This is a genomic window from Streptomyces triticisoli (assembly GCF_003270085.1).
Classification (GTDB): domain Bacteria; phylum Actinomycetota; class Actinomycetes; order Streptomycetales; family Streptomycetaceae; genus Streptomyces; species Streptomyces triticisoli.
Genome location: NZ_QFDQ01000177.1, coordinates 1 through 91,006, shown reverse-complemented (window position 1 = coordinate 91,006; position 91,006 = coordinate 1). Strand labels below are relative to the sequence as shown.

Here is a 91,006-nt window from a genome sequence, read left to right as displayed (position 1 = left end):
ACAGCACCATTTCCAGAAGCTGACCTACAACCAACTTCCTTCCATGCTCAGGACGCAATACCAGGGGCTTTACGTCTGTCCGCGGCCGGGCCCAGTCCGCCCGGCCTGCTCACGCATGGGGCGGTTCACACCCCTTCGCGTAGATCATTTCGCTGAGAAAACATCACTGACCAAAGGTGATCAATTCTGTCAGGGCTTTACGACCACTGGGCAGGAATTCCACAGCTCCACCCCGGCCGTGATCAGTTCCAGTACCGCGCGTTGCTCGTCAGGAGTCCATGCGGCGCGCTCGCCTGCGAACAGCTTCTCGTAGGCGCTGTTGTGCACTGCTCCCTGCTGGGGCAGCAGGTGGACTCCGCCGAGCCCCCGGGCCAGATCCTCGAAGAAGTTCCACGCCTCCAGCACCGCACTCGGGGGGACGTGCCGACGCACCGGATTCTCCAGCCAATGCTGGACACGGGTGAGCTCAAGCGTGTTGACCTCGGAAGTGGTCGGCTTCCGCCCCCGTCGGCTCACATACATCCGTGACTGCCGAACAGTCGTGAACACCGGCACCTGCAAGCGGTCACCCTCTGGCAGCACCAGCACCTGATCGGGCTCGTCACCCCTGCCACCGATCCACAGAACTACCGCGCTGCGGTCGAGCCCGCGCACCCGGTACGCATGGAGACTCCCACCTCCACCGCGGCGTCCGGCCGCAAACACATCCGCAGTTTCGATCTTTGCCACGCCCTCACCCTGGCACGGCCCGCAAGAACCGTCGCGGAAATTCTCCGCAGCGAGAGCCTGACGGCCTCGCCCGGGGTCAGGCCCTCGACGTGAGCGTAATACTCCAGCCGAAGATGATGATCTTCATGCGTTTTGGGCTGCTCGTCATTGACAGTGGCTGTCGTCTTCGCACGGACATGAGAAGACCTGCCCTCCCTCACACGCGCGCGGGGCGCGTCGCGAGGGAGGGCAGGTCTTTCAGGAGGTTTCCCGGCAGGCGTCAGCTGTCGAAGCCCAGGCCCAGGCGGTCCATGGTGCGCAGCCACAGGTTGCGGCGGCCGGCGTTCGCGTCGGCGCGGGCCAGGGACCACTTGGTGAGGGCGATGCCGGTCCAGGCGAACGGCTCGGGCGGGAAGGGCAGGGGCTTCTTGCGGACCATCTCCAGTTCGGTGCGCTCGGTGCGCTCACCGGAGAGGAGGTCCAGCATCACTTCGGCCCCGAAGCGGGTGGCGCCGACGCCCAGGCCCGTGTAGCCGGCCGCGTAGGCGACCTTGCCCTGGTGGGCGGTGCCGAAGAACGCCGAGAAGCGTGAGCAGGTGTCGATGGCGCCGCCCCAGGCGTGCGTGAAGCGGACGCCCTCCAGCTGCGGGAAGCAGGTGAAGAAGTGGCCGGCGAGCTTGGCGTACGTCTCCGGGCGGTGGTCGTACTCGGCGCGCACCCGGCCGCCGTAGGGGTAGATCGCGTCGTAGCCGCCCCACAGTATCCGGTTGTCCGCGGAGAGGCGGAAGTAGTGGAACTGGTTCGCCGCGTCACTGAGGCCCTGGCGGTTCTTCCAGCCGATCGACGCCATCTGGTCGGCGGTCAGCGGCTCGGTCATCAGGGCGTAGTCGTAGACCGGGACGGTGTAGGAGCGGACCCGTCTGACCAGGTTGGGGAAGACGTTGGTGCCGAGGGCGACCCGGTGGGCGCGGACCCGGCCGTAGGGGGTGCGGACCGCCATGCCGCTGCCGTACGGCTTCAGGTCCAGGGCGGGGGTGTGCTCGTAGACGCGCACGCCGAGTCGTAGGCACGCCTGCTTCAGGCCCCAGGCGAGCTTGGCCGGGTGGAGCATGGCGGTGCCCCTGCGGTCCCACAGGGCGGCCTCGAAGGTCGGTGAGGCGACCTGCTCGCGCACCGCGTCGCGGTCGAGGAACTCGATGCCTTCGGCGAGCTCCTTCCGCTCCAGCTCCGCGTGCCAGTCCTTCAGTTCCCAGGCCTGGTGCGGCTCGGTGGCGACGTCGAGTTCGCCGGTGCGCTCGAACTCGCAGTCGATGGAGTGGCGGGCGACCGTCTCCTCGATGGCGTCGAGGTTGCGGGCGCCCAGTTCCTCCAGCTTGTGGATCTCCTCCGGCCAGCGGGTGAGCCCGTTGGGCAGGCCGTGGGTGAGGGAGGCGGCGCAGAAGCCGCCGTTGCGGCCGGAGGCGGCCCAGCCCACCTCGCGGCCCTCCACCAGCACCACGTCCGTGCCGGGGTCGCGCTCCTTGGCGATCAGCGCGGTCCACAGTCCGCTGTAGCCGCCGCCGACCACCAGCAGGTCGCAGCTCTCGGCTCCGGTGAGCGCCGGCTCCGGGCGGGGCCTGCCGGGGTCGTCCAGCCAGTACGGGACCGGCTGGGCCTCGGAGAGGGACTTGGTCCAGTTGTTTTCACGGCTCATGGCGCTCGGGGCCATGATGTCAACTCCCTACGGGGTCCATTGCGATGTTCCGGCGGGGCGGTGCTGTGTCATGCCTTCTGCCGGGTGCGGCGGTTGCTGATGACCATGCCGGCCACGACGAACAGTACGGCGATGATGAACATGGCCGTCCCGATGACGTTGATCTGGACGGGGGTGCCGCGCTGCGCCGCGCCCCAGACGAACATGGGGAAGGTGACGGTCGAGCCGGCGTTGAAGTTGGTGATGATGAAGTCGTCGAAGGAGAGCGCGAAGGCGAGCAGCGCGCCCGCCGCGATTCCGGGGGCCGCGATCGGCAGGGTGACGCGGAAGAACGTCTGGAACGGTCCGGCGTACAGGTCCTGCGCGGCCTGCTCCAGCCTCGGGTCCATCGACATCACGCGCGCCTTGACGGCGACGACGACGAAGCTGAGGCAGAACATGATGTGCGCGATCAGGATGGTCCAGAAGCCGAGCTGAGCCCCCATGTTGAGGAACAGGGTGAGCAGCGAGGCCGCCATGACCACCTCGGGCATCGCCATCGGCAGGAAGATCAGCGAGTTGATGGTGCCGCGTGCGCGGAAGCGGTAGCGGACCAGCGCGAAGGAGATCATCGTGCCGAGGGCGGTGGCGCCGAGGGTCGCCCAGAGGGCGATCTGGAGGCTGAGCGACAGCGATCCGCACATGTCGGCGACGCCGCACGGGTCCTTCCAGGCGTCCGTGGAGAACTCCTGCCACTGGTAGTTGAAGCGGCCCTTCGGTTTGTTGAAGGAGAACACCGTGACGACGATGTTCGGCAGGAGCAGGTAGCCGAGCGTCAGCAGTCCGGCGATGACGACGAGGTGGCGCTTGAGCCAGTTGACGAAGGCCATTTAAACCAGATCCTCCGTGCCGGACCTGCGGATGTAGACGGTGACCATGGCGAGGATCGCGGCCATGAGGATGAAGGACAGGGCCGCGGCCGTCGGGTAGTCGAGGATCCGCAGGAACTGTGTCTGGATGACGTTGCCGACCATGCGGGTGTCGGTGGAGCCGAGCAGGTCGGCGTTGACGTAGTCGCCGGCGGCGGGGATGAAGGTCAGCAGCGTGCCGGAGACCACGCCCGGCATCGACAGCGGGAAGGTGACCTTGCGGAAGGTGGTGACGGGTCTGGCGTACAGGTCGCCGGCCGCCTCGTGCAGCCGCGCGTCGATGCGCTCCAGCGAGGTGTACAGCGGCAGGATCATGAACGGCAGGAAGTTGTACGTCAGACCGCACACCACCGCGAGCGGGGTGGCCAGCACGCGGTCGCCGGAGGTCCAGCCGAGCCAGCTGGTGACGTCCAGGACGTGCAGCGCGTTGAGGGCGCCGACGAGCGGGCCGCCGTCCGCGAGGATGGTCTTCCAGGCCAGGGTGCGGATCAGGAAGCTGGTGAAGAACGGCGCGATCACCAGGATCAGGAGCAGGTTGCGCCAGCGGCCCGCACGGAAGGCGAGCAGATAGGCGAGCGGGTAGCCGAGCAGCAGGCACAGGATCGTCGCGGAGGCCGCGTAGAGGACCGAGCGGACGAATTGCGGCCAGTACTCGGACAGTGCGTCCCAGTAGGTCACGAAGTGCCAGGTGACCTTGTAGCCCTCCTCCAGGGAGCCCGTCTGCACGGACGTGGAGGCCTGGTAGATCATCGGCAGGGCGAAGAAGACCACCAGCCACAGGATGCCGGGCAGCAGCAGCCAGTACGGCGTGAGGCGGCCCCGCTTGCGCGGTGGTTTCTGCTGGGGGGCGGCGGGCGCCGGCGGGGCGGGCGCCCGGGTGACTGCGGCCATCAGGCGGCCACCCCCTCGTCCGGCTCCACGGTCTCCACTCCGGCGTCGATGTCCTGCGCGGCGTCCAGGCCGAAGGTGTGGGCCGGGTTCCAGTGCAGGACGACCTCGGCGCCGGGCACCAGGCGGGCGTCGCGGTCGATGTTCTGGGCGTAGACCTCGAGCTCGGGGCAGGCCGGGCTGTCGATCACGTACTGCGTGGAGACGCCGATGAAACTGGAGTCGGCGATCCTGCCGGTGACGCGGTTGCGGCCCTCGGGTATCTCGCCCGCGTCGTCGGCGTGGGTGAGGGAGATCTTCTCCGGGCGGACGCCGACGAGCACCTTGCCGCCGTTCGTCGCCGGGGCCGAGCACCGCGCCTGGGGCAGGGAGAGCTTGCAGCCGCCCGCCTTCAGGACGATCTCGTCGCCGCTCCTGGTGTCGACCTCGGCCTCGATCAGGTTGGAGGTGCCGAGGAAGTTCGCGACGAACGTGGTCTTCGGGTTCTCGTAGAGGTCGGTGGGCGAGCCGAGCTGCTCGACGCGGCCGGCGTTCATCACGGCGACGGTGTCGGCCATGGTCATGGCCTCCTCCTGGTCGTGCGTGACGTGGATGAAGGTGATGCCGACCTCGGTCTGGATGCGCTTGAGCTCCAGCTGCATCTGGCGGCGCAGCTTCAGGTCCAGGGCGCCGAGCGGCTCGTCGAGCAGCAGCACCTTGGGGTGGTTGATCAGCGCGCGGGCGACCGCGACGCGCTGCTGCTGGCCGCCGGAGAGCTGGTGCGGCTTCTTGCGGGCCTGCTCGCCCAGCTGCACCAGGTCCAGCATCTCCTCGACCTGTTTCTTCACGCTCTTGATGCCGCGCCGGCGCAGGCCGAAGGCGACGTTCTCGAAGATGTCGAGGTGCGGGAAGAGGGCGTAGGACTGGAAGACCGTGTTGACCGGGCGTTTGTACGGCGGCAGGTGCGTCACGTCCTGGTCGCCGAGGTGGACGGTGCCCTGCGTGGGCTCCTCCAGGCCGGCGATCATGCGCAGGGTGGTGGTCTTGCCGCAGCCGGAGGCGCCGAGCAGGGCGAAGAAGGAGCCCTGGGGCACGGTGAGGTCCAGCGGGTGTACGGCGGTGAAGCTGCCGTAGGTCTTGCCGATCTGCGTGAGGCGGACGTCGCCGCCGTTGTCGTTCGTGGTCTTCATCGTCGTCACGCCCCTGTGAGCTTCGCGAACTTCGCTTCGTAGGCCGCTTCTTCCTTGTCGCTCAGGGCGCGGAAGGAGTGGGACTTGGCCACCATGTCCTTGGTGGGGATGATCAGCGGGTTGTCGGCCGCTTCCTTGTCGATCCTTGCCAGCTCCTCCTTCGCCCCGTCGACGGGACTGATGAAGGCGACGTAGGCGGAGAGCAGGGCGGCCTGCCTCGGCTGGTAGTAGAAGTCGATCAGCCGTTCGGCGTTGGCCTTGTGGCGGGCCTTGTTGGGGATCAGCAGGTTGTCGGTGGCCGACAGCCAGCCGGCGTCCGGGACGATGTAGTCGACGTCGGGACTGTCCTCCTGGAGCTGGACGATGTCGCCGCCCCAGGCGACGCAGGCGGCGATGTCGCCCTTGGTCAGGTCGGAGGTGTAGTCGTTGCCGGTGAAGCGGCGTACCTGTCCCTTGTCGACGGCCTTCTGCAGGCGGGCGATCGCCGCGTCGTAGTCGTCGTCGGTGAACCTGGCCGGGTCCTTGCCCATGTCGAGCAGGGTCATGCCGACGCTGTCGCGCATCTCGGACAGGAAGGAGACCCGCCCCTTGAGCTTGGGGTTGTCCAGCAGGTCGGAGACCGACTTCACCTCGATGCCGTCCAGTGCCTTCTTGTTGTAGGCGATGACGGTCGAGACACCCTGCCAGGGATAGGAGTAGGCGCGCCCCGGGTCCCAGTCCGGGCTGCGGAACTGCTCGGAAAGGTTGGCGAAGGCGTGCGGCAGGTTCGCCGGGTCGAGCTTCTGCACCCAGCCCAGGCGGATCAGCCGCGCGGCCAGCCAGTCGGTGACGATGATCAGGTCCCGGCCGGTGTCCTGGCCTGCGGCGAGCTGCGGTTTGATCTTGCCGAAGAACTCGCCGTTGTCGTTGATGTCCTCGGTGTACTTGACCTTGATGCCGCTCTGCCGGGCGAACTCGTCGAGCGTGGGGTGGCGCTTGCCGCTGTCGTCGACGTCGAGGTACACGGGCCAGTTGGAGAAGTTGACGGTCTTCTCCTTGTCCGAGTGGTCCTCGGCGGAGGTGCCGCCCTGTGCCTGGCCGGCCGCGGGGATCCCGCAGGCGCTCAGCGCCCCGATGCCGCCGACCGTCAGCGCGCCGCCCGCGGAGGCGCGCAGCAGCGAACGGCGGCTGAGGGAGGCCCTGCCGCCTCGGATGCCGCCCCGCGAGGCGGCCGTCCGGGCCGAGGTGAGGCGGTCGGGCTCGTACTGCTCCATGCGCGTGGTGCCCTTTCGGGAAGATGGCCCGGATCACGGGCCAGGGTCGTTGCTATCGGTCCCCGAAGATGGTGCGGTGCCAGTCCTTGCGGACCACCGCGGTGTTGTCGAACATGACGTGCTTGATCTGCGTGTATTCCTCGAACGAGTACGAGGACATGTCCTTGCCGAAGCCGGACTGCTTGTAGCCGCCGTGCGGCATCTCGCTGATGATCGGGATGTGGTCGTTGATCCACACGCACCCCGCCTTGATCTCCCGCGTCGCCCGGTTCGCCCGGTAGACGTCCCGGCTCCAGGCCGAGGCGGCCAGACCGTACGGGATGTCGTTGGCCAGCCGGATCCCCTCGTCGTCGGTGTCGAAGGGGAGAACGGCGAGGACGGGACCGAAGACCTCCGACTGGACGATCTCGCTGTCCTGGGCGGCGTCCGCGATGAGGGTGGGGCGATAGTACGCCCCGTCCTTCAACTCGCCCTGGGGGGTCTCGCCGCCGGTGACCACGCGCGCGTAGGCACGCGCGCGGTCGACGAAACCGGCGACGCGGTCGCGCTGGGCGTACGAGACGAGGGGGCCGAGGTCGGTGCCGGGGGCGAAGGGGTCGCCCAGCCGGACGGTCTCCATCAGGGCGGCCGTCCGTGCGACGAACTCCTCGTACAGGGGGCGCTGCACGTACGCGCGTGTGGCGGCCGTGCAGTCCTGCCCGGTGTTGATGAGGGCACCGGCGACCGCGCCGTTGACGGCGGCCTCCAGGTCGGCGTCGTCGAAGACCACGAAGGGGGCCTTGCCGCCGAGCTCCAGGTGGATCCGCTTGACGGTGGCGGTGGCGATCTCGGCGACGCGCTTGCCGACGGCGGTGGAGCCGGTGAAGGAGATCATGGCCACGTCGGGGTGGCCGACCAGGCGCTCCCCGGCCTCCTTGCCGGTGCCGGTGACGATGTTGATGACGCCGTCCGGGATGCCCGCGTCCGTGGCGGCCTGCGCGAACATCAGCGAGGTCAGCGGGGTCAGCTCGGCGGGCTTGAGGACGATGGTGTTGCCCGCGGCGACGGCCGGGAGGATCTTCCAGGCGGCCATCTGCAGGGGATAGTTCCAGGGCGCGATGGAGCCGACGACTCCGATGGGCTCGCGGCGGACGTAGGAGGTGTGGTCGCCGGAGAACTCGCCGGCCGACTGGCCCTGCAGGTGCCGGGCGGCGCCCGCGAAGAAGGCGGCGTTGTCGATCGTGCCGGGCACGTCGAACTCGCGGGTCAGCTTCAGGGGCTTGCCGCACTGGAGGGACTCGGCCCGGGCGAAGTCCTCCGCCCGGTCGGCGAGCACGGCGGCGAAGCGGTGCAGTGCGTCCGAGCGGTCGCCGGGCGTGGCGCCCGCCCAGCCCGGGAACGCCTCGCGCGCGGCGGCGACCGCGGCGTCGACGTCGTCGGGGCCGGCCAGCTCGTAGGTGTGGACCTCCTCGCCGGTGGCCGGGGCGACGACCGCGTGGGTGCGGCCCGAGGTGCCCTTGGTCAGTCTGCCGGCGATGTACTGTGCGCCGTCCGCGAAACGATCCTGCGCCGGAAATCGGTCCTGGGCGGCGTTGCCCGGGTTCTGCATGTCGCTCTCCTCCGCCGTCGCCCCTCGCTGCCGAGGGCGGGTGGCGTAGCTCCAGCTCGATTTGAGTGCCGATCCTGACAGAGTTGGGGGACTCCAACAAGTGATTCCGTTGTTGCCTTTTGGTTACGCAACGGAATCTGTCGACCAGGTGTCGAGTTGGTGCGGAAAAGGGGGGACGGAGTGTCAGTGGCGCGTGCCAGACTCGCGTGCATGGGGGAGATCGATTCCAGGGAAGCCCTGATCAGGGAGATCCACGCCGGGAGGCAGGTCCGGTACCTGCCCTTCTGGGGCCATCGGCCGCGCCCGGACGGCCGGGTGGGCGCGGGCTGTCTGAGTCAGTGGTGGCCGTCACCGTTCGTGGTGGACGGTGTGCCGTACGCGACCGCCGAGCACTGGATGATGGCCGGCAAGGCCCGGCTCTTCGCCGACGCGGAGGCGGAGCGGCGGGTGCTGGCCGCGCGGCACCCGGCCGGGGCCAAGAAGGCGGGGCGGCTGGTCCGCGGCTTCGACGAGCGGACATGGGAGCGGGAGCGGTTCTCGATCGTGGTGGAGGGCAACGTCCACAAGTTCGCCGCGCACCCCGCCCTACGGGAGTTCCTGCTGGCCACCGGCGACCGGGTGCTGGTGGAGGCCAGCCCGGTGGACCGCGTGTGGGGCATCGGCCTGGCCGCGACCGACGAGGCCGCGACCGACCCGGACCGCTGGCGCGGCCCGAACCTGCTGGGCTTCGCCCTGATGGAGACCCGGCGCCGGCTGCGGACGGGAGCGTAACGCCTGGCGGGGGCGTGCTGGACGGGGGCGGAGGGCCGCGGAGGGCCTGAGCGACGTGCGTCCGGGCCGCGGGGCGCACGGCTGTGGAGGGGCCCTGTGCCGCGCCGGCGACGCACCTGGCGCCGCGCAGGGTCCGCGGACCCCCTCGGCGGGGATGGGCCGCACAGCGCCCGCCGACGGTGCACCCGGCGGGGACGCAAAGCCGCCTGGCGCTGTTCTCGGCACGGGCACAGGGCAGCGCAGAACCTGCCCGACGGCGCATCCGGCGGAGGTGCGGGCGGGCCGCACAGGATTCGCCCGGCGACGCGTCCCACCCGGCGCGCCGCAGGGCGCACAGGATCCGCTCGGCGGTGCGATGTCCCAGCCGGGAGGGGCCACACAGGCCCCGACGGTGCACCCAGTGGAAGCGCAGGGCCACCTGCGGCGGACCGGACCCGGCACGGTGCAGCACGCCCAGGCCCGGCCCGCAACGCACCCGGCGGGGACAAACCGCACGGAACCCGACGGTGCACCCGGTAGGGGCGCAGGGTCGTGCAGGGCTGTCCGGTGACGTGCCCGGCGAGAGGTGCCCGGCCCAGCAAGGGCGCGGGGCAGCCTGGCCGTGGAGCCGGCGCGGGCGCGGGTGCGCGCCTGTCCGGTGGGGCGCAGGACCCCGTCCCGGGTGTGGCGGGGTCAGGGGGCGATCGGGGCGGTCGCCGTGGGGAGGGGGGCGCGGGCGTCGTAGTACGGGTCCGTGGAGTCCTCCGCGTTGATGCCGACCACGATGGCGATGATCATCACAACCATCACGGCGAGGCCGAGGACCAGGCCGATGATGCCCGTGACCAGGCCGGCCTGGGCCTGACCGTGGTTGGTGGCCTCGCCCCGTTCGGACCGTCGGCGGCCCTTGATGCCGAGGACGACGGCGATGACACCGAGCACCACCGAGAACACGCCGTACACGCAGAACATGGTGCAGGACAGGATGCCCAGCACCATGGCGGCGGTGCCCATGCCGTTCTGCGGGGGCGTCATCGGCGTGCCGGGCCATCCGTAGCCCTGGCCCCCCGGGTAACCGGGATAGGCGGGGTAGCCGTATCCGCCCGGGACAGGACCGGCGGGCGCGCCCGGACCGGTGGGGGCGATGGGCGGCGGGGGCACGGCGGCCGGGGCGCCGTATCCGGGCGGCGGGAAGTCGGCGCCCGGCATGGAGACCACCGTCGCCTGGTCGTGCACGGACGGCGGCGGGAAGGCGAGCGGCTGGTCCTGCGCCGAGTAGGGGTCCGACGGCTGCTGCGGTGCGGGCGGGTTCTTCTCCAGCGAGGGTCTGTCCGCGGGGGGCGCCCATGGGTCGTTCTCGGCTCCCGCGCCCCCGTCGGCCTGTATTCCGTCCGTCATGTCCTCGTCTCCCCCTCGTCCGGTGCCCCGGCCATGCTACGGCGTCCCCTCCCCGGCTCCGACAGCCGGGGAGGCCGGCGGCCCCACCGGGATCCGGCCGGGCGCCTACCATGGCCGTGCTCACCGATCAGCCGATCACCCGCGCCGTGCCCACCGGGTGGCGCCCGTCCCGGGGAGGGACCCCTTGACCGACCAGCACGCACCGCGCGACCGGCACGCCTTCATCGCCGGACTGCCCAAGGCCGAACTGCACGTGCACCACGTCGGCTCCGCCTCCCCCCGGATCGTCTCCGAACTCGCCGCCCGCCACCCCGACTCCACGGTCCCCACCGACCCCGCGGCCCTGGTCGAGTACTTCACCTTCACGGACTTCGCCCACTTCATCGACGTGTACCTGTCCGTCGTGGACCTGATCCGCACCCCGGAGGACGTCCGGCTGCTGACCTACGAGGTGGCCCGCGACCTGGCCCGCCAGCAGGTGCGCTACGCCGAGCTGACCATCACACCGTTCTCCTCCACCCGCCGCGGCATCGACGAGCGTGCCTTCATGGACGCGCTCGAGGACGCCCGCAAGGCGGCCGAGGCCGAGTTCGGGACCGTACTGCGCTGGTGCTTCGACATCCCCGGGGAGGCCGGCCTGGAGTCCGCCGAGGAGACCGTCCGGCTCGCCACCGACGACCGGCTGCGCCCCGAGGGACTGGTGTCCTTCGGGCTCGGCGGGCCCGAGATCGGCGTACCGCGGCCGCAGTTCAAGCCCTACTTCGACCGCGCCCTGGCCGCCGGACTGCGCTCGGTCCCGCACGCCGGTGAGACCACCGGCCCGGAGACGGTGTGGGACGCGCTGAACGAGCTGCGCGCCGAACGCATCGGCCACGGCACCAGCTCCGCGCAGGACCCGAAGCTGCTCGCGCACCTCGCCGAGCACCGGATCGCGCTGGAGGTGTGCCCGACCTCCAACATCGCCACCAGAGCCGTACGCACCCTCGACGAGCACCCCATCAAGGAGTTCGTCCGCGCCGGGGTCCTCGTCACGATCAACTCCGACGATCCGCCGATGTTCGGCACCGACCTCAACAACGAGTACGCCGTGGCCGCCCGCCTCCTCGACCTCGACGAGCGGGGCATCGCCGAGCTCGCCAAGAACGCGGTGCACGCCTCCTTCCTCGACGAGGCCGGCAAGGCACGCATCGCGGAGGAGATCGACGTCTACACCGCGCGTTGGCTCGCGCCCGGCCCCCGGACTCCATGAGCCTCGTGCGGACCGTGACGGCGGTGGCGCACCGCGGCGACCCCTACCGCTTCACCGAGAACACGATCGACTCGTTGCACTCCGCGCTCGACCGGGGTGCGGACGCGGTCGAGATCGACGTACGGCTGACCCGGGACGGCGTTCCCGTGCTGCTGCACGACGAGTCGCTGAAACGGCTGTGGGCGCACGACCGGCCGCTGCGGGCGCTGTCCGCGCAGCAGGTGCGCGAGGTGACGGGCGGCCGGGTGCCCACGCTCGAGGACGCGCTCGCCGCGACGGACGGCAGCCGGGTGATGATCGACCTGCCGGGCCCGCCCCACCCGCGGGCGGTGCGGCGGATCGTCGACGTGGTCCACGCGTGCGGGGCGCGGGACCGCGTGTACTACTGCGCGGGCGCCGGGACGATGCTCGCGGTGCGCGCCGCCGACCCGTCCGCCGAGATCGCCCTGACCTGGACCACGCTCGCACCCCCGCGGGCCGGGCTGCTGGACGCGGTGCGCCCGAGGTGGCTGAACTACCGCTTCGGCCTGATCAGCCGTGACCTCGCGGCCCGGGTCCACCGCGACGGCTACCTGCTGTCCGCCTGGACCCCCGACACCCGCCGTTCCCTGCGCCGCCTCCTCGCCCTCGGCGTCGACTCGGTCACCACCAACCGCGTCGACCTGCTGTGCGCGCTGCGCCGACGGCCGGACCCGGCCCCGTAGGGGTGGGCCCCGGACAACTCCCCTGTTTTTCAGGGAGTTGGTTCGGGACGGCCCGGGGTCGGGTGCCCTCCTCGCCGACGATCCGCTGAGCGCCGTACGCCCTTCCGGCGTTCAGCCGCTGACGGCCGCGACGGCCGGGGGCGCGGCCGTGGTGGTCAGCGCCTCCAGCCGCTTGATCTTCCTGCGTACGACATACAGCGGAACGATCCCGAACGCCCCGAACGACATGTCGATCACCGCCCACCAGAAGGGAATCCCGCGGATCGGCCCGCAGACGAGGGCCAGCGGCACGATGCCCGCGCAGGCGATCATCCCGAACTCGACGACCCAGATGTTGCGGACCGGGTCGCGGTACGGGCCGTAGAAGGCGACCGCGATGACGAGGTGGGCGAAGGCCAGCCAGTCCGTGCCGTAGAGCAGGAACGGGTAGTCGCGGTCGGCGGCGTCGAGTCCGTGCCGTACGCGCTCGATCCAGTCCATGAGCGCAGGGAGGTGCTCGGGCACGGACAGGAACCGCAACAAGCTCTCGCCCCAACGCAGTTCATGGACCAGCGGAAACGCGGTGACGCCGCTGAGCACCAGGCAGACGACGAAGAGAACCAGCCAGACGCGGATGCCCTTGAGCAGGGCGGCTCTGTCGCTCATGGCACGAGCGTACGCCTGTCTTGAACATGTTCAAAAACAGGGGTCGACCGGGTCTGCCTCCAGCGTCCACGGAGCGCTCGACGCGCCACCACGTGCGATGCCACCGTGGCCGCGCCCGCCAGGCCGAGGCCGAGGGCCAGATCACGGGGACGGGTGGGGCGCAGGACGCCGGCGCGGCGCAGCCGGGCGCGGGCCCGGAGAGTGAAGGGGACGACCAGGACGAGGGAGGTCGCCGAGCCGGGGGTGTAGCCACGGACCGCCGCGGCCTGGGCCAGGTGGGTCAGGCCGTGGAGGCCGAAGCCGTTCAGCGCCGCCTGGTAGGCGGTGGAGCGGCCGCCGGTCGCCGCGCCGGAGGCGGACGCGGTGGTGACGATCGCGGCCATCACGCCCACGGCCGCCGCGAATTGGCGCCCGTCCACGGACTCGGCCCGACGCCACACCGCCTCCGGCACACCCGGGAACCGCTCCCGCAGCACCGGCACATTGCGCCGCAGCCACCCCGGCAGGGCGGCCAACTCCTCGGTGTCGTGCAGGGCCCAGGCTGCCAGCAGCCCGAACGTGACGGCTGGGCCCACGTGTTGGTCGCTCGGTGTGTGCGTCATGGACGAGAGTCTGTTACACGCCCGCGGCCTACATTCCCACGAGGGTGTTCCAGCGCTTGGTGAGTTCCACGCGTTCCCCGGCGGTGATGTTCCGGGCGACGGCGAGGCGTTCGCGCATGGTGTCGTCGGGGAAGATCAGCGGGTTCTCGGCGAGGGCCGCCGTCTCCTCGTCCTTGGAGTCGGCGAGCACGTCCTGGGCCGCCGGGACCGGGCAGATGTAGTTCACCCAGGTGGCGAGCTCCGCGGCGACCTCGGGCTCGTAGTAGTAGTCGATCAGGCGTTCCGCGTTGGCCTTGTGGCGGGCCTGGTTGGGGATCATCAGGGAGTCCGACCACAGCTCGGCGCCCTCCTCGGGCACGACGAAGCGGATGTCGGGGTTGTCCGCCTGGAGCTGGATCACGTCGCCCGAGTAGGCCTGGCAGGCCAGGACGTCGCCGCTGACCAGGTCCTTGGTGTAGTCGTTGCCGGTGAAGCGGCGGATCTGGCGCCTGCGGATCTGCCGCTCCACCTGGTCGCAGACGGTGTGGAAGTCATCGGTCGTCCACTGGGTGATGTCCACGCCGTCTGCCTGCATGAGCAGCGCGAACGCCTCGTCGACGCCGGAGAGCAGGGTGACCCGGCCCTTGAGGTCGTCGGCCCACAGGTCGGAGACCTGGCGGATCTCGCGGCCGAGTTTGCGGCGGTTGTAGGCGAGGCCGGTGATGCCCGACTGGTAGGGCACGGTGAACTTGCGGCCCGGGTCGAAGGCGGGCGAGCGCAGCAGCGGGTCGAGGTACTCGGCCACATGGGGCTGGCGGGCGCGGTCCATCTCCAGCACCCAGCCCAGCCGGACGTAGCGCGCGCACATGTAGTCGCTGATCACTATGAGGTCGCGGTTCGTCTGCCGGCGGTTCATCAGCGAGGGGCTGATCTTGCCGAAGAACTCGTCGTTGTCGTTGATGTCCTCGACGTAGTCGACGGAGATGCCCGTGCGCTTCTCGAATGCCTCGAGGGTGGGCCGCTTGTTCGGGTTGTCGTCGTCGGTGTCGATGTACAGCGGCCAGTTCGACCAGACCAGCCGGCGATCGGCGGCGGAGACGTCCGGGATCGTACGGTCACCGGGCTTGACGTAGGCGGCGGGCACACCGCACCCGGCGAGCGCACCGAGCGCGGCCGTTCCGCCCAGGGCGCGCAGCAGGGAGCGGCGGGTGGGCGGAGGCGTCTTCGGAGTCCGGGGCACGCCGTCAGCATGCCGTCCGTGTCCGTGTCCGGACAATGGACGCAGCGTCGAGTGGACCCGGGCGGAACCGACACCCTGTCGATCAGTCGCGGTGCGGGAAACGCACCGTGGCCCCGGACGGTCCGTCGTCCGTCCGGGGCCACGGGTTCGCGCTTCGTCGCGATCAGCCGGTCATACGAGCGCTGCGCGCGTCAGCGGGTCACGCGTCCAGCGACGTCATGACGTGCTTGATCCGCGTGTAGTCCTCGAAGCCGTACGCCGACAGGTCCTTGCCGTAGCCGGACTTCTTGAAGCCGCCGTGCGGCATCTCGGCGACCAGCGGGATGTGGGTGTTGATCCACACGCAGCCGAAGTCGAGCTTCTTGGACATCCGCATGGCGCGGGCGTGGTCCTTGGTCCACACGGAGGACGCGAGGGCGTACTCGACGCCGTTGGCGTACTCGACGGCCTGGTCCTCGTCCGAGAAGGACTGGACGGTGATGACCGGGCCGAAGACCTCCTTCTGGATGATCTCGTCGTCCTGCTTGAGACCCGAGACGACGGTCGGGGCGTAGAAGTAGCCCTTGTCGCCGACCTGGTGGCCGCCGGCCTCGACCTTGGCGTGGGCGGGCAGCCGCTCGATGAAGCCGGCGACCTGCTTGAGCTGGTTGGGGTTGTTCAGCGGGCCGAAGAGGACGTCCTCGTCGTCCGGCCGGCCGGTCCTGGTCTCCTCGGCGGCCTTGGCGAGCGCGGAGACGAACTCGTCGTGGATGGACTCGTGGACCAGCACGCGGGTGGCGGCCGTGCAGTCCTGGCCGGCGTTGAAGAAGCCGGCGACCGAGATGTCCTCGACGGCCTTGTCGATGTCGGTGTCCTCGAAGACCACGACCGGGGCCTTGCCGCCGAGCTCCAGGTGGACCCGCTTGAGGTCCTTGGAGGCGGACTCGGCGACCTGCATGCCGGCCCGCACGGAGCCGGTGATGGACGCCATCGCCGGGGTGTCGTGCTCGACCATCATGCGGCCGGTCTCGCGGTCGCCGCAGATGACGTTGAAGACGCCCTTGGGCAGGACCGAGCCGAGGATCTCGGCGATCAGCACCGTGGAGGCGGGGGTGGTGTCCGAGGGCTTCAGTACGACCGTGTTGCCCGCCGCGATCGCCGGGGCGAACTTCCACACGGCCATCATCATCGGGTAGTTCCACGGCGCGACCTGGGCGCAGACGCCGACCGGCTCACGGCGGACGATCGAGGTCAGCCCCTCCATGTACTCGCCGGCCGAGCGGCCCTCGAGCATCCGGGCCGCGCCCGCGAAGAAGCGGATCTGGTCGACCATCGGCGGGATCTCCTCGGAGCGGGTCAGCCCGGTCGGCTTGCCCGTGTTCTCCACCTCGGCCGCGATCAGTTCCTCGGCGCGATCCTCGAAGGCGTCCGCGATCTTCAGCAGGGCCTTCTGACGCTCGGCCGGGGTGGTGTCGCGCCAGCCCGGGAAGGCCGCGGCGGCGGCGGCCATGGCGGCGTCCACGTCCGCCTGCCCGGACAGCGGCGCGGTCGCGTACGCCTCGCCCGTCGCGGGGTTCACCACCTCGGTGGTCCGCCCGTCGGCGGCGTCCCGGAACTCACCGTCGATGTAGTTGCGCAGACGACGCAGCTCGGTGCTCACTGCCGGCCCTCCTGATCCTGTTGAAGCTGTCCAGTGGCTGAGACATCCACCCTAGCCCGCACTCTGACGTTTTCAACAGTCCCGCCGCGCCGACTTATACGAAATCCGCAGACCCCGGTCTCGTAAACAACGAATTTCATCGCCTCGGCCTTGCAAAACTGTCGAGACGTCGTGCACAGTGAGACCGTGCCCAGTCGAAGCGCAGACCACAGGGACTCCCGCGAGTCCAGGAACGGCAGCCACCACCTGGACGCCGTCTCCCTCGCCATCATCGAGCAGCTGCAGGAGGACGGCCGCCGGCCGTACGCCGCGATCGGCAAGGCCGTCGGCCTGTCCGAGGCGGCCGTGCGCCAGCGCGTCCAGAAGCTGCTCGACCAGGGCGTGATGCAGATCGTCGCCGTCACGGACCCGCTCACCGTGGGCTTCCGCCGGCAGGCGATGGTCGGGGTCAACGTCGAGGGCGACACGGAGACCGTGGCCGACGCGCTGGCCGGCATGTCGGAAGTCGAGTACGTGGTGATGACCGCGGGCTCGTTCGACATCCTCGCCGAGATCGTCTGCGAGGACGACGACCAGCTGCTGGACGTCATCAACAAACGCATCCGGGCCCTGCCCGGTGTGCGCTCCACCGAGAGCTTCGTCTACCTCAAGCTCAAGAAGCAGACCTACATGTGGGGAACCCGATAACCGTGAGCAAGGATCTCAGCCGTACCGCGTACGACCACTTGTGGATGCACTTCACCCGCATGTCCTCGTACGAGAACTCCCCCGTGCCGACGATCGTGCGCGGCGAGGGCACCTACATCTACGACGACAAGGGCAAGCGCTACCTCGACGGTCTCGCGGGTCTGTTCGTGGTCCAGGCCGGTCACGGCCGCACGGAGCTCGCCGAGACGGCGCTCAAGCAGGCGCAGGAGCTGGCGTTCTTCCCCGTCTGGTCCTACGCCCACCCCAAGGCCGTGGAGCTCGCCGAGCGCCTGGCCCACTACGCGCCGGGCGACCTGAACAAGGTCTTCTTCACCACCGGCGGCGGCGAGGCGGTGGAGACCGCCTGGAAGCTCGCCAAGCAGTACTTCAAGCTGACCGGCAAGCCCACCAAGCACAAGGTCATATCCCGCGCGGTCGCCTACCACGGCACCCCGCAGGGCGCCCTGTCCATCACCGGTCTGCCGGGCCTGAAGGCCCCCTTCGAGCCGCTGGTGCCGGGCGCGTTCAAGGTCCCGAACACCAACATCTACCGCGCCCCGATCTTCGGCGACGACCCCGAGGCCTTCGGCCGCTGGGCCGCCGACCAGATCGAGCAGCAGATCCTCTTCGAGGGCCCGGACACGGTCGCGGCCGTCTTCCTGGAGCCGGTGCAGAACGCCGGCGGCTGCTTCCCGCCCCCGCCCGGCTACTTCCAGCGGGTCCGCGAGATCTGCGACCAGTACGACGTGCTGCTCGTCTCGGACGAGGTCATCTGCGCCTTCGGCCGCCTGGGCACGATGTTCGCCTGCGACAAGTTCGGCTACGTCCCGGACATCATCACCTGCGCCAAGGGCATGACCTCGGGCTACTCCCCGCTCGGCGCCTGCATCATCTCCGACCGCCTGGCCGAGCCGTTCTACAAGGGTGACAACACCTTCCTGCACGGCTACACCTTCGGCGGCCACCCGGTCTCCGCGGCGGTGGCCCTGGCCAACCTCGACCTGTTCGAGCGGGAGAACCTCAACCAGCACGTGCTGGACAACGAGTCCGCCTTCCTCTCCACCCTGCAGAAGCTGCACGACCTGCCGATCGTCGGCGACGTCCGCGGCAACGGCTTCTTCTACGGCATCGAGCTGGTGAAGGACAAGAACACCAAGGAGTCCTTCAACGAGGAGGAGACCGAGCGCGTCCTGTACGGCTTCCTGTCCAAGGCGCTGTACGACAACGGCCTGTACTGCCGTGCCGACGACCGCGGCGACCCGGTCGTCCAGCTCGCCCCGCCGCTGATCTCCAACCAGGAGACCTTCGACGAGATCGAGCAGATCCTGCGCGCGACGCTGACGGAGGCGTGGACCAAGCTGTGACCGGCGTGCCTCTTCCGGAGGCAGTCGCGGAAACCGTCGGGCACATACCTCCGATCAGATGATGATCACGGCCCCGGTGTCGACCGTTCGAGTGAGAAACGGCCGCCCGGGGCCGTGTGCTGTCCAGCCTCCCGACGTCGTCTGCCTAGCGTTCCGGTGACCGACCGGCTCCGCCTTCGTTCCCCCGGACGGGGGATACGGGGATACTTCGAGCTCCGAACCGAGGTGTACGCCATGGACGCCCCACCGGACAACGACGTGCTCTGGGCGCGTGCCCTGCACTACACCCACAAGGACGGCTCGCCCGGCCTCGAGGGCGTCTCGCTCGGCGTCCGGCAGGGCGAGATCCTCGCCGTCGCCGGTCCGAGCGGCAGCGGCAAGACGACCCTGCTGCGGTGCCTGTCCGGAATGGTGCGTGTGCGGCAGGGCGAGGTCTGGTTCAACAGCGCCCCCGTGCACACCCTCGGCCCGCTGGCCCGCGAGCGGCTGCGCCGCGACCGGTTCGGCTGGGTCGACCCCGTTCCGGTGCTCGTACCGGAGCTGAACGTCTGGGAGAACACAGCCCTGCCGCTGATGCTGCGCGGCACCAGCCGGCGCCGGGCCAAGGCGGCCGCCCAGGAGTGGCTGGACCGCCTCGACGTCGGCGAACTGGCCCGCAGGCGCCCGCACCGGCTGCGCCAGGCCGAACGGCAGCGCGTCTGCATCGCCCGCGCGCTCGCCCCGGCCCCCACGGTGCTGTTCGCCGACGAACCGGCGGCCCCGCTGCACCGGGCCGACCGCGCCCACGTACTGCGCACGCTCACCACGGCGGCCCGCTCGCACGGCATCACCGTCGTGCTCGCCACGCTCGACCCGGAGACCGCGGCCCTCGCCGACCGCACGGTGCCGCTGCTCGACGGGCGGTGCGTGAAGAGCGTGCACCTGCCCCCGGTCGGCGACACGACGGAAGGCCGGGCCACGTGCTCGCTCTCCGTCTGATCCGCGTCGCCCGCCCGGCCGTCCAGCTGCGCCGACTGACCGTCGTGGCGGCGTCGGCGGGCACGGGCTTCCTGCTGCTGTGCAGCCTCGGCCATGCCCTGGGCCACCCGGAGCACTCGGCCGCGGCGGTGCTGCGGCTGTCCTGGTGCGTGATGCCCCTGGCCGCGACGGTGTACCTCGCGGTCGCGGTGGCCCGCACCGACCCCGGCACCCGTCCCCGGCCGGGGCTGTCGGCGCTCGGTCTCGGGCCCGGCCGCATGATGGCCGTATCGGCGGCCACGACGGCCCTGTCCTGCGGGCTCGGCTCGCTGCTCGCGCTGCTGCTCTTCCTGCACCTGCGCGGCGACCGGACGGGGCTTCCGTTCGACGGCGCGGCGGCGGGCGCCCTGGCCGCGGGTCAACGGCTGCCGGTGGCGGGGGTGCTGACCCTGCTGGCCGTCGTCCCGGTGCTCGCGTCGGGCGTGGTGGCGCTGGTGCTGCGGCCGCGGGAGGACGGCGCTCGGCCGCAGCGCCGGCCGGCGGAGGGTGGTGCGGACGACGGCTCCGCGCAATCCCCGGGGGGCCGGGCCGGCGCCCCGAAAGAGGCCGGGCACGACGACCCCGGCCCCCACCGCCCGCCGGCTTCCCGCCGGCCGCCCACCGGACTTCCCTGGGGCGTCGCCGTGCTCGCCGCCGGTCTGGCCGTGCAGTCGTACGCCGGCCGGTCCACCGCCTCTGCCCCCGCCTCCGGGGGCGTCCTGCCCGGCGGTCTCGCGGCCAGCTCCTTCCCGGTGCTCGTCGGCTGGCTGCTGACCGCTCTCGGCCTCGCCCTCGCCGGGCCCGGTCTGACCCATCTGTGCGGCCTCCTGCTCCAGTCGGCGCGTCCGGGCGCCCTGCGGCTGCTGGCCGGCCGGGTCCTGATGGCGGAGGCGGGGCGCATCGGCCGCCCCCTGGGCGTGGTGTGCGCGGTGGCGTCGGGGACGTACGCCGTCGTCGCGCCGTACGACGGAACCGCGCGGGTCTTCGGGCCGCTGACCGCCCTGGGCACGCTGCTCGTGGCCGGGTGCGCCGTGGCGGTCCTGCTGACCGCGACCGTCGAGGCGAGGCAGGAGCGCGCCGTCACCATCGCCGCCCTGCGGCGCCTGGGCGCGCCCGCCATGGCGCTGCGCACCGCCGCCCTCCTGCGCACCGTCGCCCTGCTGGCCCTGTTCGCCCCGCTGACCCTGCTGATCGCCGACCTCGCCGCACGGCCACTGGTCCGCTGACGAACCGTACGGAAAGAAGTTCCGCACCCACCGATGAGTTCCGCGCGGCCCCGGAGTCCACCCCTGCGAACGGCAATGGACCACAAGGGGAGACACCTCACCATGTACCAGCAGATGATCTTCGTGAACCTGGCGACCAACGACGTGGCCGCCTCCAAGAAGTTCTTCACCGACCTCGGATACACGATCAACCCGCAGTTCTCGACCGACGACTGCGCCTGCGTCGTCATCAGCGACACGATCATCGCGATGCTGCTCGGCAAGCAGCGCTACGCCGACTTCACCAAGAAGGAGATCGCGGACTCGACGAAGACCAGCGAGGTGCTGATCTGCCTGAGCGCTCAGAGCCGCGAGAAGGTCGACGAGCTGGTCGAGAAGGCCGTCGCGGCCGGCGGCACGGCGACCGGCGAGACCCAGGACCACGGCCACATGTACGGCCGCGCCTTCGACGACCTCGACGGCCACACGTGGGAAGTCATGTGGATGGACCCGGCGGCCGTACAGGGCTGAGCCGGCGAGCGGGGTGTGGCGGGCACCCCGCTCGCCGCCTGCCAACGCGTTGAAACCTACTGGCTGTTAACAAGTGGGTAAAGTCAACGCCGGTCGGCGGCATGCGCATTGACACTTCTTACGGAGCGCTTATAGACCTGAGCCTCCCGGGGGTGCTGGGACCTCGGTTCGTCGCCACCTCAACACCCCCTCAACCCCCCGCAATTGCGCATCCCGTGAAGGGCAAAGTGGCCATCTTGTCCATATCCCGCCGTACCGCACGCACCGTGCGCATCCTCGGTGTCGTCTCCGCGTCCGCCGCTCTCGCTCTCGGCGCCGCGGGCAACGCGCTCGCCTGCAACATCAAGGAGTTCTCCGCCGAAGCGAAGTGTGAGGGCGGAAAGGGCGTCATCGTCGTCAAGGACGTGGACCCCTCCGGCACTCCGGCGACGATCACCGTGTTCCTCCAGAACAACAACGCCGACGCGAAGCAGGTCGGCAAGCAGGTGGTCAAGGGCTCCCGCCAGGGCACCACGGTCACCTTCGCCGAGGACTGGCAGCCGAACGCCGTCTACCGCATCCACGTCGACGCCGTCGGCAAGAACGGAAAGGTCCTCGTCAACGAGGACATCAAGCCGAACCTGACCACTCCGTCCACCGCCTGCGAGACGGAGACCCCGAGCACCCCGGCCACGCCGACGGAGCCGGAGCCGGAGACTTCGACGCCTTCGGCGTCCGAGTCGGAGCCGGCACCGGAGTCGGAGTCCGCGACGCCGACGCCGTCCGCCCCGGAGGGCAGCACCGCCCCCGCCGACAGCGCGAACAACGCTCCCTCGCCCGCGGTCGGTGACTCCAACCTCGCCGAGACCGGTGCCGACTCCAACACCGGCCTGATCGCCGGCATCGCGGCCGCCCTGGTCGCCATCGGCGGCGGCGCGATCTTCTTCGGCATGCGCCGCCGGGGAACGAACAACAACCGCTGACACCCCGCAGCACACCACCTGTGGCCCGCCTCCGCGCTCGGAGGCGGGCCACGGCCGTTCACCCGAAGGTCGCCCGCTCGAGCCAGAACTCCAGCAGCTCCCGCTCCCCCAGTACTTCCAACCCGGGGCTGTCCAGGGGCAGTCGCCTGTAGAACGCCAACAACACGGAGGTGAGCGGCCCTCGCAGAACAACGGTCGCCTTCTCGTGTCCGCGCCGCCAGACGACACCCTCCTCGGTGAGCTCCACGACCCACTCGGCGTTCAGCTCCGGCCCGGCGTCGGTGGCGTGCAAATGGATACTGCGCCCCGGCCCGCGCAGCTCCTCGGCCGCCGGGACCGCCTTGCTCCGCTGAATGAGCTCCACGATCTGCAGCCACTCGTCGAGGGCGTCGACGGCCACTTCGGGGGCGACCTCGTAGGGCAGTCCGGCGGCGAGCGCGGCGTCGGCGCGGTGGATCGTGATCTCGTGGGTCATCCGGCGGGCCCAGAAGCCGGTGTCCGGGATCCCGGCCCAGGTCCACACCTTGATGTCCGGGCCGGCCTCGCGGAGGGCGGCGACGACGATCCGGCCGGTCTCCAGCAGCCAGGCGTTCAGGGCGGCGGGATCGCCCTGTGCCTCGGGCCCTTCCGCGAGCGGGATCCGCTCGGCCGGGATGTTCTCCTGCGCACGGGTCCTGACCAGCGCCTCCACCCAGCGCAGGGCGCCGCCCGTGTGCCGTACCAGCTCCTCCAGCGACCAGTCCGGGCAGGTCGGCACGGTGGTGGACAGGTCGGCGCCGGAGGTGACCACGGCTGACAGCTGCCTTACCTGGTGAGCGATTTCGTCGCAGTAACGGTCGTATGCGAGTTGCGTCATGCTCCGCACACTAGGCGCTGCGCGATCAGTGGAGCACCGCTGTTTCGGTCGGATCGAACTCCACGCCGACCTCGTCTCCGACCTCCGGTGCCGTGCGCAGGGGGCAGGCCGCTTCCAGGCGGGGGGCGTTGGCGGGCTGGAGGTGGAGGGTGACGTGGGTGCCCTTGAAGGTGCGGGCGGTGACCGTGCAGCGCAGGCCCTCGGTGGTGGGGACGAGGCGGACGCCGGCGGGGCGTACGAGGAGGGTGTGCGTGCCCTGGGGTGCGCCGTCGGGGACGGGTACCTTGCCCCAGGGGGTGATCGCGGCCTCGCCGTCCACGGTGGCCTCCGCGACGTTCTCGAAGCCGAGGAAGCGGGCGACGAAGGCGTCGGCCGGCCGCTGCCACACCTCAAGTGGCGTACCGGTCTGGGCGATCCGGCCGTCCCGCATCACCACGACCCGGTCGGCGAGCGCGAAGGCCTCGCCCTGGTCGTGGGTGACGGCGAGCACGGTGGTGCCCAACCGGCCGAAGAGCTCCCGCAGTTCGACGACGAGCCGTTCCCGCAGCGAGCGGTCGAGCTGGCCGAGCGGCTCGTCCAGCATCAGCAGGCGGGGGCGGGGGGCGAGGGCCCGGGCCAGGGCCACCCGCTGCTGCTCGCCACCGGAGAGCGAGGCCACGGCCCGCCGCCCGGCGCCAGGGAGTCCGACCAGGTCCAGCAACTCCCCGACCCGCGCGGCCCGTTCGTTCTTCGCCGTGCCGTGCATACGCAGCCCGAAGGCGACGTTTCCGGCCACGTCCCGCTGCGGGAACAGCTGGTGGTCCTGGAACATCAGCCCGACCTCGCGCCGGTGCACCGGTACCGCCGTCCGGTCCCGCCCGTCCAGCAGCACCCGCCCGGAGTCCAGCGGCTGCAGCCCGGCGACCGCCCGCAGCAGGGTGGACTTGCCGCTGCCGCTGGGGCCGAGCACACACACGATCTCGTGTTCGGCGACATCGAGGCCGACCGTGTCGAGCACGGCCCGCCCGCCGAAGCGTACGGTCGCGGCCTGGAGGCTCAGCAGCATCTAGAACTCCCCGCTCCGGTCGGTGCGCAGCCGCTCGAGGATCAGCAGCGCCACCGCGCACACCACCATAAGAATCGTCGACAGGGCCATCGCCTGGCCGTAGTTGAGGTCGCCGGGCCGGCCGATCAGCCGGGCCACGGCGACCGGCAGCGTCGGGTTGTCGGGCCGCGCGATGAACACGGTCGCCCCGAACTCCCCCAGCGACACCGCGAAGGCGAACCCGGCGGCGATCAGCAGCGCCCGCCGCACCAGGGGCAGGTCGACCTCCCGCCACACCCGCCACGGCGAGGCCCCGAGCACGGCCGCCGCCTCCCGCAGCCGTACGTCCACCGCGCGCAGTACGGGCAGCATGGTCCGTACGACGAAGGGCACGCCGACCAGGGCCTGGGCGAGCGGGACCAGGATCCAGGACTGTCTCAGGTCCAGCGGCGGAGTGTCGAGGGCGATCAGGAAGCCGAAGCCGACGGTCACCGCGGAGACCCCGAGCGGCAGCATCAGCAGCGCGTCGAAGCCGCGCACGACACGGCCCGCGTCGCGGCGGGCCAGTACGGCGGCGGCCAGACCGCCGATCACCACGGCGATCGCGGTCGCGGCGGCGGCGTACGACAGGGAGGTGCCGATGGCGTTGATCGGCGCGACCAGGAAGGTGCCGCCGTCGGGGTCGGTCAGCGCCCGGTAGTAGCCGAAGGCGGGTGCGGTGAGCGAGCGCTGGACCAGCACGGCGAGCGGAAGCACGAGGAGCAGCGCGATGGTGACGAGGACGCCGGCGAGGAGCGCCCACTGTCCCGCGCCGCGCGGGCGGCGGGCGGTGACGGAGGCGTCCACCAGTTTCAGCGCGCTCTCCCGGCGCCGTACGGTCCAGGCGTGCACGGCGAGGATCGCGCCCACCGCCGCGAACTGGACGATCGTCAGGACCGCGGCAGTGGACAGGTCGAAGATCTGGGCCGTCTGCCGGTAGATCTCCACTTCGAGGGTGGAGAAGGTGGGGCCGCCGAGGATCTGCACCACACCGAAGGAGGTGAAGGTGAACAGGAAGACCATCAGCGCGGCGGCGGCCACCGCGGGCGCGAGCGCGGGCAGGGTGACTCTGCGCCAGGCGGTCAGCGGCGAGGCGCCGAGCATGCGGGCCGCCTCCTCCTGCCGGGGGTCGAGCCCGGCCCACAGGCCGCCCACGGTCCGTACGACGACGGCGTAGTTGAAGAAGACGTGGGCGAGCAGGATCGCCCACACCGTGGTGTCCAGACGGACGCCCCACAGCTCGTCGAGGAGGCCGCCGCGTCCGACGAGGGCGAGGAACGCGGTGCCGACGACGACCGTGGGCAGCACGAACGGCACGGTGACGACGGCCCGCAGGACCTGACGGCCGGGAAAGTCCAGACGGGCGAAGACGTACGCGCCGGGCAGGGCGATGAGCAGGGTGAGCGCGGTGGAGGCGAGCGCCTGCCAGGTGGTGAACCACAGCACGTGCCGGATGTCGGACTGGGCGAGCACGTCGGTGATCCGCCCCAACTGCCAGACCCCGTCGGACTTCAGGCCGCGCTGGACGATCGCGGCCACGGGGTAGGCGAAGAACACCGCGAAGAACGCGACGGGCACGGCCATCAGGCCGAGCCGCGCCGCGTTCCCCGTACGGCCGCCCGTACGGCCCCTGCGGGGGTCTACTTCAGTACGAGCGAGGTCCACGACTTGACCCACTGGTCGCGGTTGTCGGCGATCTTGCCGGGGGCCATGGTCTCGGGGTTCTCGGCCGGGGGGCCGTACTTGGTGAACTCCGGCGGCACCTGGGCGTCTTCACGCACCGGGTAGACGAACATGTTCAGCGGCATGTCGTCCTGGAACTCCTTGGTGAGCAGGAAGTCGAGGAGCGCCTTGCCTCCCTCGGGGTTCGCGGCGTTGCTGAGCAGTCCGGCGTACTCGACCTGCCGGAAGCAGGTGCCGTACGCGACCCCGGTGGGCGCGGTCTTCGGCCGCGGCTCGGCGTAGACGACCTCGACGGGCGGCGAGGAGGCGTAGGAGACGACCAGCGGCCGGTCGCCCTTGGCCTTCCTGCCGCCGGCGGAGCCGGAGAATTCCTGGTTGTAGGCCACGTCCCAGCCGTCGACGACCTTGACGCCGTTGGCCTTGAGCTTCTTCCAGTAGTCCTGCCAGCCCTCGTCGCCGTAACGGGCGGCGGTGCCGAGCAGGAAGCCGAGACCGGGCGAGGAGGTGGCGGCGTTCTCGGTGACGAGGAGGTTCTTGTACTGCGGCTTGACGAGGTCGTCGAAGGTGGCCGGCGGGGCCAGCTTGCGGTCGGCGAAGTACTTCTTGTCGTAGTTGACGCAGATGTCGCCGGAGTCGATCGGCGTGACCCGGTGCTTCGTCTGATCGGTCCGGTACTGGGGCAGGACCAGGTCGGAGCCCTTGGGCCGGTACGGCTGGAACAGCCCGTTGTCCAGGGCCCGGGACAGCAGGGTGTTGTCGACGCCGAAGAAGACGTCGCCCTGCGGGTGGTCCTTGGTGAGAATGGCCTTGTTGACGGCCTCGCCGGCGTCACCGGCCTCGAGGACCTTGACGGTGTAGCCGGACCGCTTCTCGAAGTCCGCGATGACGTTCTTGGAGGCGGCCCACGAGTTGTGGCTGACCAGGGTCACGGTCTTGGTGTCCGCGGACGACGAGGTGTTCTTGCCGTTCGACGATCCGCACGCGGACAGTGTGACCAGGCCGAGCCCGACCGCGATGGCGACGAACGTCTTGGTGTGCACTGGATTTTGCTCCTGGGTTGGCCAGGAGGAGACGCGGCCCTGCCCGGGATCCGCGAGGGATGCCCGGGCAGGGCGCAACAGCTCGAGTGTTGACCGAACTCCCTATCCAGAATGACCTGGGCGAGGTTCAGAGGGTCTGCGGCCGGTGCCGCACTCTCAGCGCTGTGGCGCTCCCCTGTCGGAATATGAAGATGTGTACGGCCCCAAGGGTACCGTCCGGTTATCGCTCGGTCGCAGCCAGCTGTCCGCACGCCCCGTCGATCTCCTGGCCGCGGGTGTCCCGGATGGTCACCGGCACTCCGTGGGCGGCGATGGCCTCGACGAACGCCTTCTCGTCCTCGGGCCGGGAGGCGGTCCACTGGGAGCCGGGGGTCGGGTTGAGCGGGATGAGGTTGACGTGCACCGGCCTGCCCTTGAGCAGCCGGCCGAGCCGGTCACCGCGCCACGCCTGGTCGTTGATGTCCCGGATCAGCGCGTACTCGATGGAGAGCCGGCGCCCGGACCTGGCGGTGTACTCGAAGCCGGCGTCCAGCACCTCCCGTACCTTCCACCGTGTGTTGACGGGCACGAGGGTGTCGCGCAGCTCGTCGTCGGGGGCGTGCAGGGAGATGGCGAGCCGGCACTTGAAGTCCTCGTCGGCCAACCGGTGGATCGCCGGGACCAGGCCCACCGTCGAGACGGTGATCCCGCGCTGGGACAGCCCGAGGCCGTCCGGCTCGGGGGCGGTCAGGGCGCGGATGGCGGCGACGACGCGGTTGTAGTTGGCGAGCGGTTCGCCCATGCCCATGAAGACGATGTTGGACAGCCGGGCCGGACCCCCGGGGACCTCGCCGTCGCGCAGGGCGCGCATGCCGTCGACGATCTGGTGCACGATCTCGGCGGTCGACAGGTTGCGGTCGAGGCCGGCCTGTCCGGTGGCGCAGAACGGGCAGTTCATGCCGCAGCCTGCCTGCGAGCTGATGCACATGGTCACCCGGTCCGGGTAGCGCATCAGCACCGACTCCACGAGCGTGCCGTCGAACAGCCGCCACAGGGTCTTGCGGGTGGTGCCCTGGTCGGTCGACAGATGCCGTACGACCGTCATCAACTCCGGAAGCAGCGCCTCCTGGAGCTTGGCTCGGGACCCGGCGGGGATGTCGGTCCACTGCTCCGGGTCGTGCGCGTACCGCGCGAAGTAGTGCTGCGAGAGCTGCCGGGCACGAAACGGCTTCTCGCCGATCGCCGCCACAGCCTCCTTGCGCTCGGCAGGCGACAGATCGGCAAGGTGCCGCGGCGGCTTCTTGACTCCGCGCGGGGCGACAAAGGTGAGTTCTCCGGGCTTGGGCATGGTGGTACCAGTGTCGCAGATCCGCTGGGGTGGCCCCGATCGGCTGTGGACAACCCGGTGGCCGGGTCAGAAGAGGCCTGCGATCAGTGCGCCGATCCAGGAGAGGTACGTCTTCGTCCGGTGCCGACCGTTGCAGTAGCGCCGCGGTCTGCGCCGTCCGTCCTGGTTGATGAGGGCATCGCACCAGCGGCACAGCAGGTCGCCGTGGTATCTGCCGTCGTCCCCCAGCCGAGCCCGCCCCATGCCGGGATCTTATCGGCGGGCGCGATGGGCGGCCCATGCCCAGGACGCCGGCGGGCCCCCACCCGGCGGGTGGGGGCCCGTGCGCATGTGTTCCGGGTGGGTCAGCCGCTGCCGACGAAGATCACCAGCAGCAACCAGACCACCGGGGCCGTGGGCAGGAGCGAGTCCAGGCGGTCCATGATGCCCCCGTGGCCCGGCAGCAGGGTGCCCATGTCCTTGATGCCCAGGTCACGTTTGATCATGGACTCGCCGAGGTCGCCCAGGGTCGCGCTGATGGCGACCGCGAGGCCGAGGAGGAGGCCCTGCCACCAGGCGCCGCCCTCGATCAGGAACTGCATGCACAGCGCGCCCGCCACCATCGCGAAGGCGACCGCGCCGAACAGGCCCTCGCGGGTCTTGCCGGGACTGATGCGCGGGGCGAGCTTGCGCCGCCCGAAGCGCCAGCCGACGGCGTACGCGCCCGTGTCGCTGACCACCGTGAGGACGAGGAAGGTCATCACACGGCGGGGCCCGTCGTCCGCGGCCAGCATCATCGCCACGAACGTGGCCAGGAACGGCACGTAGAACGCCGCGAACACACCGGCCGTGACGTCCTTGAGGTAGCCCTCCGGCGGCTGTGTCATCCGCCAGACCAGGACGGCGAGCGCGGTCAGCGCCATCGCCACCCAGGCCCCCTCGGCCCCCCGCGCGTACCCGGCGACCACCATGGCCGCTCCGCCGACCGCCAGCGGCACGAGCGGCGCCTTGATGCCCTTGCGCTCCTCCAGCCGCTTGGTGAGCTCCCACAGCCCCACCACGACCGCGATCGCGATGACACCCACGAACACGGTCTTGACGACGAACAGCGACGCGACGATCACCACGCCGAGCCCGACCCCGACGCCTATGGCGGCGCCCAGGTCGCGCCCCGCGCTCTTCTTCTGCGGTGCCGGCGCGGGCGCCGGCTGCGGGGCGTCGGGCATGGGCTCCGGATTCTGCGGCGCCCCGTGGGAGGACGTCCGCGGCGTGTCGTAAGGCCGCTGCTGCGGCGGGTGGTACGGCTGCTGAGGCGTGCCGTCGCCGAACGAGGGGCCGCCCGGCCGAGCAGCCCCCGGGTCGTCATCCTGGATTCCGCCGTGGGCGGGCCCGTCGGGCACGAGGGGCATGGGGCGGGTCCGCTGGGCGTCATGCGCATCGTAGGCGGGACCCGTCGGGGCGACCCCCGGGAGGGGTCCCTGGGCAGGTGACCGATCCGCGGGCCCCCAGTACCCGGCCTGCCGCGGCGCTCCCCAGGAAGAGTCGTTCATCAGATCTCGAGCAGTTCCGCTTCCTTGTGCTTCAGGAGCTCGTCCACCTGCGCCACGTACTTCGCGGTGGTGTCGTCGAGCTCCTTCTCCGCACGACGGCCCTCGTCCTCACCGACCTCGCCGTCCTTGATCAGCTTGTCGATGGCGTCCTTGGCCTTGCGGCGCACGGCGCGGATGGAGACCTTGGCGTCCTCACCCTTGGTCTTGGCGACCTTGATGAACTCCCGCCGGCGCTCCTCGGTCAGCTCGGGGAACACCACCCGGATGATGTTGCCGTCGTTGCTCGGGTTGACGCCCAGGTCGGAGTCGCGGATCGCCTGCTCGATGTTGCGCAGCGCGCTCTTGTCGAACGGCGTCACCACGGCCATGCGCGGCTCGGGCACGGAGAACGAGGCCAGCTGGTTGATCGGCGTCAGCGCGCCGTAGTAGTCGGCCACGATCTTGTTGAACATCGCCGGGTGCGCACGGCCGGTGCGGATCGCGGCGAAGTCCTCCTTGGCGACCACGACGGCCTTCTCCATTTTCTCCTCGGCTTCGAGGAGGGTCTCTTCGATCACCACTTGCTCCTGCGTGTCTTGAGTAGGCCCGGCTGCGGTTCCTTGTCGGGGCCCGGCGGCCGGCTGCGTCGCGTCTTCTTCCTGCACGGTTCCCGACCGACGGGACATTGTCCATCCCCCGGCCAGGGTCCGTCCCGTCCGTCCTCCGGACAGGTGTCCTCCCGGCGAACCCCGGTCGGGGTACGCCGGTCAGTCCCGGCTGCCTTGGTCACCCACAAGCGTGCCGATCTTCTCACCCTTGACGGCCCGGGCGATATTGCCCTCCGTCAGAAGTTCGAAGACGACGATCGGAAGCCTGTTGTCGCGGCACAGCGTGATCGCCGTGGCGTCGGCGACCTTCAGGTCGCGTGTGATGACCTCGCCGTAGCCGAGCGAGTCGAACTTCACGGCGTCCGGGTTGGCCTTCGGGTCGGAGTCGTAAACCCCGTCCACCCCGTTCTTACCCATGAGCAGCGCCTCGGCGTCGATTTCCAGGGCGCGCTGGGCGGCGGTGGTGTCGGTGGAGAAGTACGGCATGCCCATACCGGCGCCGAAGATGACCACGCGGCCCTTCTCCAGGTGGCGCACGGCACGCAGCGGGATGTACGGCTCGGCGACCTGGCCCATGGTGATGGCGGTCTGGACCCGGCTGTCGATGCCCTCCTTCTCCAGGAAGTCCTGAAGGGCGAGGCAGTTCATCACGGTGCCGAGCATGCCCATGTAGTCCGAGCGGGCACGGTCCATGCCGCGCTGCTGGAGTTCGGCACCGCGGAAGAAGTTGCCGCCGCCGATCACGACCGCGATCTGCGCGCCGTCCCGTACGACGGCAGCGATCTCACGGGCGATGGCGTGCACCACGTCCGGGTCGACGCCCAGGCCCCCGCCGCCGGAGAATGCCTCTCCGGACAGCTTCAGCAGAAACCGGCCGGTTACTTTGCCGTCGTCGCTCTTCTGGGCCTTGGTGGTCATGAGATCCCGCCTCTGTTACGTGGTGCACATGCGAAGAAGGCCATTGCCGGTGGGGCGTTTCGCATCCCATGCAGCGGCAATGGCCTCCTCGTCAGTTCTGCTGTCGCCCCACGCGCGCGTGTACGTGACGGCATACGCGCGCGAGGTGGACGACTGCTGTCGACCCTATCCGGGTCGGGCGTCCGTCGCGGTACGGACCTGAGACTCTCAGATGCCGACCTTGATGCGCGTGAAGCGCTTCAGGGTGACACCGGCCTCGTCCAGAACCTTCTGGACCGACTTCTTCTGGTCGAGCGCGTACGCCTGGCCAAGCAGCGTGGCGTCCTTGAAGAAGCCGTTCAGACGACCCTCGACGATCTTGGCGATCGCGGCCTCGGGCTTGCCCTCGGCGCGGGTGGTCTCCTCGGCGATACGGCGCTCGGACTCGACGACGTCGGCCGGCACGTCCTCCTTGGAAAGGTACTGCGGCGCGAAGGCGGCGATGTGCTGGGCGACGCCCTTGGCAACCTCGGCGTTCGGCTTGTCGAACTCGACGAGGACACCGATCTGCGGGGGCAGGTCGGGCATCGTGCGGTGCATGTACGCGGTCACGAAGCCGTCGGAGAACTGCGCGAAGCGGTCCAGGACGATCTTCTCGCCGAGGTTGGCGTTGGCCTCGTCCACGTACGCCTGGACGGTCTTGCCGGACTCGATCTCGGAGGCCAGCAGGGCCTCGAGGTCGGCCGGAGAGGTCTTGGCGACGTGCTCGGCGATGGTCCGGGCCACGGCCTGGAACCTGTCGCCCTTGGCGACGAAGTCCGTCTCGCACTTCAGCTCGACGAGGACACCGGAGGAGTTGTCGTCGGCGATGATCGAGACCACGGCGCCGTTCTCGGCGGAGCGGCTCTCGCGCTTGGCGACGCCCTTCTGGCCCCTGATGCGCAGCGCCTCGACGGCCTTCTCGACGTTGCCCTCGGCCTCGTCCAGCGCCTTCTTGCAGTCCATCATGCCGGCGCCGGTGAGCTCGCGGAGCTTCTTGACATCGGCGGCGGTGTAGTTCGCCATGAGTCTGTGAATCTTTCTCGAGGTCTGGAAGATCGAAGGTCAGGGGGCCTGCGAGTCCCCGGGGGACATCCCCTGGAGAGAGGTTCGCCGACGCACCGCTGACCCACGGGTGAACGGCGGGAGCGGTTTCATGCCCCCGCTCCCGCCGTCAACGCTGACGCTGACGGGTCAGGCCTGCTCGCCCTCGGTGGCCGGAGCGGCCTCGGCCGGCTTCTCCGCCTCGGCGGCCGGAGCAGCCTCGGCGGCCGGAGCAGCCTCGGCAGCCGGAGCAGCCTCGGCGGCCGGAGCGGCGGCCTCGGCAGCGGCCTTCTTCTCACCCTCGAGCAGGTCGCGCTCCCACTCGGCGAGCGGCTCGCCCGCGGCCTTCTCGCCCTTCTCACCGGCGGCGCCGGAGCGGGCGATGAGGCCCTCGGCGACGGCGTCGGCGATCACACGGGTGAGCAGGGTGACGGAGCGGATCGCGTCGTCGTTGCCCGGGATCTTGTAGTCGACCTCGTCGGGGTCGCAGTTGGTGTCGAGGATGGCGACGACCGGGATGTTGAGCTTGCGGGCCTCGCCGACCGCGATGTGCTCCTTCTTGGTGTCCACGATCCAGACGGCGCTCGGCACCTTCTGCATCTCGCGGATACCGCCGAGGGTCTTCTCCAGCTTGGCCTTCTCGCGGGAGAGGACCAGGAGCTCCTTCTTGGTCAGACCGGAGGCCGCGACGTCCTCGAAGTCGATCTGCTCGAGCTCCTTCAGGCGCTGCAGACGCTTGTAGACGGTCGAGAAGTTGGTGAGCATGCCGCCCAGCCAGCGCTGGTTGACGTAGGGCATGCCGACGCGGGTGGCCTGCTCGGCGATGGCCTCCTGCGCCTGCTTCTTCGTACCGACGAACATGACCGTGCCACCGTGGGCGACGGTCTCCTTGACGAACTCGTAGGCGCGGTCGATGTACGACAGCGACTGGAGCAGGTCGATGATGTAGATGCCGTTGCGCTCGGTGAAGATGAAGCGCTTCATCTTCGGGTTCCAACGGCGGGTCTGGTGACCGAAGTGGACGCCGCTCTCCAGCAGCTCCCGCATCGTGACGACGGCCATGGCCGTACTCTCCTTGAGTTTCTCGGTTGTGCCGCGGATGCCGGACGGCTTCCGCGCCTGACGCCCGCAATGCGCCGTGCCACGAGGGACCGAGAGGCGCTGACAACGGCCGTTGCCGGTCCGTGTCGGGGCGTGCGAAGTCGACCCGGTGGCCCGGGTCGCCATCAGAAGTGTACGGGACTTGGGAGGCCCCGGGTGACGCCGCTGTCCACAACCGGCGAGTTGTCCACAGGCCCCGGCCGGGTCCGGCGGGGGTACGGGACGGTGGGCGCATGTTTCGGATGCGTGCGATGCGGGGTGCGGGTGCCCGGCTGGGGCTGCCGGCTGGGGTCGTGGCGGCGCTGCTGGCCTCGGTGGCGTGGGCGGGCGGCGGCGGTCCGGCTCCGCCGGCCGGTGCGGGTCCGGGCGAAGGGGACACGTCGGTGCCGGCCGTGGGCCGGGCGTGGCCCGTGGGGGTACGCCCGCCGGTGCTACGGGGCTGGGAGCCGCCGGCGACGGTCTACGGCCCCGGGCACCGGGGCGTGGACCTCGGCGCGCCGCCGGGCGCTCCCGTACGGGCGGTGGCGGCGGGGCGGGTGTTCTTCGCGGGCCCGGTGGCCGGAAGAGGCGTGGTGTCGATCGAGCTGACGGGCACGGGAGACCCACCGCTGCGGACGACGTACGAGCCGGTGACGGCGTCCGTACGGAAGGGTGACGAGGTGGCGGCGGGCGCGATCATCGGCACGGTGGAGGCGACGGGGTCGCACTGCGGGGGTGTGTGCGTCCACTGGGGCCTGCTGCGCGCCAAGACCTACCTGAATCCTCTGCTGCTGCTCCCCCCGTGGCTGTTGAACGGCCCGACAAGGCTGCTGCCGGTACTGGGGGTGCCATTGCCGCAGCCGTCGAGCCAGTCGCGGGCCCGTGCCGCCGTAGCTGCGGGCAGTCGTGCTCCCTGGCTGTGGCTGGGCGGGGTGGGGTGAGATGGGTTGGGGCGCTTGCCCGCGCTTGCGGGATGTCTCCCCCAGGCTCTCGGCTTCTCCCCCAAGTTCTCGACTCCGCTCGAACAGGGGGAACCCCCATAGTCTTGTGGGGGTACCCCCAGGCGTTCAGCACGGGGGAGGCATGACTCTGCCCGCGGCTGGGTGTCTCAGCCGCACACCCCCCGCAGGGCCATCCCCACCGCGGCCTCCGCGATCTGCTCGGGATCCTCCGCGGCCCCCAGCTCAATCCTCCGCACAGCCGCGTCCACGACGCCCTGCACCAGCATCGCCGTGAGGCGAGGCTGCTCGTGTCCCAGCTCTCCCAGTGCCTCGACGACCATCGCGACGAGCCCTCCGTGCGCGGCCCGGATCTTCTCCCGCGCGCCGGCGTCCAGCTCGCTCGCGGAGATCGCCACGACGGCCCGGTGCCGCTGGTCCCCCACCAGCTCCAGCTGCTTGCGGACGTACGCCTCGACCTTGGCCTCCGGTCCGTCGACGGCCGCCATGGCCGCCGAGACCTCCGCGGCCCACACCGGGAAGTCGACCTCGCACAGCTCCTCGACCACGGCGGCCCGTGACCGGAAATACTCGTACACCGACGACCGCGCGAGCCCCGTCCGCTCGGCCAGGGCCGGGAAGGTCAGCGTCTCCGTCCCGCCCTCGGACAGCAGGGTCCGTGCCGCGTCCAGCAGGGCGGCTCGCTGCATCGACCGGTGCTCGGCCACTGAGGCCGCTCGAATCCTTGGCACGTCGACCACTGTACGGACGCGCCACCCGCCCCGGGAGGCACTCCGGCCGGGTCAGCGTCCGAAGCTCGCCAGCTTGGCGCGCAGCTGCAGCACCGACTTGGTGTGGATCTGGCTGACCCGGCTCTCGGTCACCCCGAGCACGTTACCGATCTCGGCCAGCGTGAGGCCTTCGTAGTAGTACAGCGTGACGACGGTCTTCTCCCGGTCGGGCAGCGTGTTGATCGCCCGGGCCAGGAACCGGCGCAGCTCCCGGTCCTCGGCCACCTCCACCGGGTTGTCGGCGGCGGTGTCCTCCAGGGTGTCCATGAGGCTCAGCCGGTCCCCGCCCTCGCCGCCGACGTGCAGCAGCTCCTCCAGCGCCACCACGTTGGCCAGCGACAACTGACTGAAGACGGCGTGCAGTTCGTCCACCGGGATGCCCATCTCGGCGGCCACCTCACCCTCGGTCGGGGTGCGTCGCAGCCGAGCCTCCAGGGTCGCGTAGGCCCGCTCGACGTTGCGCGCCTTCTGCCGCACCGACCGAGGGATCCAGTCCAGCGCCCGCAGCTCGTCGATCATCGCGCCCCGGATCCGGGTGATCGCGTAGGTCTCGAACTTGATCTCCCGGTCGATGTCGAACTTCTCGATCGCGTCGATGAGCCCGAAGACCCCGGAGGAGACGAAGTCGGCCTGCTCCACGTTGGGCGGCAGGCCGACGCTCACCCGGCCGGCGACGTACTTGACGAGCGGCGAGTAGTGCAGGATCAGCTGCTCCCGCAGCCGGTCGTCCCCCGTCGCCTTGTACGACCGCCACAGCTCGTCGAGCGTCGAGGGAGCGGGCGGCCGCACGCTGCCACCGTCACGGGCGGCTGGGGGAATCGCCGCCCGGTCGGGTCCGGAGGTGTGCTGGGGCATTCGTCGCCTTGTGCCGTTCTGCCGTGGAGTGCGGGCGTCTGGATGAGCTGTCGGTCGGGATCGTCTCTCTGGTCGGAACCACGTGAGCGTAGCGTGACTGGAGTGTCGCGGTGCGCGAACGGCGGGGCGTGAAGCGTGCGCAGATTCGTTCCGCTGTGCGCCCCGCCGGGTCACCGTCGTCACCCTCGGTGATCGGGAAAAACGCCCAACTGCGGGAATCCCCGGAGCAGTCCGGGATTCCCCCGGACGGTCGAACACGCTCGGTCAGCATCCGTCCCGGCCCGCCCGGGCCGAGACCACCGCCTGGCGTGTCAACTTCCATCCCTCGCCGAGTCGTTCGACGTAACCGAGCGATCGGAGTTCGTACAGTCTCGCGATCACGTCGTCCGGGGTCGTCCGGGCACCGCGGGCGATCTCGGCCGGCGTTGCCGCGCCGCGGGCGGGCAGCGCGGCCAGGACCTGCCGGGCATCGGGTTCCAGCAGGTCGCGCGGGAGCACGGGGCCGCGCCGGTCGGGGGCGAGTTCGCCCATGGCGCCGACCAGCTCGACGACTTCCGCGGCGTCGGTGACCAGCGTGGCCCCGCTGCGCAGGAGTTCGTGGACGCCGGCGGAGAGCGCGCTGGTGGCCGGTCCGGGCACCCCCATGGTGTGGCGGCCCAGCCGCTGCGCCGCCCGCACGGTGACCAGCGATCCGCTGCGGTAGGCCGCCTCGACGACCACGGTGCCCCGGGTGAGCGCCGCGATGACCCGGTTGCGGACGATGAATCTGCTCGGTGTCGGGTGGTCACCGGGCGGCAGCTCTCCGACGACCAGGCCCTGCTGCGCGATCCTGGTGATCAACTCGGTGTGCCCGCGCGGGTAGGGCCGGTCGACGCCGCAGGCCAGGACGGCGACGGTGGCGCCGCCTGCGCCGAGCGCGCCGCGGTGGGCGGCGCCGTCGACTCCGTAGGCGCCGCCGGAGACCACCACCCAGCCGTGTTCGGCGAGGCCGGCGGCGAGGGTGGCGGCCATGTGGGCGCCGTACTGGGTGCAGGCGCGGGCACCGACCACGGCGACCGAGCGCAGCGCCCATATCCGCAGGCTGGGCCGGCCGCGTACCCACAGTCCCGTGGGGCGGCCGTCTCCGAGGTCGTCGAGCTGAGCGGGCCACTCGATGTCGCCGGGGTGCACGAACCGCACCCCGGCCTCGTGTGCGAGGGCGAGGTCCCGTTCGGGTTCGGTCAGGGCCGCCCGCGCGCACAGTCCCGCCCACCGCTTGTCCGACACCCCGGCGAGCCGCGGTGTCCCGTCCCGCAGCCGCCGGACCACCTCATCGGCCCCGAGCTCCCTCAGCCACCGCCCGCCGACCTCGTCGCCGGGCTCGAGGACCCGGCTGAGGAAGACCCGGGCGAGCAGTTCGCGGTCGGGTCCGGCCGGGGGGCTCACGCCAGTGCCCCGATCGCCATGGGCACACCGCGTGGTACTCCGGTGCGCAGTTGCAGCGCCAGGGCGACGTCCGTGGCGTCGGGACGGTCGTGGCCGACGAGGTCGGCGACCGTCCAGGCGACCCGCAGGACGCGGTCGAGGCCACGGGCGGTGAGGACGCCGCGCTCCAGGCTGCGTTCGGCCTCCTCCATCGCTCCGGCGGCCGCGTGCCAGCGGCTGCGCAGTTCTCGGCCGGGGACTTCGCTGTTGGTCCGCCACGGCGTTCCCTCAAGGCGCGCCGCCGCGCGTTCCCGGGCGGCCCGGACCCGGTCGGCGACCGTCGCCGTGGCCTCGCCCCGGGCACCGCGCCGGGCGAGCTCGGAGCGGGTGACGGGGTCGACCTCGACGCGCAGGTCGACCCGGTCGAGCAGTGGGCCGGACAGTCGGGCCTGGTAGCGGCGGATCGCCGAGGGCGGGCACTCGCACAGGTTGTCCCGTTGCGAGAATCGGCCGCAGGGACACGGGTTGGCGGCGAGGACCATCAGGAACCTGGCCGGGAACCGCACGACTCCGGCGCTGCGGGCGATCACCACATGGCCCGCCTCCAGGGGCTGGCGCAGGGCATCGAGGGCGTGGCTGCTGAACTCGGGAGTCTCGTCCAGAAAGAGAACGCCCCGGTGGGCGAGGGAGACGGCACCGGGCCGTGCCATGCCGGGGCCGCCTCCGACGAGGGCCTGCATGGTGGCCGAGTGGTGCGGGGCGCAGTAGGGGGCGAGGTCGATCAGCGGTTTGCCCGGCGGCAGGAGTCCGGCCACCGAGTGGATCGCCGTGACCTCCAGGGACTCCTGCCGGGCGAGCCGGGGCAGGACCGCGGGCAGCCGCTCGGCGAGCATGGTCTTGCCCGCGCCGGGCGGCCCTTCGAGGAACAGGTGGTGTCCGCCGGCCGCGGCGACCTCCACCGCCGTGCGGGCGGAGGTCTGGCCCACGACGTCGGCGAGGTCGTGTTCCTGGTCGTGCTGGGCGGCGCCCACGCTGTGCATGCCGGCAGCCGCGCCCGTGCCGGGCACGCGCAGACCGGCGAGGAGGGGATCGGGGCGGCCGTGTTCGTCCGGGTGTTCCTCGGGCACCGGTTCGTCGGTCAGCACGGCGATCAGCTGCCGCAGGCTGCGGATGCCGAGCACGGAGACGCCGGGCACCAGCGCGGCCTCGGCGGCGGCGCACTCGGGCACGACCACCTGCTCGTATCCGGCGTCCGTGGCGGCCAGCACCGCCGGCAGGATGCCCCGGACGGGCCTGACCCGGCCGTCCAGGCCGAGTTCGCCGATCATGACGAGGTCGGCGAGCACCCGGGGGTCGATCCGCTCGGCGGCGCCGAGCACCGCGCAGGCCACGGCCAGGTCGAAGCCGCTGCCCGCCTTGGGCACCGAGGCCGGGCTGAGTCCGACGGTGAGTTTCTTCTGCGGCCATTCGCCGCCGGAGTTGACCACCGCCGCCCGCACCCGGTCCCGGCTCTCGGTCAGGCTCTTGTCCGGCAGGCCCACCAGGGTGAACGCGGCGACGCCCGGTTCGAGGTCGGCCTGGACCTCGACGACCACGCCCTCGACGCCGACGAGGGCCACGGAGCACGTACGCGCGAACCCCATCAGGCCGCCCCCCGTACGTGCTCGACGACGGGCGCCCCGCGCCGGGGCAGCAGAACGCCGACCACGTCGATGCGGACGCCTCCGGGTGGCGCCCCTCCATGGGACTGGATCCAGCGTTCGGCCAGGCCGCGCAGCCGCTCGGCCTTCTCCGGGGTGACCGCGGCCATCGGATGCTCGAAGAGGCCCTCCCTGCGGGTCTTCACCTCGCAGACGACCAGGACGTCGCCGTCCCGGGCCACGATGTCGATCTCACCGGTCCTGCCGCAGCGCCAGTTGCGCTCCAGGACCCTCATGCCGGCCTGGGCCAGCCGGCGGGCGGCCAGCCCTTCTCCGTACCTGCCGAGTGCGCTGCGTGCCTGATGGGTCTTCATGTCGGCACCACCTCCGGCGCCAACGGTCACGCATTCACCCCGACCGAGTGGATCTTGGTGGGTTACTCGCCGGTTGTGGACAACTCGGTCACCCACACGAGCGACACAGAGTGACGACGACCGGCCGCCCTCACCCGCCGGGCAGCTCCAGGTCGGTCTTGTTCAACTCCTCGATGTTCACGTCCTTGAACGTCAGGACGCGTACCTGCTTCACGAACCGGGCCGGCCGGTACATGTCCCACACCCAGGCGTCGGCCATCGACACCTCGAAGAACACCTCACCCTGGACCGAGTGGACCTGCATCTCGTAGTCATTGGTGAGGTAGAAGCGCCGCTCGGTCTCGATCACGTATTTGAACAGACCGACGACATCGCGGTACTCCCGGTAGAGCTTGAGCTCCATCTCGGTCTCGTACTTTTCGAGATCCTCGGCGCTCATGGCATGTTCCCCTTCAGCCGTGCGGTCCCACCATTGTGCGCCAGTCCCGTGAGCCGCTAGACAATCTCCGTGTCCAGCACCACGGGCCCGGCCGGGGGACCTTCGTCGAGCAGTGTGCGCAGCAGCTCGGCGAGTCTGGTCGGATACACCGTCTCATGTGCCCGGATCAGTTCCTGACACGTCCACCAGCGCGCTCCGGCGACACTGCGCCGCTCCAGCTCGGTCAGGGCCGTGGCCGCGATCGCCGTCCGGTCCGTACGGGCCAGGTAGTACCACTCGTCCTGGTCCCAGCGTCGGCCCGCGAACGGGAACGAACACCTGCGGCGCCACAGCACCGGGCCGAGCTCGACCTCGGTGATGCCGGTCTCCTCCGCGAGTTCCCGCAGGGCCGCCTCCTCGCGCGTCTCGGCGCCCTCCAGGCCGCCGCCGGGCGTGAACCACCAGTCGTCGGCCGGGTCGTCCGGCTCGTGGCCGTGCAGCAGCAGGATGCGGTCCGCGGGGTCGAGCAGGACCACCCGCGCCACCTTGCGCAGTCCGTCCTCGAGCATGTCCACCACCTCAGCGGGCACCGGCGGGCTCCGTCCGGGCGCGGGCGCGCGAGCCGCCCAGCAGCTTGGCGACCGGGCCGTAGGCGGCCCCGCCGAGGACGAGGACCGCCCCGGAGACGATCATCAGGACCATCGTGCGCAGCGGGCCCGGCTGGGACAGGACGCCGAGCGTCTCGAAGCCGGTGGGGCGCTCCAGCATGCCGTTCATCGGCCACACCACGGCGTCGACCCGGGCGCTCACGGCGTCGCGCGAGACAGTGCCCTCGGCCGCGTCCGTGAGGTGGGCGGTGGAGTCCAGGGAGCCATGGCGCTCGTCGCCGAGCAGGAACAGCCGGCCCTTCGGCACCTCCACTGCCGGGAAGCCGCCGGTATCGGCGGCGCCGCCCTTCAGGTACGGCTCGTCGATCTGCTTGCCGTTGACGGTCAGCTTGCCCTGCTTGCAGCAGGAGACCGTGTCGCCGCCGACGGCGACCACACGCTTGACCACGGGCGCGTTCTGCACCCACGTCCTGTCGCGGAAGACGACGACGTCACCGCGGCGCACCTCGCCGCCGTCCACGCGCTGGGCCAGCACCCGGGCGCCCATGTCGATGGCCGGTGCCATCGAACTGGTGGGCACCGTGTACGGCCGGTAGACCACCGCCGCCCACGCGAATCCGCCGAGGAACAGCGCCAGGCCCAGCGCCACGGCCAGCCCGGACAGCCGCTGTCCGGCCTTGCCGCCTGCCGGGCCCCTGCCTGTGCCGCTGCCGCGCGGGGCCGTACGCGTCGTGCTCTCGCCACCCATGGACCCGCACCCTACCCGGCGGTACCAGGACGGGGCAGCCCCTCTTTGCCGACCACCGCCGGAGCCTTTACGAGGGGTTTCACAGCGGACCCGCCGAGGACGGCGCCCCGGTGGTTCAGCGGTTCCCCGTGGCCGTCATCGCGTTCCCCGTGCCGGCCTGGACCTTCGCGGCCCGCCTGCGCCGCCACAGCGCCACCGGCACGACCGCGGTCAGGGCCACGCCGTGGGGGGCCACCGTCAGGGCGCCCGCCGCCGAGGGCTGCGAACCGATGCCCGGCTGGTCGAAGGTGTCCGGAACGGGCAGGGTGCCCCAGCGGTTGACCGGCCAGGCCTTGACGATGGCACGGCCGACGACTTCCTCGACCGGGACCATGCCGTGGTTCTTGTCGCTCTGGTTGTAGCGCGAGTCCCGCGAGTTCTGCCGGTGGTCACCCATGACCCAGATGAATCCCTCGGGCACCTTCACCTTGAACTGGCCGCCCTGGTCGTCGACGGAGCACGGCGTGTTGCCCGGGTAGACGTACGGCTCGTTCAGCGCGTGGCCGTTGACCAGCAGCGGACCGGTCTTCTTGCACTCGACGGTGTCGCCGCCCACGCCGATGACACGTTTGATGAGGTCCTTCTCCTCCGCGGACGGCATCAGGCCGATCCAGCTGAGCACCGTCTGCAGCGCGTTGGGCCTGGGCGTCGGCTCGCCGGCCAGCCAGTTGTCCGGGTCGTGGAAGACGACGACCTCGCCGCGCTCGGGCTGGGAGCCGAACCACGGGGTCAGCTTGTCGACCAGGACCCGGTCGCCCCGCTGCAGGCTGTTCTGCATCGAGTCCGAGGGGATCGAGAACGCCTGCACGAGGAAGGTCTTGATCAGCAGCGCCAGCACCAGCGCGATACCGATCAGGATGGGCAGCTCCTTCCAGAAGGAACGCGGCTTCGCCCCCTGCGGGCTGCCGCCACCGCTCCCCCGGTCACCGCCGCGCCTGTGCTCCGTCACTGTGCCGTCCTCGGCCGCTTCGCTCTCACTCCCGGGGGTCACGGCGCTGTCCACAGCCCGGCTCGCTGCTTCCACGGGGTGTCCGCGGTGCTCCTCGCCGTCGTGTCCGGACCGTGCGCCAACCGCCACATCCCCCACGCCAACTCCTCACTCCGTGCCGCCGCCCGCACCATGCCCGGCGCAGGCCCACCACTCCCATAACGAGCGGGAGTTCCGCAGGGCTCGGGAGCTGAACCGATCCGTTCGGACCGTCCTGGGCAACCCTATGCGACACCCGGGGAGCGGCGGTCGACCCAGCCGTCGAGTCGGACACCGTTGAGAAGGTTTTTGGTTCCTTCAGCACGGACCAGCGGCCGATGGGCCAGCCGATGACCATGGCGCGCCCCACCACGGAGTCCTCCGAGACCGTGCCGCCGTACGCGGTGTTCCGGTGGGCGCGCGAGTCGGCGGAGTTGGCCCGGTGGTCGCCCATCACCCACAGCCGGCCCTGGGGGACGGTGATCTCGAACGGGGCGCTGGACGGGTCGTTGCCGGGGTAGAGGTAGTCCCCCTCGTTCAGGGGAACGCCGTTGACGGTCACCCTGCCCTGTGCGTCGCAGCACTTGACGTGGTCCCCGCCAACGCCGACGACCCGCTTGATGAGGTCCTTCTCGTCGTCGGAGGGCAGCAGGCCGATGAAGGTGAGGCCCTGCTTGACCTGTTTGACGCCGACGGGGTCGTCCCTCTTGACGGTCTGCTCCCCGGCCAGCCAGCCGCCCGGGTCGTGGAAGACGACGACGTCTCCGCGCTGCGGCTTGGAACCGAACCAGGGGGTGAACTTGTCGACCAGGACCCGGTCGCCGATCTGGATGGTCTGCTCCATGGAGCCCGACGGGATCACGAAGGCCTGCACGAGGAAGGTCTTCAGCACCAGGGCTATGAGCACGGCGACGCCGACGAGGAGCGGTATCTCCCGGATCGCGGAGCGCCTGCGCCTGCGCCTGACCTTGCGCTGCAGCTTGCGCCGCTCCGCGCGGGTACGACCGCCGGCCGGACTGACGGCTCGCCGCGCCCCGGTGGGCAGGAGGTTGTCGGCGGCGTTGGCGGAGACGCCGCGCGGTCTGCCGCGGCTACCCATGGGCGCCGTCCGCGGGACCGGCGACGGGCACGTGCGCGTAGGCGTCGGGGCGGTGCAGGCGGGCCCAGTGACCGGAGGGCCAGACGATCCAGTCCGCCCGGCCGACCACGTCACCGACCGGGATCATGCCGCCGCCCGGTGAGCCCAGGTGGTCGCGGGAGTCGCTGGAGGCGCCGCGGTGGTCACCGAGGACGAACAGAGTGCCGTCGGGCACCACGACGTCGAACGGCACCGCGGAGGGGCGGTCACCGGGGTGGAGGAACGTCGACTCGTCGACCGACCGGCCGTTCACCTGGATCCTCCCGTCCTTGTCGCAGCAGACCACGTGGTCCCCCCCTACACCCACAACGCGTTTGATGTAGTCGGCGTCCCCGAAGTACTCGGTTCCGTCGAACACAACGACATCGCCGCGCCGCGGCGCGGCACCGAAACGGTACGCCAACTTGTTTACGGCAACGCGGTCCCCGATCCTCAACCCCTGCTCCATGGAGCCGCTCGAAATCTGGAACGGTTGCACCACGAACGTGTTGAGGAGCAGCAGAAGGACCAGGCAGATCAGCGCGGTCAGGGTGATCCGCCCACCGGGGAGCCACTCGGTGATCCGCGCCACCAACGCCGAACGCGACCGGTCCTCCGGCCCCCGTGTCCCCGGAGCCTGCTCGGCTCCGGTGTCGGAAGGGCGGGAGGAGCGGTCGCGCTCCGTCGGCTGTGCTTCGGTGTCCATCGGGGCCGAATGGTATCCGGCCCCGCTCCGAACCCGGGAGGCGCTCAGCTCTCGCGCTTCTCCCTGATCTTCGCGGCCTTGCCGCGCAGGTCACGCAGGTAGTACAGCTTGGCGCGGCGCACGTCACCCTTGGTGACCAGCTCGATCTTCTCGACGATCGGGGTGTGCACCGGGAAGGTGCGCTCGACGCCGACGGAGAAGGAGACCTTGCGGACGGTGAAGGTCTCGCGCACGCCGGAGCCCTGGCGGCGGATCACCACGCCCTTGAACTGCTGCACACGGGAGCGGTTGCCCTCGATGACGCGGACGTGGACGTTGACGGTGTCGCCCGGGCGGAAGGCCGGGACGTCCTCGCGGAGCGACGCGGCGTCGACGGAGTCGAGCAGGTGAGACATTTCGTCTGCTTTCTTCGCTGATGCCACAGGTCATCAACGGGAACTAGATGTTCGGGATCAACGCTGTGCGCGTCGGGGCGGGCGTCGTGTCCCCCCGTGGCAGGGGCGCACGCCGGACGGCGCACAACATCGGCCTATTCTTCCACGCCCTCGGTCCTGCGCCAAAATCTGCCGTACGGCTCGCCGTCGGGGTCCGGCGCCCAGCCCAGGATGGACAGCATCTCGCGGTCCTTCTTGTCGAAGACCTTGGGATCGCAGCGCTCGATGAGGTCGGGCCGGCCGGCCGTCGTACGCCTGAGGGCCTCGTCGCGGCGCCAGCGGGCGATCTTCCCGTGGTGGCCGCTGAGCAACACCTCGGGAATGCCCCGGCCGCGCCAGAGGGGCGGCTTGGTGTAGACGGGGCCCTCCAGGAGGTTGGCCATGGTGCCGGGCGCGAAGGAGTCGTCGCGGTGGGACTCGGCGTTGCCCAGCACGCCCGGCAGCAGCCGGGCCACGGCCTCGGTGACGACCAGGACGGCCGCTTCCCCGCCGGCGAGGACGTAGTCGCCGATGGACACCTCGTGGACGGGCATCCGGGTGGCGTACTCGTCCACGACCCGGCGGTCGATGCCCTCGTAGCGGGCGGGCGTGAAGATCAGCCAGGGACGCGCGGAGAGCTCCACGGCGAGTTCCTGGGTGAACGGACGGCCGCTGGGCGTCGGGACGATGAGCGCGGGCGTGTGGGAGCCGCTCTCGTAGCCGTCGGCGAGGACGGAGTCGAGGGCGTCGCCCCAGGGCTCGGTCTTCATCACCATGCCGGGGCCGCCGCCGTAGGGCGTGTCGTCGACCGTGTGGTGCCGGTCGTACGTCCACGCGCGCAGATCGTGCACGTGCACGTTCAGCTGCCCACGCGCGCGTGCCTTGCCGACGAGGGAGACGTTCAGCGGTTCCAGGTACTCGGGGAAGATCGTGACGACGTCGAGCCTCATGCGCGGTCGTCCCTGGGCGGGGCACTGTGTCCATCAGCGGCTTCGTCGCGGTCGGCATGGTCGTCGATCAGGCCCGGTGGCGGGGCGATGACGGCCCGCTGCTCCTTCAGGTCGATCTCGGTGACGATCTCCTCGACGAAGGGGATCATCACCTCGCTGCCGTCCGGGCGCTCGACGATGAACAGGTCCTGGGAGGGCAGGTGGGAGATCTCGGTGATCCGGCCGACCTCCGTGCCGTCCCCGGTGACGACGTCGAGGTCGATCAGCTGGTGGTCGTAGTACTCGTCCTCGCCCTCGGGAAGCTCCTCCGGGTCGACCTCGGCGATCAGGAGGGTGTTGCGGAGGGCCTCGGCGGCGTTGCGGTCGCTCACGCCCGCGAAGCGCAGGAGCAGGCGGCCGCTGTGCACGCGGCCCGTCTCGATGGTCAGCGGTCCGGCGGATGCCGGGTCGGTGGCCAGTACGGCGCCGGGGGCGAGCCTGAGTTCCGGCTCGTCGGTACGTACCTCCACGGTGACCTCGCCCTTGATGCCGTGGGCACGGCCGATCCGTGCGACTACCAGCTGCACGTGTCCAAATCTCCTGTCGTACGACTGCGGGCCGGGGACGGCCCTGCGGCCCTCCCCGGCCCGAGCCGGTTGCGATAAGCGTCAGCGGACGTGGTCCACGTCGACCAGGTCGACACGGACCCCACGGCCGCCGATGGCGCCCACGACGGTGCGCAGGGCGCGCGCGGTACGGCCGTTGCGGCCGATCACCTTGCCGAGGTCGTCGGGATGGACCCGGACCTCGAGCACGCTTCCGCGGCGCAGGTTGCGCGAGGCGACCTGCACGTCGTCAGGGTTGTCGACGATGCCCTTCACGAGGTGCTCAAGCGCCTCCTCGAGCATGCTGCTCAGGCCTCGGTCGACTCGGACTCGGCGCCGGCCTCGTCCTTCTTCTCAGCCTTCTTCTTCTGGGTGACCGCCTCACCCTTGGCCTCGTCGTCCCCACCGATGGCCTCGAACGACGGGCGCGCGGCCTTCTCCTGCGGCTGCAGCAGCGGAGCAGGGGCTTCCTCGCCCTTGAACTTCTGCCAGTCACCGGTCTTCTTCAGGATGGCGAGCACGGGCTCGGTCGGCTGGGCGCCGACGGAGAGCCAGTACGCCACGCGCTCGGCGTCGACCTCGATGCGCGAGGGGTTCTGCACCGGGTGGTACAGGCCGATCTCCTCGATCGCCCGACCGTCGCGGCGGGTGCGGGAGTCGGCGACAACGATGCGGTAGTGAGGCGAACGGATCTTGCCCAGACGCTTCAGCTTGATCTTGACTGCCACGGGAGTGGGTTCTCCTGGAATTGACGTGGTTGGGCACGGCGGAGACGCCGCGTGGGGTTGCGGTACCCGAGGTGCCCGATGGACGCGTCAGCCGGAGGAGAGAGGGGTCCTGTGCGGCTGTCGAGTACAGCTAGCCATTGTGCCATACCCCGCGGGTCGCTTTTGGCGGAGGGCGGGGTGAGCCGTACCCGGGCATGCGTGATCGGCACCCGGCGTTTCGGGTGCCGATCACGTGGGTCGCGGCAGTCCGGCGGCAGGGGTGCCGGCCGCGTCCAGCCTCCCCCAAGTTCTCGACTCCGCTCGAGCAGGGGCCCCCCATCGCCCTGGGGGTCCCCCCAGGCGTTCAGCACTGGGGGAGGCACGACCGCCCGCGGTTTGCGATGCGGCTGCCACGAGCAGCCGCATCCTCAGTTCGCCGCCGCGCCCACGGGTTCCGGGATCCTGAACGGTTTGCCGCAGCCGCCGCACATGATCGGGGCCTGGGCCAGGACCGAGGGGACGACCCGGACGTTGCGGCCGCAGTCGCACACCGCCTTGACCCGGACGCCGCCACCGGAGGAGCCGTGGCGGGCGGCCGGGCCGCGGAAGGTGCGGCTGGTGTCGGCGGACGTGGCCGCCGTGTGGGCCTTCAGCGCACGCTGGAGGCGCTCGATCGTCGGACGGTACCGCCGCTTCGCCTCGGAGCTGAGCGTGACCAGTGAGAAGCCGCTGCTCGGATGCGGCTCCTCGGGATGGTCCAGGCCCAGCTCCTCGGCGATCGCGAGGAACCTGCGGTTGTGGTAGCGGCCGGCGCGGGAGGTGTCGCGTACCCCGCGCGCGGCGGCGATGCCGTGGACTGCTTCATGGAGCAGTCGCTCGAAGGAGAGCTCGTGTCCGCACGCGGACGACGACTCCCCGATCAGGGACTCGGGCGCGGCAAGATCCGGCAGCTCGGGGTGGTACCGCTGAATGTCGGCCCACGCCTGCGCCAGCTCTGCGGCGAGAACAGGTGGTGTCGTGCTCACGTAATGACAACGAGCCGGGGTGCCGCTGTGTTCCTATTCCGGGGCATCCCAAATAATTTGCACGTACCCGTCAGTTGCCGCTGATGCGTCCTGACGAGGGCGGGTGCGCTGATCTGCGGAGAAGCCTCGCAGCTCATACCAAGGTGGTGCGCAAAGGGAGTACGCACCGGCGCGTACGCCCGTCGCGCACGCCGGTGCTGCGGGATCGAGCCACGCGCAAGAGGCGTTTCGGCCGCTTCCCGGCCCGGAGGGCCTCACTTCGGTCAGCGCCCGCGACCCCCGCGACGTTACCCCGTGCCCCACCGACGCCCGGCGCCGGACCGATGGGACCGTCGACTTCCGGACACGTCGGCCCGGAGCCCGGATTGCCCGGAACGTGAAACCCCGTTCCGGGCACCTCCAGCCCGCAAGCAGGGCCACACGACCCCTGGACGCGAGGGGAGGCCCGCAGTTACCTGGCATACGGGGGAAGTGCGAGCGCACTGCACGGGGGCCACGGAACCGGGCACAACGGCAACTCTCGGCGGATTGGGGCGCTTATCCATGACACCTACGCTCGTGCGGCAGCACGTACATCACGCGGGGACGGCGCCTCTCGTGGACCCACGTGCACGCGCGCGTGACTGGTCCGAGATCCAGGAACGGATGCTGGTCCCGCTCTACGAGGCCGTCTACGAGCGACTGGAAGTGGGCTCCGGCACGCGGCTGCTGGCGCTCGGCTGCGGCTCCGGACTGGCCCTGCTCCTGGCGGCGTCCAGAGGCGCGACGGTCACCGGTGTCGACTCCTCCCGCCCGGAACGGCTCGACCTCGCCCGGCAGCGGCTGCTGCCAAAGCCGTGGGACACACACGCGCGTACGTCCTCCCCGGCCACCCCCCACACTCCGACCGCCCGGATCGTCGACGGATCGCCGCAGGACGCCGCCGACGCCCGCACGCCCTACACCCTCGTGACCGCCTTCGAGCCGATCGGCTGCCTCGCCGGTGACTCCGAAGGGCTGGGCGACCTGCTCACCGCGGCGACACCGCTCGCCGCACACGGGGCACCCGTGGTGCTGGTCGGCTGGGGGCCGCCGGAGCGCTGTGCCACGTCGTCCGTCCTGCGGGCGGCCACCAAGCCGGCCGACCCGCCGCACGGCCCGGGCAGCTGGCGTCCCGCCCTGCGCGACGACCTCGAGGAGGCGGCCCACCGCGCCGGCCTGCGCCTGGACGGCTCCGGCCGGGTCGCCTGCCCCTTCGGCTACGCCGACCTCGACAGCGCGGTGCGCGGACTGCTCTCCACAGGGCTGTTCGACACGGCGATCGCCGCGGCCGACCCGAACCAGGTCGACAAGGAACTGACGGAGGCCCTGCACGCCCACCAGCGCCCCGACGGCACGGTGTGGATGCCGAACGTCTTCCGCTACCTGATCGCGCGGACGCCGTGAACACCCTTACGGAACACCATGGCGCTCCGCGTCCTCATGGTGCTCCGCGTCCTTCCGCAGACGGGGAATCCCGGCGACCCGGTAGGCATCGGCCTCCTCCAGCGTCTCGTTCTCCAGCAGGGCCCGCGCCAGCGCGTCCAGCTGCCCCCGGTGGTCACGCAGCTTGCGGCACGCCTCCTCGTAGCACTCGTCGACGATGCGCCGCATCTCGGTGTCGATCGTGTCCAGCGTCTGCGGGGCCGCCGCCAGCCCGTACGCCTGCTGGGCGTCGCTCGGCAGGGCGGACAGACGGCCCAGATGCTCGCTCATGCCCCACCGGGCCACCATCCCGCGCGCGATGTTGGTGACCTGCTCCAGATCGTGCTCCGAACCGGTCGTGACGACCCCGTAGACGACGTGCTCCGCCGCCATGCCGCCCAGCGCGCCGATGATGCGGCCGCGCAGATACTCCTCCGTGTACGCGTATTTGTCGGACTCCGGCGTCGACAACGTCACACCGAGCGCCCTCCCCCGCGGAACGATGGTGATCTTGCGGACGGGGTCGGCACCGGGCTGCAGCATGCCGAGCAGGGCGTGCCCGCTCTCGTGGTACGCCGTACGCCGACGCTCCTCCTCGGGCATCACCAGGGCACGCTCCGCACCCAGCTGGACCTTCTCCAGCGCCTCCGAGAAGTCGGCCTGCGTCACCCGCTGCTGCCGCCGCTTGACCGCGAGCAGAGCGGCCTCGTTGGCCAGGTTGGCCAGCTCGGCCCCCGTCATTCCCGGAGTCGTACGGGCCACCCGGGCGAGGTCCACGTCCGGGGCGAGCGGGATCCGGCGGGTGTGGATCCGCAGAATCGCCTCGCGGCCGCCCCGGTCCGGCGGCGACACGCTGACCACCCGGTCGAAGCGCCCGGGGCGGGTCAGTGCGGGGTCCAGGACGTCGGCGCGATTGGTCGCGGCCAGCACGATCACACCCTCGGAGCCGGAGAAGCCGTCCATCTCCGTCAGGATCTGGTTCAGCGTCTGCTCACGCTCGTCATGACCGCCCACCGACGCACCACCGCCCCGCGCCCGGCCGATGGTGTCGATCTCGTCGATGAAGACGATCGACGGAGCCACCTTGCGGGCCTCCGCGAACAGCTCACGCACGCGTGACGCACCGACGCCCACGATCATCTCGATGAACTCGGACGCCGACGCCGAGAAGAACGGCACCCCCGCCTCCCCCGCGACCGCCCGCGCGAGCAGGGTCTTGCCCGTACCCGGCGGACCCGTCAGCAGCACACCCCGGGGCATCTTCGCGCCCATGTGACGGTAGGCGTCCGGATGCTTCAGGAAGTCGACGACATCGTCCAGCTCGCCCTTGACCTCGTCGATGCCGGCCACATCCATGAAGGTGGTGCGCTGGGTGCCCGGCTGCAGCTCGACCGGCCGGGGCGGCTCCTTGCGCCCGAGCAGACCGCCCGGCCCGCCCAGCCCCGCACGGATCCGCCGCGCGAAGAAGACCCACAGCGCCACCAGGATCGCGATCGGCGCCAGCGAGAGCAGCAGGTTGGCCAGCAGGCCGCGCTCCTGCACCACCGGCTGCGCGGTCACCGTGACATGGTGACCGCTCAGGCTCTGCCAGAGCTTGTCGTCCGCGAAGGCCGGGCGCTGGGTCCTGAACTTGGTGTACCTGCCGCCGCCCTCCGGGTTGTCCCGATCGCTCTTCAACTGGCCCTGGATCGCGTCGCCCTTGGAGTAGATCCTGCTGACGTTGCCGGCGTCGACCTGCCTGCTGAACTCGGTGTACGAGATCGTCGGCTCGTTGCCCGCGCTGTAGTGGCTCAGCAAGCCGTAGGCCACCAGGAAGACGATCACCGCCGTGACGAGCAGACCCCACCATCTGCCGCGCATCCTGCCGCCCCCGGGCCGCCCGGACGTCTGCTCCGGGGCACCTTCGGTGCGCCACGGCTGGTCAGGGACCTTGCGTGGTGGCGCGGCATTGCTCATATCTGGACGTTACGGCAGACGGCGGGCCCCGGCACGCGCTGAGGGCGCCCTTCCTGGGAAGGGCGCCCTCAGCGCCGTACGCCTGCCGTGCGGGTTTCAGCCCATGAACTTCTTGAACTCGTCCGGGAGCTCGAACTCCTGGCCGCCCTGCTGCGGCAGCCCGAAGGCACCGCCGCCCTGGGCCGCTGCGGCGCGGCGGGCCGCCTCCTCCTGCTCCTGCTGCTTGCGCTTCATCGGGTTGCCGGAGCGCTGCTTGCCCTTGGCCTTCTTCGGCTGCTTCTTCGTCCGGCCGGGGCCGCCACCCATGCCCGGGATCCCCGGCATGCCGGGCATGCCGCCGCCCTGGGCCATGCGGGACATCATCTTGCGGGCCTCGAAGAACCGCTCGACGAGGTTCTTCACCGCGCTGACCTCGACACCGGAGCCCTTGGCGATACGGGCGCGGCGGGAGCCGTTGATGATCGTCGGGTCCTGGCGCTCGCCCGGGGTCATCGACTTGATGATGGCGGCCGTGCGGTCCACGTCGCGCTCGTCGATGTTGTTGATCTGGTCCTTGATCTGCCCCATGCCGGGCAGCATGCCGAGCAGCTTCGAGATGCTGCCCATCTTCCTGACCTGCTCCATCTGGGCCAGGAAGTCGTCCAGGGTGAAGTCCTGGCCCTTCTTGGACGCCAGCTTGGAGGCCATCTTCTCGGCCTCTTCCTGGCTGAACGTCTTCTCCGCCTGCTCGATCAGGGTGAGCAGGTCACCCATGTCGAGGATGCGGGAGGCCATCCGGTCCGGGTGGAAGGCGTCGAAGTCGTCGAGCTTCTCACCGTTCGACGCGAACATGATCGGCTTGCCGGTGACCTCGCGGATCGACAGGGCCGCACCACCGCGGGCGTCACCGTCGAGCTTGGAGAGCACCACGCCGTCGAAGCCGACGCCGTCACGGAACGCCTCGGCGGTGTTGACGGCGTCCTGACCGATCATCGCGTCGACGACGAACAGGATCTCGTCGGGGCTGACCGCGTCCCTGATGTCCGCGGCCTGCTGCATCATCTCGATGTCGACGCCGAGGCGGCCGGCGGTGTCCACGATCACGATGTCGTGGACCTTGGCCTTCGCGAAGTCGATGGAGTCCTTGGCGACCTTGACCGGGTCACCCACGCCGTTGCCCGGCTCGGGCGCGTAGACGGCGACGCCGGCGCGCTCGGCGACGACGCTGAGCTGGTTGACCGCGTTCGGACGCTGGAGGTCGGCGGCGACCAGCACCGGGGAGTGGCCCTGCTCCTTGAGCCACTTGCCGAGCTTGCCCGCGAGGGTGGTCTTACCGGCACCCTGGAGACCGGCGAGCATGATCACGGTGGGGGGCTGCTTGGCGAAGCGGAGGCGGCGGGTCTCGCCGCCCAGGATCGTGACCAGCTCGTCGTTGACGATCTTCAGGATCTGCTGGGCCGGATTCAGCGCCTTGGAGACCTCGGATCCGAGGGCACGAGTCTTGACGTTCTTGATGAACGTGCGGACGACCGGCAGCGCCACGTCCGCTTCGAGCAGTGCGATGCGGATCTCGCGCGCCGTGGCGTCGATGTCCGCCTCGGAGAGCCGGCCTTTCCCGCGGAGATTTTTGAAAGTCGCGCTGAGGCGGTCGGAGAGGGTGTCGAACACGGCGGCGTCGGTCCTCGGAGTCGGGGTCGTTTTGGGCTGTCCTCCAGGGTATCCGGCTCAGCAAGCAAATCGTCCCTGCCCGCTGGATACAGCGAGCAGGAACACACCCCCACATCGGCGGGGACTACGTCGCGTCCCTGCCGGCCGTCGCCCGGCGACTCCTGCCCTGGTGCTTTCAGAGCGCGTCCGGGCCGCGCTCGCCGGTCCGGACGCGGACCGCCGTCTCGACCGGCAGGGACCAGACCTTGCCGTCACCGATCTTGCCCGTGCGGGCCGCCTTGACGATGACCTCGATCAGTTGCTCGGCGTCGTCGTCCTCGGTCAGCACCTCGATGCGGATCTTGGGCACCAGGTCGACGGTGTACTCGGCGCCGCGGTAGACCTCGGTGTGGCCGCGCTGCCGTCCGTGGCCGCTCGCCTCGGTGACGGTGAGACCGTGGGCGCCGAACGCCTGCAGGGCCTCCTTGATCTCGTCGAGCCGGTGGGGTTTGACGACGGCGGTGATGAGCTTCACGCGTCCACCTTCTTGCTCTGCTTGGCCTTGCTCTGGGTGGCCATGCCCTGCACGGCCTTGCCCTGCACGGCGGCCAGGGACGGGACGGTGACGGCGGTGACGACACCGCCGCCCGCGCCGGTGAAGTCGTACGCCGTCTCGGCGTGCTGGGACTGGTCGATGCCGGAGACCTCCTCCTCCTCGGGGACCCGCATGCCGATGGTCCGGTCCAGGAGGAAGGCGAGGACCGCGGAGGCGAGCAGGGAGTAGGCGAGGACCGCGAACACACCGGCGCACTGCTTCCAGAGCTGGTCCGGGCCGCCGCCGTAGAAGAGGCCCTTGACGGCGGACTGGCCCTTGCCGCTGGCGAAGAGGCCGATCAGCAGGGAGCCGGTGACACCGCCGGCCATGTGTACGCCGACCACGTCGAGGGAGTCGTCGTAGCCGAACCGGTACTTCAGGCCGACCGCCATGGCGCACACGACACCGGCGACGGCGCCGACCGCGATCGCGCCGAGCGGGGAGACCGCCCCGCCGGAGGGGGTGATCGCGACCAGGCCGGCGACCGCGCCGGAGGCGGCGCCGAGGGTGGTGAAGGCGCCGTGGCGGAGCTTCTCGTAGGCGAGCCAGGCGAGCATGGCCGTGGCGGTGGCGACCTGGGTGTTGACGAACATCAGCGGGCCGACGCCGTCGCCGTTGCCGAGCCAGGAGCCGGCGTTGAAGCCGAACCAGCCGAACCACAGCAGGCCCGCGCCGAGCATGACCAGGGGGAGGCTGTGCGGGCGCATCGGGTCCTTCTTGAAGCCGACGCGCTTGCCGATCACGAGGATGACGCCGAGTGCCGCGGCGCCGGCGTTGATGTGGACCGCGGTACCGCCGGCGAAGTCGATCACTCCCAACTGGTAGGCCCAGCCGCCGGTGCCCCAGACCCAGTGGGCGACCGGGAAGTACACGACGGTGGCCCACAGCACCAGGAACAGCGCCCAGGCGGTGAACTTCACCCGGTCGGCCAGCGCGCCGCTGATCAGGGCGGGTGTGATGATCGCGAACATCAGCTGGAAGACGGCGAAGACGAGGACCGGGATGGTGTGTCCGGGCCAGAGTTCCGCCTTGCCGATTCCGCTGAAGCCGACGAAGTCGGAGGTCCAGCCGATGAGCGAGCCCCTGTCGGCGCCGAAGGCCATCGAGAAGCCGTAGAGCATCCAGAGGAGGGTGACGACGCCGAGGCTGATGAAGCTCATCATCAGCATGTTGAGTGTGCTCTTGACGCGGACCATGCCTCCGTAGAAGAAGGCCAGGCCCGGGGTCATCAGCATCACCAGGGCGGAACAGATGAGCATGAAGCCGGTGTCGGCGGACGACAGCTTGGGCGCGTCCGCCGCCAGCGTGATGGCGGCTGGTGCCATCGGCGTCTCCTCGTCGGTGTGAGGGGCGGGCCGGTCCTGCGCCACGAGACTCGCGCAGCGCGGTTTCGGCGGACGCCCCCCGGTGTTTCGCCGGGGTGACGAAGGCGGCTGGTGTGTTACGCGTCGGTGAATCGCACGCGAAGCCGGCCGCGGCGGCCTTCCGATGACCTGGCTGGGGGAGCCGAGTCGGGCGGTTCGGGAGGGCCGGCCGCGGCCGGGGTCCAAGGGGGTGGGGGGGGCGTCGCGGCCCTGGGTGTCAGACGGCTTCGACGGTCTCGGGCAGCTCGGCGGCGAGCTGTTCGGTGAGGTCCACGACCTCTGCGCGGTCCCCGTAGTCACGCACGGCGTTGTCGACGGTCTTTCGGATACGGGTGTTCACGCGCTCGGAGCGGACCTTCTTGGCCACCTTCATGGCCCGGGTGACGTACCGCGTGCTCTGCTCGGGCTCACGCTGGAGCAGGTGCACCGTGGCCATGCCGATGAGGTTGAGTGCGTACGACCGCTGGTGCTCGTGGTCCTGGGCGAACAGTTCTACGGCCCTCTGCATCAGCGGCTCGGCCAGCGAGGCGTAGGCGGGGCTGCGGCCGGCGACGTAGGCGAGGTCGCGGTAGGAGTGGGAGTTCTCGGCGTACAGCTCGGCCTCGGAGAAGAAGCGAATCCAGTCGGGGTCGGGCTCGTCCCAGTCCTCGGCGTCGGCGAAGGTGTCCTCGGCCATGCGCACCGCGCGCTTGCACTTGCCGGGCCGGCCCATGTTGGCGTAGGCGCGGGCCTCCAGCGCGTACAGCATGGACTGGGTGCGGGGGCTCGCGCAGTCCCGGCTGCCGTACTGTGCGAGGTGGATGAGTTCCAGGGCGTCCTCGGGGCGGCCGAGGTGGATCATCTGGCGGCTCATGCTGGACAGGACGTACGAGCCGAGGGGCTTGTCGCCGGCTTCCTTGGCGGCGTGCAGGGCCAGGACGAAGTACTTCTGCGCGGTGGGCTGCAGTCCCACGTCGTAGCTCATCCAGCCGGCCAGCTGGGCGAGTTCCGCGGCGACTTTGAAGAGCCTGCGGGTGGTGGTCTCGGGCTGGGGCTCCTGGAGGAGGTCCGTCACTTCGTGCAGTTGGCCGACGACGGCCTTGCGACGCAGGCCGCCGCCGCACTGGGCGTCCCACTGCCGGAACATCTTGGTGGTGGTCTCCAGCAGTTCCAGCTCGGGCCGGGAGAGCCGGCCGAGGCGGCGGGAGGCGGCCTGCGGCTCGGACTCCCGCAGGGGTGGGGCTCCCGCTCCCCCCTGTTCGAGCGGGGCCGGGAGCCTGGGGGACGGGGGCGAGGGCACGAGCCAGCGCTGCAGCGGCTCGATGAGGGAGGGGCCCGCGGACAGCACCAGCGAGGTCCCGAGGAAGCCGCGCCGCGCCAGCATCAGGTCGCTGCGCGAGAACTCGCTGAGCAGGGCCACGGTCTGCGGGCCCGTCCAGGGCAGGTCGACGCCGGTCGCGGAGGGTGCCTGGCGGGCGGTGCGCAGGCCGAGGTCCTCCACGGAGACGACGCAGCCGAAGCGCTCGGAGAACAGCTCCGAGAGGATCCTGGGGATCGGCTCGCGCGGGTTCTCGCCGTCCAGCCAGCGCCTGACGCGCGAGGTGTCGGTGGAGATGTGGTTGGCGCCCAGCTGGCGGGCGCGGCGGTTGACCTGGCGGGCGAGCTCGCCCTTGGACCAGCCGCTGCGCACGAACCACGAGGCGAGCAGCTCGTTCGGGCGCTTGTCCGCGCTCGCCGCGCCCGTCCCGCCTCCGCCGTTGCTGCCGCTCACTGGAACGCCCCCATCCCTGAGACCACTTGTCGCTGAGTGCGCCAAGCCCTATCAGAATGCCTGTCAATACGGCCGTTCGTCCGCCGATTCTCACCCTTCGAACGGACTGCCGACTTGCCTCCGGCATACCCACGAGCGCATGTGCTCCCAGGACTCGCGCACTTACAGTAACCCCACGATCACCGGTACAGCCATGGGGATTCATGAAACGCCACCATTCGCCACCCCTTCGAATGAACCCTCGGTGGCCCTTACGCGATTCACTTGACACAGGACAACCGCGGGCGGGCGGAGCGGTGTGCGTCAGGGCGCGCGCCGCGGGGCGCACCACCCGGGGTGCTTCCGGACGCTGCGGGGACCCGGCCGCGCCGGGAGGGAGCGGAAACACAGAGTCACGATTCACATTCGTCTCGTAACCATCGGGGCGGTGGAACCGTTGGAGGGGGCATGGGCTTCACGATCGGCGGCATGCGCGAGATCCGCTCCGGCACGCGGCGGCGCGGCCGGTCGTACCGCTCGTCGGAGTGCACGGCGGTGGCCGAGTACACCGGGCTGTGGGGCTGGGACGTGGTGCGGGGCGCGCGGGCCGTCGGCGGCGCGTGCTCCTGCGGCCGTACGGACTGTCCGGCGCCGGGCGCGCACCCTCTGGAGTTCGCGCCCGAAATCCCGGCCGGCGCCACGCTCGACGAGGTGAGCAGGGCATGGGCGGAGCTGCCCGGGGCCTCGGTGATGCTGGCGGTCGGGCGCGCGTTCGACGTCATCGAGGTGGCCGAGCCGGCCGGGCGCCGTGCCCTGGCCCGGCTGGAGCGCATGGGCCTCCCCCTCGGCCCGGTGACCGCCACCCCCGAGGGGCGCGCGCACTTCTTCGTCTCCCCCGGGGCCGCCGCCCAACTGCCGGCCCTCCTCTACCGCCTGGGCTGGGACGACCCCACCTCGCTCGACCTGTGCGGCCTCGGCCCGGGCACCCACCTCACGGCCCCGCCCTCCGACCGGGGCGGCCGGGGCCCGGTCCGCTGGCTCCGCCCACCCGCCCTGGACGCCGCCAGGCCCCCCGAGGCCCGCCTCCTCCTGGGCACCCTGGCCTACGTGGCCCACCGCTCCCGGGCGTAACCGCCGGGCATACGGCCGCCGCTCAGGAACCCCACGACCGCCCCGCGCCGGCGCGGCCCCTCGATCTCTGTCTCCCGACCGCGCTCAGGCGGGGGGTGAGCGACCGGCGGGCGCGCCGACTGCGGCGTACTGCGGCAGCCCGGCACGGAACAACGACGGCACGGCGTGGATGTGGCTCGCGGCTGGGGCTCGGTGGGCGAGGGGCGAGGGGCGCGGCCCTCGGTTTCGGCGTCGCCTCGGGCGCCTGCGGGAGTGTGGCCCCCGCCGCGCGGGCCCTGTCGACAGCGACGCCCGCCCCGGGGGACCGGGGCGGGCGTTCGCTCGGTGGGTGGGGATCAGTCTCCGATGATGGCGTCGACGAAGGCCTCCGGTTCGAAGGGGGCCAGGTCGTCCGGGCCCTCGCCGAGGCCGACCAGCTTGACCGGTACGCCCAGTTCACGCTGGACGGCGGCCACGATGCCGCCCTTGGCCGTGCCGTCCAGCTTGGTGAGGACGATGCCGGTGATGTCGACGACCTCGGCGAAGACGCGGGCCTGGATCAGGCCGTTCTGGCCGGTGGTCGCGTCGAGTACGAGCAGGACCTCGTCCAGCGGGGCGTGCTTCTCCACGACGCGCTTGACCTTGCCGAGCTCGTCCATGAGGCCGGTCTTGGTGTGCAGGCGGCCGGCGGTGTCGATGAGTACCACGTCGGCGCCCATCTCCTTGCCCTCCTTCACCGCGTCGAAGGCGACGGAGGCGGGGTCGCCGGCCTCCGGGCCGCGCACGGTGTAGGCGCCGACCCGCTCGCCCCAGGTCTGCAGCTGGTCGGCAGCGGCCGCGCGGAAGGTGTCGGCGGCACCCAGGACGACGCTGCGGCCGTCGGCGACCAGCACGCGGGCGAGCTTGCCGGTCGTGGTGGTCTTGCCGGTGCCGTTGACTCCGACGACCATCACGATGCCGGGCTTGCTGGTGGCCGGCTCGGTCTTCACGGTGCGGTCCATGTCGGTGCCGATCAGCGTGAGCAGCTCCTCGCGCAGCAGACCGCGCAGCTCCGCGGGGGTGCGGGTACCGAGCACGCGCACGCGTTCACGCAGCCGCTCGACCAGCTCCTGGGTGGGCTGCACGCCGACGTCGGCGGTCAGCAGGGTGTCCTCGACCTCCTCCCAGGTGTCCTCGTCGAGGTGTTCACGGGACAGCAGCGTGAGCAGGCCCTTGCCCAGGGCGTTCTGCGAGCGGGAGAGGCGGGCGCGCAGCCGGACCAGACGGCCGGCGGTGGGCTCCGGCACCTCGATCACGGGTGCCGGAAGCTCCTCGACGGGCAGCTCCTCGACGGCGACGGGGGCCGACCCGTCGGGCAGGTCCACCTCCTCGATCGTCCGCCGCGGCTCCTCGCGCGGCGTCTCGGCCTCCTCGCCCACGTGCGGCTCGGCCGGAGGGGCGGTGATGTCGGGGGGCGTGGGCGGCGGCGGGGGCAGCGGCTTCCTCCGCCTGCTGCCGACGATGAGCCCGCCGAGCGCGCCGAGCACCACCACGGCGATGACTACAGCAAGGATGATGGTTTCCATAACCCTGCCAGTATCAGCCATGGTTCCCGGCCTGAGGGGGCTTGTTTCTTCGGCGAGGAGACAAACGCCACTGAATGGCAAAAGTCGGATCAAAGTAGGATGGGGCGGGTCGCGTCCATACGCGCAGAACCCCCCTCCCCTCTCCCCGACCCAGGCACGGAACCCTTCTTCATGAGCAAGACCGCATGAGCAAGACCCCCGAGACAGAAGGCGCACTGGAAACCCGCGGCATCGAACAGGTGCCCGATCATGAGCGCACCGCCAGAACCCGCGAGCTGTTCCCCACCTGGGTCGGCGCCAACATCAGCGTGCTGCTGCTCACCATGGGCGCGAGCCTCGTCGTGGCGTACCGCCTCAATCTCTGGCAGGCGCTCGTCGTCGCCGTCGCCGCCCCTGTCGTGTCGTACGGCCTGGTCGGGCTCATCGGCATCGCGGGCAAGCGCGGCGGGGCGCCCGGCATGGCGCTGTCCCGGGCGGTCTTCGGGCAGCGCGGCAACCTGCTGCCCGGCTCGCTGATCTGGGTGGCCCGCTGGGGCTGGGAGACGATCAACGCGGTGGTCGGTGCCTACGCGATGCTCACCATCCTGCACATCCTGTTCGGCCTGAAGGCGAACAGCGCGCTGGACATGGTGACGCTGCTGGCGTTCGTCGCCGCGACCTTCGCGATCTCCGGGCTCGGCATCAACGCCGTGCAGAAGTGCAACAAGTACGCGACCTACCTCTTCGGTCTGTTCTCGGTCCTGGTCCTCGCCTTCCTGATCGTGGACACCGACTGGCCGAGGGTGTTCGCCCACTCCGCCGGTTCGACGGCCGCGGTGATCACCGGTATCGGCATGGTCGCGGCGGGCGGCGTCAGCTGGATCCCGTCGGCGCCGGACTTCACGCGCTATCTGCCGCGTACGGCCTCCGCCAGGGCGATCGTGGGCACCTCGGTCGGCGGCGCCGGCATCGTCGTCCTGCCGATGGTCCTCATGGGCGCGGTGATGGCGGTCTCCGTGCCGGACCTCGCCTCGGCCGCCGACCCGGTCTCCTTCCTCGGGAGGATCCTGCCGACCTGGATCGCGGTGCCGTATCTGCTGATCGCGCTGATCGGCATGCTGCTGATCAACGCGATGTCGATGTACTCGGCCGGCTTCACCGCGCAGACCCTGGGTTTCAAGGTGCCGCGCCACTGGGCGGTGTCGGTCAACGCCGTGATCTCTCTGGTGTTCGGCGGTGTGCTGATGCTGGTGGCGACCAGTTTCCTGGGCTCGTTCATCGCCTTCCTGTCGCTGCTCGCGGTCGCCTTCTCCGCCTGGGTCGGTGTCTTCGGCGCGGACATGCTGCGGCGCACGGAGTACGACGGCCGGGCCATGGCCGACACCAGCCGCACCAGCGCCTACTGGTACCGGGGCGGCTTCTCCCCCGCCGCGGTCACCGCCTGGGCGACCGGCCTCGCCGCGGGGCTGATGTTCACCACCTCCGTCTGGTTCACCGGCCCGCTGGCCGGGAACAACGTCATCGGCGAGTACGGCCTCGGCTGGATCGCGACGATTGTGATCTCCGGCCTGCTGTACCTGGTGCTGCCCAAGCCGCCGGTACCGCCCCGGGCGGCGGCCACCGCGAAGCCCGTCGAGCGGCTGGAACCCCTGGGCGTCCGAAGCGCCCCGACTCCCCTCGTCCGCGGGTGGGACTCGCCGGCGAAAACCGCCGCCCCGCCCGGGCGGTGACCGGGCCGGGCGGCTGACGGCCTTGCGGCGTGCTGGGCCGGCCGGGGGGACGCTGCCGTGCGATCCGGGACGCCGGGTGCGGTGCCCGGGGGCGCCCCCTCCGGGGGAGGGAGTACGGGGCCCCTGCTCCACCAGCGAGATGGTTCAGGGCCTCCCCGCCGCCTCTGGCCGCATCCACATGGCCAGGCCGCAAGGCGTGCACATCGGCGTCCTCCGGTCGCGGGGGACGCCGATGTGCGCCCCAACCCGTTCGGGGCGTGCCTGCGAGCGGACTCGCTCCCGCTCACTGCCCGGGAACGGTCATCCCATCTCCTCCAGCGCCCTGCCCTTCGTCTCCTTGACGAACTTCAGGACGAACGGGATGGAGAGCGCCGCGAAGAACGTGTAGATCATGTAGGTGCCGGAGAGGTTCCAGTCGGCCAGCGACGGGAAGCTCGCGGTGATGGCCCAGTTGGCGATCCACTGGGCGGAGGCAGCCACGCCCAGGGCGGCGGCGCGGATCCTGTTCGGGAACATCTCACCGAGCAGGACCCAGACGACCACACCCCAGGACAGGGCGAAGAAGAGGACGAAGAGGTGGGCGGCGAGCAGGGCGATCAGGCCCTGGGGGGCCGGCAGCTTGCCGTTGACCAGGGGGTGCGAGAACGCCCAGGCCTCCAGACCCAGGCCGACGACCATCCCGGCCGAGCCGATGAGCGCGAGCGGCTTGCGGCCGATGCGGTCCACGAAGATCATCGCGATCACGGTGCCGACGATGTTGATGATCGATGTCGTGAACGAGTAGAGGAACGAGTCCGTCGGGTTGATGCCGACCGACTGCCACAGCGTCGTGGAGTAGTAGAACGCGACGTTGATGCCGACGAACTGCTGGAAGGCGGACAGGCCGATGCCGATCCAGACGATCCGCTTGAAGAGGAAGCTGTCGCCGAGCAGGTCCTTGAAGCTGGGCTTGTGCTCGCGCCTCATGGCGGTCTCGATCTCGGCCACACGGGCGTCGAGGTCGACGTCCCTGCCCTCGACCTCGGCGAGGATCTCGCGGGCGCGGGCGCGGCGGCCGACGGAGACCAGGAAGCGCGGGGACTCGGGGATGACGAAGGAGAGCAGCCCGTACAGCACGGCCGGGATGACCATCACGCCCAGCATGACCTGCCAGGCCTCCAGGCCGATCAGACGGCCGCGCTGGTTGCCGCCGGCGGCGTGGAGCAGACCCCAGTTGACCAGCTGGGATATGGCGATGCCGACGACGATCGCGGCCTGCTGGAAGGAACCCAGGCGACCGCGGTAGGCGGGCGGGGCGACCTCGGCGATGTAGGCGGGGCCGATGACGGAGGCCATGCCGATGGCGAAGCCGCCGATGATGCGCCAGAAGGCGAGGTCCCACAGGGCGAAGGGCAGGGCCGAGCCGATGGAGCTGATGGTGAACAGGATCGCGGCTATCCGCATGCACAGGATGCGGCCGATGCGGTCGGCTATGCGGCCCGCGGTCGCGGCGCCGACGGCGCAGCCGATCAGGGCGATGGCGATGACCTGGGCCAGCTCCGCGGATCCGATGCCGTAGCGGTGACGGATGGCCTCGACGGCGCCATTGATCACGGAGCTGTCGTAACCGAAGAGGAAACCGCCCATGGCGGCCGACGCCGCGATGAAGATGACGTGCCCGAGATGATCGGGATGAGCCGTACTGGCTCCTGGCCTGGGGGCCTGCTCTGTGCTTGTCACGTGTACTCCTCGGGCGCACCGGCAACGCTGCCGGGGTGGGGGGCAGCCCTTTCAGGTGAGATCTGAAGGCAAAAGCAACGCCGCAGAGACCATGTCTTCAAATATCGAAGTCAATACCCCTGCTGCTACCTGCTACTACATGAACTTTTACGGCACCACTGGGTGGGTTTATGTTCAAGTGCTGTAGTCAAGCACTGGACATGATCCGACTACCCCGAAGTCGCGGCGGCACGCGGGGTCCATGGCAAGGGAGTTCTCGCGGCGGGGCCTCCGTCCGGGCCCGTGCTTCGGCTAGCGCAGCCGCTGGCTGATGACCTTCGACACACCGTCGCCCTGCATGGAGACGCCGTAGAGCGCGTCCGCCACTTCCATGGTGCGCTTCTGGTGCGTGATCACGATGAGTTGCGAGGTCTCCTGCAGCTCCTGCATGATCCGGATCAGCCGCTGGAGGTTGGTGTCGTCCAGGGCGGCCTCGACCTCGTCCATGACGTAGAACGGGCTCGGGCGGGCCTTGAAGATGGACACGAGCAGTGCGACGGCCGTCAGCGACCGCTCGCCGCCGGAGAGCAGGGACAGCCGCTTGACCTTCTTGCCCGGCGGGCGGGCCTCGACGTCGACGCCCGTGGTGAGCATGTTGTCGGGGTCGGTCAGTACGAGACGTCCCTCGCCGCCCGGGAAGAGCCGGCCGAAGACTCCCTCGAACTCGCGGGCGGTGTCCCGGTAGGCCTCGGTGAAGACCTGCTCGACGCGCTCGTCGACCTCCTTGACGACCTGGAGGAGGTCGGCTCGGGTCTTCTTGAGGTCCTCGAGCTGCTCACTGAGGAACTTGTGGCGTTCCTCCAGTGCCGCGAACTCCTCCAGGGCCAGCGGGTTGACCTTGCCGAGCTGCCGGTAGGCGCGCTCGGCGGCCTTCAGCCGCTTCTCCTGCTCGGCCCGCGCGAAGGGGCGGGGCCGGTTGCGCGGATGCGAGCCCGCGGCGGAGCCGCTGTCGGATTCAGCCTCCGGCAGCTGCTCGCCCTCGGCGGGCGGTGAGGGCGGCACGAGCTGGTGCGGCCCGTACTCCGCCACCAGCCCCGCCGGTTCGACACCGAGTTCCTCCAACGCCCTGGTCTCCAGCTGTTCGATGCGCAGCCGCTTCTCGGCGCCGAGGACCTCGCCGCGGTGGACGGAGTCCGTCAGCTTGTCGAGTTCGGCCTTGAGCTCGCGTCCCTCGGCGCGGGCGGCGGTCAGTTCCTGCTCGCGCCGGGCCTTCGCGGCCTCGGCGGCGGCGCGTTCCCGCTCGGCGCGGGCCACGGAGACCTCGACGTGTGCGAGCAGCTGCCGGGTGCCGGAGGCGACCGCCCCGGCGACGGCCGCCTCATGGCGCAGCCGGGCGCGCCGCTGCTCGGCACGCGCGCGTGCCTCGCGTTCGGCGCGGGCGGCCCGGTCCAGGGAGTCGGCCCGGCCGGCCAGTCCCTTGACACGTTCCTCGTGCGTACGGACCTGGAGGCGGGCCTCCATCTCGGTCTGGCGGGCGTTGGCGCCGTCGGCGGCGAGCCGGTCCCGTACGGAGGTGTCGGGCTCCTCCTCGATCGGCGTCTCCTCGGCGACGGCGAGCCGTTCGGCGAGTTCCTCGACCTCTTGGAGCGCCTCGTCGAGGGCCTCCTGGGCGCGGGCGGCGGCGGCTGTGGACCGTTCGGCCTCCCCGGCGGCGCCGCGCGCCTGCCCGGCGAGCCGGCCGAGCTGCTGGGCCACGGCGGATTTCTCCCGGTCGGCGGCCCGCCGCCGCTCGCCCAGCTCCTCGACCAGGGCGGCGTGCTCCTCGCGGTGCTCTCCGGCCCGCTGCTGTGCCTCGGTCAGCTCCTCGCACCGTACGGCGAGCTCTTCGAGCTCGGCGGCGGCCTCGTCCACGGCGGCCTGTACCTCCAGCAGACTGGGCGCGCCGGCGGACCCGCCCTGCGCGAAGTGCGCCCCGAGCAGATCCCCTTCCGCGGTCACGGCCGTGAGGTCGGGCCGAGCCCGGACCAGGTCCTCGGCGTCCTCCAGCGTGCCGACGACGACGATCCCCCGCAGCAGGCGACGTACGGCGGGCATCAGTTCGGCGGGACCGCCGACGAGGTCGGCGGCGAAGGGGTGTCCGGCCGCGGTACGGTCCTCGGCCCGCTCGCTCCCCGGCACGTCGGAGGCCGCGAGGAGCAGGGCCGCGCGGCCCGCGTCCTGTTTGCGCAGGAGGCGGAGGGCGTCCGCGGCCGCGGAGGGGGAGGTGACCGCGAGGGCGTCGGCGGCGGTGCCGAAGGCGGTGGCCAGGGGGGTTTCGTGGCCGGGGGTGACCGTCAGGAGTTCGGCGGCGGGGCCCAGGAGGCCGATGAGGCGGTCTCTCGCGTCGAGCAGGGCGCCGGTGCCGTCCTTGCGGCGCAGGCCGGTGGCCAGGGCGTCGTGGCGGGCCCGGGTCGCCGCCCGTTCGCGTTCGGCCGCCGTGACGGCCTCGCGGGCGGCCGAGAGGGCGGCCTCCGCCTCGGCGAGGGCCGCCTTGGCCGCCTCGTGCCGGCCGGCGAGCTCTTCGTCGCCGGCGTCGAGGCCGTCGACCTCGGCCTTGAGGGCCTCGTACTCCTCCTGGGCGTGGACGGCCCGTTCCTGGGCCTCGTCCCGGGCGGCGGCCAGCCGGTCGATCTCGGCCTGGGCGGAGGCGGCGCGCGAGCGGGCCGCGTTCACCTGGCCGCTGAGCCGGGCCAGGCCCTCGCGGCGGTCGGCGACGGCGCGGGCCGCGTCCTTCAGGCGGCGCTCCTCGACGGCGAGTTCGCGTTCCAGCTCGGCGCGGTGGGCGACGGTGTCGTCCAGTGCCCGCTGAGCCGCTTCGAGGGCCGCCTCCAGCTCGGCCTCCTGCTCGCGGATCCGGGCGGCCTCGCGCTCCAGGTCCTCCGGGTCGCGGCCGCGCCGCTCCTCGGGCGGCGCGGAGGTGGCGCTCTTCACGCGCGCGTCGGCGAGCGAGATCGTGCCGCGCACGCGTTCGGCGAGCTGGGACAGCTCGTACCAGGTCTGCTGGGCACGCTGCAGGCGCGGGGCGAGCCGGCGCACCTCGTCCTCCAGCAGGGCCTCGCGCCGCAGGGCCTTCCTCAGTTCCTGCTCGGCGGCCTCCTTGCGTTCCTTCAGGGCCGCCTCGTCGGCGATCTCGGTCTTCAGGGCCTCGCGGAGACGTACGAGGTCGTCGGCCAGCAGGCGCAGGCGGGCGTCGCGGAGGTCGGCCTGGATGACCGCCGCCCGGCGGGCGACCGCCGCCTGCCGGCCCAGCGGCTTGAGCTGGCGGCGCAGTTCGTCGGTGAGGTCCTGCACGCGCGCGAGGTTGGCCTGCATCGCGTCCAGTTTCCTGAGCGCCTTCTCCTTGCGCTTGCGGTGCTTGAGGACGCCTGCGGCCTCCTCGATGAAGGCGCGGCGGCCCATGGGGTCGGCGTGCAGGACGGAGTCGAGCTGGCCCTGCCCGACGATGACGTGCATCTCGCGGCCGATGCCGGAGTCCGACAGCAGCTCCTGGATGTCGAGCAGCCGGCAGGTGTCGCCGTTGATCTGGTACTCGCTGCCGCCGTTGCGGAACATGATCCGTGTGATGGTGACCTCGGCGTACTCGATGGGCAGCGCCCCGTCGGAGTTGTCGATGGTCAGCGACACCTCGGCGCGGCCGAGCGGCGGACGCCCGGTGGTGCCGGCGAAGATGACGTCCTCCATCTTGCCGCCGCGCAGCGATTTGGCGCCCTGTTCGCCCATGACCCAGCTGAGCGCGTCCACCACATTGGACTTGCCCGAGCCGTTCGGTCCGACGACGCACGTGATCCCCGGTTCGAACCGGAGCGTGGTCGCCGAGGCGAACGACTTGAACCCGCGGAGGGTCAGGGCCTTGAGGTGCACGGCTTCGGACTTTACCCGCCGCCGTTATCCCATTCCACGAACCCTCGCAACCGCGCGGTTTCACGCATGAACATGCAGGGCACACCAGAGGTTGAGATGGTGAAAGGATGCGCGGGGCGGGAAAGGCCGGGGGAAGAAAGAAGGGACGCCGAGGCGTCCCTTGCAACATCTGACAACTGAGCGGTTGATACGGGCAACCCAACCACTGTGTCGTTGTGCGATGCAGTGATCAGGTGAGCGCAGGCTCCGCCTGGTGTGCGTCGACGCGCTCCATGATCCTGTCGTGAGAAGCGGCAGCCGCCAGCGCGTCGTTCTCCGCCTGGATCCGTACCAGCTCGGATTCCAGGTCCTGGACGCGCTGCTGGAGCCGTCGCATCTCGGCGAGGAGTCGCGGGTCGGAGCCGCCGACGTAACCGAGAAGCGCCTTTGCCATGATGGATGGTCCTCCACACTGAGTGACCGACCGAAGCGGTGTGGGTCGTGAGGGATTCGCACCCGTGGTGCCTGGCACTGTTGAGTTTGTGCTGCCGTTCATCCATGCCAAACAGCCAAGGTGCGCGGGCTTTCAGCGTCTCACCAAAAAGTTTGACGGTCAACACGATCACGCCCCGTATCGATGGGTGTCCCGGGGGCACGCGACCGGAAAATGGTGGCGCTGCGACTCCTGCGGGCCCTTCGGGGCGTGGCGATCATCCTGCCCTGCCGAGCCTGCCACGGCAAGCGTTTCTCGGCAACCACCTGCTCGTTTTCCTTCCGGGCCCCCCTCCGGGCAGATCCCGGTGGCGGCTTTCGCTGCTTTCGTCCGGGCCACGGAGCGTCACACGGTCAGCGGATCGCGAAGCCGTCGTAGCCACCACGAGGTGTGTCCCAGATCTCGGTGACACCGTCCACGCGCCCGGGCGTGTCGGCGCCCTGCAGCCAGTCGAGGAGCTTCTGGCAGGCCTCTCGGGTGCCCTCGGCGACCACCTGCACCCGTCCGTCGCCCAGATTGAGAGCAAAACCACTCAGCCCGCCGATCTCCAGGGCCCTGGCCCGCGTGAACCAGCGGAAACCCACTCCCTGGACACGTCCACGCACCCAGGCGACCAGTCGCACATCCTCACTCATGACGGCAACCTAACCGGCCAATGTCTCTCCGGACACTTCCTCCCCTCCCCTCATGCGGTACCGTCCGGACCCAATGAATCTCATATGAAACTCACTCGATCGAGTGAGTTGGGTTGACCGCGACGGCTCAGGGCGCGTGTCGACCGCCAGGGACGAGGAAGGCCAGGACATGGGACGCCACCGACGCTCGGACGCCGGCCGCGCCGCCACGGGCCGCGCCACGGGGGTCACGGAGACACACGGCTCTTACCCGCTGGGCCACGATCCGCGGGACACCCACCCGCAGGACCACGACGACCGCATGGGCATCGCGCCCTACCTGAACCCGGACCTGTACGCCGACGCCTACACCAGGGCCGAGGAGTACCTCTTCGCGACGGACGACGACTACGCCCGCGCCACCGACACCGTGACCTTCCCGGCCGAGGGCTTCAGCCCGTCGGACGGGCCGCGCGAGCGCGGCCACCGCCGGAAGAAGAAGGCCGCTACACCGGTCCGCACGGGGCTGCTCGGCGTCTCGGCCGCGGTCGCCCTCGGCACGGTGGCGGTGGCCACCGGAGCCGTGCCGGGCCTGGAGAACTACAAGCTGGGCGGCGGGAACAGCGGTGGCGCCGACACGGTGCAGGCCGCGGACTCGCCGACGAGCAGTGAGAGCCCGCAGGGCGGTACGTCCGGCAGCGCCGACCCGGGCGACCGGGCCGGCGACTCCTCCACGAGCCGCGACGCGGGCCGGCCCACCTCGCCCACGCAGTCCGCCTCGGAGTCGGCCCCGCCCTCCGCGCCGGACACCGCCTCGCCGTCGGCCGCGCCCACGAAGGCGCCGGCGACGAAGCCGACCGCGGCACCGGACACGACGGCGAAGCCGGATACCCCACCGGCCGGCGCGGCCACCAAGGCACCGGGCAGGGCGAAGGCTCCGGCAGGGCTCTCCAAGGAGGCCGCCGTGGAGGCCGAGGTACTCAGGCTCGTCAACGCGGAGCGGGCCAAGGTGGGGTGCGTCCCCCTGGCGGCGAGCAGCGCGCTGGCCGGTCTCGCCGGGGACTTCAGCACGGCCATGGCCGACGACGGCTTCTTCGACCACACCGACCCCAGCGGCGCCTCGCCGTGGGACCGGGCGGCGAAGGCAGGCATCACCAACCTCGGCGGCGAGAACATAGCCCGCGGCCAGGCCGACGCGGCGGCGGTGATGGATGCCTGGATGAACAGCCCCGGCCACCGGGCCAACATACTGAACTGCGACTTCAAGAGCCTGGGCGTCGGCGTGCACTTCGGCGCCGGCGGGCCGTGGTGGACGCAGAACTTCGGCTACTGACGGCACCGCGGGCTCCCGGGGTGACGCCGACTCCCCGTCGGTGCCACCCCGGGCGTCACGCCGTCGGGCGCGGCGCCCGCTGGCACTTCGGGCAGTAGTAGCTGGAGCGGTTCATCCAGGGGCGGCGGCGCAGCGGGGTGGCGCAGCGGCGGCAGGGCAGGCCCTCGCGGCCGTAGGCGTCCAGGGAGCGGTCGAAGTAGCCGGACTCGCCGTTGACGTTGACGTAGAGGCTGTCGAAGCTGGTGCCGCCCACGGCGAGGGCCGCGTGCATCACGTCCCGGATGTGGCCGAGGAGTTCGGCGGTGCGCGGGCGGGTGAAGCCGGCGGTGGGGCGCTCGTAGTGGATGCGGGCCCGCCACAGCGCCTCGTCCGCGTAGATGTTGCCGACGCCGCTGATCAGCGACTGGTCGAGCAGGGCCCGTTTGATGGTGGTCCGCTTGCGGCGCAGCGCCTGGTGGAAGGCCTCGTCGTCGAACAGTGGGTCGAGGGGGTCGCGGGCGATGTGCGCGATGACGTCGGGCAGCCCGTCGGGGGTGGTGTCGTGCAGTGACAGGCCGCCGAAGGTGCGCTGGTCGACGAAGCGGAGCTCGGTGTCCAGCGCGTCGTCGAAGCGGACGCGGACGCGCAGATGTTTCTCGGCGGGCGCCTCGAGCGGCTGGACGAGCAGTTGGCCGCTCATTCCGAGGTGGGCCAGGATCGCCTGGCCGCTGTCCTCGAGGGGCAGCCACAGGTACTTGCCGCGGCGGCTGGGCAGTCCGACGCGGTGGCCCTTCAGCCGGTGCGCGAAGTCCTCCGCGCCCGCCGGGTGACGGCGTATCGCGCGTGGATGCAGTACCTCGACACCGGCGACGCCGCGGTGGGCGACCCACCGCTCCAGACCACGCCGTACGACCTCGACCTCGGGCAACTCGGGCATGACTCCCCTGTACCTCCGCGGCCACGAGGGCCGCCGTATGGGCCGAGCGCCCGCCCCGGGGCGGGGCGGGCGCTCGGGTCGTGCGGTGGATCAGGCGGAAGCCGACGCCTCGTCGGTGCCCTCAGCGGCCTCGGTGTCCTCGGTGTCCTCGGCGGACTGTGCCGCCTCGGCGCGTTCGTCCACCGCGGCCCGGATGGACCGCCATGCGGACTCGGCGGCCTGCTGTTCCGCCTCCTTCTTGCTGCGGCCGGTGCCGGTGCCGTACGAGACGCCTCCGACGCGGGCGGCAGCAGTGAAGGTCTTCTCGTGGTCGGGGCCGGTCTCCGTGACCAGGTACTCGGGTACGCCGAGCCCTTCGGTCGCGGTGAGCTCCTGGAGGGACGTCTTCCAGTCCAGGCCGGCTCCGAGGTTGGAGGACTTCTCGATCAGCGGGTCGAACAGGCGGTGCACCAGTTCGGAGGCCGCGTCGAGGCCCTGGTCGAGATAGACCGCGCCGATCACCGCTTCCAGGGTGTCGGCGAGGATGGACGCCTTGTCCCGGCCGCCCGTGCCCTCTTCACCGCGGCCGAGCCGGATGAAGGAGCCCAGGTCGAGGCCGCGGCCGACCTCCGCCAGCGCACGCGAGTTGACCACCGCGGCCCGCAGCTTGGCCAGCTGGCCCTCGGGCAGGTCGGGGTGGGTGCGGTACAGCGTGTCCGTGACGACGAGGCCGAGGACGGAGTCACCGAGGAACTCCAGCCGCTCGTTCGTCGGCAGACCGCCGTTCTCGTACGCGTAGGAACGGTGGGTCAGCGCACGCACCAGAAGGGCGGACTCGATCGTGTAGCCGAGCCGCCCTTCCAGAAGCGTGTGGGACGAGGCCGTGTTGTCCGACGGAGCACTTCCGCGTCGGCGGGGACTGCCTGCTTCGGCGCCTTCCGCCTTCTTGGCAGTGGACACAGTGCCTCTCACCAGCCGCTCAGACCTCGAGGACCTGGCGCTTGTTGTAGGTGCCGCACGACGGGCACGCGATGTGCTGCTGCTTGGGCTCGTGGCAGCGCTCGCACGCAACCAGGGTGGGGACCGCAGCCTTCCACTGCGACCGGCGGTGGCGCGTGTTGCTGCGCGACATCTTCCGCTTCGGAACAGCCACGGCTACTTCTCCTGCTTCTCGTCGACGCCCGCTCCGGCGCCGCCCATCTCGTCCTTCTCGCCGTCCTTCATGGTGTCGGCGAGTCCCTGCAAAGCCGCCCAACGGATGTCGACGGCGTCGTGGTGGTGGTCCGGATAGTCAGCGAGCCGCGCTCCGCACTGGGAGCACAGACCCGGGCAGTCTTCCTGGCACACCGGCTGCATCGGCAGTGCGAGCACCACCGCATCGCGCAGCAGAGGTTCGAGGTCGAACAGTTCGTCCTCGAGGAAGAGCCTGTCCTCGTCCTCCTCGTCGTCGGCGGCGCTTTCGTCGGACCGTGCGATCCCACGGCCCCGCTCGTCGGCGTCAGGGTACGAGAACAGCTCCTGGAAGTCCGCTTCGAGATCGAACCCGAGCGGCTCCAGACACCTTACGCACTCCCCCTCGGCCCGTGCACGGGCGGTGCCCGTGACGAGCACCCCTTCCATGACCGACTCGAGCCGGAGTTCGAGCTCCATCGGGGTGCCTTCCGGCACTCCGATCACTCCCTTGAGACCGAGGTCTGCGGGCGCGGGGACCGTACGGGTCAGGCGCTGCAGCGCGCCGGGCCGCCGCCCCAGTCGGTGCGTGTCGAACACGAGAGGGTTGCGGTGGTCGAGGCGGGCGTTGTGGGCCATTCCTGCTTTCGGTTTCCGAACTCGGCGGGACGCCGACCCGGAGGTGCTCCCGGGCAGCGCGGATCACGGACGTACACGCGACCGAAGAGCTAGGATACTGGACCTTCCGCTCTCGTCCCAATCCGGTGGCCGGTGGCCGGTGTCCGCCTACAGACCGCGGCCCTGCTCGTAGGCGCGCAGCTGTTCGGCGCTGATCATGCTGGTGTCGAAGAGGCTGGTCTCGTCGAGGGCGTGTGCCTGCGGCTGGGCGTAGCCGTGGTGGTCCTGGTGCCCCTGCTGGGCCTGGCCGGGGTCGTACGGCTGCTGGTGGGCGTCGTAGCCCTGGTAGGCGTACGACTGGTCGGCCTGCTGGTAGCCGTACTGGTCCTGGCCGCCGTAACCCTGCTGGTAGCCACCGTACGGGTCGGTCTGTGCGGGCTGCTGGTAGCCGTAGGCCGGCTGCGGTTCGTACTGCGGCTGGGCGGGCTGCTCGGCGGGCGCGGCCTGGGCCGGGACCGACGGGGTGTCGGCGAGGGCCGCGAGGTCGGCGAGGTAGTCGGCGTCGCTGGAGTGCTGGACGGTGGTGGTGTCGTCGGCGAGGGCGCCGAGCTCGTCGGTGGCGATGCGGCCGTGCAGCTTCTGGCGGCCGCGGCCTACGGCGTCCAGGGTCTTGGCGAGGACCGCCTCGAAGGCGCCGAGCTTGGCGTCGACGTAGTCGTCGGCGTTGCGGCGCAGGGTCTCCGGGTCGTGGCTGCGCTCGGGGGCGTCCTCGTCCTCGTAGCCGTCCTCGTCGAGGCCGGGCCCGGTGCCGAGCAGCTTCTCGCGGCCACGGCCGACCGAGCCGAGGGTCTTGGTGAGGACGACCTCGAAGTTGGCGAGCTTGGAGTCGACGTAGTCGTCGGCCTCGGCGCGGACCTCCTCGGCCTCCTGGCGGGCCTCGGTGAGGATCCGGTCGGCCTCGGCCTGGGAGCGGCGGGCGATCTCGGTGCCGGAGATCAGCGAGCCGCGCTCGGCGTGCGCGCTCTCGATGATCCGCTCGGCCTCACGCCGGGCCTCCTCGACCATCTGGTCGCGGTCGCCGATCAGCTCCTGCGCCTGCGCGAGCGAGCCGGGCAGGGCCTGGCGCACCTCTTCGAGCAGCGCGAGCAGCTCGGCGCGGTTGACCACGCACGACGCCGACATGGGCATGGACCGGGCGTTGGAGACCGTGGCCACGATCTCGTCGAGCTTGTTCTGCACGTCCACCGTGTGCTCGCCACTCTCTGCAAGTGAGTTGAACTACCGATGCGTCGGAGACCGACGGGACGACTGTACGGCCATGAGGTGACCGCCGGACACCGGGTGACGGGCCGCCGACGGCTCAGTCCTTCCGCAGGCGCCGGGTAAGGGCGTCCAGGATCTGCGGCGGCACCAGGTGCGAGACGTCGCCGCCCCAGGCCGCGACCTCCTTGACCAGGGAGGACGACAGGAAGCTGTAGGTGGGGTTGGTGGGCACGAAGAGCGTCTCGACACCGGAGAGGCCGTTGTTCATCTGGGCCATCTGCAGCTCGTAGTCGAAGTCGCTGACGGCGCGCAGGCCCTTGACGATGGCGGGGATGTCGCGCTGCTTGCAGAAGTCGACGAGGAGGCCGTGGAAGGCCTCGACCCGGACGTTGCCGTACTCGGCGGTGACCTGGCGGATCAGGTCGATCCGCTCGTCGATCTCGAACAGGCCCTTCTTGGACTGGTTGATCATCACCGCCACGTACACCTCGTCGTAGAGGCGGGAGGCGCGGGCGATGATGTCGAGGTGTCCGTTGGTGATGGGGTCGAACGACCCGGGACAGACGGCGCGGCGCAACTGGGATCCCTCGCTCTCCGGTCCGGTCATGGTGCGTGTTCGCTCGTAGGGGCTGCGCGACCGTACCAAAACGTCCCCTCGCCGTAACGACGGGCCCGGATCGCGTCGAAGCCGGGCGGCCATCCGAACTCACCGCCTCTGGTGCTGCGCTCCACGGTGACGAGGGCGTCCTCCGTGAGCCACCCCTGGGTGCGGAGTGTGAGCAGGATCTCGCGGAGATCGTCGTCGGTGACGGTGTACGGGGGGTCGAGGAAGACGATGTCGTACGGTTCGTCCGGCGGCGGGGAGTGGACGATCTGTTCCGCTTTGGCCGCTCGCACCTCGGCGCCGGGCAGGCCGAGTGCCCGCACGTTCTGACGGAGCGTGCGGACCGCGCGTGCGTCGGCCTCCACGAGCAGGGTGTGCCCGGCGCCGCGGGACAGCGCCTCCAGGCCGACGGCGCCCGAGCCGGCGTACAGGTCCAGGACCCGTTCGCCGTCCAGCGGGCCGCCGAGCAGTGACTGCCAGGTGGAGAACAGGCCCTCGCGCGCCCGGTCGGAGGTGGGGCGAGTGCCGTGGCCCGGCGGTACGGCGAGACGGCGTCCACCGGCCCGGCCGGCGATCACGCGGGTCATGTCCTTGGTCCTTGTCCGTGCGGTCCGGTCCCGGTGCGGTCCGGGTTCTGGCCTGTTCCCAGTCTGTCAGTGCTTCTCCAGGTATCCGTCAGCCCTTCTCCAAGTACTGCTCCCGCTCGTCGTCCAGCAACGCGTCCAGGGCCGTGCGCAGTCCGGGCAGGTGCTCCAGGTCCGGGTCGGCGGCCACCAGGGCGACTGCCTCCTCGCGGGCCTCGGCGATGATCTCCTCGTCGTCGATGACCGCGAGCACCCGCAGGCTGGAGCGAGCGCCGGACTGGGCCTGGCCGAGGACGTCGCCCTCGCGGCGCTGTTCGAGGTCGATGCGGGAGAGCTCGAAGCCGTCGAGAGTGGAGGCCACCGCGTTCAGCCGCTGGCGGGCCGCGCTCGCCTCGGGCATCTCGGTGACCAGCAGGCACAGGCCGGGCGCGGAGCCACGGCCGACGCGACCGCGCAGCTGGTGCAGCTGGGAGACTCCGAAGCGGTCGGCGTCCATGATCACCATCGCGGTGGCGTTCGGCACGTTCACCCCGACCTCGATGACCGTGGTGGCGACCAGGACATCGGTGTCGCCGGCGGCGAAGCGGCGCATGACGGCGTCCTTGTCGTCGGGCTGCATGCGCCCGTGCAGCACCTCGACCCTCAGGCCGTGCAGTGGTCCCTTGGCGAGCTGGTCGGCGATGTCGAGGACGGCGAGCGGCGGACGCTTCTCCGCCTCGTCCTCGGGAGACTTCTTCCGGGCGCCCTTCTTGGCGTCCTCCTCCTCGTCCCCGATGCGCGGGCAGACCACGTACGCCTGGTGGCCGCCTGCCACCTCCTCGCGCACCCGCTCCCAGGCCCGGGCGAGGAAGTGCGGCTTGTCGGCGGCCGGGACGACGTGGCTGGCGATGGGCGAGCGGCCCGCCGGGAGCTGGTCGAGGACGGAGGTCTCCAGATCGCCGAAGACCGTCATCGCGACCGTGCGCGGGATGGGGGTCGCGGTCATGACGAGCAGGTGCGGAGGCTGCTTGCCCTTGCCCCGCAGGGCGTCGCGCTGCTCGACACCGAAGCGGTGCTGTTCGTCCACGACGACCAGGCCCAGGTCGTGGAACTGGACCTTGTCCTCGATCAGCGCGTGTGTGCCGATGACGATGCCGGCCTCCCCGGTGGCCAGGTCGAGCAGGGCATGCCGCCGGGCGGCGGCGCCCATGGAGCCGGTGAGCAGCACCACCTTGGTGGCGTGCTCGGCCCCGCCCAGCATGCCTCCTTCGGCCAGCTCCCCCATCATCTCGGTGACCGACCGGTGGTGCTGCTGGGCCAGCACCTCGGTGGGCGCGAGCATCGCGGCCTGTCCGCCGGCGTCGACGACGGCGAGCATGGCGCGCAGGGCGACCAGCGTCTTGCCGCTGCCGACCTCGCCCTGGAGCAGGCGGTGCATCGGGTGCTCGGTGGCCAGGTCGCCGAAGATCTCCTCGGAGACCTTCTGCTGGCCCTCGGTGAGGGTGAAGGGGAGGCGGTCGTCGAAGGCGGCGAGGAGACCGTCGGGCCCGGGCCGGCGGGGAACGGCGGGGAGTTGGGTGTCCGCGTGGCGGCGGCGGGCGAGGGCGACCTGGAGGACGAAGGCCTCGTCCCACTTCAGGCGGGCGCGGGCGTCGGCGATGTCCGCCTTGGTGTGCGGGCGGTGGATCTTGAGCAGGGCCTCGGGCAGGGCGACCAGGCCGCGGCCCGCGCGGAGGGTGTCGGGCAGCGGGTCGACGGCTTCCTGGGCGCTGGGCAGGACGGTCTGGACCGCCTTGCCGATCTTCCAGGACTCCAGCTTGGCGGTGGCCGGGTAGATGGGGATGAGGGCGCCGGCCCAGCTCTCGACCGCTTCTCCGGTGTCCTGCTTCAGCAACTCGTACGCCGGATGGGCCAGTTGGATCCTCCGGTTGAAGACGGAGACCTTGCCCGCGAACATCGCGCGCGTGCCCGGCAGGAGTTCCTTGTGGGGTTTGTGCACGCCGTTGCCGAAGAAGACCAGTTGGATCCGGCCGCTGCCGTCCGTGATCGTCACCTCCAGGCGCTGGCCCTTGCCGCGGGGCGCCCGGGAGGAGGCGAAGGTGTGCAGGCGGGCGTCGGCGACCTGGGCGACCACCGTGACGTGCTCGTCCATCGGCAGGTCGGCGAGGTGCGTGAGCCGGCCGCGCTCCTCGTATCTGCGCGGGTAGTGGTGGAGGAGGTCGCCGACGGTGTGCAGGCCGAGGTACTCGGCCATCACCTTGGCGGTGGCGGGGCCGAGCACTTTCTTCAGTGGTTCTTGCAGTGCGGGCACGAGATCCTTCAATCTCCTAGCGAGGGGGAATCGCTTCCCCGGCCTGTGACAATTCTCCCCTGCCCCGAAAGGGGCCGGTTCGGGCTGGACCGCAGCCTCCTGGCTGGAAGCCTGCCGCTTCAGCGGTGGGTGGAGTCACTGCACACCACGCCACTGACAAAATGCGTGGTCGCCACGGCGCCCCCGGGCGCTCCTACGGGAAAACCCTGGTCACACGACTGGCCAGGGTCCTAGGACGACGCGCTCCGGCCTCCTTCCGCGGTCATCGCCTCACCGGGACCGCCCGACCCCGCGCCGTCGCCAAGTCCCTCCGCCGGCGCTGCGACGTTCGGCTCACTGAGGCCTTCTCAGCGTTGTGACGATCGCGATGGGCAACGGCGAATTTTGGGCGGGATGGTGACTTGACGTCAGGCGCAAGTGGGCCCTCTGGCCGGAAACAGGCCGGCGACGGCCACGTTCCCGAGCGGGGCTTCCCGTGACGTCGTCGCGGGCGGGACGCCGAATCGCCGGCTCCCGTGGCCCCGGGGGTTGGCAACTGCTCGCCAAGGAGTGTGTATAGGGCCGGTTTAGCTCGATCATGTGATGGCCGGCTTCCGGGCTTCCGGGTTTGCGGTGTGCTGGGCCGGTCGGGGTAGCGCTGCCGTGCGATCTGGTACGCCGGGTGCGGTGCCTGGGGGCTCGCGGGGGACGACCAGTGCGCCCACAACCGTTCGGGGCGTGCCAGTGCGCGGACTCACTCCCGCTCACTGCCCAGGAACGGTTACTCCACCCCGATGAGCAGCAGCGCTCCTTGACGGCCGCCTCGGTAGACCACTGTGTCCACCGCGAGGTACGACTCGCGGACGTGGGCCTGCAGGCGGTCGGCGACGGGGTCGGGGACCTCGTCGCCGAGGACCAGGGTGACCAGCTCGCCGCCGGCCGCGAGCATGCGGTCCAGGACGGTCTCGGCGGTGGCCGTGACGTCCTGGCCGATCACGGCCACGTCGCCGTCGACGAGGCCGAGGACGTCACCGGCCTGGCAGATGCCGGCCGTGGTCCAGGACTGGTGCTCGGCGACGGTGACCTCGGCGTGACGGGTGGCGCCGGCCGCCGAGGTCATCGCGACGACGTCCTCGTCGAAGCGGCGCCCGGGCTCGTGCACGGCGAGGGCGGCGATGCCCTGCACGGCCGAGCGGGTCGGGATCAGGGCGACGCGGATGCCCTCCCCGCGGGCCTGCTCGGCCGCGGCGGCCGCGGTGTGGCGCAGTTCGTCGTCGTTGGGCAGCAGGACCACCTCGCGCGCGTGTGCCCGCCGTACGGCCTCCACGAGCTCGCCGCTCGCGGGCGGCTCCCCGGGGCGGGCGAGCACCGCGGTCGCCCCGGCCTCGGTGTACAGCCCGGCCAGGCCCTCGCCGGGCACGACGGCCACCACGACACGCCGGGCGTGCTCCCGGGGCGCCCCCCGTACGGCCCCGGTGGTGTGCGCGCCGCCCGTGCCGAAGTGCGTGATGCGGATGCGGTGCGGCCGTCCGGCCTCGACGCCCGCCTCCACTGCGGCTCCGGCGTCGTCGACGTGCACGTGCACGTTCCACAGCCCGTCGCCGCCGACCACGACGAGGGAGTCCCCGAGTGCGTCGAGCCGCGCGCGCAGCCGGGCGACGGCCGCGTCCTCCGCGTCCAGGAGGTAGATCACCTCGAAGGCCGGACCGCTCGTGGAGTGAGCGCAGGCGCCCGGCGCGTCGTCCTCCGCGTGCCCCACGCGCGCGTGGGGCACGGTCGGCAGGACGCCGGCCACCGCACCGGCTCCCGGCAGGAGGGCGGGCTCTCCCGGCAGCTGTCCCGTGAGCGTCTCCACCAGCGCGGCGAGCACCGCCACCAGCCCGCGCCCGCCGGCGTCGACCACTCCGGAGCGCTCCAGGACCGCGAGCTGGCCGGGGGTCGCGGCGAGGGCCGCGCACGCTCCCTCGTAGGCGGCCCGTGCGACCGTCCCGCAGTCGCCCTCGGTGCCGGTGGCCGCGTCGGCGGCGGCCGAGGCGACGGTCAGGACCGTGCCCTCCACGGGGTGCGCCACGGCCTGCCGGGCGGAGTCGGCCGCGTGCCGCAGGGCCAGGCACAGGCCGTGCCCGTCGGTGTGCGCGCACTCGCCGTCGGCGGCGAGCACCTGGGCCATGCCGCGCAGCAGCTGGGCGAGGATCGTCCCGGAGTTGCCGCGCGCACCGATGAGCGCCCCGTGGGCCATCGCCCGCGCGGCGTCGGCCAGGGTGGGCCCCCCGGAGCCGCCCCCGCCGTCCACCTCGTGCGCGGCGAACACGGCCTCCACGGCCGCGACGGCGGACTCCACGGTCAGATACAGGTTGGTGCCGGTGTCCCCGTCGGCCACGGGGTAGACGTTGATCGCGTCGATCTCCTCGCGCGCGCGTCCCAGCGCCCGCAGTGCCAGACCGCACCAGGTACGCACCGCCGGCGCGTCGAACGTCTGCGGCACCCGCGCCACTGCGCCTCCCTGAGCTGCTGGACTGCAGGCAGCGTAGACCCCGGGGCGGTGCGGGCCGGAAGTGGGCCCGGCGGGTCCTGGAGCCGCCATGGTAATTTCGCTGTACGGGCGCAGCCGTTGTATGCTGCTCCGGTTGCCCGATCCTGTCGGGCTCTACCCTGGCAACGCCACTCGGATTTCGGAGTGCTCCCTGAGCCTGAGATCTGGATCCCGGCATGCCGGGATCCACCGTAAGTGCATCTGAAGTCTTTGGAGTGACCCGTGGCTGCCAACTGCGACGTCTGCGGCAAGGGGCCGGGCTTCGGCAACAACATCTCGCACTCGCACCGCCGTACGTCCCGCCGCTGGAACCCGAACATCCAGCGTGTGCGTACGGTGGTCGGCGGGACGCCGAAGCGCGTGAACGCCTGCACCTCGTGCATCAAGGCCGGCAAGGTCTCGCGCTGACGCACAGCAACAGCTAAGCGCGCGGCCACAGCTGGTTCGCTGCACTGAGCCGGTCCACCTCGGTGGACCGGCTTTTTGCCGTGCCCGGAAACGACCGTGCCCGGAGACGGCCGGGGCCGCTGCGCGGCTACCCGGCCGCGTGCGGCTTCCGGAAGGCCCAGCCGTGGTCCACGGGGCCGATTCCGCCGCCGAGCGCGAAGCCGGCCGCGATGGCCGCGGTGACGTAGTCCTTGGCCGCCGTCACGGCCTGGGGCACGGACCGGCCCTTCGCGAGTTGCGCGGCGATCGCGGAGGCGAGGGTGCAGCCCGTGCCGTGGGTGTGCCGGTTGTCGTGGCGGGGGGCGCGCAGCCAGTGCTCCTCGGTGCCGTCGGTGAGCAGGTCGACGGCCTGGTTCCCGCCCTCCCGCCCGGCGTCCCCGGCCAGATGGCCGCCCTTGATCAGCACCCACTTCGGCCCGTACGCCAGCATGGCCCCGGCCGCCTCCCGCAGATGGTCCTCCGACCCGACCCGCACGCCGGTCAGTTGGGCCACCTCGTCGATGTTCGGTGTGGCGACCGTCGCCGCCGGCAGCAGTTTCGTCCGTACGGAGTCCAACGCGGACGCGGCCAGCAGCGCATCGCCGTGCTTGGAGACGCCCACCGGGTCGACGACCGCCGGCGCGTCCGTCCCGGCGAGCAATTCGGCCACCGCCTCGACCAGTTCCGCGGAGGCCAGCATCCCGGTCTTGACCGCCTGGACGCCGATGTCGTCCACCACGCTGCGGTACTGGGCCCGCACGGCCTCCACCGGCAGCTCCCAGGCGCCCTGCACGCCGAGGGAGTTCTGCGCGGTCACCGCGGTGATCACGCTCATGCCGTGCACGCCGAGGGCGAGCATCGTCTTCAGGTCGGCCTGGATGCCGGCGCCGCCCCCGGAGTCGGAGCCCGCGACCGTCAGGACACGGGGAGGAGCCGCGGTCATGACTCGATGTCCCCGAAGTGGTCCCAGCCGCCCTTCCTGGTCCACGGCGCTCCGTCGACCGTGACCTGGGGCAGTGCCGAGAGGTTGAGCACTTCGCCGATCACCCTCCAGCGGGCCGGCAGCTTCACGTCCGGCGGGAAGGTCGCCACGATCGCGTGGTCCTCTCCCCCGGTCAGTACCCACTGCAGCGGGTCGACGCCGACGGCCTGCCCGATGTCGTTCATCTGCGAGGGGATGTCGATGGCGCCGGAACGGATGTCGATGCGGACCTTGCTGGCCTCCGCGATGTGGCCCAGGTCGGCGATCAGTCCGTCGCTGACGTCGCACATCGCGGTCGCGCCGAGCTCGGCCGCCGCGGGGCCCGCGTGGTAGGGCGGCTCGGGGCGGCGGTGGGCCTCCACGAAGGCGCGGGGCGAGCGGAAGCCGCGGGAGAGCACCGCGAACCCGGCGGCGGACCAGCCCAGCCAGCCGGTCACCGCGACCAGGTCGCCGGGCTGTGCGCCGGCGCGCGTCACCGGCTCGTGGTTGCGCAGATCGCCGAGTGCGGTGATCGACACCGTGATGGTGTCACCGCGCACCACGTCTCCGCCGACCACGGAGGCTCCGGCGACCTGGCACTCGTCGCGCAGCCCGTCCATCAGTTCGGTGGGCCAGGTGACCGGGAGTTCCGCGGGCACGACCAGGCCGAGCAGCAGCGCGGTCGGCACCGCGCCCATGGCGGCGATGTCCGCCAGGTTCTGGGCGGCCGCCTTGCGGCCCACGTCGTACGCCGTGGACCAGTCCCGGCGGAAGTGCCGCCCCTCCACGAGTATGTCGGTGCTCGCCACGACCCTGCGGTCGGGGGCGGCGACCACCGCGGCGTCGTCGCCGGGGCCGACCCGGACCGCCGGGGTGGTGGTGAGACGGGAGGTGAGCTCCCTGATGAGCCCGAACTCCCCGAGCTCACCAACAGTGCCCTTCATTGCCCTTTCGCCCCTTCTGTCCCTGTCTGTTCCCGGTCGCGCGTCAACGCGGTCCTCGTTACGGTCGAGATGACCGTCCACTCCTGTCCTACCTGCACCCCGGCGCGCGCGTCGCGGCCTTCGCGGGTCTCCCCGCGACGCGTGGTGACGCGGTACCGTGGCTTCCCTTTTCCCCACATGATCCTCGTGGCCGCCCTGGAGGTTCCGTGGTACAGGCGTACATCCTGATCCAGACGGAGGTCGGCAAGGCGTCGACCGTCGCCGAGACGATCAGCAAGATCCCTGGAGTGCTCCAGGCCGAGGACGTGACAGGACCGTACGACGTCATCGTGCGCGCCCAGGCCGACACGGTGGACGGCCTGGGGCGCATGGTGGTCGCGAAGGTCCAGCAGGTGGACGGCATCACGCGCACCCTGACCTGTCCGGTCGTGCATCTGTAACCCCCGTCTACCCTTGGCCGGTGAGTTCTTTCCGTCACCGGCTTCTCGGCCTGCCCGTCCTCGCCCTGCTGCTCACCGCCACGGGATGTTCCTCGAGCGGCGACAGCGCCACCGCGGCGGTTCCCAGCCCGGGCACGGCGGTCACGAAGCTGTGCCGGAACCTGGACAGGGCGCTGCCGCGGACGGTGGACGGACTGAGCCGAGAGGACCCCCGGCCCGCCTCCGCGCTGACCGCGGGCTGGGGAAGCCCGGCGATCATACTGCGCTGCGGGGTCCCGCGACCCGCCGCGATGGACGATCCGGATGCGGACGGGGTGGAGGTCGACGACGTCGGCTGGCTGCTGCAGAAGCAGGGCGACGGATCGTTTCGCTTCACGACGGCCCTGCGGTTGGCGTACGTCGAGGTGACGATCCCGGCGGGGCGCTCCGCGCATGGGGTGGCGCCGTTGGTTTCGCTGGCGCCCGCGATCAAGAGGGCGATTCCTGAGGGAGTCGCGGACTAAGCGCCGTGGGAGCGCGGGGTGTCTGTCGGCTGCGAGCCGGACAGGGCTGGTCGCGCCCGCGATGGGGGTCCCCCTGCTCGTCAAGAGCTTGGGGGAAGGGGCCGCGCATCGACACAGCCCCCGCGTCCCTGAGTGGGTCAGCGCAGGCCCGTTGAGCGGCGCAGGGCCGCTTGGATGAGGCGGTCCACCAGTTCCGGGTAGGTGATTCCGCTCGCCTGCCACATCTGTGGGTACATCGAGATCGGGGTGAAGCCGGGCATCGTGTTGATCTCGTTGATCACGAACTCGCCCTCCTCGGTGAGGAAGAAGTCCGCGCGGACCAGGCCCTCGCAGGAGACCGCCTCGAAGGCCTCCACCGCGAGCCGCTGCACCTCGGCGGTCTCCTCCTCCGTCAGCGGAGCCGGGACGACACCGGGCGTGGAGTCGATGTACTTGGCCTCGAAGTCGTAGTACGCGTGCGACTCGGACGCCGGGATCTCGGCCGGTACGGAGGCCCGTGGGCCGTCCTCGAACTCCAGCACCCCGCACTCGATCTCACGGCCCCGCACCGCGGCCTCCACGAGCACCTTCGGGTCGTGGAGCCGGGCCTCCTCGATGGCCTCGTCGAGGCCGGAGAGGTCGTCGACCTTGGTGATGCCGATGGACGAGCCCGCGCGCGAGGGCTTCACGAACAGCGGCCAGCCGTGCTCGCCGGCGAAGTCGACGATCTTCTTGCGGGCGGCGGCCTGGTCCCGGGTCCACTCCCGGGGCCGGATCACCACGTACGGGCCGACCTTGAGCCCGAAGGAGGTGAACACCCGCTTCATGTACTCCTTGTCCTGGCCGACCGCCGAGGAGAGTACCCCGGAGCCCACGTAGGGGACGCCGGACAGCTCCAGGAGGCCCTGGAGGGTGCCGTCCTCGCCGTAGGGACCGTGCAGCACCGGGAAGACCACGTCGACCTCGCCGAGCGCCTTGGGCACCGAACCGGGCTCGGCGTAGACGACTTCGCGGTTGGCCGGGTCGACGGGGAGCACCACGCCGCCCTCGCTCGACTCGGCGAGCTCCTCGACGCTGGGCGTACGGCGGTCGGTGATCGCCATGCGCTCCGGGTCGTCCGCGGTCAGGGCCCAACGGCCGTCCCGGGTGATGCCGATCGGCAGGACCTCGTACTTGGACCGGTCGATGGCGCGCAGCACCGCGCCCGCGGTGACCACGGAGATCCCGTGTTCGGAGCTGCGGCCGCCGCAGACGACGGCCACACGCGGCTTGCGAGGCGGCTGGTCAGGGCTCTGGGGGAGGTTCTCGGTGCTCATATCGCGATGAGAGTACCCGTTGGCCGAGGCGCGAGTCAGCGTTGGAAACGCGGCGTCGCTCAGCGTCGCTCGGGCTTGGCGCTGCGCGACATCAGCTCCTTGAGTGCCGCCACCGGCGATTTGCCCTCGTGCACGATGCCGACGACGGTCTCCGCGATGGGCATGTCGACGCCGTGCCGGCGGGCCAGATCCAGCACCGACTCGCAGGACTTGACGCCCTCGGCGGTCTGCTTGGTGACCGCGATGGTCTCCTCGAGGGTCATGCCCTTGCCGAGGTTGGTGCCGAAGGTGTGGTTGCGCGACAGCGGCGAGGAGCAGGTCGCCACCAGGTCGCCGAGGCCGGCGAGTCCGGAGAAGGTCAGCGGGTCGGCGCCCAGCGCCATGCCCAGCCGGGTGGTCTCGGCGAGCCCGCGCGTGATGAGCGAGCCCTTGGCGTTGTCGCCGAGGCCCATGCCGTCCGCGATGCCGACGGCCAGGCCGATCACGTTCTTGACGGCGCCCCCGAGTTCGCAGCCGACGACGTCGGTGTTGGTGTACGGCCGGAAGTACGCGGTGTGGCAGGCGCCCTGGAGCCGCCGGGCCACCTCCTCGTCGGTGCACGCCACCACGGCGGCGGCCGGCATGCGGGAGGCGACCTCGCGGGCGAGGTTGGGTCCGGTGACCACGGCGATCCGGTCGGCGCCGACCTTGGTGACGTCCTCGATGACCTCGCTCATCCGCATGACCGAGCCCAGTTCGACGCCCTTCATCAGGGAGACGAGGACCGTGTCCGGGGCGAGCAGCGGCAGCCACTCGGCGAGATTGCCGCGCAAGGTCTGGGAGGGGACGGCGAGCACCGTGAAATCGGCGTCGCGGGCGGCCTCGGCGGCGTCGGCCGTGGCCCGCAGGTTCTTCGGTAGTTCGAGACCGGGCATGTAGTCCGGGTTGGTACGGGTGGAGTTGACCACTTCGGCGAGTTCGGCGCGGCGGGCCCACAGGGTCACCTCGCAGCCGGCGTCGGCGAGGACCACGCCGAAGGCGGTGCCCCACGATCCGGTGCCGAACACAGCCGCCTTGACCGGCTTGCTCACGTGCCCTGCCCCTCTTCCTGTACGGCTTCCACGTCCGGCTCCTGCTGTGCGGCCGACGAGGTCCTGCCCTGGGTCTGTGCCGTCTGCGCCGTCTGCGCTTCGGTGCGGCGGCGCTGCTCGATCCGCTCCCGGCGCGGATCGTAGGGCACGGCGGGTGCCTTCTCGCCGCGGATCTCCTCCAGCAGGCGGGTGATGGCCGCCATGATGGCCTCGGTCGTCTCCTTCAGCAGTTCCGGGGTCACCTCCTGGTCGTAGAAGCGCGAGAGGTCCACGGGCGGGCCGGCCAGGACGTGGTGGGTCTTGCGCGGCAGCAGGTCGGGCTTCTTCGCGTAGGGCGGCAGCAGTTCGTTGGCGCCCCACTGGGCGACCGGAATCACCGGGCACTTGGTCTGCAGAGCGACCCGCGCGGCGCCCGTCTTGCCGGTCATCGGCCAGCCGTCCGGGTCGCGGGTGAGCGTTCCCTCGGGGTAGAACGCGACGCACTCGCCGCGCTCCACGGCGTCGATCGCGGCGCGGAAGGCGTTCAGCGCGTCCGTGCTCTCGCGGTAGACGGGGATCTGTCCGGTGCCGCGCATCGCGGCCCCCACGAATCCCTTCTTGAAAAGCCCGCTCTTCGCGAGGAATCGCGGCACGCGCCCGGTGTTGTACTGGAAATGCGCGTAAGCGAAGGGATCGATGTGTGAATTGTGGTTCACCACGGTGATAAATCCACCGTCGGCCGGAATGTTCTCCATTCCGCGCCAGTCCCGCTTGATCAGAGCCACCAGCGGCGGTTTGCAGATCACCGCTGCGAAGCGGTACCAGAAGCCGATTCTGCGGCGGGACACGCGGACACCTTCCTCTAGGGCTGCCACCTGGACCGGGGGCCGCACAAGTGTCGCCCCGGGCCGCCTGTCTGTCGAGAACACCGTACGCCCGCCCGTCCCCACCACCACCCTTGCGAGGAGCTTCGCGCCCCTCCCTCCCCCGGACCGCCCGAGGGTCCGGGGGACAATGGCGGTCACACGAGAGGGACGGAACGCCGGTGCAGTGGACCTTGGTCATTCCCCTGAAGCCCTTGACCCGGGCCAAGAGCAGGCTGTCGGACACCGCCGGCGACGGGGTGCGGCCGGGCCTCGCCCTCGCCTTCGCCGAGGACACGGTGGCGGCCGCGCTGGCCTGCCCGGCGGTCGCGAATGTGGCAGTCGTCACGGACGACGGCGTGGCCGGGCGGGAGCTGGCGGCGCTGGGCGCCCGGATCGTGGCCGACGAACCGCGCGCCGGGCTGAACGCCGCGCTCACGCACGGAGCGGCGGTCGTACGGTCCACTCGTCCCGAAACGCCCGTTGCGGCCCTGAACGCCGATCTTCCGGCGCTGCGGCCCCGGGAATTGGCTCTGGTTCTGCGGGCGGCCGCACCATTCCCGCGTGCCTTTCTCGCGGATTCGGCGGCGGTCGGCACGACTTTGCTGGCGGCGGCTCCGGGCCGTGCGCTGCTCCCGGCTTTCGGCACCGGTTCCCGGGCCCGGCACCGGGCGTCCGGCGCGGTGGAACTGTCCCTGGACGCGGTGGAGTCCGTACGCCGGGACGTGGACACCGGGGACGATCTGCGGGCGGCGCTGGCCCTCGGGGTGGGACCGCGCACGGCCGCCGCGGCGGCGCGACTGCTGATCCCCGGCCAGTGAACCCACGGGCGGTGAATCCTCGGGCGGTGAACCCAGGGGCGGGGAAGGCGGAGGCGTCGGCGAGTGGCAGTAGGCTGCCGTCATGCAGGCGACCGCATACACGTACGACCCCGAAAGCCGCAGCGGGCAGGTGCTCCTGGACGACGGCACCCCGGTGCCCTTCGAGGCGCCGGCGTTCGACGCGGGCGGTCTGCGGCTGCTGCGTCCCGGGCAGCGGGTGCGCATCGAGACGGAGGGCGAGGGGGACGGCCTGCGGATCACTCTGGTGACGCTGCAGACCTTCTGAACCGGCCGAACCGGCCGAGCGGGCCGGGCATCCCGCGCAACACGGCCCCCACCAGCCGCAGGAACGCCGAACACACCGCGGGCCGGGCTCCCTCAGGAGTCCGGCCAGGCGCTGAGTACCCCTGTGCCCTACTGGCCGCGGGCGGTGCTCTTCTTGGCGGTGGTCTTGCGGGCCGTCGACTTCTTGGCGGGGGCCTTCTTGGCCGTCGCCTTCTTCGCCGGGGCCTTCTTGGCCGTGGTCTTCTTGGCAGCGGCCTTCGTGGCCGTCGTCTTCTTGGCGGCCGCCGTGGTCTTCTTGGCCCCGGCGGTCTTCTTGGCGGTGGCCTTCTTCGCCGCCGCGGTGGTCTTCTTGGCGGTGGCCTTCTTCGCCGCGCCCGTCGCCTTCTTGGCGGCGGCCTTCTTGCCGGCGGCCTTGGCAATGGTGGCGGTCGGGCCGGAGAGGCTGCCCTTGGGCGCCTTCTTCACCGCGATGTCGTTCTTCGGAAGCTTCTTCGAGCCACTGACCAGGTCCTTGAAACCCTGGCCGGCCCGGAAGCGGGGAACGGAGGTCTTCTTGACCCGCACCCGCTCACCCGTCTGCGGGTTGCGCGCGTAGCGGGCGGGACGGTCGACCTTCTCGAAGGACCCGAAGCCGGTGACCGAGACCCGGTCTCCCGCGACGACCGCGCGGACGATGGCGTCCAGTACCGCGTCGACGGCATCGGCGGCCTGCTGGCGGCCGCCCATCTTGTCGGCAATCGCTTCTACGAGCTGCGCCTTGTTCACGTCTTCCCCTTCGGAGACCCTGCCAGAACGAAAGTGTCCAAGCTTTTCGCACGTTAGGCGGATATATACCGCAAATCAAACACGAAACGGGCTAATCACCCTTGTGTCGCAACAGACTCAACGGTCTCGGGCTGTTCAGCCTTCCTCGCCGGGGATTCGGCCTTCGTCGAGGTCTGCCGTGAACCTCTCCAGACGCCTTGTCGCACCGGCAAGATCGTGTTTGGCCGCGGCCGTAATGACCAGCAGCTTCCGGGTCAGCGCCATCCGTACGCCCTCCGGGACTTGCAGTGCGCGCACCCTTGCGTGCGCTTCCTTGAGTTGGGCCGCGACCGCCGTATAGAGCTCGAGTTGGCCGTCGTTGTCCATGCACAGATTGTGCCATCTGGGGCGAGTTGTCGCCTGCGCTGGGGGGCAACTGCCGCCTCGGACAGCCCTTTCGGCACCTTCGCCGGCCGGGGCCCTGGACCTCGCGTACCCCGGCAACAGCCCCCATAACGTGGGGAGTTGGGGGCGGATGCGGTGGCGCGGCGAGGTGTGCGGGCCCGGAAACGGCTGTACCCCCGATCGAGGTGATCAGGGGTACAGCGGGGTTGCTCGGTGGCCGAAACTCGACTTGCCCGGGCGCCGGATCGGGGTCCGGCTCAGCTGTCGATCATCGGCCGGGGGCGCCGGATCAGACCGGCAGGGTGCGCGGCTTGAACGACGGGCGCTTTGCCTCGTACGCCGCGATGTCGGCCTCGTTCTGCAGGGTGATGGAGATGTCGTCCAGCCCGTTCAGCAGCCGCCAGCGGGAGTTCTCGTCCAGCTCGAAGGGGGCGGTGATCGACTCGGCGCGCACCTCGCGGGCGACCAGGTCGACGGTCACCTCGGTCTGGGGGTCCTGCTCGGTGAGCTCCCACAGCGCGTCCACGGTCTTCTGGTCCAGGACCACCGTGAGCAGGCCGTTCTTCAGCGAGTTGCCGCGGAAGATGTCCGCGAAGCGGGAGGAGATCACGGCCTTGAAGCCGTAGTTCTGCAGTGCCCAGACGGCGTGCTCGCGGGAGGAGCCGGTGCCGAAGTCGGGGCCGGCGACCAGGACCGTGGCGCCGTGGCGCTCGGGGCGGTTGAGCACGAACTCGGGGTCCTTGCGCCAGGCCTCGAACAGCCCGTCCTCGAACCCGTCGCGCGTGACCTTCTTGAGCCAGTGGGCGGGGATGATCTGGTCGGTGTCGACGTTGCTGCGGCGCAGCGGGACGGCCCGGCCGGTGTGGGTGGTGAAGGCTTCCATGTGGCTCCTAGCCAAGGGGCCGGCGGCTTCCACCGCCGGGGGGATTGCTTCGTTCGCCCCCACGCCGCAAGGCGGCGCGGTAGTGTCGCTTCTGCCCCTTACGGGGCCGGTTCGGGCTGGACCGCAACCTTGAGGTTGGAAGCCCGCCGTTTCGGCGGTGGGTGGAGTCACGATCTCTCAGACTCCAGCAGGGGCGTCCGAGAGATCGGCCGGAGAGGCCAGTCTGCCGAGAACGGCAGTTGCAGCGGCAACGGGCGGCGACACCAGGTGGGTGCGGCCGCCCTTGCCCTGCCGGCCCTCGAAGTTGCGGTTGGAGGTGGAGGCGGAGCGCTCACCGGGGGCGAGCTGGTCGGGGTTCATGCCCAAGCACATCGAGCAGCCCGCGTGCCGCCACTCGGCGCCGGCCTCCTTGAAGACCAGGTCCAGGCCCTCGGAGACGGCCTGCAGGCCCACGCGCGCGGAGCCGGGGACGACCAGCATCCGTACGCCGTCGGCGATTTTGCGGTCCTTCAGGAGCGCGGCGGCGGCGCGCAGGTCCTCGATACGGCCGTTGGTGCAGGAGCCTACGAAGACGGTGTCCACCTGGATGGAGCGCAGCGGCTGGCCGGCCTCCAACCCCATGTACTCCAGGGCCTTTTCGGCGGCCAGTCGCTCCGAAGCGTCTTCGTACGAAGCCGGGTCGGGGACGGTGGACGAAAGCGGCGCGCCCTGGCCGGGGTTGGTGCCCCAGGTGACGAACGGGGCCAGTTCGGCGGCGTCGATGACGACCTCGGCGTCGAAGACGGCGTCGTCGTCGGTGCGCAGGGTCTTCCAGTACGCGACGGCGGCGTCCCAGTCGGCGCCCTCGGGGGCGTGCGGGCGGCCCTTGAGGTACTCGAAGGTGGTCTCGTCGGGGGCGATCATGCCCGCGCGGGCGCCGGCCTCGATCGACATGTTGCAGATGGTCATGCGGGCCTCCATCGAGAGCTTCTCGATGGCGGAGCCGCGGTACTCCAGGATGTAGCCCTGGCCGCCGCCGGTGCCGATCTTCGCGATGATCGCCAGGATCAGGTCCTTGGCCGTGACGCCCTCGGGCAGTTCGCCGTCGACGGTGATCGCCATGGTCTTCGGGCGGGCCATCGGCAGGGTCTGGGTGGCCAGCACGTGCTCGACCTGGGAGGTGCCGATGCCGAACGCCAGCGCGCCGAAGGCGCCGTGCGTGGAGGTGTGCGAGTCGCCGCAGACGACGGTCGTGCCCGGCTGGGTCAGACCCAGCTGGGGACCGACCACGTGGACGACGCCCTGCTCGACGTCGCCCAGCGGGTGCAGCCGGACGCCGAAGTCGGCGCAGTTCTTGCGCAGGGTCTCCAGCTGGACGCGGGAGACCGGGTCGGCGATGGGCTTGTCGATGTCGAGGGTCGGGGTGTTGTGGTCCTCGGTGGCGATGGTCAGGTCGAGCCGGCGCACGGTGCGGCCGCTCTTGCGGAGGCCGTCGAAGGCCTGGGGGCTGGTCACCTCGTGCAGCAGGTGCAGATCGATGAAGAGGAGGTCGGGCTCGCCCTCGGCGCGCCGGACGACGTGGTCGTCCCAGACCTTCTCCGCGAGTGTCCTACCCATCGCTTTCCCTTCGGCCGAACACGAACGCGCCGACCCAACTAGAGATCTTGAGGATGCGACGCCCGCTCCCCCCCAGGGCCGGGCGACCGCCGCGGGCCCGTCGGGCCGCGGACCCCGTTGTGATTCCAGGGTGGCGTGTTCCACGGAAAATTGAACTTGCGTTTCACAGAGTGAGACGCAAGTATCGTTGCATGGACAACAGTAGCGGCGTCGGCGTTCTGGACAAGGCAGCCCTTGTCCTGAGCGCTCTGGAGTCCGGGCCGGCCACCCTCGCGGGTCTGGTCGCGGCCACCGGACTGGCACGGCCCACGGCTCACCGGCTGGCCGTGGCACTGGAGCACCACCGTCTGGTGGCGCGGGACATGCAGGGCCGGTTCATTCTCGGCCCGCGCCTGGCGGAGCTGGCCGCGGCGGCGGGCGAGGACCGCCTGCTCGCCACCGCCGGTCCGGTGCTCACTCACCTGCGGGACGTGACGGGCGAGAGCGCGCAGCTCTACCGCCGCCAGGGCGACATGCGCATCTGCGTCGCCGCGGCCGAGCGCCTGTCCGGCCTGCGGGACACGGTCCCGGTCGGCTCCACGCTCACGATGAAGGCGGGCTCCTCGGCGCAGGTCCTGATGGCCTGGGAGGAGCCGGAGCGGCTGCACCGCGGCCTGCAGGGGGCCCGCTTCACGGCGACGGCCCTGTCGGGCGTACGGCGCCGGGGCTGGGCCCAGTCGATCGGCGAGCGCGAGCCGGGCGTCGCGTCCGTCTCCGCGCCCGTGCGCGGCCCCTCCAACCGTGTCGTGGCCGCGGTCTCGGTCTCCGGACCCATCGAGCGCCTCACGCGCCACCCCGGCCGTATGCACGCCCAGGCGGTCATCGACGCCGCCGCGCGCCTCTCCGAGGCCCTGCGCCGCTCCGGCTGACCCCAGCGCCCAGCGCCCGGAGGGCCCGCCTCAACGCCGCGGCGGCCCTCCGGGCGGAACCCCGACGACCCCTGCGGGCCCCCGCCGAGTGGCAGCGGGGGCCCGCACTCGGTCTCCGCTGCCGGTCTCGCCTGCCGCCCTCGCCCACCCACCCGCCCGACTCGCTGGGTTGAGGGGCTCACCCCCGGGGCTTCGCCCCGGACCCCGTTCGGGGCTGCGCCCCGGCTTGCCCCACCCGGCCCGCCC

General features: G+C 71.0%; 88 protein-coding genes. 20 read left to right on the top strand and 68 right to left on the bottom strand.

The genetic code is table 11. The features are described 5' to 3' along the window. Positions 1-189: 189 nt before the first annotated feature. The 7 genes from DEP02_RS34970 to DEP02_RS23900 all read right to left on the bottom strand — a co-directional run bounded on the left by DEP02_RS34970 (position 190) and on the right by DEP02_RS23900 (position 8,207). A complete protein-coding gene (locus DEP02_RS34970; RefSeq protein WP_232839252.1) occupies positions 190-729 on the bottom strand; it encodes a hypothetical protein in 540 nt (179 codons plus the stop codon). Between the two features lie 259 nt (positions 730-988). Then, entirely contained in the window at positions 989-2,416 is a 1,428-nt protein-coding gene (locus tag DEP02_RS23925; protein ID WP_112469752.1) for an NAD(P)/FAD-dependent oxidoreductase, read from the bottom strand. Between the two features lie 53 nt (positions 2,417-2,469). Next, complete coding sequence (locus DEP02_RS23920) at positions 2,470-3,270, bottom strand: ABC transporter permease (RefSeq protein ID WP_112469751.1); 801 nt, start codon at positions 3,268-3,270, stop codon at positions 2,470-2,472. Continuing rightward, positions 3,271-4,200 carry an ABC transporter permease gene (locus DEP02_RS23915; protein ID WP_112469750.1) on the bottom strand — a complete coding sequence of 310 codons (930 nt, stop codon included), beginning with the start codon at positions 4,198-4,200 and terminating at the stop codon, positions 3,271-3,273. Then, a complete protein-coding gene (locus DEP02_RS23910) occupies positions 4,200-5,375 on the bottom strand; it encodes an ABC transporter ATP-binding protein (RefSeq protein ID WP_112469749.1) in 1,176 nt (391 codons plus the stop codon). The genes DEP02_RS23915 and DEP02_RS23910 overlap by 1 nt, the downstream gene beginning before the upstream one ends. Next, on the bottom strand, positions 5,372-6,619 hold the full coding sequence (locus DEP02_RS23905; protein ID WP_112469748.1) for a polyamine ABC transporter substrate-binding protein: 1,248 nt from the start codon (positions 6,617-6,619) through the stop codon (positions 5,372-5,374). Before DEP02_RS23905 ends, DEP02_RS23910 begins: the two co-directional genes overlap by 4 nt. Before the next feature lie 52 nt (positions 6,620-6,671). Next, positions 6,672-8,207, bottom strand: a complete 1,536-nt coding sequence (locus DEP02_RS23900; RefSeq protein WP_112469747.1) for a gamma-aminobutyraldehyde dehydrogenase — start codon at positions 8,205-8,207, stop codon at positions 6,672-6,674. A 210-nt stretch (positions 8,208-8,417) separates the two neighbouring features. Here DEP02_RS23900 and ybiA point away from each other — a divergent pair, with 210 nt between their 5' ends. Next, positions 8,418-8,978 (top strand): riboflavin biosynthesis intermediates N-glycosidase, encoded by a 561-nt coding sequence (gene ybiA, locus DEP02_RS23895; RefSeq protein WP_112469746.1) that lies wholly within the window; start codon positions 8,418-8,420, stop codon positions 8,976-8,978. A 672-nt stretch (positions 8,979-9,650) separates the two neighbouring features. Here ybiA and DEP02_RS23890 read toward each other — a convergent pair. Further along, positions 9,651-10,355 carry a DUF4190 domain-containing protein gene (locus DEP02_RS23890; RefSeq protein WP_112469745.1) on the bottom strand — a complete coding sequence of 235 codons (705 nt, stop codon included), beginning with the start codon at positions 10,353-10,355 and terminating at the stop codon, positions 9,651-9,653. Between the two features lie 184 nt (positions 10,356-10,539). On the opposite strand from DEP02_RS23890, the gene DEP02_RS23885 reads away from it, so the two are divergent. After that, positions 10,540-11,604, top strand: coding sequence for an adenosine deaminase (locus DEP02_RS23885; protein WP_112469744.1), 1,065 nt, complete (start codon positions 10,540-10,542; stop codon positions 11,602-11,604). After that, positions 11,601-12,308, top strand: coding sequence for a glycerophosphodiester phosphodiesterase (locus DEP02_RS23880; protein WP_112469757.1), 708 nt, complete (start codon positions 11,601-11,603; stop codon positions 12,306-12,308). Before DEP02_RS23885 ends, DEP02_RS23880 begins: the two co-directional genes overlap by 4 nt. Before the next feature lie 111 nt (positions 12,309-12,419). Here DEP02_RS23880 and DEP02_RS23875 read toward each other — a convergent pair whose 3' ends face one another. From DEP02_RS23875 to DEP02_RS23860, 4 genes are all read right to left on the bottom strand, one after another. Further along, positions 12,420-12,953, bottom strand: coding sequence for a hypothetical protein (locus DEP02_RS23875; RefSeq protein ID WP_112469743.1), 534 nt, complete (start codon positions 12,951-12,953; stop codon positions 12,420-12,422). Beyond that, complete coding sequence (locus tag DEP02_RS23870) at positions 12,950-13,555, bottom strand: HXXEE domain-containing protein (RefSeq protein WP_112469742.1); 606 nt, start codon at positions 13,553-13,555, stop codon at positions 12,950-12,952. Before DEP02_RS23870 ends, DEP02_RS23875 begins: the two co-directional genes overlap by 4 nt. 28 nt (positions 13,556-13,583) lie before the next feature. Then, on the bottom strand, positions 13,584-14,774 hold the full coding sequence (locus DEP02_RS23865; RefSeq protein WP_112469741.1) for an ABC transporter substrate-binding protein: 1,191 nt from the start codon (positions 14,772-14,774) through the stop codon (positions 13,584-13,586). 199 nt (positions 14,775-14,973) lie between these two features. Next, complete coding sequence (locus DEP02_RS23860) at positions 14,974-16,413, bottom strand: gamma-aminobutyraldehyde dehydrogenase (RefSeq protein WP_112469740.1); 1,440 nt, start codon at positions 16,411-16,413, stop codon at positions 14,974-14,976. 171 nt (positions 16,414-16,584) lie between these two features. Between DEP02_RS23860 and DEP02_RS23855 the strand changes: the two genes are divergently transcribed. The 6 genes from DEP02_RS23855 to DEP02_RS23830 all read left to right on the top strand — a co-directional run bounded on the left by DEP02_RS23855 (position 16,585) and on the right by DEP02_RS23830 (position 22,158). Then, positions 16,585-17,100, top strand: coding sequence for an Lrp/AsnC family transcriptional regulator (locus tag DEP02_RS23855; RefSeq protein WP_112469739.1), 516 nt, complete (start codon positions 16,585-16,587; stop codon positions 17,098-17,100). After that, positions 17,085-18,464 (top strand): aspartate aminotransferase family protein, encoded by a 1,380-nt coding sequence (locus DEP02_RS23850; RefSeq protein ID WP_112469738.1) that lies wholly within the window; start codon positions 17,085-17,087, stop codon positions 18,462-18,464. Before DEP02_RS23855 ends, DEP02_RS23850 begins: the two co-directional genes overlap by 16 nt. 234 nt (positions 18,465-18,698) lie before the next feature. Beyond that, complete coding sequence (locus DEP02_RS23845; RefSeq protein ID WP_112469737.1) at positions 18,699-19,442, top strand: ABC transporter ATP-binding protein; 744 nt, start codon at positions 18,699-18,701, stop codon at positions 19,440-19,442. Continuing rightward, positions 19,424-20,686, top strand: a complete 1,263-nt coding sequence (locus DEP02_RS23840; RefSeq protein WP_112469736.1) for a hypothetical protein — start codon at positions 19,424-19,426, stop codon at positions 20,684-20,686. The genes DEP02_RS23845 and DEP02_RS23840 overlap by 19 nt, the downstream gene beginning before the upstream one ends. A 102-nt stretch (positions 20,687-20,788) precedes the next feature. Then, positions 20,789-21,196: a VOC family protein gene (locus DEP02_RS23835; protein WP_112469756.1), complete on the top strand. Its 408-nt coding sequence runs from the start codon at positions 20,789-20,791 to the stop codon at positions 21,194-21,196. Between the two features lie 227 nt (positions 21,197-21,423). Further along, the gene (locus DEP02_RS23830) at positions 21,424-22,158 is read left to right on the top strand and encodes an LAETG motif-containing sortase-dependent surface protein (RefSeq protein WP_157977526.1); all 735 of its coding nucleotides are present in this window, start codon (positions 21,424-21,426) and stop codon (positions 22,156-22,158) included. 58 nt (positions 22,159-22,216) lie between these two features. On the opposite strand, the gene DEP02_RS23825 is transcribed toward DEP02_RS23830, so the two are convergent. From DEP02_RS23825 to rpsB, 11 genes are all read right to left on the bottom strand, one after another. Then, the gene (locus tag DEP02_RS23825) at positions 22,217-23,014 is read right to left on the bottom strand and encodes a maleylpyruvate isomerase family mycothiol-dependent enzyme (RefSeq protein WP_112469734.1); all 798 of its coding nucleotides are present in this window, start codon (positions 23,012-23,014) and stop codon (positions 22,217-22,219) included. A 25-nt stretch (positions 23,015-23,039) separates the two neighbouring features. After that, positions 23,040-24,059 (bottom strand): ABC transporter ATP-binding protein, encoded by a 1,020-nt coding sequence (locus DEP02_RS23820; RefSeq protein ID WP_112469733.1) that lies wholly within the window; start codon positions 24,057-24,059, stop codon positions 23,040-23,042. Next, positions 24,060-25,661, bottom strand: a complete 1,602-nt coding sequence (locus tag DEP02_RS23815) for an ABC transporter permease (protein WP_112469732.1) — start codon at positions 25,659-25,661, stop codon at positions 24,060-24,062. A 56-nt stretch (positions 25,662-25,717) separates the two neighbouring features. Then, entirely contained in the window at positions 25,718-26,800 is a 1,083-nt protein-coding gene (locus tag DEP02_RS23810; RefSeq protein WP_112469731.1) for a thiamine ABC transporter substrate-binding protein, read from the bottom strand. A gap of 220 nt (positions 26,801-27,020) precedes the next feature. Continuing rightward, entirely contained in the window at positions 27,021-28,127 is a 1,107-nt protein-coding gene (gene rlmN, locus DEP02_RS23805) for a dual-specificity RNA methyltransferase RlmN (RefSeq protein ID WP_112469730.1), read from the bottom strand. A gap of 66 nt (positions 28,128-28,193) precedes the next feature. After that, positions 28,194-28,370 (bottom strand): hypothetical protein, encoded by a 177-nt coding sequence (locus DEP02_RS33645; RefSeq protein ID WP_157977525.1) that lies wholly within the window; start codon positions 28,368-28,370, stop codon positions 28,194-28,196. Between the two features lie 101 nt (positions 28,371-28,471). Continuing rightward, complete coding sequence (locus DEP02_RS23800; protein WP_112469729.1) at positions 28,472-29,656, bottom strand: phosphatidate cytidylyltransferase; 1,185 nt, start codon at positions 29,654-29,656, stop codon at positions 28,472-28,474. Next, positions 29,656-30,213, bottom strand: coding sequence for a ribosome recycling factor (gene frr / locus DEP02_RS23795; RefSeq protein WP_112469755.1), 558 nt, complete (start codon positions 30,211-30,213; stop codon positions 29,656-29,658). The genes DEP02_RS23800 and frr overlap by 1 nt, the downstream gene beginning before the upstream one ends. A gap of 189 nt (positions 30,214-30,402) precedes the next feature. Further along, the gene (gene pyrH / locus DEP02_RS23790) at positions 30,403-31,161 is read right to left on the bottom strand and encodes a UMP kinase (protein WP_112469728.1); all 759 of its coding nucleotides are present in this window, start codon (positions 31,159-31,161) and stop codon (positions 30,403-30,405) included. Positions 31,162-31,368: 207 nt separating this feature from the next. Beyond that, positions 31,369-32,205 (bottom strand): translation elongation factor Ts, encoded by an 837-nt coding sequence (gene tsf, locus DEP02_RS23785; RefSeq protein ID WP_112469727.1) that lies wholly within the window; start codon positions 32,203-32,205, stop codon positions 31,369-31,371. 168 nt (positions 32,206-32,373) lie between these two features. After that, positions 32,374-33,285 carry a 30S ribosomal protein S2 gene (gene rpsB / locus DEP02_RS23780; protein ID WP_112469726.1) on the bottom strand — a complete coding sequence of 304 codons (912 nt, stop codon included), beginning with the start codon at positions 33,283-33,285 and terminating at the stop codon, positions 32,374-32,376. 272 nt (positions 33,286-33,557) lie between these two features. On the opposite strand from rpsB, the gene DEP02_RS23775 reads away from it, so the two are divergent. Further along, entirely contained in the window at positions 33,558-34,244 is a 687-nt protein-coding gene (locus DEP02_RS23775; protein ID WP_332871996.1) for a murein hydrolase activator EnvC family protein, read from the top strand. 167 nt (positions 34,245-34,411) lie between these two features. Here DEP02_RS23775 and DEP02_RS23770 read toward each other — a convergent pair whose 3' ends face one another. The 17 genes from DEP02_RS23770 to DEP02_RS23690 form a co-directional block, all read right to left on the bottom strand. Next, the gene (locus tag DEP02_RS23770; protein WP_112469725.1) at positions 34,412-34,969 is read right to left on the bottom strand and encodes a TetR/AcrR family transcriptional regulator; all 558 of its coding nucleotides are present in this window, start codon (positions 34,967-34,969) and stop codon (positions 34,412-34,414) included. A 75-nt stretch (positions 34,970-35,044) separates the two neighbouring features. Then, positions 35,045-35,887 carry an RNA polymerase sigma factor WhiG gene (gene whiG / locus DEP02_RS23765; RefSeq protein WP_073950272.1) on the bottom strand — a complete coding sequence of 281 codons (843 nt, stop codon included), beginning with the start codon at positions 35,885-35,887 and terminating at the stop codon, positions 35,045-35,047. 264 nt (positions 35,888-36,151) lie between these two features. After that, positions 36,152-37,312 carry a DNA-processing protein DprA gene (gene dprA / locus DEP02_RS23760; protein ID WP_112469724.1) on the bottom strand — a complete coding sequence of 387 codons (1,161 nt, stop codon included), beginning with the start codon at positions 37,310-37,312 and terminating at the stop codon, positions 36,152-36,154. Next, positions 37,309-38,934 carry a YifB family Mg chelatase-like AAA ATPase gene (locus DEP02_RS23755; RefSeq protein ID WP_112469723.1) on the bottom strand — a complete coding sequence of 542 codons (1,626 nt, stop codon included), beginning with the start codon at positions 38,932-38,934 and terminating at the stop codon, positions 37,309-37,311. Before DEP02_RS23755 ends, dprA begins: the two co-directional genes overlap by 4 nt. Next, positions 38,934-39,335, bottom strand: a complete 402-nt coding sequence (locus DEP02_RS23750) for a YraN family protein (protein ID WP_112469722.1) — start codon at positions 39,333-39,335, stop codon at positions 38,934-38,936. The genes DEP02_RS23755 and DEP02_RS23750 overlap by 1 nt, the downstream gene beginning before the upstream one ends. A 100-nt stretch (positions 39,336-39,435) precedes the next feature. Further along, positions 39,436-39,744 (bottom strand): DUF2469 domain-containing protein, encoded by a 309-nt coding sequence (locus DEP02_RS23745; RefSeq protein ID WP_008745401.1) that lies wholly within the window; start codon positions 39,742-39,744, stop codon positions 39,436-39,438. 56 nt (positions 39,745-39,800) lie between these two features. Then, entirely contained in the window at positions 39,801-40,292 is a 492-nt protein-coding gene (locus tag DEP02_RS23740) for an NUDIX hydrolase (protein ID WP_112469753.1), read from the bottom strand. Positions 40,293-40,302: 10 nt separating this feature from the next. Then, positions 40,303-41,079: a signal peptidase I gene (lepB, locus tag DEP02_RS23735; protein ID WP_112469721.1), complete on the bottom strand. Its 777-nt coding sequence runs from the start codon at positions 41,077-41,079 to the stop codon at positions 40,303-40,305. Between the two features lie 115 nt (positions 41,080-41,194). Continuing rightward, on the bottom strand, positions 41,195-42,205 hold the full coding sequence (lepB, locus tag DEP02_RS23730; protein ID WP_112469720.1) for a signal peptidase I: 1,011 nt from the start codon (positions 42,203-42,205) through the stop codon (positions 41,195-41,197). Next, positions 42,093-43,184 carry a signal peptidase I gene (gene lepB, locus DEP02_RS23725; RefSeq protein ID WP_112469719.1) on the bottom strand — a complete coding sequence of 364 codons (1,092 nt, stop codon included), beginning with the start codon at positions 43,182-43,184 and terminating at the stop codon, positions 42,093-42,095. Before lepB (DEP02_RS23725) ends, lepB (DEP02_RS23730) begins: the two co-directional genes overlap by 113 nt. After that, the gene (gene lepB, locus DEP02_RS23720; protein ID WP_112469718.1) at positions 43,177-43,908 is read right to left on the bottom strand and encodes a signal peptidase I; all 732 of its coding nucleotides are present in this window, start codon (positions 43,906-43,908) and stop codon (positions 43,177-43,179) included. The genes lepB (DEP02_RS23725) and lepB (DEP02_RS23720) overlap by 8 nt, the downstream gene beginning before the upstream one ends. 44 nt (positions 43,909-43,952) lie before the next feature. Next, on the bottom strand, positions 43,953-44,303 hold the full coding sequence (gene rplS / locus DEP02_RS23715; protein ID WP_112469717.1) for a 50S ribosomal protein L19: 351 nt from the start codon (positions 44,301-44,303) through the stop codon (positions 43,953-43,955). 134 nt (positions 44,304-44,437) lie between these two features. Beyond that, positions 44,438-45,271, bottom strand: a complete 834-nt coding sequence (gene trmD, locus DEP02_RS23710; RefSeq protein WP_112469716.1) for a tRNA (guanosine(37)-N1)-methyltransferase TrmD — start codon at positions 45,269-45,271, stop codon at positions 44,438-44,440. After that, positions 45,268-45,837, bottom strand: a complete 570-nt coding sequence (gene rimM / locus DEP02_RS23705) for a ribosome maturation factor RimM (RefSeq protein WP_112469715.1) — start codon at positions 45,835-45,837, stop codon at positions 45,268-45,270. Before rimM ends, trmD begins: the two co-directional genes overlap by 4 nt. A gap of 81 nt (positions 45,838-45,918) precedes the next feature. Further along, on the bottom strand, positions 45,919-46,158 hold the full coding sequence (locus tag DEP02_RS23700; protein WP_039656474.1) for an RNA-binding protein: 240 nt from the start codon (positions 46,156-46,158) through the stop codon (positions 45,919-45,921). A 5-nt stretch (positions 46,159-46,163) separates the two neighbouring features. After that, positions 46,164-46,583 carry a 30S ribosomal protein S16 gene (gene rpsP / locus DEP02_RS23695; protein WP_112469714.1) on the bottom strand — a complete coding sequence of 140 codons (420 nt, stop codon included), beginning with the start codon at positions 46,581-46,583 and terminating at the stop codon, positions 46,164-46,166. Between the two features lie 407 nt (positions 46,584-46,990). Beyond that, positions 46,991-47,587, bottom strand: a complete 597-nt coding sequence (locus DEP02_RS23690; RefSeq protein ID WP_112469713.1) for a hypothetical protein — start codon at positions 47,585-47,587, stop codon at positions 46,991-46,993. 543 nt (positions 47,588-48,130) lie between these two features. Here DEP02_RS23690 and DEP02_RS23685 point away from each other — a divergent pair. Further along, positions 48,131-49,012: an MDR/zinc-dependent alcohol dehydrogenase-like family protein gene (locus tag DEP02_RS23685; protein WP_112469712.1), complete on the top strand. Its 882-nt coding sequence runs from the start codon at positions 48,131-48,133 to the stop codon at positions 49,010-49,012. A gap of 6 nt (positions 49,013-49,018) precedes the next feature. Here DEP02_RS23685 and ftsH read toward each other — a convergent pair whose 3' ends face one another. From ftsH to nsdA, 5 genes are all read right to left on the bottom strand, one after another. Beyond that, complete coding sequence (gene ftsH, locus DEP02_RS23680; protein WP_112469711.1) at positions 49,019-50,986, bottom strand: ATP-dependent zinc metalloprotease FtsH; 1,968 nt, start codon at positions 50,984-50,986, stop codon at positions 49,019-49,021. A 96-nt stretch (positions 50,987-51,082) separates the two neighbouring features. Beyond that, positions 51,083-52,633, bottom strand: a complete 1,551-nt coding sequence (gene ffh, locus DEP02_RS23675) for a signal recognition particle protein (protein WP_112469710.1) — start codon at positions 52,631-52,633, stop codon at positions 51,083-51,085. Positions 52,634-52,808: 175 nt separating this feature from the next. After that, a complete protein-coding gene (locus DEP02_RS23670; RefSeq protein WP_112469709.1) occupies positions 52,809-53,147 on the bottom strand; it encodes a P-II family nitrogen regulator in 339 nt (112 codons plus the stop codon). Continuing rightward, positions 53,144-54,532 carry an ammonium transporter gene (locus DEP02_RS23665; protein ID WP_112469708.1) on the bottom strand — a complete coding sequence of 463 codons (1,389 nt, stop codon included), beginning with the start codon at positions 54,530-54,532 and terminating at the stop codon, positions 53,144-53,146. The genes DEP02_RS23670 and DEP02_RS23665 overlap by 4 nt, the downstream gene beginning before the upstream one ends. A 256-nt stretch (positions 54,533-54,788) precedes the next feature. Beyond that, complete coding sequence (gene nsdA / locus DEP02_RS23660) at positions 54,789-56,321, bottom strand: transcriptional repressor NsdA (protein ID WP_112469707.1); 1,533 nt, start codon at positions 56,319-56,321, stop codon at positions 54,789-54,791. A 447-nt stretch (positions 56,322-56,768) separates the two neighbouring features. Between nsdA and DEP02_RS23655 the strand changes: the two genes are divergently transcribed. Next, positions 56,769-57,431, top strand: a complete 663-nt coding sequence (locus DEP02_RS23655) for a bifunctional DNA primase/polymerase (RefSeq protein ID WP_112469706.1) — start codon at positions 56,769-56,771, stop codon at positions 57,429-57,431. Positions 57,432-57,766: 335 nt separating this feature from the next. On the opposite strand, the gene ftsY is transcribed toward DEP02_RS23655, so the two are convergent. Then, on the bottom strand, positions 57,767-58,975 hold the full coding sequence (gene ftsY, locus DEP02_RS23650) for a signal recognition particle-docking protein FtsY (protein ID WP_112469705.1): 1,209 nt from the start codon (positions 58,973-58,975) through the stop codon (positions 57,767-57,769). Between the two features lie 185 nt (positions 58,976-59,160). Between ftsY and DEP02_RS23645 the strand changes: the two genes are divergently transcribed. Beyond that, positions 59,161-60,684 carry a cytosine permease gene (locus DEP02_RS23645; RefSeq protein ID WP_232839251.1) on the top strand — a complete coding sequence of 508 codons (1,524 nt, stop codon included), beginning with the start codon at positions 59,161-59,163 and terminating at the stop codon, positions 60,682-60,684. Positions 60,685-60,984: 300 nt separating this feature from the next. On the opposite strand, the gene DEP02_RS23640 is transcribed toward DEP02_RS23645, so the two are convergent. From DEP02_RS23640 to DEP02_RS23625, 4 genes are all read right to left on the bottom strand, one after another. Further along, complete coding sequence (locus DEP02_RS23640; RefSeq protein WP_112469704.1) at positions 60,985-62,403, bottom strand: sugar porter family MFS transporter; 1,419 nt, start codon at positions 62,401-62,403, stop codon at positions 60,985-60,987. 291 nt (positions 62,404-62,694) lie between these two features. After that, a complete protein-coding gene (gene smc / locus DEP02_RS23635) occupies positions 62,695-66,282 on the bottom strand; it encodes a chromosome segregation protein SMC (protein ID WP_112469703.1) in 3,588 nt (1,195 codons plus the stop codon). A gap of 229 nt (positions 66,283-66,511) precedes the next feature. Further along, a complete protein-coding gene (locus DEP02_RS23630) occupies positions 66,512-66,715 on the bottom strand; it encodes a hypothetical protein (RefSeq protein WP_018567931.1) in 204 nt (67 codons plus the stop codon). Positions 66,716-67,107: 392 nt separating this feature from the next. Then, positions 67,108-67,389, bottom strand: coding sequence for an acylphosphatase (locus DEP02_RS23625; RefSeq protein ID WP_112469702.1), 282 nt, complete (start codon positions 67,387-67,389; stop codon positions 67,108-67,110). Between the two features lie 169 nt (positions 67,390-67,558). Here DEP02_RS23625 and DEP02_RS23620 point away from each other — a divergent pair, with 169 nt between their 5' ends. Further along, on the top strand, positions 67,559-68,701 hold the full coding sequence (locus DEP02_RS23620; protein WP_112469701.1) for a CAP domain-containing protein: 1,143 nt from the start codon (positions 67,559-67,561) through the stop codon (positions 68,699-68,701). Positions 68,702-68,756: 55 nt separating this feature from the next. On the opposite strand, the gene mutM is transcribed toward DEP02_RS23620, so the two are convergent. The 9 genes from mutM to DEP02_RS23575 all read right to left on the bottom strand — a co-directional run bounded on the left by mutM (position 68,757) and on the right by DEP02_RS23575 (position 78,598). Further along, positions 68,757-69,617 (bottom strand): bifunctional DNA-formamidopyrimidine glycosylase/DNA-(apurinic or apyrimidinic site) lyase, encoded by an 861-nt coding sequence (mutM, locus tag DEP02_RS23615; protein WP_112469700.1) that lies wholly within the window; start codon positions 69,615-69,617, stop codon positions 68,757-68,759. A 90-nt stretch (positions 69,618-69,707) separates the two neighbouring features. After that, positions 69,708-70,568, bottom strand: a complete 861-nt coding sequence (rnc, locus tag DEP02_RS23610; protein WP_198668557.1) for a ribonuclease III — start codon at positions 70,566-70,568, stop codon at positions 69,708-69,710. Between the two features lie 7 nt (positions 70,569-70,575). Further along, the gene (rpmF, locus tag DEP02_RS23605; protein ID WP_003951102.1) at positions 70,576-70,749 is read right to left on the bottom strand and encodes a 50S ribosomal protein L32; all 174 of its coding nucleotides are present in this window, start codon (positions 70,747-70,749) and stop codon (positions 70,576-70,578) included. A gap of 2 nt (positions 70,750-70,751) precedes the next feature. Beyond that, a complete protein-coding gene (locus tag DEP02_RS23600; RefSeq protein ID WP_112469698.1) occupies positions 70,752-71,405 on the bottom strand; it encodes a YceD family protein in 654 nt (217 codons plus the stop codon). Between the two features lie 147 nt (positions 71,406-71,552). Then, positions 71,553-72,629 (bottom strand): F0F1 ATP synthase subunit B, encoded by a 1,077-nt coding sequence (locus DEP02_RS23595; RefSeq protein WP_112469697.1) that lies wholly within the window; start codon positions 72,627-72,629, stop codon positions 71,553-71,555. A gap of 115 nt (positions 72,630-72,744) precedes the next feature. Further along, the gene (gene coaD / locus DEP02_RS23590; protein ID WP_198668558.1) at positions 72,745-73,224 is read right to left on the bottom strand and encodes a pantetheine-phosphate adenylyltransferase; all 480 of its coding nucleotides are present in this window, start codon (positions 73,222-73,224) and stop codon (positions 72,745-72,747) included. 26 nt (positions 73,225-73,250) lie between these two features. Further along, on the bottom strand, positions 73,251-73,838 hold the full coding sequence (gene rsmD, locus DEP02_RS23585) for a 16S rRNA (guanine(966)-N(2))-methyltransferase RsmD (RefSeq protein WP_112469695.1): 588 nt from the start codon (positions 73,836-73,838) through the stop codon (positions 73,251-73,253). An 88-nt stretch (positions 73,839-73,926) separates the two neighbouring features. Further along, positions 73,927-76,137 carry an ATP-dependent DNA helicase RecG gene (gene recG, locus DEP02_RS23580; protein WP_112469694.1) on the bottom strand — a complete coding sequence of 737 codons (2,211 nt, stop codon included), beginning with the start codon at positions 76,135-76,137 and terminating at the stop codon, positions 73,927-73,929. A gap of 748 nt (positions 76,138-76,885) precedes the next feature. Then, the gene (locus DEP02_RS23575; protein ID WP_198668556.1) at positions 76,886-78,598 is read right to left on the bottom strand and encodes a DAK2 domain-containing protein; all 1,713 of its coding nucleotides are present in this window, start codon (positions 78,596-78,598) and stop codon (positions 76,886-76,888) included. Positions 78,599-78,859: 261 nt separating this feature from the next. Here DEP02_RS23575 and rpmB point away from each other — a divergent pair, with 261 nt between their 5' ends. Next, positions 78,860-79,045 carry a 50S ribosomal protein L28 gene (rpmB, locus tag DEP02_RS23570; protein ID WP_003993230.1) on the top strand — a complete coding sequence of 62 codons (186 nt, stop codon included), beginning with the start codon at positions 78,860-78,862 and terminating at the stop codon, positions 79,043-79,045. A 127-nt stretch (positions 79,046-79,172) separates the two neighbouring features. On the opposite strand, the gene thiD is transcribed toward rpmB, so the two are convergent. Then, complete coding sequence (gene thiD / locus DEP02_RS23565) at positions 79,173-80,006, bottom strand: bifunctional hydroxymethylpyrimidine kinase/phosphomethylpyrimidine kinase (protein WP_112469692.1); 834 nt, start codon at positions 80,004-80,006, stop codon at positions 79,173-79,175. Then, on the bottom strand, positions 80,003-80,968 hold the full coding sequence (locus DEP02_RS23560; RefSeq protein WP_112469691.1) for a thiamine-phosphate kinase: 966 nt from the start codon (positions 80,966-80,968) through the stop codon (positions 80,003-80,005). Before DEP02_RS23560 ends, thiD begins: the two co-directional genes overlap by 4 nt. Before the next feature lie 206 nt (positions 80,969-81,174). Here DEP02_RS23560 and DEP02_RS23555 point away from each other — a divergent pair, with 206 nt between their 5' ends. Then, positions 81,175-81,408 carry an Lrp/AsnC family transcriptional regulator gene (locus tag DEP02_RS23555; RefSeq protein ID WP_112469690.1) on the top strand — a complete coding sequence of 78 codons (234 nt, stop codon included), beginning with the start codon at positions 81,175-81,177 and terminating at the stop codon, positions 81,406-81,408. Positions 81,409-81,428: 20 nt separating this feature from the next. Continuing rightward, the gene (locus tag DEP02_RS23550) at positions 81,429-81,911 is read left to right on the top strand and encodes a DUF3515 domain-containing protein (RefSeq protein ID WP_112469689.1); all 483 of its coding nucleotides are present in this window, start codon (positions 81,429-81,431) and stop codon (positions 81,909-81,911) included. A 137-nt stretch (positions 81,912-82,048) separates the two neighbouring features. Here the strand turns inward: DEP02_RS23550 and DEP02_RS23545 are convergent, their stop codons facing one another. From DEP02_RS23545 to DEP02_RS23535, 3 genes are read right to left on the bottom strand one after another with little or no spacing between them, the layout of a single operon-like run. Further along, positions 82,049-83,206 (bottom strand): D-alanine--D-alanine ligase family protein, encoded by a 1,158-nt coding sequence (locus tag DEP02_RS23545; protein WP_112469688.1) that lies wholly within the window; start codon positions 83,204-83,206, stop codon positions 82,049-82,051. A gap of 59 nt (positions 83,207-83,265) precedes the next feature. After that, entirely contained in the window at positions 83,266-84,276 is a 1,011-nt protein-coding gene (locus tag DEP02_RS23540) for an NAD(P)H-dependent glycerol-3-phosphate dehydrogenase (RefSeq protein ID WP_112469687.1), read from the bottom strand. Then, on the bottom strand, positions 84,273-85,103 hold the full coding sequence (locus tag DEP02_RS23535) for a lysophospholipid acyltransferase family protein (protein ID WP_112469686.1): 831 nt from the start codon (positions 85,101-85,103) through the stop codon (positions 84,273-84,275). Before DEP02_RS23535 ends, DEP02_RS23540 begins: the two co-directional genes overlap by 4 nt. A gap of 197 nt (positions 85,104-85,300) precedes the next feature. Between DEP02_RS23535 and cofC the strand changes: the two genes are divergently transcribed. Continuing rightward, positions 85,301-85,939, top strand: a complete 639-nt coding sequence (cofC, locus tag DEP02_RS23530) for a 2-phospho-L-lactate guanylyltransferase (RefSeq protein ID WP_112469685.1) — start codon at positions 85,301-85,303, stop codon at positions 85,937-85,939. A gap of 82 nt (positions 85,940-86,021) precedes the next feature. Beyond that, on the top strand, positions 86,022-86,225 hold the full coding sequence (locus DEP02_RS23525) for a hypothetical protein (RefSeq protein WP_073950195.1): 204 nt from the start codon (positions 86,022-86,024) through the stop codon (positions 86,223-86,225). A gap of 128 nt (positions 86,226-86,353) precedes the next feature. On the opposite strand, the gene DEP02_RS23520 is transcribed toward DEP02_RS23525, so the two are convergent. The 4 genes from DEP02_RS23520 to leuC form a co-directional block, all read right to left on the bottom strand. Next, positions 86,354-86,989 (bottom strand): HU family DNA-binding protein, encoded by a 636-nt coding sequence (locus DEP02_RS23520; protein WP_112469684.1) that lies wholly within the window; start codon positions 86,987-86,989, stop codon positions 86,354-86,356. A 135-nt stretch (positions 86,990-87,124) separates the two neighbouring features. Next, positions 87,125-87,355, bottom strand: coding sequence for an SCO5555 family protein (locus DEP02_RS23515; protein WP_112469683.1), 231 nt, complete (start codon positions 87,353-87,355; stop codon positions 87,125-87,127). Positions 87,356-87,662: 307 nt separating this feature from the next. After that, a complete protein-coding gene (gene leuD, locus DEP02_RS23510; protein WP_112469682.1) occupies positions 87,663-88,256 on the bottom strand; it encodes a 3-isopropylmalate dehydratase small subunit in 594 nt (197 codons plus the stop codon). A 177-nt stretch (positions 88,257-88,433) separates the two neighbouring features. Beyond that, a complete protein-coding gene (gene leuC / locus DEP02_RS23505) occupies positions 88,434-89,852 on the bottom strand; it encodes a 3-isopropylmalate dehydratase large subunit (RefSeq protein WP_112469681.1) in 1,419 nt (472 codons plus the stop codon). A 191-nt stretch (positions 89,853-90,043) separates the two neighbouring features. Between leuC and ndgR the strand changes: the two genes are divergently transcribed. Then, positions 90,044-90,760, top strand: coding sequence for an IclR family transcriptional regulator NdgR (gene ndgR / locus DEP02_RS23500; RefSeq protein WP_112469680.1), 717 nt, complete (start codon positions 90,044-90,046; stop codon positions 90,758-90,760). Positions 90,761-91,006 lie beyond the last annotated feature (246 nt).

What these genes read in the sequence shown, in the direction of transcription:
- DEP02_RS23925 (WP_112469752.1), bottom strand. Translation starts at nt 2,416, where the DNA reads ATGGCCCCGAGCGCCATGAGCCGTGAAAACAACTGGACCAAGTCCCTC.
- DEP02_RS23920 (WP_112469751.1), bottom strand. Translation starts at nt 3,270, where the DNA reads ATGGCCTTCGTCAACTGGCTCAAGCGCCACCTCGTCGTCATCGCCGGA.
- DEP02_RS23915 (WP_112469750.1), bottom strand. Translation starts at nt 4,200, where the DNA reads ATGGCCGCAGTCACCCGGGCGCCCGCCCCGCCGGCGCCCGCCGCCCCC.
- DEP02_RS23905 (WP_112469748.1), bottom strand. Translation starts at nt 6,619, where the DNA reads ATGGAGCAGTACGAGCCCGACCGCCTCACCTCGGCCCGGACGGCCGCC.
- DEP02_RS23900 (WP_112469747.1), bottom strand. Translation starts at nt 8,207, where the DNA reads ATGCAGAACCCGGGCAACGCCGCCCAGGACCGATTTCCGGCGCAGGAT.
- ybiA (WP_112469746.1), top strand. Translation starts at nt 8,418, where the DNA reads ATGGGGGAGATCGATTCCAGGGAAGCCCTGATCAGGGAGATCCACGCC.
- DEP02_RS23890 (WP_112469745.1), bottom strand. Translation starts at nt 10,355, where the DNA reads ATGACGGACGGAATACAGGCCGACGGGGGCGCGGGAGCCGAGAACGAC.
- DEP02_RS23880 (WP_112469757.1), top strand. Translation starts at nt 11,601, where the DNA reads ATGAGCCTCGTGCGGACCGTGACGGCGGTGGCGCACCGCGGCGACCCC.
- DEP02_RS23875 (WP_112469743.1), bottom strand. Translation starts at nt 12,953, where the DNA reads ATGAGCGACAGAGCCGCCCTGCTCAAGGGCATCCGCGTCTGGCTGGTT.
- DEP02_RS23870 (WP_112469742.1), bottom strand. Translation starts at nt 13,555, where the DNA reads ATGACGCACACACCGAGCGACCAACACGTGGGCCCAGCCGTCACGTTC.
- DEP02_RS23845 (WP_112469737.1), top strand. Translation starts at nt 18,699, where the DNA reads ATGGACGCCCCACCGGACAACGACGTGCTCTGGGCGCGTGCCCTGCAC.
- DEP02_RS23835 (WP_112469756.1), top strand. Translation starts at nt 20,789, where the DNA reads ATGTACCAGCAGATGATCTTCGTGAACCTGGCGACCAACGACGTGGCC.
- DEP02_RS23825 (WP_112469734.1), bottom strand. Translation starts at nt 23,014, where the DNA reads ATGACGCAACTCGCATACGACCGTTACTGCGACGAAATCGCTCACCAG.
- DEP02_RS23820 (WP_112469733.1), bottom strand. Translation starts at nt 24,059, where the DNA reads ATGCTGCTGAGCCTCCAGGCCGCGACCGTACGCTTCGGCGGGCGGGCC.
- DEP02_RS23815 (WP_112469732.1), bottom strand. Translation starts at nt 25,661, where the DNA reads ATGGCCGTGCCCGTCGCGTTCTTCGCGGTGTTCTTCGCCTACCCCGTG.
- rlmN (WP_112469730.1), bottom strand. Translation starts at nt 28,127, where the DNA reads ATGCCCAAGCCCGGAGAACTCACCTTTGTCGCCCCGCGCGGAGTCAAG.
- DEP02_RS33645 (WP_157977525.1), bottom strand. Translation starts at nt 28,370, where the DNA reads ATGGGGCGGGCTCGGCTGGGGGACGACGGCAGATACCACGGCGACCTG.
- DEP02_RS23800 (WP_112469729.1), bottom strand. Translation starts at nt 29,656, where the DNA reads ATGAACGACTCTTCCTGGGGAGCGCCGCGGCAGGCCGGGTACTGGGGG.
- pyrH (WP_112469728.1), bottom strand. Translation starts at nt 31,161, where the DNA reads ATGACCACCAAGGCCCAGAAGAGCGACGACGGCAAAGTAACCGGCCGG.
- tsf (WP_112469727.1), bottom strand. Translation starts at nt 32,205, where the DNA reads ATGGCGAACTACACCGCCGCCGATGTCAAGAAGCTCCGCGAGCTCACC.
- rpsB (WP_112469726.1), bottom strand. Translation starts at nt 33,285, where the DNA reads ATGGCCGTCGTCACGATGCGGGAGCTGCTGGAGAGCGGCGTCCACTTC.
- DEP02_RS23775 (WP_332871996.1), top strand. Translation starts at nt 33,558, where the DNA reads ATGTTTCGGATGCGTGCGATGCGGGGTGCGGGTGCCCGGCTGGGGCTG.
- whiG (WP_073950272.1), bottom strand. Translation starts at nt 35,887, where the DNA reads ATGCCCCAGCACACCTCCGGACCCGACCGGGCGGCGATTCCCCCAGCC.
- DEP02_RS23755 (WP_112469723.1), bottom strand. Translation starts at nt 38,934, where the DNA reads ATGGGGTTCGCGCGTACGTGCTCCGTGGCCCTCGTCGGCGTCGAGGGC.
- DEP02_RS23745 (WP_008745401.1), bottom strand. Translation starts at nt 39,744, where the DNA reads ATGAGCGCCGAGGATCTCGAAAAGTACGAGACCGAGATGGAGCTCAAG.
- DEP02_RS23740 (WP_112469753.1), bottom strand. Translation starts at nt 40,292, where the DNA reads ATGCTCGAGGACGGACTGCGCAAGGTGGCGCGGGTGGTCCTGCTCGAC.
- lepB (WP_112469721.1), bottom strand. Translation starts at nt 41,079, where the DNA reads ATGGGTGGCGAGAGCACGACGCGTACGGCCCCGCGCGGCAGCGGCACA.
- lepB (WP_112469719.1), bottom strand. Translation starts at nt 43,184, where the DNA reads ATGGGTAGCCGCGGCAGACCGCGCGGCGTCTCCGCCAACGCCGCCGAC.
- lepB (WP_112469718.1), bottom strand. Translation starts at nt 43,908, where the DNA reads ATGGACACCGAAGCACAGCCGACGGAGCGCGACCGCTCCTCCCGCCCT.
- rplS (WP_112469717.1), bottom strand. Translation starts at nt 44,303, where the DNA reads ATGTCTCACCTGCTCGACTCCGTCGACGCCGCGTCGCTCCGCGAGGAC.
- trmD (WP_112469716.1), bottom strand. Translation starts at nt 45,271, where the DNA reads ATGAGGCTCGACGTCGTCACGATCTTCCCCGAGTACCTGGAACCGCTG.
- DEP02_RS23700 (WP_039656474.1), bottom strand. Translation starts at nt 46,158, where the DNA reads ATGCTCGAGGAGGCGCTTGAGCACCTCGTGAAGGGCATCGTCGACAAC.
- DEP02_RS23685 (WP_112469712.1), top strand. Translation starts at nt 48,131, where the DNA reads ATGACACCTACGCTCGTGCGGCAGCACGTACATCACGCGGGGACGGCG.
- ftsH (WP_112469711.1), bottom strand. Translation starts at nt 50,986, where the DNA reads ATGAGCAATGCCGCGCCACCACGCAAGGTCCCTGACCAGCCGTGGCGC.
- DEP02_RS23665 (WP_112469708.1), bottom strand. Translation starts at nt 54,532, where the DNA reads ATGGCACCAGCCGCCATCACGCTGGCGGCGGACGCGCCCAAGCTGTCG.
- DEP02_RS23655 (WP_112469706.1), top strand. Translation starts at nt 56,769, where the DNA reads ATGGGCTTCACGATCGGCGGCATGCGCGAGATCCGCTCCGGCACGCGG.
- ftsY (WP_112469705.1), bottom strand. Translation starts at nt 58,975, where the DNA reads ATGGAAACCATCATCCTTGCTGTAGTCATCGCCGTGGTGGTGCTCGGC.
- DEP02_RS23645 (WP_232839251.1), top strand. Translation starts at nt 59,161, where the DNA reads ATGAGCAAGACCCCCGAGACAGAAGGCGCACTGGAAACCCGCGGCATC.
- DEP02_RS23630 (WP_018567931.1), bottom strand. Translation starts at nt 66,715, where the DNA reads ATGGCAAAGGCGCTTCTCGGTTACGTCGGCGGCTCCGACCCGCGACTC.
- DEP02_RS23625 (WP_112469702.1), bottom strand. Translation starts at nt 67,389, where the DNA reads ATGAGTGAGGATGTGCGACTGGTCGCCTGGGTGCGTGGACGTGTCCAG.
- DEP02_RS23620 (WP_112469701.1), top strand. Translation starts at nt 67,559, where the DNA reads ATGGGACGCCACCGACGCTCGGACGCCGGCCGCGCCGCCACGGGCCGC.
- mutM (WP_112469700.1), bottom strand. Translation starts at nt 69,617, where the DNA reads ATGCCCGAGTTGCCCGAGGTCGAGGTCGTACGGCGTGGTCTGGAGCGG.
- DEP02_RS23600 (WP_112469698.1), bottom strand. Translation starts at nt 71,405, where the DNA reads ATGGCCCACAACGCCCGCCTCGACCACCGCAACCCTCTCGTGTTCGAC.
- rsmD (WP_112469695.1), bottom strand. Translation starts at nt 73,838, where the DNA reads ATGACCCGCGTGATCGCCGGCCGGGCCGGTGGACGCCGTCTCGCCGTA.
- thiD (WP_112469692.1), bottom strand. Translation starts at nt 80,006, where the DNA reads ATGACCGCGGCTCCTCCCCGTGTCCTGACGGTCGCGGGCTCCGACTCC.
- DEP02_RS23560 (WP_112469691.1), bottom strand. Translation starts at nt 80,968, where the DNA reads ATGAAGGGCACTGTTGGTGAGCTCGGGGAGTTCGGGCTCATCAGGGAG.
- DEP02_RS23545 (WP_112469688.1), bottom strand. Translation starts at nt 83,206, where the DNA reads ATGAGCACCGAGAACCTCCCCCAGAGCCCTGACCAGCCGCCTCGCAAG.
- DEP02_RS23525 (WP_073950195.1), top strand. Translation starts at nt 86,022, where the DNA reads ATGCAGGCGACCGCATACACGTACGACCCCGAAAGCCGCAGCGGGCAG.
- DEP02_RS23515 (WP_112469683.1), bottom strand. Translation starts at nt 87,355, where the DNA reads ATGGACAACGACGGCCAACTCGAGCTCTATACGGCGGTCGCGGCCCAA.
- leuD (WP_112469682.1), bottom strand. Translation starts at nt 88,256, where the DNA reads ATGGAAGCCTTCACCACCCACACCGGCCGGGCCGTCCCGCTGCGCCGC.
- leuC (WP_112469681.1), bottom strand. Translation starts at nt 89,852, where the DNA reads ATGGGTAGGACACTCGCGGAGAAGGTCTGGGACGACCACGTCGTCCGG.
- ndgR (WP_112469680.1), top strand. Translation starts at nt 90,044, where the DNA reads ATGGACAACAGTAGCGGCGTCGGCGTTCTGGACAAGGCAGCCCTTGTC.